Genomic DNA, 115,343 nt, shown 5'->3' on the forward strand with positions numbered 1-115,343 from the left:
ATCTGGTGACCCAGGCAGATGCCGAACGTCGGCAGGCGGCGCTCCAAGAACTCCTTGGCAGCGGCGATGGCGTAGTCGCACGGTTCCGGATCGCCGGGGCCATTGGAGAGGAAGACGCCATCCGGGTTATGCGCCAGCACGTCGGCTGCGCTGGTTTGTGCCGGCACCACCGTTACGCGGCAGCCGCGCTCGGCCAGCATGCGAAGGATGTTGAACTTGACGCCGAAGTCGTATGCGACCACGTGGTACTTCGGGGCGTCTTGCTTGCCGTAGCCGCGGCCGAGTGCCCATTCGGTCTGGGTCCACTCGTACGGTTCGGTCACGGACACGACCTTGGCCAGATCCATGCCCGACAGACCCGGGAACGAGCGTGCCAGGTCGATGGCCTTCTGGACGTTGTCTTCGCCGGCGAGAATGCAGCCGTTCTGGGCGCCCTTCTCACGCAGGATGCGGGTCAGCTTGCGGGTATCGATGCCGGCAATGGCGACGACCTTCTCACCCTTGAGGTAATGCGAGAGCGAGTGCTCCTTGCGGAAGTTCGACGCGAGGATCGGCAGATCCTTGATGATGAGGCCGGCGGCATGGACTTTCGTAGCTTCGACGTCCTCACGGTTCACGCCAACGTTACCGATATGCGGGTACGTGAGCGTGACGATCTGGCGCGAGTAGCTCGGATCGGTGAGGATTTCCTGATAGCCGGTGATCGCGGTGTTGAACACCACTTCGCCGATCGTATGACCGGCCGCACCGATGGAATAGCCACGAAAGACCGTGCCGTCTGCAAGCGCGAGGATGGCGGGCGGGAAAGACGGCAACACGGGTAGCTCCTGCTGGATTCACCCTGTGCCGACCTGATCACCTTGGCGCCGAAGCGGAATTCCGGCTGTGCGGAATCCGGCCGTTTGCGCGTCGAGTCGGGACTGGGACAGAACTCACCAGAAATCACGAGGAACGAGGCAGACGGGGCGGTAGGCGGGAGGTAGGAAGCGGTTGGCGCTAGGGTGATGGGTTTCTGAACTCAAACCCGACGAGTATACCCCGGCGCCGCAAAAAACTCAATGAAAGGAAGGACTTAACGGCGCATGCCCGCCGAATTGTGACGCCCCGCCATGCCGGCAAACGCCACTCCTGACTGGCTGGAACGTCACTTCTCGTGGCCCTGCTCACCGCGCATGGCCGCCTGCACCTGAGCGAGCGCCGTGGGGTCTTCAATGGTGGTCAGATCGCCCGGATCCCGCCCTTCCGCGACGGCCTGCATGGCCCGCCGCAGCAGTTTTCCGGAGCGCGTCTTGGGCAGCGCCCCGACAAAAAACACGCGCGATGGCCGCGCCACGGCTCCAAGCTGCGCCTCGACCGTGCGCATCAACTCGCCCTCCAGCGCCAAGCGCCCCGCCGGATCCGCAATGCGCGAGGCGTCACGCACGATGGCAAACCCCATCGCCACCTGGCCCTTGAGCTGATCGGCCACGCCCACCACCGCCACCTCGGCGATGGCGGGATGCGACGACAGGCTTTCTTCGATCTCGCGCGTTCCGAGGCGGTGGCCGGCCACGTTGATCACGTCGTCGGTGCGGCCGAGGATGGTCACGTAGCCCTCCTCGTCGCGCACACCCCAGTCGAAGCTCGAATAAATGTGCCGGCCCGGAAACGCCGACCAGTACGTCTGCAGGAAGCGGGCGTCGTCGCCCCAGACGGTGGTCATGCAGCCCGGTGGCAGGGGCGCCGCAACGGCCAGCAGGCCTTTCTCGCCCGGGGCGCACGGCTCGCCAGTGGACTCATCCAGGATGTCGAGCTTGTAGCCATAGACCGGGAAGCCCGGCGAGCCGAGCTTTTGCATGGACGGCTCGACCCCTTGCGGAATCGCCAGCATCGGCCAGCCCGTCTCGGTCTGCCAGTAGTTGTCGACGATGGGCTTGTGTAGCGCCTCGCCGATCCAGCTGGCGGTGGGCTCGTCCAGCGGCTCGCCGGCAAGGAACAGGCGGCGCAGGCTCGACAGGTCATGCCGCTGCAGCAGCGCAGGATCCTGCTTCTTGAGCACGCGAATGGCGGTCGGCGCGGTAAACATCACGTTCACGCGGTATTGCTCGACGATGCGCCACCAGACCGCGCCGTCGGGGCGGATTGGCGTGCCTTCGTACATGACCGTCGTCAGGCCCGCGAGCAGCGGCGCGTAAACGATGTAGCTGTGCCCCACCACCCAGCCCACATCGGATGCAGTGAACATCGTGTCGCCAGGCTGGGCGCCGAAAATGAGCGGTATCGACGCCGCCAGCGCCACCGCGTAGCCGCCCGTGTCGCGCTGGACGCCCTTCGGTTTGCCGGTCGTACCTGATGTGTAAAGGATGTACGAGGGCTCGCTGGATTCCATCCATTCGCACGGCACATCAGCGTTGGCATGCTGTGCGGCGAGTGTTGCGTAGTCGACGTCGCGCGCGTTGTGCTGCATGGGCGCAAGTTGGCGATTGACGAGCAGCACGCGCTCGGGCTTGTGCGCTGCCAGCTCGATCGCAGCGTCGAGCAACGGCTTGTACTCGACGACCTTGCCCGCGCGCGAGCCTGCATCTGCACTGACGATCACGCGCGGTGTGGCGTCGTCGATGCGCGTGGCGAGGCTGTTGGATGCGAAACCACCGAACACCACCGAATGGATCGCGCCGATGCGTGCACAGGCCAGCATGGCAAATGCGGCTTCGGGAATCATCGGCAGATAAATCAGCACGCGGTCGCCGCGCTTGACGCCCAGCGCCTGCAGGGTCGCCGCCATGCGGTTGACTTCGCGATGGAGCTGGCGATACGTGTACGTCGTTTCCACGCCGGTTTCGGACGAGACATACACCAGCGCCGCCTGTTCGCCGCGCGTGGCGAGATGCCGGTCGACGGCGTTGTGGCACAGGTTGGTGCGTCCGCCCACGAACCACTTGGCAAACGGCAGGCGCGAATCGTCGAGGACGGCGGAATACGGCGTTTGCCAATCGATGCGCTGGGCCTGCTCGCTCCAAAAGCCGACAGGGTCGTCAATGGAACGCTGATACAGCGCGCGATACGCGGCGGACATGGGCATGACGTTGTCTCCTGGCCATCGTCTGCGATGGCTCGATCTTGGATGTACTGTATGCGCCTACTGTGCGGCGGCCAACTTACGCAGGTCTTACCGGCGGGCCAAAAACAAAACGGCGCCCCGAAGGACGCCGTTTTCTTGCCAGCCTCAGCGCTTCTTGCGCTTGACCGAACTGGATGAGGTGGCCACCGGTTTGGCCTTGACCACCGGCTTGCCGGCCACCTTTGCAGTCGGCACGCGCGGGGTTGCCGTTGCGGCGCGCGACGTTGCGGCCGATACCCGCATCACACGCACATGCCCGCCACGACTGCCACCGCGCGCTTGCGGCAGCATCAGCACGACACTGTGCCCTTTCGGGATGGCGTCGCCTGGAAGCTGATTCCACGCGCGAATCTGGGCAACCGACACGCCGTAGCGTCGCGACAGACCTGCAACCGTATCGCGCTTGCCCGCGCGCACCACCACCTTTCTCAGATCCGGCATGTCGGGTTCGACCGCCATGGTGGCGTTCTCGGCCAGCTCGGGGCTGATGTCGGGTGCGTTTTCCTGGGCGCCGTCGGCACGCGGTACGACCACGGTCGAGCCCGCCTTCAAACGCATGCCCTTCGGAATACGGTTGATCTCGCGAATGGTGTCGGGGTCGACCTTGAGTCGGGCCGCCAGCGCTTCCACACGCTCGCGATTGCCAACCGTCACGGCCGTCCAGCTGGAAAGCCCGCCGCGATAGGTGTTCAGGTTGTACTGGAATGTTTCTGCGTTGTCGTACGGCAGAAGAATCTGCGGGTTCGACGCGCCGAGAATCACCGGCCGGTTGAACGACGGGTTCAGCGCCTTGAATTCGTCCATCGGCAGATTCGCCAGCTTGGCCGCCAGCGTCACATCAATATCGCGTGACGTGGTGACGGTGACGAAATATGGGTGGTTCGGGATATCCGGCAGCGTAACGCCGTAGCGCTCCGGGTTGGCGATGATGTTCTTCACCGCCTGGAGCTTGGGCACGTACATGCGCGTCTCGGCGGGCATGTTCAGGTTGACGTAATCGGTCGACAGGCCGGCGGCCTGGTTGCGCGCAATCGCCCGCGCCACCGCGCCTTCACCCCAGTTGTAGGCGGCCAGCGCGAGTTGCCAGTCACCAAACTGGTCGTGCAGCTTGGAAAGATAGTCGAGCGCAGCGTCGGTCGAGGCCAGCACATCGCGGCGCTCGTCCTGGAAAACGTTCTGCTTGAGGTTGTAGGTTCGGCCGGTGCTCGGGATGAACTGCCACATTCCGGCAGCCTTGGCGCTCGACACCGCCTGCGGGTTGAACGCGCTTTCCACGAACGGCAGCAGGGCCAGCTCGGTGGGCATGTTGCGCCGCTCCAGCTCTTCGACGATGTGATACAGGTAGCGGTTGGAGCGGTCCACCATGCGGCGGAACGCGTCTGGGCGCTGCGCATACCAGTCGGTACGATCATCCACGGCCGAGCTTTGCAGGTCGGGCATGGAAAACCCTTGGCGAATGCGCGCCCAGAGGTCCTTGGCCGGCCCTTTCAGGGAGGCGACGGGCTGCTGATCGACATTGACGACCGGCGCGGAGGATTGACCGGTGGCGGAGGAGGCACTGGTGCTGGCCGTGTCGGCATTCGGCCCGGGAGCCGTTGCACAGGCCGCAAGGAGCAGACTGAGCACAGTTGCCGCAAGAAGTCGCACGGATCGCATCAAGTCCTGTGGGGTTAGGGCTAAAAATTGCCCCAGATAGTAAGAAACGCATCCGACCGCGTCAACCCGCGTTCACCCGGCGTGGCGCCTGCTGGATGCATCACATCTGGCGGCGCCATCACCGCGCGCCGAGGTTTCTCAACGGAAATCGTTCTTCCACTGGCGCAGCGCGGCGAATACCGCAACCGGATCATCGGTGTCGATACCGGCATGGCGCGCCACGGCCTGCGTCACATTGGCGTCATCCGATCGCATGAAGGGATTGGTCGCGCGCTCGTGGCCAACGGTAGTGGGTACAGTCGAGCGGCCCTCGGCCCGCAACGCCGTTACCTCATCCTCCCAGGCTGCCAAGTCGGCGTTGCCAGGCTCGACTGCACGCGCAAAGCGCACATTCGATGCAGTGTATTCATGCGCGCAATAGACACGCGTATCAGGCGCCAGCGCCGCCAGCTTGGCCAGCGACGCGCGCATCTGCGCAGGCGTCCCTTCAAAAAGCCGGCCGCAACCGGTAGCGAAGAGTGTATCGCCACAAAACAGGCTCGCCGATGCGGCATTACCCTGAAGGTGCCCCACATAGGCAACGTGACCGCTGGTATGACCCGGCACGTCGAGCACCCGGAATGTGGCGGCCGGCTGCGTGAGCGTGACGACATCGCCTTCGCGCACGGCCTGCGTGCGGCACGGAATCGATTCGTTGGCTGGGCCGATGACCGGCAGCGGCGCTCCTTCGGGATTCTCCGGATACGCCGCGAGCAGTTCGCGCACCCCGCCGACGTGATCGCCATGATGATGTGTGATTACAATGGCACCGAGCGCGAGCCCCCTCTCCTTCAGGAAGCGCAGCACCGGTTGCGCGTCGCCCGGATCGACGACAGCAGCCACTCGGCCATCGTGTAGTGCCCAAATATAATTGTCGGCAAACGCAGCGATCGCCTCCACCTCAAGCGCTACACCACGCGGCACACCACCCTGGACCATGTCCGACTCCTCTAACGATCGTCGCATTATAGATTGGCACCACTGGCTCGCTTCGCCGCCCGGGCAATATGTCCTGCGCTGGGAGCAGGCTCAATTCGATCGCACGGTGGCGGACATGTTTGGCTATCACGCGCTGCAGCTCGGCCACCCCGGTTTTGGGGCGCTGCGCGAAAACCGCATCCCGCTGATCGCCCGCGTGGTGGACGACATTGATCCGACGGCCCCCACCGAGACGCTCGACCCGATGGACGGCAACCCGGCCGACTCCGCCGATGCTGCCGACTCCGAGCCCGACACCAGCGCCCCCCTGCGCCAAGCGAAGCCCCGCGTGATCTGCCGCTATGACGAACTGCCCTTTGCCTCCCAGAGCATCGATCTCGTCGCCCTGCCCCACGTGCTTGAGTTCACCGACGATCCGCACGAAGTGCTGCGCGAAGTGGCGCGCGTGCTGATGCCGGAAGGGCGTCTCGTCATCACCGGTTTCAACCCGCTCAGCCTATGGGGCATGCGACAGGGCATGCGACGCCTGGGCACGGAATCGTTTCTGCCCGCGCAGAGCCAGATGATTGCGTTCACGCGTCTGAAGGACTGGCTCAAGCTGCTTGGATTTGATATCGTGCGCGGCCGTTTCGGCTGCTACTGCCCGCCCAATCGCTCGGACAAATGGCTGCAGCGCACCGCCTTCATGGAAAAGGCCGGTGACCGCTGGTGGCCGATCTTCGGCGCGGTGTACATGCTGCAGGCTGTCAAGCGCGTGCGCACCATGCGCCTGGTCGGCCCGGCATGGAAGACGCGCAAATCGCCGGCGCTGGTGCCGGCCGGTACGCCGGTCGCGACACCTTCGGGCTCGCATTCGACCAAGGCGCCATCGGCCACCGCGCGTGACGGCAAATCGGGCGTCTGAGCGCGCCCGTTCCACTCACTGATCACCCATCGTTTCTCAATGCAGGAAGTCACCGTTTATTCCGATGGCGCGTGCAAGGGCAACCCCGGCCTTGGAGGCTGGGGCACCGTGCTCGTCTCGGGCAGCCACGAAAAAGAACTCTTTGGCGGCGAAGCGCTGACCACCAACAACCGCATGGAATTGATGGCCGTGATCGAGGCGTTTCGCGCGCTGAAGCGGCCATGCCGGGTGCAGGTATATACCGATTCGCAGTACGTGCAGAAAGGCATCAGCGAATGGTTGGCCGGCTGGAAGGCACGCGGCTGGAAGACGGCCGACAAGAAGCCGGTCAAGAACGACGACCTCTGGCGCACGCTGGATGAACTGGTCGCCGGACATGAGGTGAGCTGGCATTGGGTCAAGGGCCATGCCGGCCACCCCGGCAACGAGCGCGCCGATGCGCTGGCCAACAAGGGCGTCGAAATGGCGCGCCAGGCAAAAGCCTGACGCACCCGCGCACACGCTCACTTGCCCGCGCAGCGCTGCGTCGGGATCTGCGGCGCATTTGCGGCGGTGGTCGTGACGTACTGCGGCTTGCCGTCCTGCGCATAGACGAGCCGCAGCGGGCCGCGCTTGGAAAGGCCATCGTCGATATCCGCCTGCAGCAGACCGGTCTGCGCCCATGCATCCCCGCCGATGCTGCGCTTCTGCATCATGACGGGGCGATTTGCGCCAGGCTCCCAGTTGGCTTGGCGCTCCGGCACGTAGCGGTTGGGCAACGTGCCATAGGCGTAGAGCTGATTCAGCGTGTGGGCCAGGTAGCCCCCGGCTTGATCGTTGAATGTCGGAAGATCCTGGCTTCCGAGTTCGACGCGGATGCGCTGCACCTCGGCCGTACACGTAGAGGCTCCGGCGTCGGCTGCGCGGGCGTAGGACATGCCGATCCCAACGGCAGCGGCGGCAAGCCATGTCAGCACGCGATACAAGCGGCGCGGACGGGTGGTGGGAATCACGGACATCGGTTCGGTATGCATGCGAGCTTCTCCGTTGAACGTTGAAGTAACGTGGTGGTGAATCAGGACAGGAACAGCTTGCGTTCGGCCTGACGACGCTTCGTCAGCCCTTTGAGCGGCTTGCCGCCGGCCTTGTCCCACAGCAGGAACTGGTTGGCTGCGCCGGCGTAGTCGCCCGCGTTGAGCTTGCGCAGCAGCGTCGACGAGCGCAGCCGCCCCGCCCCCAGGTTGAAGACGAATGACGCCAGGGCGTCGAACTGCCCTTGCGTGATCGACACGCGCACGGCCTTGGCAATGCCCTGCTCGGTGTCGGCCAGGTCCTTGCGCAGCAGCGCTTCGGCCTGTTGCTGAGAGATCGGCCCGTTGAAGGTCTCGCCGGGCCGAATCAGGTGGCCGTAGCCGATGGTCGGTTTGCCGACCGCATCCAGATACGTCGACAGACGCAGCCCTTCCGATTCCTTGATCAGCGCGAGGCCTCGCTCGCCTGTGGTGCGCGGGTTGTGCTCAGTGCTCATCGCTTTTCTCCTGGGGCGTGCTGGTGGTGCCGGGGCCGTCGGAACCCGCGGCATTGGGCTGCAGGGGCCTTGGCACCAGCCGATTCGTGTATTCGTCGATCACGCGCATCACGGCTTCCGGCGGCTGCAGCGCGGTGAACTTCATTTCGATGTCGATGTGCTCGCTGTCGCGGCCGATCTCACGCTGGGAATGCGGCGCAAGCGAAACGTAGAACCGGCCAACACCGCCGGCGGCCGCGCCGTGCAGGGGCAAGGCCTCGGCGAGGTCGCTGCGCACGGTCATGTTCACCGTCATTTCGTCGAGTGCGAGACCGCGCGGCATCGCCAGCGATACCAGCGGCAGCGCCAGCCGGTGCTGACTGTCGAGCGCGAGCTCCACCTCGCGGGCGACCAGCGTGCCGCTCTCGTCGGCGTCGAAAAACTGGTCGAGCAGCGTGGTGTACTGCTGCGCGAGCATCTGGTTGGCGGAGGCTGCGGCGTGCTGCATGCCGCGCGTGATGTCGTCCAGCGTCAGACCATTCACGCCTGGATGACCGTGGCTGTTGCTTCCACCGCCGGTGCCGCCGCCAGGGGGCAACGAACTCGGCGGCGATGGTGGAGGCGTGTCGGACGCAGTCTCGGAAAACGGCGCGGCATCGGAAGACGCAGCTGGCGCCGGTGGCGAACTGGCTGGCGGCGCGGTCGGTGTGGCGGGCGCTGACGACGCACGGCCATCGTCACGCCCGCGGCGGCTGAAGAGATTGAACATGGTGTCGGGTCGGTCGGATCGATGAGATCAATGGGCGGCGCGCGGCGGGCGCGCACCGATCAGGACACCGGCCGTGGGGAGGCCGGCCGGTGTCCATCGCCGTGGCGGTTTACGAATTTGCCGGAGCTGGGGCCGGCGCATTGCCGCCAGCCGGCACCTTTTCGCCGATCATCGTGCCGTCGGTCGGCGTGGCCGGCAGCGGCTTGACGTCGTTCTCCTTGCCCTTGACGACCACCGGCTTGGTTGCCGCGTCAGTCAAGAACTCCATCACGCGCATCAGCGCTTCCGGCGGGTTCTGGCGCTTGACCTGGGTGTGGAAGGAGTACTTGGCGCGCGTATCGGTGCTGCGTGTCTGCTCCGACTTGTGCGAAGCGCGGCCCGACACCGACACGCTGAACGGGCCCCAGCCCAGCTTGGCCTGGAACGACCCTTCCGCCTCGGTGGTGGACGACGATTTCTCCGACTGCGAAATCTCCAACTCGAAGTCGATCGTGCCTTCCTCGATGGCGATCACCGGATGCACGACCGCGCACAGCAGCGGAATGCGCATCGTCTTCTGGATCGTGCCCTGCGACACGCCCTTCTCGTCGACGATGGTTTCGTCGTAGTCAAATTGCACCGCAACGGCTTTGCCGTTCTGAATACAGACCTGCAACAGAAAATCCGCATAGGATTTTGCCGCCGAGGTTTGCGCTGCGATCATGGCCTGCAGCGGCGCAGAGATCATCTTGTCGATCGGCAGCGCATTGATAACCGACCCGATAAGTCCGTTGTCCATTTAAAACTCCTCACATTGAATTATTTCGACGCACAGGTTTGTGCGCCCGAATCCAAAGTAAGAGTTTTCCCGCCAAGGTTCGATGCCTCGAAAGTCCCAGCCAAGGCCACGGTACAGCGGCCCAGTACATGGCGATAGGCAGCCCGTGACTTTCGGCACTGAACTTCCGTTTCAATGCATCCGGGTCGATCCCACTCTACAAAATAATCGGTTTCACTGAAAACAATTAACTGAAGTACGAGGGGTCGATGAATATTCTGGTAATCGATAGCTTGCCGCTTTTTGCGGCAGGTGTGTCCAATGTATTGAATGCACTCGACGCACAGGGTGTGTTTATCGATACGCACTACACGGCGCAAATCGGGCCGGCTTGCATGCAAGCCGAACCGAGCGCCGTCGTGATGGAATGGAGCGCAGAAGACGACGACGCACGACAACGTTTATCGGAGCTGAAAGCGGTGTTGCCGGAAGTGCCTGTGTTGCTGACGGTGCAAGCGGTCGGGCGGCACGTGGTGGGCGACGCGCTGCGCTTCGGTGCCGCGGGCGTGGTCGACCGGCAAGCCACGGCCGACGTTCTGCTCGAAGCCCTGCAGCGCATTACCTCCGGCGCGGTCTACTTGCCGCCCATCAGCAATCTCTCACCCGACGATCCGCGCCAAGGCTCAGGAGAAAGCCCGGCCGAACTCTGGCGCCGCCTCACGCCACGGCAGCATGAGGTGCTGCAACTGCTTGCAGAGGGCAAATCCAACAAGCAGATCTGTCGCGTACTGAACGTGGCCGAAGGGACAATCAAGAACCATCTGTACGCGCTGTTCCGGCAGATTGGCGTCAACAATCGGACAGAAGCGGCGCTGTGGCTGTCGCGTTGCAAGGCGAGCCTTGCCCGTCTGCAGATGTGTGCGATGTAGCGCCGCTCGCCTCCCCGTGGCCGCCGCCCTGGTCGGACGTTGCGGGCCAGGATTACGCCGCCGGTGAAAACACTGAGCGGCGACATTGCATTCACGCAACCACGCCATACACTGGTTGGAAGGCGGCGCACGGTGCATCGCCGTTTTTTCATGGAGGCCGCCCATGGAAACCATCGAATTCCACGCCAGCCCGCCACGCTACTGCGCCGCGGATCTCACCCTCACCTGCACCGCCAGCGTCGACGGCCGCCCGGCCTGCTATGCCGTGACGGCCGAAGCGCTCGAAGAACATTTCGGCGCGCGCTCGTGGCGGCAGGAAGACCTTCTGCAAGCCATGGAATCGCATCGCGGCACCATTGAAGACATGGCGCGCTCGCTGTTCAAGCTGACGGACTCACACAACATCGTGCTGCGTAGCGGCCATTTCCGCTTCGGCATGTAGCTGGGTCGTGAGCAGCATGGTCGACATCCGCGTCTGCGATGGACAAAAAGAAGGCCAGCGCAAGGCTGGCCTCGTGGAAACGGGCGTGGGCTAGTCAGGCTTGCACTCGTGCTTCATCTCGCGTCGGCCGTCTTCATAGACCACCTCCAGCCGGCATGTGAAGCCCCACAGGCGCACGACGTGCCGCAGCATCTCTTCGTAGTTCGGTCCAAGCGGCCGGCGGTTGCTTTGCAGGTGGCGCAGCGTCAATGAGCGATCCCCGCCTACGTCGACGTTGGTCACCTGGATATTGGGCTCGATGTTCGACAGGTCGTACTGCCCTGCCAGCAACTCGCGGATCTTGCGGTAGCCATCGTCGTCGTGGATTGCGGTGACGCGCAGCCTCGCGTCGCGGTCGTCATCGAGCACCGAGAACAGCTTCAACTCGCGGATCACGCGAGGGGACAGGAACTGCAGCAGGAAGCTCTCGTCCTTGAAGTTGCGCATGGCGAAGTCGAGCGTCTTCTGCCAGTCGCTGCCGGCAATCTCGGGGGCCCAGCGGTAGTCCTCTTCCTCAGGAGATTCGCAAATGCGGCGGATGTCCTGGAACATCAGGAAACCGAGCGTGTACGGATTCAGGCCGCTGTAGTACGGGCTGTTGAACGGCGGCTGGTAGATCACGTTGGTATGCGCCTGCAGCAGCTCGAGCATGAAGGCGTCATTGACGAGCTTCTCGTCGTACAGCTTGTGCAGGATGGTGTAGTGCCAGAAGGTGGCCCAACCTTCGTTCATCACCTTGGTCTGCCGCTGCGGGTAGAAGTACTGCGCGATCTTGCGCACGATGCGCACGATCTCTCGTTGCCACGGCTGCAACTTGGGCGCGTTCTTCTCGATGAAGTACAGGAGGTTCTCTTCCGGCTCGGGCGGGAATTGCGGCTCCGGCTCCGGCACGTCGTCGGCCGTCGCCAGCGCGCGTGTCCGGTGCGTGGGCAGCGTGCGCCACAGGTCGTTCACCTGCGCTTCGAGGTATTTCTCGCGCTCCGCCTGACGGGCCTGCTCTTCATTGATCGACAGCTTCTTCGGCCGCCGATAACGATCGACCCCGTAGTTCTGCAATGCGTGGCAGGAGTCGAGCAGCAGTTCCACCTCCTGCTCGCCATAGCGCTGCTCGCATTCGGCCACGTAGTTCTTAGCGAAGAGCAGGTAGTCGACTATGGCGTCGGCGTTCGTCCACGTGCGGAAGAGGTAGTTGCCTTTGAAAAAGGAGTTGTGGCCATAGCAGGCATGCGCGATCGTCAGCGCCTGCATCGGCATCGTGTTCTCCTCCATCAGGTAGGCGATGCAGGGGTTCGAATTGATGACGATCTCGTAGGCCAGCCCCATCAGGCCGCGCTGGTAGCCGCGTTCGGATGCCAGGAAGTGCTTGCCGTACGACCAATGGTTGTAGCCCAGCGGCAAGCCGGACGACGCGTAGGCGTCGAGCATCTGCTCGGCGGTGATGATCTCGATCTGGTTCGGATACGTGTCCAGACCGAAGTCTGCGGCAATCTGGGCGATGCTTTGGTCGTAGCGCCTGATCAGCTCGAAGGTCCATTCCGAGCCCGTAGATAGGTAGGCCATGCTCGTTCCCGTTGGTCCATCACACAGGGTCACAGGTGGCGTGCTCGCCATGGCTCACGCTGCCACTGCACAGCGGTGCCGAGCCGGAGCAACCTGCTGCTGCCCAATCAGCGATCAGGCGGCGCGCTTCTGAAACAGCTCGTGCAGCACCGGATAGATTTCATCCGCCTTGAGAATGCGCTGCATTGCGAAGTTCTCGTGCCCGGCCTTCAACGTAAGATACTCCTCCCACAGGTTCTGCGGCTCCGTGGAGACCACCTCGACATAGGCGTAATACTGCGTCAGCGGCAGGATCGACTCGCGCAAGATCTTGGCGCACAGCTCCGAGTCGCCCGCCCAGTTATCGCCGTCCGAAGCCTGCGCGCAATAGATGTTCCATTGGCTTGGCGAATAGCGCTCCTGAATCACTTCCGCCATCAGTTTGAGTGCGCTCGACACGACAGTGCCGCCCGACTCGCGTGAGTGGAAAAAATCCTCTTCGTCCACCTCCTTGGCCACGGTGTGGTGACGGATGAAGACGACGTCGATGCGTTCGTAGTTCCGCTTCAGGAACAGATAGAGCAGCATGAAGAAACGCTTGGCCAAGTCCTTGCGCGATTCGTCCATCGAGCCGGACACGTCCATCACGCAGAACATCACCGCCTGCGCCTGCGGTCGCTTGCGCAGGACGCGATTGTTGTAGCGCAGGTCGAGCTTTTCGATGAACGGCACGCGATCAAGGCACGAGCGCAGATGGCGCATCTCCTTCATCAGCTCTTGCGCGCATACGCTGTAAGGGCCGTCGTTTTCCAGTTCTTCGTTGTACTCGCGTTCCAACTCGTGCAGGCGGCGCTGATACGGGCTGGACAACGCGATACGGCGACCGAGCGAGCTGCGCATCGTGCGCAGAATCGACAGGTTGGACGGTGTGCCATCGAGCGAGAAACCCGCGCGCACTTTGCGCACCTCGGCGATCTTGGCCAGGCTGCGCTTGGCAAGATCGGGCAACGCCATGTCTTCGAAGAAGAAGTTGAGAAAGTCCTCGCGCGAGAGCGTGAAGATGAAATCGTCTTCGCCCTCGCCCGAGTCGCTGGCCTGCGAGCCAGAGCCGCCACTGCCCTGCTGCGGGCGATCGAAGCTGTCGCCGCGAATGAACTCCTTGTTGCCCGGGTGGACGCCCTCGCGGCGCCCGCCCGAGCCGTGGTGGAACATGGGCTCCGAGATGTCCTTGACGGGAATGGACACCTGCCCGCTCTGCTCGATGTCCATGATCTTGCGGCCCGTCACGGCCTTGGCCACCGCGCGGCGGATTTGGTCTCGGTAACGCTTGATGAAGCGTTGCTTGTTGACGGTGCTCTTGCCGCCACCGTTCTCCCGCCGATCAATGATCGTGCCCATGTAACTGCCCTCGATTGGAAGTTCGCTGGGTGTCCTTGCCCTCTCGTGATCTCCTTAAGATGACTTCCTGACGCGCAGATACCACTCCACCAGCAAGCGGACCTGCTTCTGGGTGTAGCCCTTCTCCACCATGCGGTTGACGAAGTTCTCGTGCTTTTCCTTGTCGTCGTGCGACGACTTGGCATTGAACGAGATCACGGGCAGCAAATCTTCCGTGGTCGAGAACATCCGCTTCTCGATCACCGCGCGCAACTTCTCGTAGCTCGTCCAGACCGGGTTCTTGCCCCCGTTCTTGGCCCGCGCCCGCAGCACGAAATTGACGATCTCGTTGCGGAAGTCCTTCGGGTTCGAAATGCCCGCCGGTTTTTCCACCTTTTCCAGCTCGTCGTTCAACGCACTGCGATCAAGAATCTCGCCGGTGTTCGGATCGCGATATTCCTGGTCCTGGATCCAAAGGTCGGCAAACACCACGTAGCGATCGAAGATGTTCTGCCCGTACTCGGAGTAGGACTCCAGATACGATGTCTGAATCTCCTTGCCGATGAACTCCACGTACGGCGACGTGAGGTACTCCTTGATATAGGACATCAGCTTGGATTCCGTCTCCGGTGGGAACTGCTCGCGCTCGATCTGCTGCTCGAGCACGTACAGCAAGTGCACCGGATTGGCCGCCACTTCCGTCCCATCGAAGTTGAAGACCTTCGAGAGCACCTTGAACGCAAAGCGCGTCGACAAGCCCGTCATGCCCTCGTCGATGCCGGCAAAGTCGCGGTATTCCTGATACGACTTCGCTTTCGGGTCGACATCCTTCAGGCTCTCGCCGTCGTACACGCGCATCTTCGAGAAGATGTTGGAATTCTCGGGCTCCTTGATGCGCGTGAGCACCGCGAACTGCGCCATCATCTTCAGCGTGTTCGGCGCGCAGGGCGCCGCCGCGAGCGAGCTGTTACGCAGCAGCTTGTCGTAGATCTTCACCTCGTCCGACACGCGCAGGCAGTACGGCACCTTGACGATGTAGATCCGATCAAGAAACGCCTCGTTGTTGCGATCCGACTTGAAGCTCTGCCACTCCGCCTCGTTCGAGTGGGCAAGGATGACGCCATCGAACGGAATTGCGCCAAAACCCTCCGTGCCCTTGTAGTTGCCTTCCTGCGTGGCAGTCAGCAGCGGGTGCAACACCTTGATCGGCGCCTTGAACATCTCGACGAACTCGAGCAGCCCGCGGTTGGCCAGGCACAGCCCGCCCGAATACGAATACGCATCCGGATCGTCCTGCGGATAGTCCTCCAGCTTGCGGATGTCGACCTTTCCGACCAGCGACGAAATATCCTGATTGTTTTCGTCGCCCGGCTCGGTCTTGGAGATCGCAATCTGCGACAACACCGAAGGATGCAGCTTCACCACGCGGAAACGCGTGATATCGCCATTGAACTCGTGCAGCCGCTTGACCGCCCACGGCGAAGCGATCGAGTTCAGATAGCGTCTCGGGATACCGTAGTCTTCCTCCAGGATCTTGCCGTCTTCCTCGGGCGAGAACAGCCCAAGCGGGGACTCGTGTATCGGCGAGCCCTTCAGTGCGTAGATGGGGATCTGCTCCATCAACGACTTCAACTTCTCGGCAAGCGAGGATTTGCCGCCGCCCGGAGGCCCGAGCAGGTAAAGGATCTGTTTGCGTTCCTCAAGGCCCTGCGCGGCATGTTTGAAGAAGGAGACGATCTGCTCGATCGTGTCTTCCATGCCGTAGAACTCCCGGAAGGCCGGGTAGATCTTGATGACCTTGTTGAAGAACAATCGTGACAGCCGAGGATCGTGGTGGGTGTCCACCAGTTCAGGCTGACCAATCGCGGTGAGCATGCGCTCGGCGGCAGTCGCATAGGCGGTCGAGTCTTTTTTGCAGATATCCAGATACTCCTGGATGCTGTACTCGTCCTCTTTGCGAGCTTCAAAACGCGTTGCGTAGTGGCGGAAAATATCCATATCTCCCCCGTAGATTTCTTCCCTACTCCACACCAACAAGCGAGAGCCAGGCTAGTTCTTGCGTGCGTTGCTGATTCCACTGTAGACGAATCACCGATGATCACAAGAACGGTTGACGACCTGGAACGGTGCACAACACGTCGCGATTGCGTTAGCGCTCGACTGCATCAAGTGCTAAACGAACCTTGCACGATGCATCAGCCCATGCACCACGACGGTCGGCTACACCGAGCACAGCAGAAAGCGTACCCATGACATCCGCCGCGCGCTCGCAGGTTGGTACGTAACCGATCGGCGCGAGTTCCCGCGCGCACGCCCATTACAGGAGGGGGATATCCCTGCATTTCAGCGCGGCGCCAACCGTGATAACGCAGAGATGCGCATGGCACCGGCCTGGGGCGGTACGTTTGTAGCGGCAGCTTTTCTCGTCGTGACGCAACAACGCATTGTGCAAAGTATTGGACGAAATGCGTTTCCGACCCAGTCGCGCACCCGCCGTCCGGCGGAAGGATGGAGACGGATCGACGGGAGGTGTCTCTTTTTTGCGCCAGCGGGAAAGTTTTGCCGGACGTTTCGGACGAGCGTTCGGGAAAGGCCGCACAGAGAGCGGACAAAGAAAAAGGCCCTCGGCGTTTGCCTGAGGGCCTTTTAAGCGATTTCTCGCCAGTTTGGTGGGTGGTACAGGGATTGAACCTGTGACCCCTGCCGTGTGAAGGCAGTGCTCTACCGCTGAGCTAACCACCCGAATGCGGTGAAAACGAGATTATGGCGAAAAGGCGCGGCCGTGTAAATACCCTGGCTGCACATTTTTTTGATCAGGCAGCCGGCGCAGCTTCCACAGCCTCGCGCGTCCAGACGGTTTTGCCGCCGCTGGCCTTGTCGATCTCCTTCAGCACACTTGCGTGCGCCTCGGCCTCGGCTTCGGTCGCCAGCAGCACCGGCAGTTGCAGCGCGCTCAGATCAACGGCGACGGCTTCGGCCGATGCGCCCTCGCCCGACTCCAGCATGTCGATCACCAGCGTGTTCTGGCCGCGCGTCATGGCGAGGTAGACCTCGGCCAGCAGTTCCGCATCCAGCAATGCGCCGTGCAGCGTACGGTGCGCGTTGCTGACGCCCAGACGGTCGCACAGCGCATCGAGCGAGTTGCGCTTGCCGGGGAACATCTGGCGCGCCTCGCGCAGCGTGTCGATATGGCCCGACAGGTGCTCGCGGAAGGGCGGCAGGCCGAGGCGCTGGAATTCCATGTCCAGGAAGCCCAGGTCGAACGCGGCGTTGTGGATGATCGCCTCGGCGCCCTGCACGTAGTCGCGGATCTCGTCGACGATCTCGGCAAACTTCGGCTTGTCGGCCACGAACTCGTTGGTGATGCCGTGCACGGCCATCGCGCCCGCGTCGATCTCGCGCTCGGGGTTGATGTAGAAGTGCAGGTTGCGGCCGGTCAGGCGGCGGTTGACCATCTCCACGCAGCCGATTTCGATCACGCGGTCGCCGGTGGCGGCATTCAGGCCGGTGGTTTCGGTATCGAGAATGATCTGTCGCATCGCGCGCTCCCCTACTCTGACTGGATTACTTGAAGACGACGGTCTTGTGGCCGTTGAGCAGGATGCGGTGTTCCGCATGCCACTTCACGGCACGGGCCAGCGCCACGCATTCCACGTCGCGGCCCACGGCGGTGAGCTGTTCCGGGTCCATGCTGTGGTCCACGCGTTCGATTTCCTGCTCGATGATCGGGCCTTCGTCCAGATCGGCCGTCACGTAATGGGCTGTTGCACCAATCAGCTTCACACCGCGCTCGTGCGCCTGGTAATACGGCTTGGCGCCCTTGAAGCTCGGCAGGAACGAATGGTGGATGTTGATGGCGCGGCCTTCCAGCTTGCGGCACAGATCGTCGGAAAGAATCTGCATATAGCGCGCGAGCACCACCAGGTCGATCTGCTGCTCCTGCGCGATTTCCCAGATGCGGGCTTCCTGCTGGGCCTTCTGCGCGTCCGTCGCCTGCAGCAACGGCAAATGCATGAACGGCACGTCGTACGACGCCGCCAGCTGATAGAAATCGCGGTGATTCGAAACGATGGCCGCAATCTCGATCGGCAGCTGGCCTGCGCGGGCGCGGAACAGCAGGTCGTTCAGGCAATGGCCAATCTTCGAGACCAGAATCATCACGCGCGGCTTGACCGCCGCGTCGAACATGCCCCACTGCATGGAGAAACGTTCGCCGATGGGCGCAAAGCGGTCACGCAGGGCGGCAAGGTCCAGCGGCTGGCCCTGCGGCACAAAATGCACGCGCATGAAGAAACGGCCCGTGAATTCGTCGCCGAACTGGTCCGAATCGAGAATATTGCAGCCTTGCTCGAACAGCAGACCCGACACGGCGTGGACGATGCCGGGCTGGTCCGGGCACGACAAGGTGAGAATGAAACCGGAGTGACTCATGAAGCGTTTTATGTATTGTTGTCGGGCGCAAACCGCTGTGGCGTAGGGGACGAGCCCAGCCGCGCCAGGGCGTCGAGGGTGACGAGCGTCGCGTCGACCGTCATCGCGAAGTCCGCCATGATATCAAGCGCCGCGTCGCGGCTGGCACGCAAGTGGCCGGCGACCTCTCCGTCCTGATTGGCGGGGACGAAGCTGTCCGGCAGCGTCAGGTCAAAGGCGAACAACGTTTCGCACTGGATGCCTTCGGGCACTTCGCGCAGCACATCCAGCGTGCCGCACGGCACCAGCTGCGCAGCCAGGTCGGCGCCGATGCCCGCCTCTTCCCAGCATTCCTTCTCCAGCGCGCCGCGTGCACCGAAGCCATGACCGATGCCGCCGGCGACAAGGTTGTCCCACATGCCGGGGTCGATCGGCTTGGTTTCGGCGCGGCGGGCCAGCCAGAGCGCCGGCCCGGCGTCATCCGCGCCGGCAATCAGGCCGTTCATGTGTGCGGCATAGGTCCGAATACCGAAGAAACGCGCGGCGGCGCGCTCGATCAGCGCCAGCGTGGGCGTACCCCAGCCGGTGTTGACGGCGAAACGCTCGTCGCGCCAACCCCGCACGTGGCCATCTTCGGCAAGGCGCGCGATGACTTCGGCCAGCGCTGCGGTGCGGGCGGCCTCGTTGCCGAGCGCCTCCCGCAAATCGACCCGCTGCGCCGATACGTCGAACCACTGCGGCCAACGCGCAAGCAGCGACGCGCGCTCCCGGCTCAGCCAGCCGACGCGTTGTCCGGCAACAATCCACGGGATCAGCGCGTCGGCATGGAACGCGTTCCGGGCCGCGAGCCCATCCCGAATGCGCTGGATGCGCAGGTCCGTCATGTCGGCGCCCCACAATGTCGGGCGTGCATTGTGCTTTCCGTGCAGCACGGGTCGCGCGATAATGCGCCGTTAATACAAGCCGTCATCAGACTGGAGAAACAAGGATGGATGAAATCGACGAGCTGTCGGATCTGCCGACCCCGCGCTTTATCTGGGGCTTCGCCATTGCCGTCACACCGTCCGGCGAAGTGTCGCACGATGAATTCGAATATCTGACGCACACCCGCACACCGCGCTTCACCTGCCGCGTGGTCGAACTCGAAGACGCCCCTGCCGAGCCCGAAGACGAAGGCGACATCGACGGCCGCATCGTCCACTTCGACAACCCGAAGCGGATGTTCTACATCACCGACCTGGGCCTGGCCCTGATGAACTTCACCCTGTTCGACAAGGTGGATAACAAGTCCAAGCTGAAGAACGCCTGCGACCAGGCCATCGCCGACTGGCTCACCCGCCGCGATTTTCTCGACTCCGAACCCGACGAAGACGATGACGATTGAGCCGGATCGCTTGATCGCATGATCATTCAGTCCTGACCGGCTGCACCGGCATCCTCGGCAAAGCACAGGTCGGTCAGGCGCACATCGGCATAGGCGCGCCCAGCGTCCAGCAATGCCGAAACTTGCGCCTTCACCCGCTCCTTCTGAGCGCGCAACGCACGTGGCGGCACGGTCGAATCCTGCCCGGTGTGGTGCAGATACAGCATCTTGTAGGTGAGTTGGCTCACCATCCACTGCCGCAGCACGCGACGCCGGCCGGCATGGTCGGCTTCCAATCCATCGATTTGTCCGAGCAACGCAGAAAACGCCCGCGCGAGGCTTGCCGGCTCCGCGACATCGCCGGCGATGCAACGCTCGGCCAGGGCGCGCGCTTGCGCGGGTGACATGGCGTCGTCCGTTTCTACGAAGCGATCCTTGGCCGGTTCCGGGCGCGGCGCAGCAGGCCGGCTTGCCAGTCGGGTGGACACCGCGGACAACGCTTCCTGGGCGCGGCGGATGGACGCCTCCAGCGATTCCGCACTGCCCGGCGCGATGCCAATGGTGGTCGGCATGTCGCTGGATTCTTCGTCGCGTTTTTTGACGTCCATCGCTCCCTCCGGTGATCGCCCGTAACCAGGGGGCCTGGTGGACGAAAACGGAATTGTAGAACGCGACGCACATTTCGCGACAAATCGACACAAACGTTCCATATTACGAAGACACCGCAAACGATAACGTGGCGTCACAAAACCACGGTGCTCTGTTGGCAGGCATATACGCGGCGCGGTCTCGCCACGGGTAAAATGCCGGATTGCGCTGACAGCGCATGCACTCAATTGCTGACCGCCTTCGCGCGGCAAGGAAATCGCCTTGATCAAGTGGATTATCGTGGCCCTCTATCTGGGCTCCATTCTGTACGTGCACTTTCGCGGCAAGGTGCGCCTGAAATTCTGGCGCCAGATGTTCGACCACTCGGCCGTGGTCGCGCCGGTCAATTGCTTCATGTACGCGTTTTCCGGCGTACCGCAGACGCCGTATGTGCCGGTCGAACGCTTTCCGGATCTGGAAAAGCTGCAGGCCGCGTGGCCGCAGATCCGCGACGAGGGCCTGGCGCTCATCAACCTGCGTAAGATCAAGGCCGCCGAGAAAAACGACGATGCCGGCTTCAACTCGTTCTTCAAGAATGGCTGGAAGCGCTTCTACCTGAAGTGGTACGAAGCGCATCACCCTTCAGCCGAACAGCTCTGCCCGCAGACGGTCGCGCTGCTGCGCGATCTGCCCAGCGTGAAGGCGGCGATGTTTGCCGAGCTGCCGCCGGGCGGCAAGCTGAACCCGCACCGTGATCCGTTTGCCGGCTCGCTGCGCTATCACCTGGGCCTGTCTACGCCCAACGACGACCGATGCTTCATCGAAGTCGACGGCGAGCGCCACAGCTGGCGCGACGGCCAGGGCGTCGTCTTTGACGAGACCTATCTTCACTGGGCCGAAAACGCCTCCGACAAGGACCGCCTGATCCTCTTCTGCGATATCGAACGTCCGATGAAATTCGGCTGGGCGCAGCGCATCAACAAATGGCTGGGCCGCAAGGTCATGACCGCCGCCAGCTCGCCCAACGACGACGGCGACCAGACCGGCGGTATCAACAAGCTGTTCCGCTATGTGTGGGTGATGGGCCAGTACCGCCGACGCTTCAAGGCGTGGAACCGCAAGGTCTATTACGTGGTGAAGTTCGGCCTGATCATTGGCGTGGCAGCGTTGATCATCTGGATCTGACCGCTGATCCTGCGCGTCTCCTGCATGCACGAAGAACCGGCCTGAAGCGCCGGTTTTTTGTTGCGCGTGAAAAAGGCGACTCACATTGCAGTCGGCTTGCGTTTTTACAAAGCCGTGAAGCAAAAGCGCCACATGCGGCACAAATCTCGCCTAATGTCAGGAATTGAGCGCTCCGGCGCTTATGCGATATGGCGGGCACGCCGCTTGCTCCACCTTGGTCGACACCCTTGCCCAGCGCATGGGACCGAGTCAGAGCCGGGATGCGTGTGTGCCTGTGTCCCTCGTCAACAACAAAGACAGTGAGATCGATCGCCATGAAAAAGAACCTCATCAGCCGCCAGACCCTCGTCACCCGCGCCGCCGCCCTTGCTGCTGTCGCACTGCTCGGTACCCAGATCGCGGCCTGTACCACGACCAGCCCGAATGCGCAGGGCTCCGACGTAATGTCGTCGACCAACAAGCACGCCACCACCAATTCGCAAGCGGATTCCGTGCTGTCACGCCTGTACACCACGGCCAATGGCTCGCGTGACCTGGTTGCGCGCGCCAAGGGCGTGCTGGTCTTCCCATCGGTGCTGAACGCCGGCTTCGTGGTGGGCGGCCAGTACGGCGAAGGCGTGCTGCGCACCGGCGGCGGCCGTCCGCTGGGCTACTACAACATCGCGTCGGCGTCAGTGGGCTTCCAGGCCGGCGCGCAATCGCGTGCGCTCATCATTCTGTTCATGACGGACGAAGCGCTGCAGAAATTCCAGAACAGCCAAGGCTGGACGGCCGGCGTCGATGCCACCGTGGCGCTGGCAAAGATCGGCGCGAACGGCGCGGTCGATACCAACACCGCCCAGCAGCCGATCATCGGCTTCAACCTGACCAACGCGGGCCTGATGGCCGGCGCATCGATCGAAGGCACGAAGATCACGAAGCAGAACAACTGACCGGCGCTTCGCTGAACGCCAATGCCGCCGTCTCGCACGGCGGTTTTTTTTGCCCGAATCCCGCATCCAGCGTTGTGGCAATGTTGCAGCCCTAGGGAAATCCGGAGGGGCGGCGCGGAGCTTCTCGGCTAGCATCGTGCGGCCGATGTTGCGGTGCGCTGCCGTATCGGCACAAGACAAAACAATCACCCAAAAAAAAAGGGGGAGACATGACAGGTCGCAACACCGCCTTGCGCGGCGCCATTGTATGCGCATGGCTGTCGGGGCTGTTGCTGGCATCTGGCCACACGATGGCCGAGCCGGGCGTCACCGACACCAAGATCATCATCGGCCAGACGGCGGGCTTCACGGGTCCCGCCGGCGAACAGGTCCAGGAGATGACGCAGGGCGCCAAGCTTTATCTCGATGCCGTGAACCGCGGGGGCGGCGTGAATGGGCGCAAGATCGAGTTGATCTCGGAAGACGACGCCTTCGATGCGGCAGCCTCAAAGAAACACGCGCACGCACTGCTGGTCGACAAGCAGGTCTTTGCCCTCTTCCTGCCGCGCGGCACCCCGAATACCGAGGCGATCATGACGGAGGCGCGTCCGCTCGGCGTGCCGGTGGTGGCGCCGTCCACCGGTGCCTCAACGTTCTTCGATCAGCCCGACCCGCTGCTCTTCGTGGTACGCGCAAAATACCAGGCTGAGATTGCCGAGCTGGTGCATTACTTCGACACGCTCGGCCTGCGCCGCCTGGCGCTCGTGAACGTGAACGACACCTTCGGCAAGGACACCGAGATCGGCTTCAACAACGCCACGAAAAAGCTCCCCGCCGACGCGCACAGCATCCTCACCGTCGACCGCCTGAAACCGGATATCGCCAAGGCAGCCGCAGACGTCGGCAAGTTCGCACCACAAGCGGTGATCCTGGCCTGTCCGGGCACGACGGCGCGCGCAATGATCGAGGCGCTCAACAAGCAAGGCACGGTGACGCAGATTGCCGCACTGTCCAACAACGCCGGTCTGGCCTTTGCGAAATCGCTGGGGGCGCTGGGGCGCGGCGTGGTGGTTTCGCAAGTCATGCCCTCCCCTGTGCGCTCGACTTCGTTGCTGGGCCGAGAGTTGGCATCCAGCGCGAAGGCGGCCGGGGTGACGCCGTCGTACGCCATGATGGAAGGCTACGCCGCCGCGCGTGTGCTGGTCGAAGGGCTCAAGCGCGCGGGCAGGTCACCCACGCGAGCCAGCTTTGTCTCGGGGCTGGAATCAGCCGGCACGATCGACCTTGGCGGGTTGGAAGTCCGCTACGGCCCGAACCTGCGCAAGGGGTCGAACTATGTCGAGCTGACGGTGATTGGGCCGAACGGCACCTTCGTCAAATAGACGCGCGCTGCGCCGCAGCCTGCCTCGGCAGTGGTTACACCGCGGGACATAGCGGTTGCCAGCGCAAAACGCATGAGTACATAAGAAAATACTATTTGGAAATCGCATACTGCCTCTACCAGAATGCACGAACAACATGCATGACTGGGATCAAACAGGCGGATGGAACTCCGACAACTCGAAGCATTTGCCGCGGTCATGTCGACCGGCAGCGTCACCGCGGCAGGCAAGCTGCTGGGACGCTCGCAGCCTGCCATCAGCCGGCTCATCCAGGACCTCGAAGCCGAAATCGGCTACGCCCTGTTCACGCGCGCGGGGCCGCGCGTCTCGCCGACGGAGCAGGGTTTCCTGCTGTACGAAGACGTTGAGCATACGCTGATCAGCTTACGTCAGATCCGCACCCGTGCCGAAGAAATCGCGCGCGGCGAGGCACGCCCGCTACGCCTGGCGGCCACGTCGGCATTGGCGGCCGGCTTGCTGCCCGCTGCCTTGGCCGATGAGCCGGAACTCGCGCAGCACATCCAGATTCGCAGCGCGTCGCCCGAACAGGTTGTGCACGCCGTGCTGACCGGCGCTGCCGACCTTGGCATCAGCAGCCTCCCGCTGGAGCATCGCGGCGTAACCGTGCACTGGATCGGCGAAGCCGCATGCGTGGCTGCCGTACGGGCAAACGACCCGCTGGCCGCCGGCAAGCGCGTCGCATTGGCCGATTGCGCCGGACAGCGCATCATCACGATGCACAACCCGTATCGATTGCGCCGCCGTCTGGACCAGGCACTGGCGAAGGCCGGCGTAGAGCCCACCTCCCTCATCGAGACCAACGCGTCGCTCAATGCACTGACCGCCGTGCGTGCGGGCCTGGGCGTCGCGTTGCTGGAGCCCGTGACGGCCTACGGCGTGCCGATCGACGGCGTGACCGTGCGCCCAATCGACGCCGACATCCCGTTCTTCTTTGGCGTGATCACCCCCGAGGCCAAGCGGCCCTCGGCGGCGGTGACCTCGCTGACCGACGCGCTCGCGCACGCAGCGCAGCGTCTGCTGCCGGACTGCAAGCTGCACGATCCGGCACGTCATGCCAGCATGCTGCAGGTGCTGTATGGCGAATCCATCAACGAAACCGAAGGCGCGTCCGCATGACTGCTGCACAACAAGACAACGCGCCGCAAGCAGCCGGGCTCGCAGCGCTGGAAGCCCGTTTGCACCAGGACTTGTCGTGGCTCGAACTCCCCGCGAAAAACTGGACGCTGCCACACACGTTAGAAGGGCAACCCGTGCTGGACGTGGCCGTCATCGGGGGCGGCATGGCGGGCCTGGCTGCGGCGGCATCGCTCAAGCATCTTGGCATCGGCGTGGTGATATTCGACCGCTCGCCCGCCGGCTTCGAAGGCCCGTGGGCAACGACGGCGCGCATGGAAACGCTGCGCTCGCCAAAGCAACTGACCGGCCCTGCGCTGGGCCTGCCGGCGTTGACGTTCCGCGCATGGTTTGAAGCGCAGTTCGGCACCGATGCGTGGGAGGTGCTCGACAAGATCCCGCGCCTGCAATGGATGGACTACCTGCGCTGGTACCGCCGCGTCCTGCAGCTCGACGTTCGCAACGAACATTACGTGAAGGCGATCCACCCGCGCGTGGATGGCGCCGTTGAATTGCTGATCGACGCGCCGGGCCAACCGACGCAGCGCGTGTTTGCGCGCCGCGTGGTGCTGGCCACCGGCCGTGATGGGCTTGGCGGCCCATCCGTGCCGGACTTCGCGCATCGGCTGCCGCGCCGCTGGTGGGCGCATTCGTCTGACGCGATGGACTACGGCACGCTGGCCGGCAAGCGCGTGGGCGTGATCGGCGCAGGCGCATCCGCGATGGATTCGGCCGCGACGGCGCTGGAAGCCGGTGCCGCCAGCGTCGACATGCTGATCCGCCGCCCCGACCTGCCGCGTGTGAACAAGGGCAAGGGCGCCGGCAGCCCAGGCCTCGTGCATGGCCACCTGCATCTGCCCGACGCATGGAAATGGCGCATCCGCCATTACATCAATGTCGAGCAGGTGCCCCCGCCGCGCGGCAGCACGCTGCGTGTGTCGCGGCATCCGAACGCGCGCTTCAACCTGGGTTGCGGCATCCTGGGCGTCGACGAGCACGACGGTGTGCTGCACGTGGCCACGACCAAGGGCGTATTCCAGTTGGACTTCCTGATCTTCTCGACGGGCTTTCGGACCGACTGGGCCGCGCGCCCCGAATTCAGCGCACTGGCGCCGCACATCCGTCAATGGCGCGACCGCTACACACCGCGCCCCGGCGAGGAAGACGCAGAACTGGCCGATTCGCCCGACCTCGGCCACGCGTTCGAATTTCGCGAGAAAACGCCCGGCACGCTGCCCGGCCTGTCGCGCGTGCATTGCTTCTGCTATCCGGCGTCGGTCACGCACGGCAGCGTCTCGGGCGACATCCCGGCCATCAGCGAAGGTGCGAAGCGGCTGGCGCAGGGCATTGCCGGCATGCTGTACCAGGAAGACATCGACGCGCACTACGCCGCCATCCAGGCCTATGCCGAGCCGGAAATCTTCGGCGATGAATGGACGCCCGCCCCGCCGCCCGGTGTTGAAGCGAATACCACATCCAGCCAGGAGGCTGCGCGATGACAGGTTGGTTAATCCGCCGCATCGGCCAGGCGCTGCTGGTCGTGCTGGTGATGACGGTGATCGTCTTCATCGGCCTGCACGCCATCGGCAACCCGGTCGACATCCTGATCGGCCAGGACGTCGACCAGATCGACCGCGCGCGCATCATTGCCGAGCTGGGTCTGGACAAGCCGCTGTGGGAGCAGTACCTCGCCTTCCTGAACGGCGCCCTGCACGGCAATCTCGGCAAGAGCTTCGTCTACAACGAACCGGCCATCCAACTCATCCTGCAACGGCTGCCGGCCACGCTGGAGCTGGCGTTTTCTGCGCTGATCATCGCGGTGGTGATCGGCGTGCCGCTGGGACTGTTCGCGGGACTGTATCCGCGCCATCCGGTGTCGCGCCTGCTCATGACGGGCAGCGTGGTCGGCTTCTCATTGCCGACGTTCTGGGTGGGCCTGATGCTGATCATGGCGTTCAGCGTGAGCCTCGGCTGGCTGCCCGCAAGCGGACGCGGCGAAACGGCGCGCCTGTTCGGCATCGAATGGTCGTGGCTGACCATCGATGGCCTGCGGCACCTGGTACTGCCGGCGGTCAACCTGTCGCTGTTCAAGCTCTCGCTGGTGCTGCGGCTGACGTCTGCGGGCGTGCGCGAGGTGCTGCCGCAGGACTTCGTGAAGTTCGCGCGTGCCAAGGGCCTGTCGCCGCTGCGCGTCGTGCTGGCGCACGTGCTGCGCAACACGCTGATCCCGCTGGTGACGGTGCTGGGCCTGGAGTTGGGCTCGACCATCGCCTTTGCGGTGGTGACGGAAAGCATCTTCGCGTGGCCCGGCGCGGGCAAGCTGATCCTCGATAGCATCAACTCGCTGGACCGGCCGGTCATCGTTTCCTACCTCATCGTCGTGGTGTGCCTGTTCGTGTCGCTCAACCTGATCGTCGACATCCTGTATCGGCTGCTGGACCCACGCGTGCGTGCGGCGGACAGCGCGGAGGCTGCATAATGAATACAACTCCGCGACCCACCACCGCAGCGGCGGTTGCCGCCCCGCGCAAGCAGTCGCCGTGGCGCCGCGTGGTGTCCGATTTTCTGGCATCCAAGACCGCCGTCTTTGGGCTCGTGGTGGTCGTGATCCTGATGCTCGCCGCGCTGGCCGCGCCGTGGATCACGCCGCAGAATCCATACGACCTGATGCAGCTCGACGTGCTGGACTCGCGCCTGCCGCCGGGCTCGCCGAATGGCTTGGGGACGTTCACGTACTGGCTCGGCACCGATGGCCAGGGGCGTGATCTGTATTCCGGCATCCTCTATGGCCTGCGCATCAGCCTGGGCGTGGGGATCGGTTCGGCAGCCGTGGCGGCGGTGATCGGCACGCTGCTCGGCCTGATTGCCGCGTATGCCGGCGGCCGCGTCGACAGCATCATCATGCGCACGGTCGACCTGCTGCTGTCGTTCCCGTCGGTGCTGGTGGCGATGATGATCCTCGCCTATCTCGGCAAGAGCATCACGAATGTCGTGCTGACGCTGGTGCTGCTGGAGTGGGCGTATTACGCGCGGACGGTGCGCGGCCAAGCCTTGGTCGAGCGTCGCCGCGAATACGTGGAAGCCGCGCGCTCGCTCGCCCTGCCCGGCTGGCGCATTGCACTCCGGCACATCCTCCCGAACTGCCTGCCGCCGCTGATCGTGGTGGGCACGCTGCAGGTGGCGCGCGCGATCACGCTGGAGGCAACGCTGTCGTTCCTGGGCCTGGGCGTGCCCATTACCGAGCCGTCTCTTGGCCTGCTGATTTCCAACGGATACCAATACATGCTCTCAGGCCAGTACTGGATCAGTTTCTATCCGGGCATCGCGCTGTTGCTGGCGCTGGTGGCCATCAACCTGGTGGGCGACCGCCTGCGTGAAGTGCTGAACCCGAGGACGCAACGATGACGGCGTCCACCCACGCGACCACCCTCGAAGTCCGCAACCTCCGCACGCACTTCTTCACGCGCGAAGGCGTGCTGCCGGCCGTGGACGACGTGTCGTTCTCGCTCGCGCGCGGGCGCATCCTCGGGCTGGTGGGCGAGTCCGGCTCGGGCAAGTCCGTCACCGGGTTCTCCATCATGGGTCTGGTGGACCCGCCCGGCCGCGTCGTCGGCGGCGAGATCCTCTACCAGGGCCGCGACCTCACCAAGCTGCCCCCGCGTGAATTGCGCAAGCTGCAGGGCAACCGCATCGCCATGGTCTTCCAGGACCCGATGATGACGCTCAACCCCGTGCTGCGCATCGATGCCCAGATGATTGAGGCCGTGCGCGCGCACAGCAGCATGAGCCACAAACAGGCGTGGGACCACGCGCGCGACACGCTCGGCCTGATGGGCATTCCGAGCCCCGAAGAACGGCTGCGCGCCTATCCGCATCAGCTTTCGGGCGGCATGCGCCAGCGCGTGGCGATTGCCATTGCGATGCTGCATCGGCCGGACCTGATCATTGCCGACGAACCGACCACGGCGCTCGATGTGACGATCCAGGCGCAGATCCTGTCGGAAGTGCAGAAGCTCGCGCGCATGCACGGCACGGCGCTGATCTGGATCACGCATGACCTGTCTGTCGTAGCCGGGCTGGCCGACGAGGTGGCCGTGATGTACGCCGGCCGCATCGTCGAACACGGCCCCGTCGATGCCGTTCTCGATGCCCCGCTGCACCCCTACACCATGGGCCTGATCGACAGCCTGCCCAGTGAGAACCGGCGCGGCCAGCGCCTGCGCCAGATTCCCGGCATGACACCGAACCTGCTGTCGCTGCCCGCGGGCTGCGCGTTTGCGGCACGCTGCCCGCGTGCCACCGAGGTCTGCGGCGTACGCCCCGACATCACGCAGCCCATACCTGACCGCCTTGTACGCTGCTTCCATCCGGGCGCGCAGCACGCTTCCTCGCAGGAGGTCGCATGAGCACACCGCTCGTCGAACTCAAGCAGGTCAGCAAACGCTTTGGCGATCGCAAGGTCGGCGTGGCCGATCGCATTCTGCAGCGCTTTGGTCTGGCGCATCCGCCTGCGATTGTTCGTGCCGTTGATGGCGTCGACCTCGCGATCCAGCCCGGTGAAGTCGTCGGCCTCGTCGGCGAATCGGGCTGCGGCAAATCCACGCTCGGCCGGATTGCTGCGGGCCTGATGCCGCCCTCGGCGGGCGAGGTGCGCGTGGACGGCAAGGCTGTCGACACGCTCTCCGCAGAGGAAGCCCGCGCGGCCCGCCTGAAGATCCAGATGATCTTCCAGGACCCGTATGCGAGCCTCAACCCGCGCCTGCGCGTGGAAGAGATCGTCGGCGAGGCGGCGCGCGTGCACGGTCTGACCGACCGCGCCAACTTTGCCGATTACGTGGCTGCGCAGATGCAGCGCGCCGGCCTCGACCCCGCCCTGCGCGACCGCTATCCGCATCAGTTCAGCGGCGGCCAGCGGCAGCGCATCGGCATTGCGCGTGCGCTGGCGGTGCAGCCGTCGATGCTCGTCTGCGATGAGGCGGTGGCCGCGCTCGACGTGTCGATCCAGGCGCAGATCCTGAACCTGTTCATGGACCTGCGCGAGCAGCTGAACCTGACCTACCTGTTCATCAGCCACGACCTGGGCGTGGTGGAACACCTGTCGGACCGGGTGGTGATCATGTACCTCGGCCGCGTAGTCGAATCGGCCCCGGCAGAGGAAGTCTTCCGCCGCCCGAATCACCCTTACACGCAGACCTTGCTGGCGGAGATTCCGCGTCTGTCGGCCCGGCACAAGACGTTCACCGCCATTCAAGGCGAGATGCCCAGCCCGCTGCACCCGCCGACCGGCTGCCATTTCCACCCGCGCTGCCCGCACGCCATGCCCCGCTGCAAGACCGAAACGCCGACGCTGCGCGGCATTGCGATCAACCACGTCAGCGCGTGCCATTTGAACGATCTGCAATAAGCCAACGATTCCAACAAAAAGGGAAAAGGGAAATCACCGTGAAACGCCTCCTTGCTTCATCGCTTGCCGTTGCCCTGCTGACTGCCGCTGGCGCCGTGAGCGCGCAAACGCTGAACATCGCCTTTGCCGATCCGCTGTCGTCTCTCGACCCGCAGTTGAACAACCACGCTGGCGACCGCTCCGTCGACGTGCATTTCTGGGATCTGCTGGTCGAAAACAAGTGGAACAAGCTGCAGCCCGGCCTGGCGCTGTCGTGGAAGACGCTGGATCCGAAGACGTGGGAATTCAAGCTGCGCCCGAACGTGAAATGGCACGACGGCCAGCCGTTCACGGCCGATGACGTCATCTTCTCGTACCAGCGCGCGCGCAGCGTGCCGGGCAGCGTGGCAACGTTCGCGGGCTATCTGCGCACGGTGGAGTCCGTCACGGCCAAAGACCCGCTGACGCTGATCATCAAGACGAACATCCCGAACCCGGACTTGCCGCTGAACCTCGCATCCGTGCACATCGTCAGCAAGCATGTGGGCGAAAAATCGTCCACCGAGGACTACAACGCAGGTCGCGCCGTGGTGGGCACGGGCCCCTACAAGTTCGTCTCGTATGTGCCGGGCGACCGCGTGGTGATGGCGCGCAACGACAACTACTGGGGCGGCAAGCAGCTCTGGGAGAAGGTCAATTACCGCTACATCAACAACGCTGCCGCGCGTACGGCCAACCTGCTCTCGGGCGAGGTGGACGTCATCGACAAGGTGTCGGTGTCTGACCTGGCGCGCCTGCGCCAGTCGCCCAATGTGAAGGTGTTTGCCTACCCCGGCCTGCGCGTGATGCTGCTGCAGCCGAGCTTCCGCAAGGGGCCGAACGAGTACATCACGGGCAACGACGGCAAGCCGCTGCCGAACAATCCGCTGCTGGATGTGCGCGTGCGCCGCGCGCTGTCACTGGCCATCGACCGCAAGGCGATCGTCGACCGCATCCTGCAAGGTGCCGCCACCGTCGCCAACCAGTGGATGCCGACGGACACGTACGGCTACAACCCGGACGTGAAGGACATCGCTTACGACCCGGCGCAGGCCAAGAAGCTGCTGGCCGACGCAGGCTTTCCGCAGGGCTTCAACCTCGTGATGCACGTGCCGAACGACCGATACCCGCAAGGCCCCGAAACGGCGCAGGCGGTGGCGCAGTTCTGGACGCGCATCGGCGTGAAGGCGCGCGTGGAAGTGGTGCCCTGGTCGGTCTACTCGGGCCGCGCCAACAAGAATGAATATGCGATGAGCATGCTGGCGTGGGGCAACGGCACGGGCGAAGCAAGCTACGCACTGGTCAACGTGCTGGCTACGGTCGACACCAAGAAGGGCCTGGGCGCATCCAACTGGGGCCACTACAGCAACGCGGCTGTCGACAACGCGCTGAACGCCTCCACCGAGGAATTCAACGTGGAAAAGCGCGCGGCGATTCTTCGCCATTCGGTCAAGCTGGTCTCGGATGATGTTGGCGTGATGCCGCTGTACCACTACCAGAACGTGTGGGCCGCCAAGAAAGGCCTGAAGGTGACGCCGATGACGAGCGATCGCACGGCGGCGCAAATGGTCACCAAGGACGGCAAGTAAGCGCCATGGGAACGTTCGCGCTCAGCGTGACGCCGGCGGATGACCTGATCGACGTACCGCGCGGCATCGTCGTGACGGGGCTCGCGCCCGGCGCCCAGGTCGGCATCGTCGCGCAAACGCGTCGTGGCAATGGCGTGCTGTGGCACAGCCGCGCCGCATTCGTCGCCGATGCGCACGGCACCGTGGACCTGACGCGTGACGCGCCCGTCTCCGGTGACTACGCCGGCGTCAGCGCGATGGGCATCGTCTGGAGCCAGCGCCCGGAAGACGGCAAGGCACGCGAGGTGTTTCCACAGCCAGTCACAGAGCCGTTGACCACCACGCTGACGGCCACGGCCAACGGCGAGTCGGTCCACGCGCGCTTCGTGCAACGGCTGGCCGCGCCGGGCGTGACGCGCCACGATGTGCGCGACGATGGTCTGGTCGGCACGCTGTACCTGCCCGATCCGTATGCGCACCCGGGGCCGCGCCCTGCGGTGCTCATCCTCAACGGCTCGGGCGGCGGCATCAACGAGCCGCGCGCGGCGCTGTTTGCTTCGCACGGCTATGCGGCGTTTGCGCTGGCCTACTTCAAGGCGCCGGGGCTGTCGGACTACATCTCGAATACGCCGCTGGAATATTTCGAGCGTGCGCTTGCCTGGCTGCGCAAACGCGTGGAGCCACTGCACGACTTCGTTGCCGTGAGCGGCCAGTCGCGCGGGGGTGAACTGGCATTGCTGCTGGGCGCGACGTTCCCGGAAGCCGTGTCTGCGGTCATCGGTTACGTGCCGGGCGCCGTCGTGCACAGCGGACAGAACGCCGCGGACCCTGCCGTCGGCCGCGAAGGCCCGACGTGGCTGTATCGCGGTCAGCCGTTGCCGCATCTGTGGGAAGGCAACCGCACAGCGACCTGGGCACCGTTCGACGAAGGCCCCGCGCCGCATCGCCACGAGCGCGCCATCCGCACCGCGCTGCAGGATGCCGATGCCGTGGCACGTGCGCGCATCCGCATCGAACGCGCGCGCGGTCCGGTGCTGCTGCTCTCCGCCACCGACGACGGCTCGTGGCCCTCGAGCGACTACTCGCGCATGGTGACCACCAAACTGGCCGAGGTACGCCACCCCTACCCCGTCCAACATTTCGATTACGAAGGCGCGGGGCACGCCATCGTCTTCCCATACGTGCCCACCACGCAGCTCGTCTATGCGCACCCGGTGTCGGGCCGCATCAGCACCGGCGGCGGCGAGCCGCGTGCCAACGCCCGCGCCGACGCCCACTCGTGGTCAGCAGTGCTTCGCTTCCTCGCCAGCGCGGTGGCCGCGCGTGGCGCGTCCGTACCCGATTCCCGGAGCCTTTCATCGATGGATTTCTCGCCCGCACAAGATGTGGTCGACCAGGTTGCCGCCCTGGACGACGGCAGCGCCACGCATGCGCTGCGCCATGCCCGCGAAAAGGTCGCCACGGCCACGCAGGGCAGCTACGACGCCTTGTTCGACGCCGGCCTGCCCGGCCTGACGTTGGGTGAACGCCTGCTCGTAGCGCTGTATGCCTGCCGCCTGACACCGGCGGCTGAACTGGCCGAACACTACCGCGCACGCCTCGCGAATACGCCGGTCGACGCAGATGCGTTGCAAGCCGTCGACCACGGCGATATCGACACGCTGACCGACGCCCGCCTGCGCGCCATCCTCGCCTTCACGCGCACGCTCGTCGAGCGCCCCATCGAGGGCGACCGCGATGCGCTGTTGCGCTTGCCCGCAGCGGGCCTCGCTACGGCCGACGTCGTGACGCTCGCGCAGCTCATCGCTTTCCTGTCGTATCAGACGCGACTCGTCGCCGGCTTGCGCGCGCTTCGCGAAGCTGCCGGCAACGGCAGCGCCACCGCCTCCACGGAGACCGCAGCATGACCGAGATCATCCGCGCCCACGGCTTCACCAACGAATCGCTTGAGTGGCGAGCATGGCTGGATGTGGTCGACCTCGACCGCGCCACGCCCGAGCAGATCGCCGTGCTGGAAGAAAGCCATCCGAAGGCGAAAACGTCTGACTACTACCGGTTTCTCGTTCACCAGCCCGAGATCCTGCGTCAGCGGTCGGCGGCGTTCAACGCGATCATGTATGCGCCGGGCGGCCTGTCGCGTGCGGAACGCGAACTCGCCAGCGCGGTGGTGTCGCGCGTCAACGGCTGCGTGTATTGCGCGTCTGTCCACGCGCAGCGCTTCGAACAGCTTGCCAAGCGCAACGACGTGATCAAGCAAGTCTTTGAAGACCCACACATCGCCGGCACGAATGCGCGGGAGCGTGCCATCGTGCTGTTCTCGATCGACCTGACGATGCGCCCGGGCGACGTGCGCGGTGAAGACCTGAAGCCGCTCAAGGCCGCTGGCCTGACCGACGCGGAGATTCTCGACCTGATACACGCCGTGGCCATCTTTGCGTGGGCGAATCGGCTGATGCTGAATCTGGGCGAGCCGGTGTTTCCGGACGCGGCCTGAGCTGGGCAGCATCGCTCCAAAGAAAAAAGCCGCAGGCACACACCTGCGGCTTTTGTTTTGTAGATAGCCTAGCGTGCACCGTCCGTCGTGGGTACACGCGTGCCTTCGGTATAGGAATCGAATTTCCCAGCCCTCGCGCCGTCTGCATAGACGTCGAACCTCGTGGCCAATCCGCCATCGGTGTAAGGATTGCGCGCCTCCATGCCGGCGCTGCCATCCGTGTACACATCTCGTGTGGCGCTCGCATGCGTCAGGGTTGCTCCTGACGCGGCAACGATTGCCGTGACGACGATCCACAGTCTCCTGTCCATTTCACACCTCCTTTTCTGCAGGATGAGGTTCCTGCAACCAACTGATCAACATGCGCATGCTCACGACGCGGGTCTCACGTTCTGGTTGACGCGGAACAGGTTGCCCGGATCGTATCTGGCCTTGATCGCTGCCAACCTGGCGTAGTTATCGCGGTAGGTGGCCTGCACCCGCTCCTGCCCCTCGTCCATCATGAAATTCACATAGGCCCCGCCCGCCGAATAGGGATGCAGTGCGTCCCAGTACCCTTTGCACCAATTCGTGATGCGCTCGCGCTGGTCGGGGTCGGGGTCAACGCCCACGATGACGGCCGCCCATTTCGAATCGCGGTAGGCGAACGGCGTTTCCTTGCGCCCCATGCGATGCACGGCAGCGTCGATGGGATACAGGTGCATCGTGGAATGCATGGTCGGCAGTTGCGAACCATGTTGCACATGCAGTGCGATGGCCTCTTCCGGGAGGTCGTTGACGAAGTCGGCGCGCCAATACCACTGCAGGCCAGGCGGATATAGCGCGTCAAAGGCGGTCTGCAACATCGGATAAGGCATGGTCCCGATACCGTACAGCGCAGGCTGTTGCGCTCGAACTGGCGCGAATGCCGCTTCCGCCGTTGCGGGGTCGCCCGTGTAGCACCACACAACGCCGCACATCTTCTGCAGATGCAACGCGGGCGGGAACGGTGGTGCTGGCGGCACTGTGAGAAAAGCGAAGAAGCCGTTGAGTTCGGGCGGCGCCTTCGGCAGGAAGTCGCGGTACCAGCGCAGAACGTCGGCGGCTTGATCGAGCGGCCAAAGCGTGGGGCCCGCGACCACGTTGCTCACCGCATGCAGGCGGAATTCGAATGAGGTGACGACACCGAAGTTGCCACCGCCACCGCGCACGGCCCAAAACAGATCCTCGTTGGCATGCGCATTGGCGGTAACGAAGCTGCCGTCGGCAAGCACGATATCGACCGACAGCAGATTGTCGATCGTCAGGCCAAAGCGCCGTGCCAGATGACCAATCCCTCCGCCCAGGGTCAGCCCGCCAACCCCGGTGGTGCTGATAATGCCGGCCGGCGTTGCGAGGCCGAATGCGTGCGTCGCATGATCGACGTCTCCCCACGTGCAACCGCCTTCGGCACGCACCGTGTGGGCAACAGGATCGACACGAATGCCGCGCAAACGGGCCAGATCGATCACCAAACCGTCGTCACACACCCCCAGACCGCCGCCATTGTGAGCGCCACCACGCACGGCCAGCAGCAAGCCGTTATTGCGCGCGAAGTTGACTGACGCAATCACGTCGGCCACGTCCGAGCACTGCGCGATGAGGCGCGGCCGCTTGTCGATCATCGCGTTGTAGACGCGGCGTGCCGCGTCGTAGTGCGGATCGCCCGGTTCGACGAGCGCACCCCGCAACTGCGCACGGAACGTCTGGACCGTGGTGTCTTCGAGCATGGTGATCTCCTGGGCAAGCATGGCCGAACCGATCTGGCTGTATCTGCAGAGCGGAAAAAATCGGGCGCCGGAAAGCGTGATGGAAGTCTAGAAGCGGGACATCGTCCGTTCCATCCGCTGCCTTGATCATTTTTGTATGCCGCTCGGCCCGCCCCGGGATAGTCAATACTGACTATTTGTTTTGCTCCCTCTTCGGCCTTCAATAAAACGCAAGGGCGGCGTGGCCCGTCGACGCATCAGGAGGGAAGACAAATGCCGCTGTTTCTCATCGAACGCCAGTTTGCGGAAGCATTGGAGATCGGCGCCGCTAGCGTTGCGAACATCCAGCACATCAATGCAGATGTCGGTGTGAACTGGGTCTTCTCTTTTCTCTCGGCGGACCGCAAGAAAACCTACTGCCTATACGAAGCCCCAAGCGCGGATGCCATCCGAGAGGCAGCTCACCTCGCAAGCCTGCCGGCTGACGTCGTGATCGAGGTGAGTCAAGTGCGTCCGGAGAGCTTCGTGTGACGCCCGGCAACCATGCATTGCGCTTGCTGCCACCGATTGTGCCGGCCCGACGCACGGTTTTGCGACGGTTGCGGCATGCCGCTGCAGGCGGAATCCGCCGCGTCAGGTGGCAGCACCTGCAACAGTGACAGCGCGCTCGCGACGGCACGCTTCGTTGGCCGCGAGCGTGAACTCGAGGTACTGCGCCGCCTGCTGACGCGAGCGCAAGACGGCAGGGGCGGCATTGCGGCGTTGGCTGGGGAACCTGGCATCGGCAAGACGCGTACCGCCGAAATCGTTGCCCAACAGGCAGAGCAACACGGCATGCAAACGCTGTGGGGCCGCTGCAATGAGGAGCCCGGCGCACCGCCCTACTGGCCCTGGCAACAACTGGTGCGTAGCTGGATTGCCTCACACGACGAAGACAGCATCCACCACGCATTGGCCTGCGGGGTCGCGCCGCTCGCCGAAATCGTTCCCGACCTTGCAGACCGGTTGCCCGATCCGGTGCGTGATCGCGCAGTTGCCACGCCAAGTACCGAAGTCGCGCAGGCGCGCTTCCGGCTGTTCGACGCCGTCAACACCTTCTGGCAGCGCGCGGCGCAACAACATCCGTTGCTGCTCATCCTCGACAACCTGCACTGGGCCGACGCGTCGTCCCTGCGCCTGCTGGAATTTCTTGCGCCTGACCTGTGCAGCAATCGCATTCTGCTCCTGGTGACGTACCGTGATGTCGAGCTATCGAGACAGCACCCGCTGTCGGCCACACTGGGCGAACTGGCGCGCCAACCATGCTTCGAGCGGTTGCGCCTGAGCGGGCTGACGCACGCGGAAACCGCGCACATGATGGAACTGGCTGCCGATACGACCGTCGCCCCCGCGCTGGTCGATGCGGTCCATGCGCAAACGGAAGGGAACCCCTTGTTCGTGGGCGAAATGACCCGCCTGCTGGTACAGGAAAAATCGTCCGCCAGCCCGGGGGACGTACTACGCATTCCGGAGGGCATCAAGGAAGTGATCGGACGGCGCTTGAATCGCTTGTCCGCCAATGCGAACAAGGTGCTGACCGCCGCGGCGGTTATCGGCCGCGCATTTGAATTCCGTCTGCTGACTGCGCTGGCCGACGAAGTCGACGAAGAGATCTGCGGCGCAGCCCTCGACGAAGCGCTGCAGGCTCGTGTGGTCGAGGCCTTGCGCGACCCGGGCCACTATCACTTTGCCCATGCCTTGTTCCGCGAGACGCTCTACGACGAGATCCCCATCCCTCGGCGCAGCCGCCTCCATCTGAAGCTCGCGCGTGCGATCGAGATGATTCACGGCGACGACCTCGAGCCGCATCTGCCTGCGCTGGCCTATCACCACTGGGCCGCCCTGCCCGGAGGCGACGCCGCACTCGCGGTGGATTACGCGCAACGTGCGGCGCGGCGGGCCGACCGCCTGCTCGCGCACGAAGAATCGGCGCGCTACTGCCACATGGCACTGCAGGCCATGGACGCGGGCAGCGGCCTGGCGCGCGAGACACGCTGCAGCCTGCTCAATGCGCTAGGCACCGCACACAGCCATGCCGGTGATTGGCTCCAGGCCATGCAGACGTTCAAGGAAGCGGCTCGCCTGAGCGCGGAGTACGGCAATGCAAGGGAACTCGCTTACGCCGCACTTGGTTTCGAAACAGCGAGTTGGGCGCCAGGACTGCCCGGGGGCCCCGCGGCCGAACTCCTGCGCGAGGCTCTCGCAGCCCAGGGCAGCGACGAGCCGGTGATGAGCGCCCGCCTGCTGAGCGCCCTGGCGCGCGCCCTCATTTTCAGCGGCGAGGAGGCACAAGCAAGCCGGGTACACGAGCAGGCCATCGCAGTGGCACGCCGCGCGGGAGACCCCGCAACTCTGGCCGACACCCTTGTTGCGACCGTGTCGCTGCGCTGGCAGCAGGAGCACATTGCCCAGCGCATCGCGGCCTCGGATGAAGCCTACAAGCTGGCCCGGCAAGCCGGCGACCGCACGCTCATGTGTGCAACACGTGCGTGGCGCTTCTTCGATGACTTTGAACTCGGCGACATGGCAGCCTGGCGAGCCAACCTAGAGGAATACGAGCGCAGTGGGGAGACGCTGCGCCAACCTTTCATCCATTACACGGCCAGCATGTCGCGCGCCATGCATGCACTGTTCGAAGGGCGCTTTGCCGATGCAGAGCGCCTCATACCCAACGCTTACGAGATCGCGCGGCGCATGCCCGGCATGGATGCCGCCGGGGTCTACGGCGTCCAGATGTTCATGCTGCGCCGCGAACAGGGCCGGTTGCTCGAGGTGGCACCTCTGGTCGAGCAGTTCGTTGAGCACACCAGCGCGATGGCCATCTGGCAGCCGGGCATCGCCTTGATGCGCGCAGAGCTCGGGCAACTGGAGGCGGCGCGCAAGACGTTTGACACGCTCGCCAACGCCGACTTCCTCACGATCGCGCGCGATGGTGTCTGGGTAGCCAATCTCACGTATCTGGCCATCGTGTGTCATGCGCTTGGCGATGCCGCCAGGGCGGCGGCGCTGTATCGACTGCTTGTCCCGTTCAGCGGGCGCAACCTGGTGTTCGGCACCGCAATCGCCTCGTTCGGCGCAGCCGACGCGATCCTGGGCGCATTGGCCACAACGATGGGCAACTGGTCACAAGCGCAGCAACACTTTCAGGCCGCCCTGGCGATGAACGAACGCCAAGGCGCAAGGCCTGCCCTCGCTCGCACGCGGCTAGACTTTGCGCAGATGCTCCTGCGTCGTGGCGAGGCGGGCGATCTCGATCGTGCAGATGCCTTGTTGAGCGCCGCAAAAGACGAGGCGGCAATGCTGGGGATGGTCAGCTTGCTGGCGCGCATCGAGACCGCCAGGGCGTTGGTCAAGGCGGCTACGGTGGAGCACTACCCCGCCGGGTTGAGCCGACGCGAGGCCCAGGTGCTCCGCCTGATCGCGCAAGGCAAGGGTAACCGCCAGATTGCCCGTGAATTGTTCGTCAGCCCCAACACAGTGGCAAACCACGTCAGCAGCATCCTGAGCAAGACGCACAGCGCCAATCGGGCGGAGGCGGCTGCGTTTGCCATCCGCCATGCGCTCCTGTGAGTTCGACGCCGCTGCCGCGGACCTTCAGACGATGGGCAACTGCCGCACCGGCTTTCCCGTCAACTGCGCCACGGCATGGGCCACCGCCGGCGCGATAGGCGGCACGCCCACCTCGCCCATACCGCTGGGCTCCGCGGTGCTCGGCACGATATGCGTTTCGATGACGGGTGTCTCTGCCATCTTGAGCGCCGGGTAGTCGGGAAAGTTCGACTGCACGACCTGGCCGTCCTTGATGTCGATCCGGCCGTACAGTGCCGCCGTCAGGCCAAAGATGACCGCGCTTTCCATCTGCTGCGCAACGATGCCCGGGTTGACCACCGTGCCGCAATCGACTGCGCAGACAACGCGATGCACGCGCGGCCTGCCGTCCTTCATCGACACCTCCACCACTTGCGCTACCACGGAACCGAAGCTCGGATGCAGCGCAATGCCGCGCGCACGCGGTGCGCCGTCAGCGGCGGGTGCCAGCGGCTGCCCCCAACCGGCAGCCTGCGCCACGGTGTCCAGCACCCTCAACTCCCGCGGATGGTCCTTCAGCAAGTCACGCCGCATCGCCAGCGGGTCAAGCTTGGCCGCGGCCGCCACCTCGTTGAGAAAGCCCTCCATGAAGAACCCGTTGTACGAATGCCCCACACTGCGCCAGAAGCCCACGGGAACCGGCAGATCGACCGCCAGATGCGCGATGTGCTCGTGCTCGATTTCATACGGCAGGTCGAACAGGCCTTCGGCGGTGTAGCGATCGATGCCCGCCGATGGCGCACCGAACAGTCGATCCAGCTCGCCGGCCAGAATCGATTGGCCGGCGCTGCGCGAGGCAATCGCGGTGACCTTGCCGTTTTCGACGCGCGCCTTGAGCCGGGCGATGGCGTGCGGGCGATAGAAGTCGTGACGAACATCTTCTTCGCGCGACCAGATCACCTGCACCGGCTTGCCTTCGGTCTTGGTCGCGATGGTCACGGCCTGGCCGATGAAGTCCGATTCCAGCCGTCGCCCAAAACCGCCGCCGATGAGCGGGATGTCGATATGGACCTTGTCGCCGCTCACCCCGGCCGCGCGCGCCGCTACCAGCCGCGCCAGCGTGGCGACCTGCGTCGGTGCCCAGAGATGCACGCCGTCTGCCGTCACCTGCGCGGTGCAGTTGATCGGCTCCATCGTCGCGTGCGCGAGATAGGGCGCGCTGTATTCGGCCTCGACGATGGTGGCGCCATCGGCCTCGTCGAAGGCTTTCAGGCCATCGCCCATCGATCGGTACGTGAAGCCGCCCTTGTCGCTGTCGAGTGCGCTGACAAGCTGCTGCCGGATGCCTGCGGAATCGAGCTTGGCATGCGGGCCGTTGTCCCACACGAGTTCCAGCGTTGCCAGCGCCTGACGCGCCTGCCAATAATGATCTGCCACCACCGCAACGCCCGGCGCGCCAGCGGCTGTGCCCTCGAACGGCACCACGTAACGCACGCCCGGCATGCCAAGCGCGGCCTTCGATTGGAACGTCTTGAGCTTGCCGCCAAACACCGGGCACATCACCACGGCGGCGTACAGCATGCCCCGCAGGCGCGTGTCGATGGAGAAGCGCGCGCTGCCATCCGTCTTCGCAGCCAGGTCGTTGCGCGGCGCCGGCTTGCCGATCAACTGGAATTGCGAGGCCGGCTTGAGCGTCACGCTGGACGGCGCAGAAATACCACGCGCCGACTTGGCCATCTCGCCAAACGTGGACTGCTTGCCGCCGGGGCCGATGAGTTGCCCCTCGCGGATGCTGACTTCGGCAGCCGACACGTTCCATGCGCGCGCTGCCGCTTCCACCAGCGCTGCACGCGCCGTGGCGGCGGCCTCGCGCACGGGCTGCCAGCCGTCGGCGGTGCTGCTGCTGCCACCGGTAATGATGAGACCGATCTCGCGCGCGCTCTTGGCCATGATCCAGTGCAGTGCGCGGGCCCAGGACTTTTCAGCGCTGTCGGGATGCAGCGGCAGCGAGCTGTCGCCCATGGCCACGACGTTGCCGTAGATGCGCTCCACCGGCGCGCTTTCGATGCTCACGCGCGAGAGCGGAATGTCCAGCTCTTCGGCCGCCAGCATCGACAGCGCGGTGTGGATGCCTTGGCCCATCTCCACACGCGGCATGGCCAGCACGACGTTGCCTTCGGGCGTGATCTTGATCCAGCCGTTCAGCGCAATCTCGCCGTTGTGCTCGGGGAAGATGTTCGCGTCGCCCACGCGGCTGCGCGGTGGCATCACGCCCCAACCGACGACCAGTGCGCCGCCAATGCCAAGCGCACCCAGCAGGAAACGGCGGCGTCCGCTGCGCGGTTTCGTTGCCTTCGCGTTCATGCGCGCGCCTCCCGCAACGCCTTGGCAGCGCGCTTGATGGCGGCGCGCATGCGCGGATACGTGCCGCAGCGGCAGATGTTGGTCATGGCCGCGTCGATGTCGGCATCAGTCGGATCGGGGTGTTGGGCGAGCAAGTCGGCTGCGGCCATCAGCATGCCGGATTGGCAGTAGCCGCACTGGGGCACCTGCTCGTCCACCCAGGCCTGCTGCAGCGCGTGGCGTTTGCCCTCGCCGCCGGCCAGGCCCTCGATGGTGGTGATGTGCTTGCCGGCCACAGCCGCCACCGGCAGCACGCACGACCGCACGGCCGCGCCGTCCACGTGTACGGTGCATGCGCCGCACGCCGCAACGCCACAGCCGAACTTCGTGCCGGTCAGGTTCAGGTGATCACGCAGCACCCACAGCAGGGGCGTGGCCGGGTCGCAATCAACGCTGACCGGCTTGTGGTTGACGTCCAGATCCATGGGGCGGTGGTCTCCTTGTCCTTGTGATTTTTTTGCTGGCAAAGCGTACGGTCAAACGGCTGAGGTCAGCAATAGTGGTCGGCCTCGGTTGCTTGCTGCGCCTGCGAACCGACAACCTCGTCCAGACCAAGGCTGCAGGGGTTGGCTAGCTCGCCCGGTGTGCTACAATCGCCGGCTTCCGGAGAGATGGATGAGTGGTTTAAGTCGCACGCCTGGAAAGCGTGTATAGGTTAATAGCCTATCGGGGGTTCGAATCCCCCTCTCTCCGCCAGAACACAAATGCCCGCGCAAGCGGGCATTTTCATTTCTGCGGCACCTTCCATCGCCCAAAAGCAAAAGGCCCAGTCTCCCGACAAGGCCTTTTGCATCCCACCGCCGCCGACACGTCTGCGCGGTCGGCATCCCCTCGCGTAACTCAATGCAGCGTGGCGCGCGTCTCGCTCGTCAGCAGCGTCTGCGTAATCTGATCGCGAATCGACTGCGCTTTCAGCAGCAGCCGCAGGGCGATATCGGCGCCGCGGCTATTGGCCACGTGCTCGATGAAGGCGTTACGTGCGCGTTCATTCAGTGTGGCAACGTGCGCGGCCTCGGACCACACCCGCCAAGCGGCGGGCTGACCGGCAAACTGCTCGCGGCGGCGGAGCAGGTCCGAGTCGATGGCAGCGGCAATTTCGACGTCTTGAATGGTGCGATTCATGATGGCCCCCTTGCTGTCTGTGCTGTTGTTGCGCTCTTCGTGTGGCGCCCTGTGCCGGGCGTGCAGCCTGAATATGCAACGTCCATGCCAACGTCCATGAGCCGCTCAATGCGCGCTTTTTGCATGCATGCGTTGTCGTTTTGATCTGTTTGAAACACCCTGTTGACGCGGGTTGGCGGACAGCATCCCTACGTTGGTGGGGTGCGAAATCCTCATCCGAGAACAGCTGCATCGTGCCACTCGTTACGCGGAACGTTACGTAACGCGGGTGGGGTTCCAGGCCCCAGCACAGGCGCCACGCCGCCGTACAACGCCACCCACGTGCGACATGTCGACGGGCATGCTTGGTGCTTTACCCGTGCGCCCAAGCCCGCTGGCGCGCGGTCGGTCGTGTCACCCACCCCTCTTCTGCGCCGGCCTCTTCGCTTGCTTCGCTTCCCCACCCGGAGCGATCGGCCGCGTGCCGCCACCCTCGGCGCCGGCCATCCCCCCACACAAACACAACAAGAGCATTCAAGAGGAGACCCCCATGCAGATGGGCAACCCACGTGTGCGGCGCGGCCGCATGCTGATCTCTGCGCTGCTGTGCGCGGCGCTTTCGCTGTCGGGCTGCGGCAGCGGTGACGGTTCCACCGTTGCCAACAGCACACCCGCCGATTCAAACACCACCACGCAACCAACACAGCCCACGCAGCCGGTACAGCCTGCCGCTGTCAACTGGACCACGCTTGGCACGCGCGCCACGCCGGCGCAACCTGGAACGTCCATCACCAGCAACGCCGGCGCGAAGTGGGCCGACTACAATCCGCCCGTGCTCTACGCAGGCGTTGCGAAGCAAGCCACGCAGTACATCACGATGCCCGACGGCACAAAGCTGGCGGCATACGTGACGCTGCCCGCCGACGCATCCGGCAAAGCAGCCACGGGCACCTTCCCAACGGTGCTCGTGCAGACCTCGTACAACGGCGGCAACGCGCAATACGAAGCATCGATTGGCGCAGCGCTGGGCGCGGCGGATCCGTACATCGTCCAGCACGGCTACGCGACGGTGGTGGTCGATGTGCGCGGCACCGGCCAGTCGCAAGGCACATGGGACGCCTTTGGCGCCAATGAGCAAAGCGACTACGGCCACGTGGTCGACTGGGTGACGCAGCAATCGTGGAGCAACGGTGCCATCGGCCTGTACGGCGTGTCGTACCTCGGCATCACGACGGTCATCACTGCGGCGCAGAACCATCCGGCAGTCAAGGCGGCCTTCCCCATCGTGCCGATCGGCGACGGCTACCGCGACATCGTCTTCACGGGCGGGCAGACCAATCTGACCTTCATCCCGGCGTGGTTCGGGCTGGTGTCGGTGCTGAGCCTGACTGATCCCACGCTGGTGACAGACCCGACGATCGGCCTGCCGGCCGTGCTGCAGCATCTGGTGTCTGCGGTTACGACATTCCAGTTGCCGACCATGTTGCAAGCGTTGCTGGGCAGCACAGCCACGGCGTATGACGGCGCATTCTGGGCGACGCGCTCGCCGTTGGAGAACGACGGCAAGATCAAGGTGCCGACCTTCGTGGTGGGCGGCCTGCATGATCTTTTCCAGCGCAGCGAGCCGCTCACATACGAGAGCATCAAGACGCAGGCGCCGGCCAAGTTGCTGATCGGCCCGTGGACGCATCTGCAGGCGGCGTTGGGCAGCGGCTTGCCCGTCGATGGCGTGCCGCCGCTGAACCACATTCAGTTGCAATGGTTCGACCAGTACGTCAAAGGCATGAAGGTGGGTGCCGATGCACTGCCCAACGTCACGCAGTACGTGACCGGCCTCGGCCACTACGCCACCGCCACGGACTGGCCGCATCCGCAGGTGCAGGCGCAGCAGCTCTTCCTGCGCGGCGACAAGAGCCTGTCGGCCACCGCACCGGCCGCCAACGAAGCGTCGAACAAGGTCGCGCAGCAGCCGCTGAACGGGGCGTGCTCGATCAGCCTGTCACAGTGGACCGCCGGTCTGACAGGCTTCATCCCGCTGCCGTGCCAGACGGACGACACGCTTGCCGAAGCCGCCGACGTGAAGTTCGAAACGCCGCCCATGCCGGCCGATGTCTATCTCAACGGGCCGATCGAAGCCGATGTGTGGATCTCGACCACCGCGCTGGACGCCGGCGTCTCGGTACGTATCGACGATGTGGACGCCGCAGGCAACGTCACGCCACTCACGGATGGCCTGCAGACAGCTTCGTTGCGCGCAGTGGACGCCAGCCGCTCGCGCACGATGAACGGCCGGATGATCCAGCCATGGCATCCGTTCACCCCCGCCTCCGCCCAGCAGCTCATGCCCGGCCAAGCCGTGATGGTGCCTGTCGAGGTGTTCCCGACGAGTGCGCTTATCGCCCAGGGCCATAAGCTGCGGGTGGCCGTGGGCGCAAGCAACCTGCCGCAAGGCGTGCCGCCGCTGCCCACGCTGCTCAACTCGCTCGTCGGTGTGCTGACGATCTATAGCGATGCGGCTCATCCGTCCAAGGTGGTCCTGCCGGTGGTGCCTGCGGCGGCGCTGTAGCAATACCCCGCTGCTCGCAATGACACGGCCCGCATCAGCGGGCCGTTTTCTTTAGACACCGGGCACCACCTAAATGTGTAGCCGGCGAATGCATACGTAAAACTACGCACTGCAAATACTGTAGTGAAAATATCGATACCTGACTTCAGGGATCCTAAATACGGCACGAAAACGTTGGCGGAGCCTCGTCTGCATAACCGATCACACGATTCGAAATGATGGTCGCCCAAGCCTTGCCAGATAAGGTTCCACGGGTAAGACAGCCCCCCAATTTGCATTAAGTGAAAACGCTCAGGGGAAATGTTATTCAGGATTTTCTTTTCAATGCCGATAACCCCGTGAAGGCCCGAAAATCCAACGAAGACAGATCGATCACGCCGTGACATAACCCGGCTCCTTTCTCGGGTACGCCAGCACCTTGCACATAACCAACATGGTCGTCGACCGTCTTCTCAAAGCCGCCCCGGTGCACGACCACAACTCAGTTCATTCAGCAAGCCGGAGGACGCAGTGAACCTTTCCCAGATGACGATCAAAGCCAAGCTCACGACGGGCTTCGGCGTGCTGGCAGCCATTGTTGTCGTGGTTTCAAGCATGTCGTTGCGGGCGTTGTCCGAATCGACCGAAGGATTCTCGAACTACGTGCGCGGCATCAGCGCCCGCGCAGACGTCGCCAACGACGTGCGCACGGCGGTGGATCGGCGCGCCATTGCCGCACGCAACCTGGTGCTCGTGGTCACGCAAAAAGACCTGGAACTCGAGAAGGCCGATGTCTTTCGTGCGCACGACGATGTGAAGAACAAGCTCAAGCAGCTCAACGACATGATTGCGGGCGCCAAGGACGCCAGCGACCGCGCGCGTGCGCTGGTGGGAGACATCAACCGCGTGGAAGCGCAGTACGGCCCCGTGGCGACCGACATCGTTGGCCTCGCACTGGCCGGCAAACGCGACGAGGCCATCCAGAAGATGGACAACGAGTGCCGCCCGCTGCTCGCCGCGCTCATCAAGTCCACCGACGCGTATGCCGCGTATACGCATGAGCGCCAGGAGCAGCTCGTGCAGGCGTACGACACGCAGTACGTCACGCAGCGCAATCTGCTCGCCGGCCTGTCGATCGGCGCGGCGCTGCTGGCGGTGATCGCCGGCATCATCATCACGCGTTCGATCACACAGCCGATCCGCACCGCGGTGGACGTTGCCCGCACGGTTGCACGCGGAGACCTGAGCAGCCGCATCGAGGTGCAAGGCAGAGATGAGGCGAGCCACCTGCTCTCCGCACTGCGGGACATGAACGGCCGCCTGACCGAGATCGTCGACAAGGTCCGCGACAGCAGCACCAGCGTTGCGGGCGCGGCCAAACAGATTGCCGCCGGCAATGCCGACCTGAGCCAGCGCACGGAAGCCCAGGCATCGTCGCTGCAGGAAACGGCCGCCAGCATGGAAGAGCTGACGTCCACCGTGAAGCAGAACGCCGAGAATGCGCAGCACGCCACTGCGCTCGCCTCCACTGCGTCGGACGTGGCGCTCAAGGGCAGCACCGTCGTCAGCCAGGTCGTGTCGACCATGCAGGACATCAGCGACCGTTCGAGCAAGATTGCCGACATCACGGGCATCATCGAAGGCATTGCGTTCCAGACCAACATCCTCGCATTGAACGCCGCCGTGGAAGCCGCACGCGCAGGCGAGCAAGGCCGCGGCTTTGCGGTCGTCGCCAGCGAAGTGCGCAGCCTGGCGCAGCGTTCGTCAACGGCAGCCAAGGAAATCAAGGAACTGATCGCCTCGTCGGTGGAACGCATTCACGACGGCTCCACGCTGGCGGGCGAGGCCGGCGAGACCATGACAGAGGTCACGCAAGCCGTGGCCCGCGTCACGCACATCATGGAGGAGATTGCCGCTGCATCGGTCGAGCAGAAGCGCGGCATCGAACAGGTCAACCAGGCGATCTCGCAAATGGATGAAGTCACGCAGCGCAATGCGGCGCTGGTGGAAGAAGCCGCAGCGGCATCGCAATCGCTGCAGGACCAGGGGCAGGAACTGAACGCTGCGATGTCGTTCTTCCGCGTGGATCCGCACGCCCAACACGCCTGATCGCACTGTCACCGCAGTAGCCGTCATCTCCGAGCTGTCATTGCGCCCGCCGCCGAAAGGCCGCGGGCGTTTTCTCTTGGTGTCCTGTGTCTTTCGTTAGGCCGTCGTTCGTGACTTCCGCTGCATTGGCGGACCTGCACGCGCGACGCAAAGTGAGCTTGCGCCGTTCAGCATCGACAACGGAGCAAGCCGGGGCCGCGCACGGCCCACCCAGCCGACGAAGGCCACCATGCAAGCGAAGATCTCAGACTTGCGGTGCAGCATGTTCCGCGCCGTCCTGCCCCCCATGCAACGCAACGACCGGAGGCGGGCGTGATTCCGCTCGCCCTCATGCATTGGTTGCGGCCGGGCGCGGTGCCTCCTCCGCATGCAACCCCGCCCCTCGCGGATCAGCTGCGTGACGAGTGCGCGGCCATGGCCCGCTATGCCCTGCACCACGGCCTCCCGGTCGCGCCCGAACTCATCGCGCAGCTTGGCGCACTGCTCGACGGTCAGATGCCCCCGCATGCCACGCCCCACCACGCACTGGCGACCATTCACCGCAAGCTTGCAGCGACGATCGCACCGGCCACGCCGCAAGCGGTGACGCTGCTCGACGCACAGCATCGCTCCGACCACTCATTCGCGTGGCTCGGTCCTGTGCCGTTGATCCGGCTGCTGACCGGCGCCGCGATCGTCTTTCTGGTCGCGGTGATTGGCACCGGCATGTCGCCTGACGTGTCGAGCGCGAACATCGACCGCGGCTTCCTCGATTCGGACGGCGCGCCCCTTCTTTGGAACACGTTGTTCCTGCTGTTCTGCGCCGGCCTTGGGGCCTCGTTTGCCGCGCTGTTTCAGGCACATCGCTATGTGGCCGCGTCCACGTACGACCCGAAGTACGACGCCTCTTACGGCGCGCGGTTGATCCTCGGCGTGATTGCCGGGTTGATCCTCGTAGAGATGCTGCCGGCACAGTTGTTCGACCACGGCAGCATGCACAACTTCGGCAAGCCGGCGCTCGCGATGCTCGGCGGCTTCTCTGCCACGGCGGTGCACCGGCTGCTGCAACGGCTGGTGGATGCGCTCGAAACACTCGTACGCGGCGACCGCTCTGCCGATGCGGACGCCGCCATCCAGGCCTACCGCGCCCGCGCCGCCAGTGAGCGCACGCAGTGGCAAAGCGAACTCGCCGCCAACCTGATCGATCTGCAGCAGTCGCTCGACGGCACCGCCTCGCCGGGGGCGATGCGCCAACGTTTGACCGATTTCACGCGCGCCATGCTCTGCGCCACCGACCCGGCGGCGGGCGTCCCCTCGCCTCTCTCGACCCAGTCATCCAAGTCCAAGGAGTGACCGCATGCTGTTCCTCTACAACATCCCCGCATGGGCGATGGGCGCGATCATCGTCTTCGCCACGCTATTCGTGGCATTGGGCGGCTACGGGCTGTTCCGCCGCTGTTTCCCGGTCACGCTCGACGCCGAACAGCGCAACATGACCATCGCCATGATGACGGCCGTCACCACCATCAACTCGTTGCTGGTGGCGTTTTCGGCCATCTCGGTATGGGGCGCGTATCAGGCGGCCGCCGACATCGTGGCCGCGGAAGCGGCGTGCGCCACGGAACTCGCGCGCGATCTCTCGGCGTTTTCCCACCCGAGCGCCACAAGTGCGCGCCGCGAGCTGATCGCGTATCTGGGCCACGTCGTCCACGATGAATGGCCGAGCATGCAGCAGCAAGCGCGCCCGGATGCCGGCACGGAGGCGGCGTTCACCAGCATGTTTTCCACGGCCAACCGCATCACACCGCGCGACGACCGCGAACGCGTGCTGCTGATCGAGGTGCTCGCCCGCGTCAACGAGATGGTGAAGCACCGGGAGAAACGATTGCAGAACCTTGAAGCCGCGATGCCCGCCACGCTGTGGGGCGTGATGCTGATCGCCAGCGGCCTGTCGCTATTGCTGCTCTATGCGCTGCCGGCCACGCGCTTTCACATGGCGCTGGTGGCGGTGTGGGCCACCACGCTGGGCCTGGCGTTCTTTTTTGTGCTGGCCGTGGACCGGCCCTTTGCGGGTGAAGTCAGCGTCAGTGCCGCGCCGCTCGAGCGGGCCATCCAGACGCTCTCGAACGATAAGCCGCAGATCAATCCGTTACCGGACTGAACGCGCGCCACTTCGCCGCGCTGCCCCACTCCCGATGTGGCTGGCGGGAGAGACCAGCCCGGGGCCGGAGGCCCACACTTCGGCCCTGCCCTTTGCCGGCTCGTCGGGAGCCGGCTTTTTTACAGCGGATCGCGAATGTAGCCGACGAGTTTGTCGACCACCGGCCGGTTCGGCTTGGTCAGCAGGCTCACGACAATCGCCGCCACAAACCCGGCCGGCACGCCGAACGCGCCCGAGGCAATCGGGTCGACGCCAAACCACGGCTGGCCAAGCACGCCGGTCATGCGCGTGAAGAACGGGTAGTTGGCGATGATGTAGTACACGCTCACGGCAAGACCCGTCAGCATGCCGGCGATGGCGCCGGCACGGTTGGTGCGCTTCCAGAACACGCCCAGCACCAGTACCGGAAAGAAGCACGACGCCGCCAATGAGAAGGCCGCGCCGACCAGGAAGAGGATGTTGCCCGGCTTCAATGACGTCACATAGGCGGCCAGCAACGCCACGCCGAGCAGCACCACCTTGGCGCTCGTGACACGCCGCTGGTGGCTGGCCGTGTTGTCGATCATGTGAAAGTACACGTCGTGCGACAGCGCGTTGGCAATGGTCAGCAGCAGGCCATCGGCCGTCGACAGCGCCGCGGCCAACGCACCCGCCGCAATCAACCCGGACAGCACGTAGGGCAGCCCGGCAATCTCAGGCGCAGCCAGCACGATCATGTCGGGCTGCATCATCACCTCGGCCCACTGCACGATGCCGTCACCGTTGATGTCATGCAGCGCAAACACGGGCGGATCGACCTTGCGCCATGGCACGATCCACTGCGGCAGGTCGGCAAACGGCGCACCCACAAGGTGCTGCAGCAGATCGAGCTTGACGAGCGCCGCCAGCGCGGGCGCCGACACATACAGCAGCGCCACGAAGACGAGCGTCCAACTCACCGAGTTGCGTGTCTCTCGCACCGACGGCGTGGTGTGAAAGCGCGTGAGGATGTGCGGCAGGCTGGCCGTGCCCACCATCAGGCAGAACACCAGCAGCACGAAGTTCAGCCGCTCGGTGCCGCGCTCGTTTTCTGATGCAGAGGGAAACGGCTCGGTGGATGGCGGCGCCATGCGGCTGCGCGCCAGTGCATCTTCTCGTTGCTGGTTCCAGAGGATCGACGCGGTGGCCGCATCGGGGGGAAACTCTTCGCGCTCGCGCTCCAGCGCTTTGATTTCACGCAGCGGCGCATTGCGTTCGCGTGCAAGTTTGAGCTGCGCATTCAGCGCTTCGCGCGCATGGTCGAACGACTGCGGCAACTGCGAGATACGTTCCTGCAGCGCCTGCGCTTCGTTCAGGAAATGGTCACGCACGTGCTGCTCGGCAGGGTCGTGCGCGATGCGCCGCTCCTCTTTCTCGATCTGCACCAGCAGGCGGCCCGTCGACAACTGCGGCACCGGATCGTGATACCGATGCCAGCCGATGATCCCCACGACGCCCAGGAACGACACGATCATGATGATGTACTGCGCCACCTGGGTCCACGTCACCGCCCGCATGCCGCCCAGGAACGAGCACACCAGAATGCCCGCCAGCCCGAAAAACACGCCCACCGAAAACTCGACGCCGATAAAGCGCGTGACGACCAGCCCCACACCCTGGATCTGCGCGACGAGGTAGACAAACGAACACAGCGTCGCGCCCAGCACCGCGATGCCGCGCACGACCGAGCTGCCGCCGCGCTCTCCGTTGCCGTAGCGATTGGCCAGGAAATCCGGCACCGTGTAACCACCGAACTTGCGCAGGTAAGGCGCCAGCAGGAAAGCGACAAGGCAGTAGCCGCCCGTCCAGCCCATCACATAGGCCAAGCCTTCGTAGCCCGAAGCGAACACGATGCCTGCCAGGCCGATGAACGAGGCGGCGCTCATCCAGTCGGCCGCGGTCGCCATGCCATTGAAGAAGGCCGGCACGCGTCGCCCCGCCACGTAATACTCGGTCAGATCGGCCGTGCGGCAGATCAGCCCAATGCACGCATAGATGGCGATGGTGACAAACAGGAACACGTAGCCGAGCCACACCCCCGGCCCGCGCACACGCTCGATCGCGCCCATCATCACGATGAAGAGCACCAGCCCTGCGGTATAGAGCCCGTAATAGAGAAACAGCCGCTTGCGGAAGCGGCTGTCTTGGTTCGAGTCGGTGGCCAAGATTGGCGACCAGCGCTGGCGGTTAGCGGGTTTCCTTCAGTTGATCGAGGATGGCCGGGTTCTCCAGCGTGGAGGTGTCTTGCGTGATGTCCTCGCCCTTGGCCAGCGAGCGCAACAGGCGGCGCATGATCTTGCCCGAGCGCGTCTTGGGGAGGTTGTCGCCAAAGCGGATGTCCTTCGGCTTGGCAATCGGCCCGATCTCCTTGCCCACCCAGTTGCGCAGCTCGTTGGCGATCTGCTTGGCTTCGTCGCCATCGGGGCGCGAACGCTTGAGCACCACGAACGCGCAGATCGCTTCGCCGGTCATGTCGTCGGGGCGGCCCACCACGGCGGCCTCGGCCACGATCGGGTTCGCCACCAGCGCCGATTCGATTTCCATCGTGCCCATGCGGTGGCCCGAGACGTTCAGCACGTCGTCAATCCGGCCCATGATGGTGAAGTAGCCGGTGTCCTTGTCGCGGATCGAACCATCGCCCGCCAGGTACAGCTTGCCGCCCAGCTCTTCCGGGAAGTAGCTCTTCTTGAAGCGCTCCGGGTCGCCCCAGATCGTGCGGATCATCGAGGGCCACGGACGCTTGACGACGAGGATGCCGCCCTGCCCGTTCGGCACGTCGTGCCCGGTTTCATCGACAACGGCGGCCATGATGCCCGGCAGCGGCAGCGTGCACGAACCCGGCACCAGCGGCGTGGCGCCCGGCAGCGGCGTCATCATGTGGCCGCCGGTTTCGGTCTGCCAGAACGTATCCACGATCGGGCAACGGCCGCCGCCGATGTTCGTGTGGTACCACATCCAGGCTTCCGGGTTGATCGGCTCGCCCACGGTGCCAAGCAGGCGCAGGCTGGAGAGGTCGTACTGCTTCGGGTGGACCTTCTCGTCCGCTTCGGCGGCCTTGATCAGCGAGCGGATCGCCGTCGGCGCGGTGTAGAACGTGTTGACCTTGTGACGCTGGATCATGTCCCAGAAGCGGCCGGCATTCGGATACGTCGGCACACCTTCGAACACGACCTGCGTGGCGCCGGCCGCGAGCGGGCCGTACGCGATGTAGCTGTGACCGGTCACCCAGCCGATGTCGGCGGTGCACCAGAAAATGTCGTCCGGTTTCAGGTCGAACGTCCACTGCATGGTGAGCAGCGCCCACAGCAGGTAGCCGCCCGTGCTGTGCTGCACACCCTTCGGCTTGCCCGTCGAACCCGAGGTGTAGAGGATGAACAGCGGGTGCTCCGCGCCCACCGGCGTGACTTCGCAGGTGTCCGGCTGGCCGGCTTCGACCTCGTCCATCGCGCGGTCGCGGCCTTCCACCCAGTTCACGTTGCCATTGGTGCGGCGATAGACGATCACGTGCTTGACGGCTTCCGTGCCTTCCATGGCGAGCGCCTCATCGGCGATGGCCTTGAGCGGCAGCGCCTTGCCGCCGCGCATTTGCTCGTCTGCCGTGATGAGCGCCACGGCGCCCACGTCGACGATGCGCTCCTGCAGCGACTTGGCCGAGAACCCGCCGAACACCACCGAGTGCGTTGCACCGATGCGCGCGCACGCCTGCATGGCCACGATGCCTTCGATGGACATCGGCATGTAAATCACCACGCGGTCGCCCTTCTTGATGCCCAGGGCCTTCAGGCCGTTGGCGAAGCGGCAGACGCGTGCATGCAATTCGCGGTAAGTGACGCGCGATACCTTGCCGTCATCGGTTTCGAAAATGATGGCGACCTTGTCGGCGTTGCCGTTCTCAAGGTTGCGCTCGAGGCAGTTGTACGAGGCGTTGAGTTCGCCGTCTTCAAACCACTTGTAGAACGGTGCGTTGGATTCGTCGAGCACCTTGCTGAACGGCTTGTGCCACAGCAGGTGCTCGTGGGCGAGGCGCGCCCAGAAGCCTTCGTAATCGTGTTCGGCTTCGGCGCACAGGGCACGGTATGCATCCATGCCGGCGATGTTTGCCTGTTTGACAAAGGATTCGGGCGGGTTGAAAACGCGCGTTTCCTGCAGGACAGATTCAATGCCAGCCATGGTGTCTCCTGATAGCGATGTCTGTAGTCGTTTTGCGGCGAATCTAAGGGGCTGACCTGACTCCAGCCTTACGCATTTCTGCGGCGCAAGCCGACGTGAAGGGCATTACTATAATGCGTCACTTCACGTTACGGCACGCATCGCAGCGCAACATAGCCGGCCAGAGAGCCGCATCCCGTGCCGGTTCCACTGATTCCTCATCGTGCCCATCCACGCCCTTTTCCTGATTGCTGCCATGGCATTGGTCGGCAGCAACGTCGGCTTCGGTAAATCGATTGTTGCCGTCATGCCGGTGATGCTGTTCGCGTTGCTGCGCTTTCTGATTGCCATCGTCTTCATGGCACCGTGGTACAAGCCATCGCGGATGCGCCGCGTCACCCGCGGCGAGTGGACGAACCTGTTCCTCCAGGCCTTCTTCGGTACGTTCGGTTTCACGCTGCTGATGCTGAACGGTGTGCGGCTGACCTCGGCGCTGGCCGCAGGCATCATCACCAGCACGATTCCGGCCGCGGTGGCGCTGCTGTCGTGGCTGGTGCTGCGCGAAAAGCCTTCGGGGCGGACGCTGGCGTCGGTGGTGCTGGCGGTGGCCGGCGTCGCGATTCTCAACGCCTACCGCGGCGGCGAATCTTCGGGCGCTTCCCCTGCCGATGCGGCGCAGGCTCTGCTGGGCAATGCGCTGGTAATGGGCGCGGTGCTCTGCGAATCGATCTACGTGATCCTGTCGCGGCGGTTGACGCAAACGTTGCCCGCCATCGAGATCTGCGCCTACACGCACCTGATCGGCGGCCTGCTGATGCTGCCGCTGGGGCTGATGCCGCTGCTCACCTTCGATCTCTCCGGCGTGCCGTTGCCCATCTGGGGGCTGGTGCTTTGGTATGCACTATCGGCCAGCATCTTCTCGTTCTGGCTGTGGATGAAGGGCATTCGGCATGTGCCCGCTCACCTTGCCGGCGTGTTCACGTCGGTGCTGCCGATTGCGGCGGCCACCTACGGCATCGTCGCGCTGGGCGAAACGCCGGGCTGGCCGCACGGCATCGCGCTGGCATGCGTGGTGGCGGGGATTCTCGTGGCGAGCTGGCCGGCGCGGCCACGCCAGCGGGTACAGCAAGGGCGACAGCGCGGCCGCGTGGCCGATCCGCTCGACCCGCTGGACCCGTCGCTGGACCGGGAATGAAGCACTCGCAAGCGTGTTCCTGTAAGCGATTTTGCAGTCACCGAACGTTACAATCTCGCGGTTTTTAGACCACTCGCCCGTCCTGCCCATGAAGTCGCCCATCGCTCCGCTGCGCCCGATTCCGCGCCTGATCTTCTTTTCCCGCTGGCTCCAATTGCCGCTTTACCTGGGCCTGATCATCGCCCAGGCAGCGTACGTGTACCTCTTCGTCGTCGAGGTGTGGCACCTGGTTTCACACCTGGGCGACCTGGACGAAACCAAGATCATGCTGGCCGTACTGGGCCTGATCGACGTGGTGATGATCTCCAACCTGCTGATCATGGTGATCATCGGCGGGTACGACATCTTCGTGTCCAAGCTCGGTATCGAGGGTCATGAAGACGAGCCCGAATGGCTGGACCACGTCAACGCGGGCGTGCTGAAGGTGAAGCTGTCGATGGCGCTGATCAGCATCTCGTCCATCCACCTGCTCAAGACGTTCATCGACGCGGCCCAGAAAGACACGCACACGATCCTGTGGCAGGTGGTCATCCACGTGGCGTTCCTGGTGTCTGCGCTGGTGATGGCCTGGGTGGACCGCATCGTTTCGCACGCGCATCCGCACGGCGAGGCTGCCGACGCACATTGACGCACCTGCGCAAGCGCATTTCGGCTTGATCGGCGTCAACCGCCCCCGGCGCTGCGAGGGATAGCGTGCAGGCAAAGGAGGCGGCATGGACAGACGCGGCTTCATGGCGGGAACGATCGGCTTGCTGGCACTTGGCGGCGCAAGCAGTTGGGGCTGGCGCGCCTCGACCGGCTCGATGGATGAATACGCCCGCTATGCCGCAGCCTTGCGGGCCGATCTTCCGCCAGCCCCGCCGCTGCGCGAGCTCGTCCGGTTTGCGACGCTTGCTCCGAACAGTCACAACACCCAGCCCTGGCACTTCGTCATCGGCGACAGTGCGATCGCCATCCATCCTGACCTGGCACGGGCAACACCGGCCGTCGATCCAGATAACCATCACCTCTTCGTCAGCCTTGGCTGCGCTGCCGAGACGTTGCGGATCGCCGCGCAGGCAACAGGACGCCCGGGAGAGCTCCGGATCGACGACCGCGGCATCGTCACCTATGCCTTCTCGAACGGCGCGCCCCGCCCGGACCCTTTGTTTGGGGCCATTCCCCGGCGGCAATCCACGCGTGCCGAATTTGACGGGCGCCCTGTTCCGGCCGCCGATCTGCAAACGCTGGCACGGGCTGCCGCCATCCCAGGCGTGGATGTCATCCTCGTAACGGATCGGCCCCGCATCAGCAAGATTCGCGATCTCGTCATCGCTGGCAACGAGGCGCAGATGGCTGACCCGGCCTTCATCAGGGAGTTGAAACATTGGTTGCGCTTCAATCCGAAAGCCGCGATGGCATCAGGAGACGGCCTCTTCGCGGCGACGAGCAACAACCCCGTTCTGCCGGATGCGGTGGGCCGCCGCGCTATCAACCTCGCCTTCACAGCCAACTCCGAAAACCGGAAATATCGACGCCAAATCGACAGCTCAAGCGGTATCGCCGTCTTTATCGGCAGTCACGAAGACAAGGCGCATTGGATCGCCGCCGGCCGCGCCTGCCAACGCTTCGCCCTGGCCGCGACCCGCCTCGGACTGCGCTGTGCCTTCATCAACCAGCCCGTCGAAATTGCCCAGTTGCGCCCGGACTTGGCGGGGGTTGTCGGGGCCGCCGGCAAGCGCGCCGATCTCGTGATGCGGTTCGGCTACGGCCCTGAGCTGGCGTTCTCACCACGCCGCCCTGTGGAGGCGGTCATCACCTCCGAGTAGCGGGAAGCAAACTGCCGGGAACCCCTCCGCCAATCCACGCTTAGTCGGCAGACGAGGCTGCCGGCGCACATTGACGCTGCGCCCCTGTTGGCGCGGCGATTCCGACGAATGCGCTCGGACAATCCGCGCCCGACATTGGGTGTATGATCTCAGGCTGTTCTGAGCCTGCGGCGCCCGCCGTCAGGTCACAGGCAGGGAGTGAAAGTCACCGACCACTGCCCTGCCGCACCGGCTTTTCATTCCTATACGTTGGTCCCCCACCATGACCGTCATTCGTCAAGAAGACCTCATCCAGAGCGTCGCCGACGCGCTGCAGTACATCAGCTATTACCACCCGATGGACTACATCACTGCTCTGGGCCGCGCCTATGAGCAGGAGCAGAGCCCGGCGGCCAAGGATGCCATCGCGCAAATCCTGACCAACAGCCGCATGTGCGCCGAAGGCAAGCGCCCGATCTGCCAGGACACCGGCATCGTGACCGTGTTCCTGAAGGTCGGCATGAACGTGCGCTGGGACGGCGCCACGATGAGCCTCGAAGACATGGTCAACGAAGGCGTGCGCCGCGCGTACAACGACGTCGACAACAAGCTGCGCGCCAGCGTGCTGGCGGATCCGGCCGGCAAGCGCACCAACACGAAGGACAACACCCCGGCCGTGATCAACATGTCGATCGTGCCGGGCGACACGGTGGACGTGATCGTCGCGGCCAAGGGCGGCGGCTCCGAAGCCAAGTCGAAGTTCGTGATGCTGAACCCGTCGGACTCGATCGTCGACTGGGTGCTCAAGACCGTGCCGACCATGGGCGCCGGCTGGTGCCCGCCGGGCATGCTGGGCATCGGCATTGGCGGCACGGCTGAAAAGGCCATGCTGCTGGCCAAGGAAGCCCTGATGGAGCCGATCGACATTCAAGACCTGATCGCCCGCGGCCCGAGCAACCGCGCAGAAGAACTGCGCATCGAGCTGTACGAGAAGGTCAACGCGCTGGGCATTGGCGCGCAAGGCCTGGGCGGCCTGGCCACCGTGCTGGACGTGAAGATCCTGGACTACCCGACCCACGCAGCCAACCTGCCGGTCGCCATGATCCCGAACTGCGCCGCCACGCGCCACGCGCACTTCACGCTGGACGGCAGCGGCGTGGCCAAGCTGGAAGCGCCGGACCTGTCGCAATGGCCGAAGGTCGAGTGGGCACCGAACACGGAAACGTCCAAGCGCGTCGACCTGAACGCGCTGACGCCGGAAGAAGTCGCCTCGTGGAAGCCGGGCCAGACGCTGCTGCTCAACGGCAAGATGCTGACCGGCCGCGACGCCGCACACAAGCGCATCGCCGACATGCTGGCCAAGGGCGAGAAGCTGCCGATCGATTTCACCAACCGCGTGATCTATTACGTCGGCCCGGTCGACCCGGTGCGCGATGAAGTCGTTGGCCCGGCAGGCCCGACCACGGCCACGCGCATGGACAAGTTCACCGAGACGATGCTCGCCCAGACCGGCCTGATCGCCATGGTGGGCAAGGCCGAGCGCGGTCCGGTCGCCATCGAATCCATCAAGAAGCACAAGTCGGCTTACCTGATGGCCGTGGGCGGCGCGGCGTACCTGGTGTCGAAGGCCATCCGCGGTTCGAAGGTGCTGGCGTTCGAAGATCTGGGCATGGAAGCCATCTACGAATTCGATGTGAAGGACATGCCGGTCACCGTCGCGGTTGACAGCTCGGGCACGTCGGTCCACAAGACCGGCCCAGCGGAATGGCAGGCGAAGATCGGCAAGATTCCGGTCGCAGCAGGCTGATTCGTTCACTCATATCCAATATGACGACACGCGCGCAGGCCCCGGTCGGAGTCTTTGATTCCGGCCTCGGAGGACTCTCCGTCCTGCGCGCGATTCGCGCCGAACTGCCGGCCGAATCGCTTCTCTACCTGGCGGATTCCCGCCATGCCCCGTACGGGGAAAAATCCCCCCAATACATCGCCGATCGCACGCTGCGTGTGTGCGAATGGCTCGTCGATCAAGGCTGCAAGGCTTTGGTGATCGCCTGCAACACCGCCACAGCGCAGGCCGTGCACGTGCTGCGCGAAAAACTCGCGGTGCCGGTGATTGGCGTCGAGCCGGGATTGAAGCCAGCGGTTGCCACGTCGAAGAGCCGTGTGGTCGGCGTGCTCGCGACCGAAAGCACCCTGCGCAGCGAGAAATTCGCGCGCCTGCTGGCGGCTGCCTCCGGCGATTGCAAGGTGCTGAGCCAGCCCGGCTACGGCCTCGTGCCCCTGATCGAACGCGGCGATACCCACTCGCCCGCGGTGCTGGAATTGCTGCAAGCGTATCTGCAACCGATGCTCGACGCGGGCGCGGACACACTGGTGCTAGGCTGCACGCACTACCCGTTCCTGGAAGACGCCATCCGCGAGATCGCGGGCGATCGCCTGACGTTGATCGACACCGGTCACGCCGTCGCGCGCCATCTGGGCCGCACCTTGACGGCGGCGGGATTGCACGCATCGGGCCAAGCTGCATCGCCGCGCTTCATGAGCACCGGCGACGTGCTTCCGCTGCAAGCCATGGTGGCTGCATTGCTGGGAGAGGCGCCCATGGCGCAGCGCGTCGACATTGGCGATGCGCCGCTCACCCCTGGAGCGACCTCCCTCGCTTCTCAAGCTGAATAAAAAAAGCCACCTGGATAGGTGGCGTTTTTACTTTGGGCCTCAGCCGAGGTTCGGCTGCGCGGCGACTTCGGCCTCGCTTTCTTCTTCAGCCGGTTCGTACTTCGCCACCACGGCCGTGGCCAGGCTGTTGCCGATCACGTTGGTGGCCGTGCGGCCCATGTCGAAGAACTGGTCGATGCCGATGATCAGCAGCAGCCCAGCTTCGGGCAGGTGGAACATTGGCAGCGTGGCTGCCACCACCACCAGCGACGCGCGCGCCACGCCGGCCATGCCCTTGCTCGTGAGCATCAGCACCAGCAGCAGCGTGACTTGCTGCGTAAAGCTCATCTGGATGTTGTACGCCTGCGCGATGAACAGCACCGCAAAGGCCTGATACATCATCGAGCCATCGAGGTTGAACGAGTAGCCGAGCGGCAGCACGAAGCTGGCAACGCGCTTGGGCACGCCAAACTTTTCCAGTGCTTCCATCGTCTTCGGATACGCCGATTCGCTGCTCGCCGTGGCAAACGCAAGCATGGTCGGCTCACGAATCAAGCCCAGTAGACGGCCCAGCGACCGGCCCAGCAGAACATAACCGACGAAGAACAGAATGGCCCACAGCAGCGCCAGGCCCAGGTAGAACTCGCCGATCAGCTTGCCGTACGTCCACAGCACGCCCACGCCTTCCACCGTGATGGCAGCGGCCATGGCGGCAAACACGCCCAGCGGTGCAAAGCGCATCACGTAGTCGGTAATGCGGAACATCAGCTTGGTCAGCTCTTCCAGGCCGCGCCCGATCACGGTGTCCATCGGGTTCTTCATCGTCGACAGCGCGGCGCCAAAGAACAGCGAGAACACCAGGATCTGCAGGATTTCGTTGGTGGCCATGGCCTCCACGATGCTGCGCGGGAACACGTGCGTGATGAACGCCTTGAGGGTGAAGTCACCGGTCTTCAGGCCCGACGTGGCCGACACATCGGGCAACGCCAGGTTCATGTGCACACCCGGCTGGAAGAAGTTGACCAGCAGCATGCCCAGCGCCAGCGACGTGGCCGACGCGCACACAAACCAGATCATCGCGCGCAGGCCGACGCGGCCAACGGAGCGGCCACCGCTCATGCTCGCCAGGCCCGTCACCAGGGTCGAGAACACCAGCGGCGCAATGATCATCTTGATCATGCGCAGGAAGATGTCGGTGATGATGCTGAAGTACGAAGCGATGTCCTTGGCCGCCGCAGCGTCCTTGGCGTATTCGTGGCAGCCCCAGCCGACGGCAATGCCCAGCAGCATTGCCAGCCCGATGTGGGAGGTCAGACGTTTGGTGTTCAAGACTTTCTCCAAGGAATATCGTGGCCGGAGGGACGGCGCGCGACAGACGCGGATCTCATGGGGCCAAGGGCCGGCCCAAGTTCGTCACGCTTTGTAAAAAGCGACGATATTAGAGAAGCGCATGACCATCGTTATGTCGATGTTGCATAGCACCATGCAATTTCTGCATACATCGATGTGACACGATTGAGCCCGTGCTGCAATGCCGCATGGGCTGTGGATTTCGGGCGGTCCGGCGCGGATTATTGAGCGGCACGCAATGCTGTCGGGGCGTACCCATAAGCGCAGTTTTCAGCACACCGCATGCGGCGCAGGCACCACGTAAGCCGCTGATACCATCATGGGCTTACGTCAGCTACCGGAGTCCCACGATGAAAATGGCGCCCTTCGCTTTCGGCACGACCGACTGGTCCACTGTTGAACCAACCGAACACACTGGCGAGACCGGCATGGCGATCTGGCGCACCCGCTACTTTGGCGACGAGCCGAACCGCATCCGCGTACGCATGGTCGAGTACACACCGGGCTACCTGGCCGACCATTGGTGCAAGAAGGGCCACATCCTGTTCTGCCTGGATGGCGAACTGGAAACCACGCTGGAAGACGGCCGAAAGTTCACGCTCAGGCCCGGCATGAGCTATCAGGTCGGCGACGATGCCGAAGCCCATCAGTCGTACACCAGGAACGGCGCCCGGCTGTTCATCGTCGACTGACAGCGGCACGACCTGTCTGCGTCGCAAATGGCACCGGTTGACGGGGGTCAAGGGATTTAAAAATCAAGGTCTTTACGACTCACCGACCACAATATGTAGTGCTAGTCTGACTCCATACCACTAGATGGAGTACCTCATGACGGGCACACAGCTCACCAGGCAAGTCACCAAGCGCGACGGTTCGTTGGCGTCGTTCGATGCGCAAAAGATCCACCAGGCGATCGCGGCAGCCGGCCAGGCCACCGGCGAATTCGACGCCGTCGAGGCACAGCGCCTGACCACCGGCGTGGTCACACATCTCGCCCCGCTGCCCTGCCCCGGCATCGAAATCATCCAGAACTGCGTGGAAGAGGTGCTGGTCGACGCCGGCTATTGGCGCACCGCGCGCGCCTACATCGTCTACCGCGAGCAGCATGCCCGGCTGCGCTCGCTCAAGCACACGCTGGTCGATGTCGAGAGCACGATGGACGAGTACCTCGAGCAGCGCGACTGGCGCGTCAATGCCAACGCCAATCAGGGCTACAGCCTGGGCGGCCTGATCCTGAACGTGGCAGGCAAGGTCACGGCCAACTACTGGCTCTCGCATGTCTACAGCCCCGAAGCCGGGATGGCGCACCGCGAGGGCGACCTCCACATCCACGATCTCGACATGCTGTCGGGCTACTGCGCAGGTTGGTCCTTGCGGCAATTGCTGACGGAGGGATTCAACGGCGTGCCGGGCAAGGTGGAAGCGACGCCGCCGCGGCATATGTCCGCAGCGATCGGGCAGATCGTCAACTTCCTCGGCACCCTGCAAAACGAGTGGGCCGGCGCACAGGCGTTCAGCTCCTTCGATACGTACATGGCGCCGTTCATCCGGCGCGACGCGATGTCGTATGCGGCGGTCAAGCAATCCATGCAGGAGCTGATCTACAACCTCAACGTGCCCAGCCGCTGGGGGACGCAAACGCCGTTCACCAACCTCACGTTCGACTGGACGTGCCCAGCGGACCTGCGCGAACAGGTTCCGTACATCGGCGGCGAAGAGATGCCGTTCACCTACGGCGACCTCCAGCCCGAGATGGACATGATCAACCGCGCGTACATCGACGTCATGATGGCGGGCGACGCGAAGGACCGCGCATTCACGTTTCCGATTCCCACCTACAACATCACGCCCGATTTCGATTGGGAACACCCGAACACCACGCTGCTGTTCGAGATGACGGCACGCTACGGGCTGCCCTACTTCCAGAACTTCCTGAATTCCGATCTGGAGCCGCACATGGTGCGCTCGATGTGCTGCCGCCTGCAGCTCGACCTGCGCGAGCTGCTCAAGCGCGGCAACGGGTTATTTGGGTCGGCCGAGCAGACCGGTTCGATCGGGGTGGTGACGGTGAACTGCGCGCGATTGGGTTATCTCTACGCGGGCGATGAGGCGGCGCTGCTGGCGCGGCTGGATACGCTGCTTGCGCTCGGCCGCGACGTGCTGGAGGTGAAGCGCAAGTTTGTGCAGCGGCTGATCGACCAGGGGCTGTACCCGTACACGCGTCGCTACCTGGGCACGCTGCGCAACCACTTCAGCACGCTCGGCGTGAACGGCATCAACGAGATGGTTCGCAACTTCACGCACGATGCCGACGACATCACCACGCCATTCGGCCACGCCATGGCCGTGCGCCTGCTCGACCACGTGCGCCAGCGCATGACGGAATTCCAGGAGGCGACGGGACACCTTTACAACCTCGAAGCCACGCCCGCGGAGGGCACGACTTATCGCTTCGCCCGCGAAGACCGCAAGCGCTGGCCGGGCATCCTGCAGGCCGGCACGACAGCCCAGCCGTATTACACCAACTCCAGCCAGCTGCCCGTCGGCTACACCGACGACCCGTTTGAAGCACTGGCGCGCCAGGAAGCGCTGCAGAGCAAATACACGGGCGGCACGGTGCTGCATCTGTACATGAACGAAGCCATCTCCTCGCCGCAGGCGTGCAAGGAGCTCGTGCGCCGCGCGTTGGCCAACTTCCGCCTGCCGTACATCACCATCACTCCGACGTTTTCGATCTGCCCGAAGCACGGCTATCTGTCCGGCCATCACGCGTTCTGTCCGAAATGCGATGCAGAACTGCTGGCTCAGCAGCCTCACGGCAAGTGCGGGTGCGCAACGGCGGACACCCCTGGTTCTTCCACCCACCTCCATCACGAAGGAGCCTCCGTATGACTACCGTTGCACAAACCGCCAACCACACCGCTGCACTCGACGACAGCCAACGCACGCGCTGCGAAGTCTGGACCCGCGTGATGGGTTATCACCGGCCCGTCAGCTCGTTCAACATCGGCAAGCAAGGGGAATTCTGTGAACGCCGCTTCTTTGTTGAAGACCGCGCACGCTGAGCCACCGCACTGCCCGCCGCCGGCCATCGGCGGCCTGGCGCCGTTCTCCAGCGTCGACTGGCCCGGACAGCTTGCGGCAGTCGTGTTTGTCGCGGGCTGCCCGTGGCGCTGCCATTACTGCCATAACCCGCACTTGCAGACGCGGGCGCGCACGCTGGATTGGGACGATGTCTTCGCGTTTCTGCAGCGTCGCGTGGGGCTGCTCGATGCGGTGGTCTTCTCCGGCGGTGAACCGCTGAGCGAGCCTCATCTGCCGCAACTGATGCGCGACGTGCGCGCGCTCGGCTACAGGATTGGCCTGCACACCGGCGGCATTTATCCGGCGCGGCTGGCCGACGTACTGCCGCTTGTGGACTGGGTGGGACTCGACATCAAGACGAGCGCACCGCGCTACGACGCGCTCACATGCCGCCGCGGCAGCGCTGCGCCGGTCGATGCGTGCCTGGATCTTCTGCTGCAGAACGGCAGCGCATTTGAGTGCCGCACCACGTGGCACCCCGATTGGCTGCCAGAACCCGAGCTTCTTGCGCTGGCGCAAAACCTCAGCCTGCGCGGCGTGAAACACTACGCATTACAAGCCTACCGAAGTGCCCCCGGAACCCCGGCCATCACGCTGCCCAGCGAGGGCACCCAGCGCGCATTGGCCGCCTGCTTTTCTTCTTTCTGTTGCCGGTGACACCATGCAAGACCCCCTTGATGTGGGCGCTCTGCTCAAGCACAGCCCGCTGTTCCAGGACTTCGACGACGATGACATGGCCGTGCTTACGCGTGAGAGCCACGCTGTGCGCGTGTCGCGGCACGACTTCGCGTTTCACCGTGGCGATCGCGCCGATGGCTTCTATGTCGTGGTGGTCGGAGCCATCAAGCTCGTATTGCCGGGCACACACGGCCAATGCAAGGTCATCGAGTTCTTCGGACCCGGCGAGTGCTTTGGCGAGCCCTTCATGTTCCTGAACCGCCCCTATGCGGCGGACGCGCAGGCCATGGAAGACAGCCTGCTGGTCTGGATCGGCAAGCGCGCCATCGACGATGCGCTGCACGTGCATCCGCGCCTGGCGCGGCAGATGCTCGCTGGGCTCTCAGCTCGCCTGCACACATTGATGTGCGACATCGAAACCGTGAACCTGCAAAGCGCGAATGAACGGCTGATCGGGTATCTGCTCTCGCTGCCGCGCAAGTTTGACCGCACGCGGTTTCCATGCAGCAAGAGCCTGGTCGCGTCCAAGCTTGGGCTGGCGCCGGCCACGCTGTCCCGCACGCTGCGTCAGTTGGTTCGCGACGGGTTGATCCGGGTGGAGGGCCGCGAGGTGGTCATCCCGAACACCACGGCGTTGCAGCGCCAGCTCATCGCTGGATAAAGACAGAGAATCGACGCAGATCAATCGCCAGCGGCGTCGAGGCGATGCAGCAGCGTGTTGACGGCGTCATCCACCAGCGCGGCGGCGACACGCAATTCTTCGTCACTGCAATCGGCGTGATAGCGCTTTTTGGCGCCAGCCTGATTGAGCACGAGGTGAATGTCCGGCGCCACGCCCGCCGTTGCCAGGCAGGCCTTCACGCACGCCAGGGCGCAACCGTCGAGCGCGAGAATGGGCCGCCCGCTCCGCGCTGTCTTGACGAGCGCGCGCACCCTGCCGCCGACGCCGCTGATGCAGGACATCTCCGCCTTGCCCGCGCGATCGAGATCGACGGCCAAGCGGTTTGCCGCCTGCGCGACGCTCGAACAACCCGAGCATGCATAGACGAGCGGCAACGCACGTGATGACATGGCGCCCCTCGTCCTACCGCGACTGCCAGCGGGCAAGCCACGCCGGGCGTGCTGCCGCATCGAGCCAGTTCTTGACGATCAGGCCAAGCTCCGTGTCGCCTGCAATCTTGAGGCGGCGCTGGAAAAACAGCGTGTCCGCATCGGCAGTCCCGCGAATGAGCGCAACAAAATCGCCCATGCCTGCACGCAACTCCAGCTCGGGCTCGGGGCTGGACGCAGAAAGCATGTGAAACGCTCCGCCGCGGCAGCAAAAACAGGCGCGCAGGCCCAGGTCCTCCACGGTAATGGCGAACCGGCGTCCGTCCAACTCCGGCGGCGGCGTCAACCAGGACAGACGCCGGGCCAGATCGAGCCCCATCACAAAGGGAAACGACGTCACCGGTGCCGGCAGGCGACGCGCCATGCGAACACACACTTCGGGTGGGCGCAGGCGCGTCATTGCGGCATCTCCAGCCACTCAATGCCGGACTGCCCGTGCCAGTAGCCGTTGCAGCGTCCAATGCCTTCGGGAGGCTGCACGTCCCGCACGGGGAGGCCCAGGCGCAGGGCATCCAGTGCCGCCACGGCGTCGAGCGTGCCACGCGATTGCGGGCTGACGCGCAGCACCTTCACGCCGAGCGCCGACAGCGCGGGCGCCTGATCGAGAATGTCGAGGCATTGCCCCGATTGCGTCTGGATGCCGTTGATGGCGAGAAACTCTTGGCCCTCACGCGTGCGCACCGCAAGGCCGTCGGGATGCTCGATGCAGCGGAAGCCGCAGTCGTCCTTATTCAGGCGAAAGTGCCGCGCCGTAAAGCAACGTGCGGAGAATGCCAGCGGCAAGCGCCCCCACACCAGCGCCTCGATCGCCAATTCGGCGGGCTTCTCGCGCATCAGGTCGGCCAGTGTGGCCTGGCTCATCTCCAGCGGCATGACCGCGCGCACCGCGCCCAGCCCAGCCAGCCATGCCAGCGTCGCGCCGTGATACGCGTTGCAATGCGGTCCGGCAACGAACGGTCGGCCTTTCAGCAACCGTACGGCGCCAAGCTCGCCGGCTTCGACCATCCAGGCGTCTTGCTGACATTGCTTGCGCAACGCCTGCGCCTCGGCACTCGTTTCGATGAGCGTGCGCGTCGACAGCACCACCGACTTGCCGGCCTCGCGCAGCATGGCCGCGATATCGAGCCAGTCGTCCGCCCGCAATTCATGGCGACGGCTGCAAACCGTTTCGCCCACGTAGACGATGTCAACCGGGCTGGCCGCGACTTCTGCATAGAAATCAAACGTCTGTAGCCGCGGCCAGTAGTACAGCAGCGGACCAAGCGAAATTTCGTAAGACATGATGTGCCTTCTATTTCCAGGGCCGATCAAACGCGCCCTGCGTGACGTGTGCGCCTTCGGCGTGGCGCACGAGTGCGGCCTGCCAGTCAGGCTTGACGGAGAAGCGCGCCGGGTCCGCCTGCGCGGCATCCAATGCGGCGCGCAACGTGGCCACCACCTGCGCGACATACGCCGGACTGCGCTGGCGCCCCTCGATCTTGATCGCCGATACGCCCATGGCGAGCAGCCGCGGCAACAGGCTCAGTGCGTTGAGGCTCGTGGGTTCTTCGAGCACGTGGTCGACCTCGCCGTCGACCAGGAAGCGCCCCTTGCACAACGTCGGATACCCAGCCGGCTCGCCCGGTGCGTATTGGTCGATCATGATGTTGTTCAGGCGCGCATCCAGACTGCCACCCCGCTCTACCCAGCGCACCGCATGCGCGGGCGAACACACGCCCTTGTTGTTGGGCGAATCGCCGGTGGCATACGACGACAACAGGCAGCGCCCTTCGGCCATCACGCACAGGCTGCCAAAACCGAACACTTCGATCTGCACCGAGGTCTGCTTGATCACGCGCTCCACTTCGGTCAAGGTCAGCACACGCGGCAGTACGGCGCGATGGATGCCGAACTGCTCACGCATCAGCTCGATGGCGTCCGCATGCGTGGCCGAACCCTGCACGGATAGATGCAACCGAAGGTTCGGATAGCGGTCGCGCGCATAGGCCATCAACCCCGGGTCGGCCAGGATCACGGCATCGGCGCCCAGCATGTAGGCAGCGTCGATTGCCATGCGCCACTCGATGGCACGGCCCGGCTGCGGAAACGTGTTGATGGCGAACAGCACCTGGCGCCCTTTCCGATGGGCCAATTCGACGCCGGCGCGGATGTCGCTCTCGGTAAAGTTCAGGCCGGCGAAGTTGCGCGCGTTGGTCGCATTCTTCAAGCCGAGGTAGACGGTGTCGGCCCCGGCTTCCACCGCAGCCTTGAGTGCGGCCAGGCTGCCGGCGGGCGCCACGAGTTCAATGGGGGAAGCGTTCTGTGTCATGGCGGCCAGTCTGCGACTTGTCCGCCAATGTGGTTTTGCGTTCCGTCAATCGCGCGCAAACGCTCGCGAGACACGACGAAACGTCAGCAGCGCGCGGCCCAGCATCGCGCCCAGCCACACGTGCGACAGCGCGAACAACATGCCCGCGGTCACCGCCATCCGTTCAGGCTGCAACGGCACCAGCAACAACGCCAGCAACACGAGCAACAGCAAGCGCGCGTGCCAATGCTGTTGCCGCTCGCCGATCAACGTCTGCATGGCCGGCAGCCGCACATGCCGCGGCACCCGCCTGCGCAAGTGCATCCAGATCATGAACGGGATGATCTTGCCGAGCATCGCGTTGACAGGCAGCACGCCGCCGCCCACCACGGCCAGCACGCCCATCTCCCACGCGATCGGCCAGCCTGATGGCAGCCACGATGCGCTCAATCCGAGCACGGCCACCGCCAGCCAGGCAGTCACCGCGGCCAGCCACAACCGCCAGCCCGGATCGTGCCGACGGCGCGCACCGGACACGGCACGCACGCCCACCATCGCCAGCGCAGCCAAGGCAAGCCATCCCCATGTCTGCCAGAACACCGTGCCACCCACGCTGGCGCACACGCTTCCGACAAGCAGGGGCGCCCACAGCCACCACGGCATCAGCCGATACCAGGACGCTGGTAGACGCGGTGTTTGCCAGAACATCGGCAACACCGTCGACGCCACGCCCGCGAGCAACGTCGCCAGCCAGCCGCCGAGACCCCAGCCGACATGCAGGTTCAGCAGCACTGGCGATGGCGCAAACCATCCGGTAGCCAACGCCGTGGCAAGCGTTGCGCCGCTCGCCAGCGTTGCCAACAAGGCCCAGCCGATGCGGCGCAGTGTTCGCACCGTCGCGTGCGTGGCGCGCGTCTGCCTCACACGCATGCCGGCAAGAAGGATCAGCATTGCGGGCACCGCCAGCAACGGCGCCCCCATCCACGCAGCCAACACGAACGCGCGTTGGTCCGCGCTCAAAAAGCCCGTTGCCAGCGCAGACGCCGTTGCCACGCAAGACAGCGCCACCCACGGCGACACCCATCTCGCGCCGCGCACAGGCACACCGGCCACGACCGGAAGCAGTTGGAATAGCGCGCCGAGCATCGCCGGCAAAAGCATGCCGACGGCCAAGGCGTGAACCAGCGCGAGCGACAGCGGAGCAAACCGGTCAGGCAAACCCACAGACGGCCCCAGCGCCAGCAGAAGACCGGCCGCCGCGCCCACCCACGGCACCGGCAGCAGGCAGCCGAACACCACGCCGGCAGGCGGCATGCGTTCGTAGAAAAGCGTGGGGGCAGTTGGCATCTGGCCGGCTGAATATCCATCCAGCCGACCACGTTAGCGCAGACGCGTCCACAAACCGTTGATGCGCGTTAAGCGTCAGCGCGGCGTGAATCCAATCGAGCGCCGCTCCCGCAACTCCGGCTTGATGGAATGCTCCTGCCGCAGTTGGGCAAGGAAGGCCTCGGGGTCAAGCGTCTCGCCCAGCAGCACAGACTGCTGCTTGACCACCGCAAAATCACCCGGCGTAAGCATGTCGAGCGACGCCAGCATTTCGCGCCACACCGGCTTGAGCGCCTCGGCTTTGCCGCCCAGTGCCTCGGCAATGAACATCTGCTCGCGCTGCGCCCGCACGAGCGGCTTGAAGCGGATCTTGAACGCAAACCGCCGCAGCGCCGCCTCGTCAATCCGATCAAACAAATTGGTGGTGCAGACGAAGATGCCGTCAAAGCGTTCCATGCCTTGCAGCATCTCGTTGACTTCCGACACCTCGTAATTGCGGACCGCGCCCTGGCGGCTCTGCATGAAGCTGTCCGCCTCGTCGAGCAGGAGCAGCGCGCGCTCCTCTTCGGCGCGCGAGAACATCGCCGCAATCTGCTGCTCGGTTTCGCCGACGTACTTGCTCATCAAGTCCGACGCGCGGCGAATCATCAACGGCATGTCGAGCTGCGCCGCGATGTGCTCGGCCAGCACCGTCTTGCCGGTGCCCGGCGGCCCGTAAAAGCACAACGTGCCGCGTCGCCGCGCACGCAGGGCTTCGATGATGCGCTCGACGGAAAACCGCGTCTCCAGATTCAGATAGTCCAGCTTGTATTCGGTCACGACGCGGTGCGCCGGCACGTCAGGACGCAAGCCCATCGCCTGATCGGCGTGGTCGAGCTGACGTTCGATCAGCGACTCGGCAGACTCCTCCATTGCCGGCTGCGTCAGACGTGCAAAGCGTGCGGCGGAATCGATCTGCGCAGGCGTGAGCGTCTTGCGCGCCGCCAGCTTGGCCATGAATGCGTCCGACACCTCCAGCCCTTCCAGATGCTTGCGGATGATGCTTTCGCGCACCGTCGGCGGCGGCACCTTCAGCTCAAGGTGGAACTGGAAGCGGCGCAGATACGCCGGATCGATCTGGCGAATGGAATTCGATACCCAGATCACCGGCACGGGGTTCTGCTCGAGCGTCTGGTTTACCCACGCCTTGCCGTTGACGGAGCCACGCGGCTCTTCGTGGCCGAACAGGCTCATCAGCTCGCGCGTCGGGCCGGGAAATACGTCTTCCACCTCGTCGAACAGCAGCACCGCGCCGGGCCGTCCGCGCAGAAACGCCTGTGACACCTGCAGAGAGCGATAGCGGTCTTTGCCTGTGAGGCTGTTGCCGTCCTTGTCGAGGCAATCCACTTCGTACAGCTCGCAGCCGGCATCGCGCGCCAGCACGCGGGCGAGTTCGGTCTTGCCGGTGCCGGGCGCGCCATACAGGAGGATGTTCACGCCGGACGCACGCAGCTGCGAGGCGTTTTCCAGCAGCGCCGTGAGGTAGCGCGCATCGGTTTCCACATGCGGGTAGTCGGACTGCGACAGCGTGGTCGGCGGCGCGGGGCGCGTGAAGACGGCCATCATGTCCGCCTCGCTGGCGTAGTCGCCCAGAAGTACATGCAACAGGCGGTCGGAGATACGCATCAGATCGCCCAGATCGGTGACGCTGTTCTCGGGCAGCGGCGGCTCGATCAGCCCCAGCGTCTCGAGCCGCGAACCTGGCCGCAATGACGCGGCAACCTCGGCCGTGCTTGCGCCCGCCAGGTTGGCGAGCAGCTGGAACGCCTCCTGGCTATGCGCGACCTTGCAGTCGACCATCACGGCGCGCAGGTCGCGCTTGTATTTCACCAGGGAGGCAAACAGCAGCAACGCACGTTCGTGCGGCGGCAGGCCCAGCACGCGAGCCAGCATGTCGATGTTGCCGACCAGCAGGACGCGCTCGCCGGAGAGCCGCTCCGCCAGCGCATCGCACGACGCGCCGAACACGGTGAACATGTCCTTGGCGTGATGCTTGACGTATTCATCCAGGTAATAGAACAGGGAGCCTTCATCGAAGGCGCTGCTCCACTGACCGTGGCGCTCCATGAAGGTCGGCAGGTCCAGCTTGCCGACCGCGCGCCAGCCTGGCATGTCGGCGCAGCGCGCAGACAGAAAGCGCTGCAGCCGCTGGATGACCGTGACGGGCCAGATCAGCTCCGGCGCGCAAACGGTGAGGATGTCGTTGATATTGGTGCGCAGATTGAAGCGCAGCCCCATCGCGCAGACCGTGCGCAAGGCAAATTGCGCGCACATGGAATCGAGCGAGGACAACAGCAGCGCCTGCGGCTGCCTGCCGCCCGTGGGGACGAATGTGCCATCGTCGTCAGCGTCGTCCATGTTGAGGTTGGCTTCATCCATGGTCGCCCCCTTCTTCCCCGTTTCACGGTTGGCCGGCCGGTCACCGTGTTTGAATGATTTTCATCCTAGCGCGTTTGCGCACACAGCGTACCCCGGGTGGACCCGTGTCTTTGCAAGTTGCGCGCCCGCAGCGCCTTAAATGGCCAACCGCCTGCACAGGCAGTTTCCCGCCATCAGCCGTCTGGACGTGAGCCTCACCCCACGAAAGAGAGGGAAATTCGCGCGCAAATAGGAATCATTATCGTTTATACTTTGCCTATCGGCCTCATAGACTGAACGCAAACTCTGTTCGGTTGTCGCAACACTGTTGCACTTGCAGGCCTACAATACCTGTCACGCTGGCGGCGGCCCGCTGGCTTCAACGCTAGGCGCCATGGAATTGCTCCTGAGTCTGCTCATCAGCATTGGGGTTTCACTGATCGTCTTCGGCAAGCGCTGACGCTGCGCCGCTTTCGTCGTTCATCCCACCACCATCGCATCGCACTCCTTTTTTCTGCTTTCGATTCACGGTCGTTGATGATTCACCCTCGTACTCTCAAGATCCTGGTGGTCGTGCTGTTGCTGCACGCGGGCGTGCTGATGCTGATTCAGCTTGGCCTGATCGCGCCGCGCCCGATTGTCGAAGAACCGCTGGAAATCCAGGCGCACATCATTCCGGCCGCGCCTCAGCCGATCAAGCAACCGGAGCCGCCCAAACAGCAACCGGTCAAGCAAGAGGCGCCCAAGCCCGTCAACATCGTGAAGCCGGTCGCGCAGCCCAAGCCCACGCCGATGCCGACGCCGACACTGCCGCCGTCGGACAACGCCCCGGTGGTGCCCGCCGCGCCGCCCGCGCCGCCGGCACCGGCTCCAGAACCTGCGCCCGCGCCGGCGCCCGTGTCGTCCGGCCCGATCAGCGTCGGCATCAATGACATCCAGTGCAGCGATCCGCCACTCGTCTATCCCAGCATGTCGCAGAAGATGGGCGAGGAAGGCCGCGCCATGGTCAAGATCTCGATCGGCACGGCCGGTGAAGTCACCAATGTGGCGGTCACCTCATCGTCCGGCTCACCGCGTCTGGACCGTGCCGCCGTCGATGCCGCGCGCGCCATCAAGTGCAGCCCTTATAAGCAGAACGGCCACGCCGTGCCCGTGGTGGCCAGCAAGCCGTTCGTCTTCAAGCTCGATAACTAATTCGATTCCGCTTCTCGCTTAGCCTCTCGCTCATTCAGGACATTCATCATGCAGGAACTCGGTCTTTCCCATCTCTGGACACAAGGCGATATCGTCACCCGCGCCACGGCGATTCTGCTGCTCATCATGTCGCTGGCCTCGTGGATCGTCATCTTCACCAAGGCATGGGACATCGTGCGTCTGAAGTCGATGGCGCAAGGCGCTGAAAAGCGTTTCTGGCACTCGGACGATTTCGATCACGCCATGCAGACGCTGGGCTCGCCCAAGGAAAACCCGTTCCACGTGCTCGCGCAAACGGGCCGCGAAGCCGCGCAGCACCACCGCGCCAGCCAGCCGCAGCTGCATGACGTGATGGACATCTCCGACTGGATCACGCGCTCGCTCAAGAGCGCCATCGATGAGTCGGTGGGCCAGATGCAATCGGGCCTGGCCGTGCTGGCATCGGTCGGCTCCACCGCACCGTTCGTCGGCCTGTTCGGCACGGTGTGGGGCATCTATCACGCCCTGCTCGGGATCGGCGCAGTGGGCGTGCCCACCATCGACAAGGTGGCCGGCCCCGTGGGCGAGTCGCTCATCATGACGGCCTTCGGTCTGGCCGTGGCCATTCCGGCGGTGCTCGGCTACAACGCGCTCACACGCGGCAACAAGGCCATCATCGCCAAGCTCAACCGGTTCGCGCATGACCTGCACGCGTATTTCGTGACCGGCGCGCGCCTGCGTCCGGGTGCCTCGCGGGACGAAGCCGGCGTTCGCCTGACTGCGGTCAAGCAGCAGTAAGGAGCCGCCATGTCTTTCGGATCTTTCGACAGCGATGACGAGGTGATGAGCGAGATCAACATGACGCCGCTGGTCGACGTCATGCTGGTGCTGCTGATCATCTTCATCATCACCATTCCGGTGATCAACCACGCGGTGAAGATCGACCTGCCGCGCGCGTCCAACAAACCCGACGATGCCAAACCCCAAAGCGTGAACGTCGAGATCAACGCAGACGGCCAGGTGTTCTGGAACAACCAGCCGGTTGACGAGGCCACGCTGCAGGCCGACATCGCGCAGGCCGCGCAGCAGCAGCCGCAACCTGAGATGCACCTGCGCGCAGACCGCAATGTGCGCTACGAGCGCGTGGCGCAGGTCATGGCTTCCATCCAGCGCGGTGGCCTTTCGCGTATCGGCTTTGTCACGGAGCCGCAGCACTGACGCGACCGACACCACGTAGCACCTCACGTAACCGGGCCACGCGCCCGGTTTTTTGTTCTCCGGGCACGGATCAGCCCATCGTCAGATCACGCTTGTAATGATAACGATTCTCATTTAATCTACCTTGCATTCGCTGCACGCATCCCGCCAGCCAACGCCTCAGCCCATGCTTCACGCCCGCCAGGACATCTCCATGAATGCTGCCGAACACCAAGACGCAGGACGTACCGTGACCCGTCGTCGCCACGTTATCGTGGCCCGCAAGCGCCCTGCGTCCCTGGGGGAAACCGTGCCCACCACGTCGCCTGCCTCCGCAACATCCCGCGCCGCTCACGAAATGCCCGGTGCCATCGGCGACACGCGCGTGATGACCTCCGAGCAACTATTTGCCGGTCAGAATGCCGTCGCCATCCGCCACAACGGCGCGCTCTACACGCTGCGCGTGACGCGCTTCGGCAAGCTGATCCTGACCAAGTAACACCGCAACACGCACCGACTTTTGTGGGGACGTCTCTCTCAGGAGACATTCGGCCGTAGCCAGCCGTCATCATTTCGCATTGCCGGACGACCGCCAGCCAAGCCGTTCTTTATCCTCCACCGCGCCCAAAGAAAAAAGGGCACGACCTGCGCCGCGCCCTTCCCTTTGTTGATTCGTTTAGGTGATTGCGATTGCGTATCAGCAGATCACATTCACCGCGGCAATGCCCGCCTTGGCGATCACGACATCCTCGGTCGACTTCACGCCCGACACACCCACCGCGCCGGCACAGACGCCTTCTACCATCACGGGCACGCCACCTTCCAGCATGCCCTGCAGATGCGGCGCCGACAGGAACGAGATGCGACCGTTATTGATGATGTCTTCGTAGATCTTCGACTCGCGACGACCCAGCGCTGCGGTGCGCGCCTTCTCCGGAGCGATGTACGCCGAGATGGTGGCGCAGCCGTCCATGCGGCGCAGGCCCATCAGATGGCCGCCATCGTCCACCACCGCGATCGTCACGTTCCATTGGTGCGCACGCGCTTCTTTCTCGGCGGCGTCCAGGATCTTGGTGACATCGTCCTGGCACAGGCACGGTTTCGTTTTCATGACGTTCTCCTTGGTGGTTGTAATGCAAAGGCGCAAGGGCTGCGTAAAGCCCGTATCAGGCAAAAGTATGCCACCGGCATTGGTCGTTCCTCGGCATGATCCTGCACCCAGGACGCAAAAGAGCCGATACATTCCTGCGTTTCAGTATCGTCGAGGATCGTTCCACCTGCGCCGTGTGTCAGCGTTTCCTGCACCTTTGCCGGCCAACGTTAACGCGCGCATGCGCCAGAAATATCCAAAAAAAAGCCCGGGTATCGCCCGGGCTTGATGTTGCGATGCGGCAGCGATCCTGACGCCGCCCCCGTTTATGGTTGACGGCCGGAGCAGGCGCCATCCGTGTACGGATCGGCACGCCCTGTCTTGGCACCGTCGGTGTAGGGGTCGGCGCGGCCCATTTTCGCGCCGTCGGTGTAAGGATCAGCGCGGCTTACCTTGGCGCCGTCGGTATAGGCATCGGCGCGGCTCACCTTGTGGGCAGGCTGATACGGATCGATCGAGCCGGCGTGCGCGACCGCCGCGCTTAGCGCCAGGGCCAAGCCGCTTGCGGCTGCAACCAGCGTGCGCGTTGCAAAGCGTTGCGTGGTGACTTGCATGTGGACTCCTTCGGTCATGAGACTGCGAACATGACGTGCACCGCTGCGGCGCACGTGCCCGCGCTCGTTCACGCGGACGTCATATCGACCAGCTAGGGGCGCCACCAGTTCTACACCGCGCCGCTTTGTCACGGGGCTGGCGCGCACGGCCTACCTGTCACCGAGATTGGACGCAGATGCCGTGCCACGTGCATACGTCCGCCAAAGAAAAAAGCTCCCAAAGGAGCCCTTCTCTTACCAAGGTAGGTCGCTCAACGCCAATGGCCCCAGCGATGTCCGTCGTACCAGCGGTAACGCGGACCCCACCGGTACCAGCCGGCACCCACCACAACCGGTGCCGGGCCATACGCGGGCGGGCCGTAATACACAGGAGCCGGAGCGTAATACGCCGGGGGCGGCGGGGGTGCGTAATAAACCGGCGGCGGAGGCGGCGGCGGGTAATACACCGGCGCAGGCGCAACGTACACGGGCGCCACCGGCACGCCAAACCCGATGCCGACGCTCACGTGCGCCGACGCCATCTGCGGCACAGCCAGCACTGCCAGTGCGGCTGCACCTGCAATCCACAGCACATTGCGTCGAATCATCTTCATCACCTGCGGCTTGGAGCGCCGGGCAAATCCGTAGCCGGCGCGGAATACGGTATTTGTATTGTATTCAGGGCCGCTGACACAGGTGATACGGCGCTGGCGAATTGGTAACAGAACGTAACGCCACGCCGCGAGGCCAGCATCATTAAAATCGCTGACATCAATCCAGCGCGGGGCTGCAGTCAAGTTCGCCGGAAGCGATCATCGCTTCGGCATATGCGCGCGCCGCCTCCATGGCGCTTGAAGCGCTCGGATACGTGTTGGCCGATGCGCGCACCGTCGTACGGGCTAACAGGGTCTCGCCATCGCTGACGCGCAGGATACTGACTTCGGCGCGCCACGCTTGCGGCGAGAGTTCATAGGCAGATACCTCGATTTTGCAGTCGTCTCGGAAAGTCATGCGTCCTCCGTGTCGTATTGGATAAGCCAGGCTGCGCGTCAATGCACGAACAGCCAGATCACCAGCAACACAATCGCGGGAACACCCAAGAGCCACGCAACGAGATAGGACATGACGACCTCCTACATGTTGATAGGCATGTAGGAAGTGTAGAGATGCGCGCACGGGCGGACTGTCGACCTCCGCCCGTGCTGTTTTGTAGGACTGTACCGAAATGACTGTCGGCCCACGCCGACGCTTCTCACCCGTATAGAGGAGGTTCAGCGTGCAGTGCCGTCCCTGGCGGCCACGTCACTTGGCAGAATCCGGCTCCCGCCGGCATCCTCAGCCGCTTCTGCGGCGGCCACCTCCAGACCCACGGACGCCTTGAAAAAATTCACCGCCGCCTCGGCCCCCGGAGGCGCCGCGTCCGCAAGATTCTCGGCAACGAAACCCCATTGGCGACGCACTTCATCGCCGTGGCGTTGCAAGGCGCGGGCAATGCCGTTTTGGGTCTCCACGCCAATCTCTACAAAGTTGCGTGTGTAGCCGGAGACGCGTTCGCCCGCGGGTTGCAGATAGCGCGCTTGCGCATTCCACCATTCGCCTGCGTCCTGTGCGCCAGCGGCGTCTTGCAGGCAATGTTCCGTCTCGCCAAGACCCGCCTTGATGGCCTGCAGATTAAGCCCGATCAGGCGATTGACACCGCTCACCGCCTCTTCAGTGACGGCCATCCAGGTTTCAAGTTGTGATCGTTGCAGAACGCCGAGTTGCTCCAGAGTCATCATGTCGGTTGCTCCCTCGTGAGATCGATGATTACGGCCAGCAGGTGCCGGGCGTTTCAGTGTAGTTGCGTGCGAAGCCGATTTCCGCGACATCACCCGTTTGTCCTACAGGTCTTTCGGACGCGCTCGCCTGCGCCGGCAGCCATGTGCGCGTTAGAGTCGATTGCATCCTTCACCAGACCACGGAGTCACGATGAAACGTCTCGCTGCTGCCCTGCTCGCTACCGCCTCCATTGCCGCCGCGCCGCAAGCTTTCGCGCAAGTCGCGGGCCACGCCGCGCTCGGTGTATCCGTGACCGAACTCGATGCGGTCATCAAGGGCGTGAGTGTGAAGAAACAAGTGCTGGGCAAGACCATCTACAACGAAGCCAACGAGAAGGTTGGCAATGTGCAGGATCTGATCGTGACGCCGGAAAATGCCGTCTCGTTCGCCATCGTGGGTGCGGGCGGCTTTGTGGGTGTCGGCCGTCACGACGTGGCCATCCCAGTGAATCAATTCAAGTACGACCAAGGCAAGATCGTGCTGCCTGGCGCAACCAAAGACGCCATCAAGGCGCTGCCGGAATTCAAATACGAACGGCAGGAGAAGCCTGCCAAGGCCTGACGACCGGCGGAACTTTGCCATCAGAAGCCGTGCGCGATGTGTGGGAATCGGCTGACACGCCTTTCAGGCAACGTCACCTGCACATCACGGCGCGCACGACCTTCAATAGAGGCACACAAACGACAAAAGGAGTTTGTTATGCGTGCCTTCGTATCCTTGGTTCTGGCGGCCGCATTGGCATCCGTCAGCGGATGCGCGGACATGACGCCAAAGCAGCGTAATACCGCGTTGGGCGCAGCCGCAGGTGGTGTCGCCGGGGCGGCCATCTGGGGCGGCCCGGGCGCGACGCTCGGCGGCGCTGCGCTGGGTGGCGTGGTCGGTAACGCCGTCACCAAGTAACCCCGCCAAGCGCGCTGCGATGCGCGCGCTGCAAGCTCGGGCCAGGCCATGTTGCCTGGCCCTTTTTATTGCCTGAGAGCGACACCACGCCATCGCACATTCCCCTCATACGCATATGCAAATGCCGGCGCATAATCGGCGTTTTGCAACGGAGGCAATGTGCGATACGAGCAAGAGGGTTTTGGCGTGAGCAGCACACCGATCCTGAGCGTCGAAGGCCTGCGCAAACGTTACGGTGACCAGACGGTCGTCGACAACCTCAGCTTCAGCGTCCGGCGCGGCCAGTGCTTCGGGCTGCTTGGCCCCAACGGCGCCGGCAAGACCACCACGCTGCGCATGCTGCTCGGGATGGCGATGCCCGATGCGGGCAGCCTGAGGCTGTGCGACGAGCCGGTTCCCGAAGCCGCACACCGCGCGCGCATGCGCGTGGGCGTGGTGCCGCAGTTCGACAATCTCGACCCTGATTTCTCCGTCTCGGAAAACCTCCGCATCTTCGGACGCTACTTTGGCCTGTCGGCGGCGACCATTCGCGAGCGCATCCCAACCTTGCTGGAATTTGCACGGCTTGAACAGAAGGCTGATGCGCCTGTGCGTGCGCTTTCGGGCGGCATGAAACGGCGGCTGACGGTCGCACGCGCGCTGATCAACGATCCCGACATCCTCGTCATGGACGAGCCCACCACGGGCCTCGACCCGCAGGCGCGGCACCTGATCTGGGAGCGCCTGCGCTCGTTGCTGGCCGCCGGCAAGACCATCCTGCTGACCACGCACTTCATGGAAGAAGCCGAGCGCCTGTGCGATGAACTCTGCGTGATCGACAACGGCCGCAAGATCGCGCAAGGCAAGCCGCAGGAACTCATCGCTCGCGAAATCGGCTGCGACGTGGTTGAAGTCTACGGCGACGATCTCAACGCCCTGCGCGCGCTGCTCACACCCCTGGCGGAGCGCGTCGAAATCAGCGGCGAGACGCTCTTCTGCTACGCACGCGATCCGCAGCCGCTCGTGGCTGCCCTGCGCACGCAGGCAGAAACGCACACCATGCCCGGCCTGCGCTACCTGCACCGCCCGGCCAATCTCGAAGATGTGTTCCTGCGCCTGACTGGCCGCGAAATGCGTGATTGAGAGAACCCCAATGTCCACTGAAACCGCAGTCACTCCCTCGCAGCAACAAGCCTTTCCGCAGCCGCTGCTGCCGCTCAACTTCCGCAACTGGCAATACGTCTGGCTGCGCAACTTCATGGTGTGGCGCAAGCTGGCCATTCCGTCGATGGCGGGCAACCTGGCCGACCCGATGATCTACCTGTTCGGCCTGGGCCTCGGGCTCGGCCTGCTCGTCGGGCGCGTTGACGGCGTGTCGTATATCGCATTCCTGGCAGCCGGCACCGTGGCGTCCAGCACGATGATGTCGGCGAGCTTCGAGGCGATGTATTCCGCGTTTTCGCGCATGCACGTGCAACGTACGTGGGAGGCGATCCTGTACGCGCCGCTCAGCCTGGGCGACGTGGTCCTCGGCGAGCTGTTCTGGGCGGCCAGCAAGTCGGTGCTCTCCGGCCTGGCGATCATGCTCGTCGCGGGCGCCCTTGGTTATGCGTCGATGCCGCAGGCGCTGCTTGCCCTGCCCGTCATCGTGCTGACCGGCTTCACGTTCGCCTGCCTGGCGATGAACATGACAGCGCTTGCGCCCAACTACGACTTCTTCATGTTCTACCAGACGCTGGTGATCACGCCGATGATGCTGCTCTCAGGCGTGTTCTTCCCGCTGTCGCAATTGCCGGCGCCGGTACGCGCGGCGACGAGCGTGTTGCCATTGCCGCATGCGGTCGAGCTGATCCGCCCCCTGATGTTGGGCCGCACGCCCGACAACATCCTGCTGCACCTCGGCGTGCTGCTGGTCTACGCCGTGGCCGCCCTGCTGCTGTGTCTGTGGCTGCTCCGCCGTCGCATGCTCAAGTAAGGCGCGATCGCAACGCGCAACAAAAAAGCCCGTCGCAATGACGGGCTTTTCTTTTACTGCGTTCGAGATTTACTCATTCACGGCAGAGCGCTGCAGGTGCAGTTGCGTGCGCGGATCATCGTTCTGCGCATTCTCACGATCCGCCTTGGCCGAATTGTTGCGCGCGGCCTCCAGGCGATCGAGATACGCCTCGTCAATGTCCCCCGTCACGTACTTGCCGTCAAAGCATGAGGCATCGAAATCCTTCAGTGCCGGATTGACGTCACGCACGGCGCGCTTCATGTCTTCCACGTCCTGGTACACGAGCTGGTCAGCGCCAATGATCTTGGCGATCTCTTCGTGCGTGCGGCCGTAAGCCACCAGTTCGCCGCGCGTCGGCATGTCGATACCGTACACGTTGGGGAACTTCACCGGCGGCGCGGCCGAAGCGAAGATCACCTTCTTGGCACCGGCATCGCGCGCCATCTGCACGATCTCCGACGACGTCGTGCCACGCACGATGGAGTCGTCGACGATCAGCACGTTCTTGTCCTTGAACTCGATCGCCATGGCGTTGAGCTTCTGGCGCACGGATTTCTTGCGCACCGCCTGGCCCGGCATGATGAAGGTGCGGCCCACGTAGCGGTTCTTGAAGAAACCTTCGCGGTACGGCACGCCCAGGTGGTTGGCCACCTGCATGGCAGCCGGGCGGGACGAATCCGGAATCGGCATCACCACGTCGATCCTGTCGGTCACCTCGCGCTTGATCTTTTCGGCCAGGTAATCGCCCATGCGCAGGCGCGCGTCGTACACCGACACACCATCCATACGCGAATCCGGACGGGCCAGGTACACGTATTCAAAGATGCACGGCGAAAGCACCGGGTTGGCGGCGCATTGCTTGGTGTGCAGCTTGCCCTCGAGGTCGATGAAGACGGCCTCGCCAGGCGCCACGTCACGCTCGAACTTGAAGCCGATGCCTTCCAGCGCCACGGACTCCGAAGCGACCATGTATTCGATGTGGCCCTCCGGCGTTTCCTGGCTACCCAGCGCGAGCGGGCGGATGCCGAAGGGGTCGCGCACAGCCAGCACGCCGTAGCCCGAAATCTCGGCGGCGATGGCGTACGAGCCGCGCACGCGGCGGTGCAGGCCTTCCACCGCGGTGAAGATGGAATCGCGATTCAGCGGAATATCGTTGCTGGCACGTTGCAGCTCGTCGGCCAGCACATTGAGCAGCACTTCAGAGTCGGACTGCGTGTTGATGTGGCGGCGGTCGCGCCGGAACATCTCGTCGCGCAGCTGATCGGAGTTCGTCAGGTTGCCGTTGTGCGCCAGCACGATGCCGAACGGCGCGTTGACATAGAACGGCTGGGCTTCTTCTTCGCTGGAGGAACCCGCGGTCGGATAGCGCACTTGGCCGATGCCGCTCGTACCCGGCAGCCCGCGCATGTTGCGCGTGCGGAACACGTCGCGCACCATGCCATTGGCCTTGTGCATGTGGAAAGTGCTGCCTGATGCGGTGGCAATGCCCGCCGCGTCTTGCCCCCGGTGTTGCAGGAGCAACAGACTGTCATAGATCAGCTGATTGACGGGCGTGGCTGAGACCACCCCAACGATACCGCACATGTCGAACTCCAGCGAGAACGTATTTGGTGGCGCCCACACCCGTTGCGGGCGCCGAAAAAGCTTCCCGGATCGCCTAGCTTGTGGCCAGACGCTCCAGATCAATAGTGAACATACTTCGCGACATCTGGAGGCAACAACGGCTTCGCCGCTTGTGCTGCCTGCTCCGCATAGGGCCGCGTAATCGCATCGCGCCAGAACGGCTGCTCAGGCAGGCTGGTAAAGCCGGCCACCGTCATCAGCACAAGGATGATCACGCCACCGCGTGCCAATCCGAACACCATCCCCAGGCCGCGATCTGCCGGCTTGAGCCCTGCGCTTGCCAGCGCCGCCGAAAGCAGCGCACCCACCAGCGAAGTTGCAATCACCGTCACGATAAACAGTAGGACGAAACCGAGAATGGTGCGTGCAACCGGTCCACCTGGCAGCGATTCCGGCATCCAACCCGCGGCCACACCCGAAAACGTGTACGCCACCCACGCGGCAAACAACCATCCGAGCAGCGCCAGCACTTCGCGGATCAGCCCGCGGAACAACCCGATCAGCGCCGACGTGACGATGATGAACAGCACAGCGTAGTCAAAAAAAGTCGGTTGCATCGGGCAGCGGCGTGAATCGACTGTGGCGAAATGCGGGGTGCGCTGAATACACGTTCGGCCGCATCGTCATTGCTGTACGAGCTTGGGCGTCAGGCCAATCTGCTCGGCACGTTTCTGCGCCGCTTCCGCGGATGCCCGATCGCTGAACGGCCCTGCACGCAGCAAGGCCAGATCGCCTTTGTCAGGCACCTTCTTGTGTTCGATGTAACCAGGAATCTTCTCGCCCTTGAGCTTGCCCAGCCAATTGCGGGCGCGGTCTTCGGAAGCGAAGGCGCCAATCAGCAGAATGAACTTGCCGCCGCTGGCATCGGTGCTCGGTGCAGCCGCTTGCTGTGCGGGCTGGGCCGCCGGTTGGGCAGGTCTGGTTGCAGGCTTGGACTCTGCAGGCGGCGTCACGCTCGCGACGGGCTTGGGCGGTGTTGCCGGCTTGGCTGCGGCCGGCGGATTCTGCGCTGCTGTGGGCGCATCGTTGCTTGTGACAACCTCTTCGCCCTGGTCGAGCGCGTCCGCCTGATCCGTTGACGAAGCCGCGGGACGCGACGCGGAGCGCCGGCTGGCCACTTTCGGCTCGTCGCTCGACGGCTTTGCACCACGATCGACCGGCTGATCCTGGATCTGCACGGCAACGGCATCCGTCACGGGACGCGGCTTGGCGTCGAATATGAGCGGCAGCACGATCACGGCGGCGCCAACCAGCACGAGGGCGCCGATCAGGCGGCGGCGAGCGCGTTGTTTTTGAGGGAGTTCAGGGTCAAGGCCGTCGTCGTCATCGTCGGTGCGACGCGACGCCCGGCTGCGGGCATTAGACGATGCGCGAGAACCGCGCACCGCATCGCGGGCCACATCGGCAGCACTGCCGGCGGTTGCGCCGCGCGTGCGTTCGCCTTCAGCGTTCTTGCGGGAGGAGAAGATGGAAAACAGTCCCATGAGGGCCCCGGGTTTAGTGCGCGCGGCTCTTGCGCTCCGCCAGCACGCCGGCAACGGTGTAGAACGATCCGAAGACCACGATTCTATCATCCTCGGTCGCCCGCTCCATGGCGTTGCGATAGGCTGTGGCGGGATCGCTGAATGTGCTCACGCTCGATTCCTTGCCTGCGCGGAAGCCGGCATCGCCCAGCGCCTGCGCTAGGCTTGCGGCACTCGCCGCACGCGGTGTCGGCAAGTCGGTCAGGCACCAGTGATCGACCTTGTCCAACATGTGGCCCAGCACCCCGGCGATGTCCTTGTCCTGCATGGCGCCGAACACCGCGTAGGTGTAGCGGTAGAAACCCATGTTCTCGAGGTTCTGGCCCAGCGCGGCCGATGCGTGCGGGTTGTGCGCGACGTCCAGGATGACGGACGGACGGCCCGGCAGAACCTGGAAACGCCCCGGCAGCACCACCTGCGACAGCCCCAGGCGCACGTCCTGCGCCGAGATCGGCAACCGGTCGCGCACCGACTCCAGCGCAGCCAGCGCGGCCGATGCATTCAGCAGCTGGTTCGCCCCGCGCAATGCCGGGTACCCGAGGCTCGGCCAGCGGCGTCCGCGGCCGCTGAAGCCCCACTGCTGCTTGTCGCCCTGAAAGTTGAAGTCGCGCCCGATCAGCCAAAGATCAGCGCCAATGGCTTCAGCATGTTTGACCAGGGAGATCGGCGGCACCGGGTCCGAGCAGATCGCAGGCTTGCCTGCGCGGAAGATACCGGCCTTCTCAAAGCCGATGGCCTCGCGGGTATCCCCCAGATAGGCCATGTGATCAAGATCGACGCTGGTGATGATCGCGCAATCGGTATCAACAATGTTCACCGCATCCAGCCGGCCACCGAGGCCGACTTCCAGGATCACCGCATCGAGACCCGCGTTGGCGAACAGATGCATGATCGCCAGCGTGGTGAATTCGAAGTACGTCAGGCTGACGGGCTCGGGAAAGCTGCAGCGCGCCCGCTCCACCGCCTCGAAGTGCGGCAGCAGCATCGCGTCGGTCGCGATCTCGCCATTCACGCGAGCACGCTCGTTGAAGTCGATCAGGTGCGGCGAGGTATGGCATCCCACCTTGTAGCCGGCGGCCAGCAGGATCGCCTCCAGCATCGCGCAGGTCGAGCCCTTGCCATTGGTGCCGCCCACCGTGAAGACAACTGACTTGAATTCCAGCCCGAGCGCATCGCGCACGCGACTGATGCGGGCCAAGCCCATGTCGATGCCGACCGGGTGTGCGGTTTCCAGGTGAGACAGCCAGTCGGACAGCGTATCGAATGTAGGCATGCGAAATAGGTGGCGCGGCGTCAGCGAATTGGGCCGCGCAAAAACAAGAAGCGCGGACTCTCGCCCGCGCTTCGGTTCAACAGATGTGCAGCATCAGGCCAGTGCGTCGGCAGGTTGCTTCTGCAAGAGCGCCAGAAGCTCGGCGATCTCGCGGCGCATGTTACGGCGGTCGACGATCATGTCGATGGCGCCCTTCTGCAGCAGGAACTCGGCGCGCTGGAAGCCTTCCGGCAGCTTCTCGCGCACGGTCTGCTCGATCACGCGGGGGCCGGCAAAGCCGATCATGGCCTTGGGCTCTGCGATCACCACGTCGCCCATGAAGGCGAAGCTGGCGGACACACCGCCCGTCGTCGGATCGGTCAGCACGCTGATGAACGGGAGCTTGGCTTCGGCCAGCTTCTGGACCATCGCGGTGGTCTTGGCCATTTGCATGAGCGACAGCAGGCTTTCCTGCATGCGCGCACCGCCCGAGGCCGTCACGCAGATGAACGGCACCTTCTGTTCCAGCGCCATCTGCGCGCCGCGCGCGAAACGCTCGCCCACCACCGAGCCCATCGAGCCCGTCATGAATTCGAACTCGAAGCAGGCCACCACCACCGGCAGCGCATGGATGGCGCCGCCCAGCACGACCATGGCATCGGTCTCGCCGGTGTTGTCCATGGCGGCCTTGATGCGGTCGGGGTACTTTTTGCTGTCCTTGAACTTCAGCGCGTCGACCGGGAGGATCTCCTGGCCCAGCTCATAGCGGCCTTCGGCGTCCAGCAGTGCGTCCAGGCGGGCGCGAGCGCCGATGCGCATGTGGTGGTCGCACTTCGGGCAGACGTGCAGGTTGGCCTCGACGTCGGTCCGATACAGCACCGACTCGCAAGCCGGGCATTTGACCCAGAGGCCTTCCGGAATGCCCTTGCGCTGCGACGGGTCGGTCTGTTGGATCTTGGGCGGAAGCAGTTTGTCCAGCCAGCTCATGCGTGCTCCTTGAATGCAGTGTCGCGCAGATCAGGCGTCCAACGCCTGGCGGATCTCCGCGATGAAATCAGTCAAGTATTGTACCGCTTGTTCGCGAGGAGCCTCCTCCAACAATTGCACAATGCGGGATCCGATGACCACCGCATCCGCAACACCACTGATCGCACGTGCCGTTGCCGCATCACGGATGCCAAAACCGACACCCACCGGCAGCCGCGCGTGCTGGCGGATTTGCGGGATGCGTGCAGCCACCGCGTCCAGATCGATGGTGGCCGCACCCGTCACGCCCTTGAGCGAAACGTAGTAGATGTAGCCGCTCGCCACGCGGGCGATCTGCGCGATGCGTGCTTCCGTGGACGTGGGCGCCAGCAGGAAGATCGGATCGATGCCGGCGGCGCGCATGGTCTTGGCAAAGGCTTCGCACTCTTCCGGCGGGTAGTCGACCACGAGAACGCCGTCCACGCCCGCTTCGGATGCCGCCTTGGCAAAGCCATCCACGCCCATCCGCTCGATCGGATTGGCATAACCCATGAGCACCACGGGCGTCGTCGAGTCGGTGGTGCGGAAAACACGCACATACTCCAGCACCGTGCGCAGGCCAACCTTCTTCGCCAATGCGCGCTCGGACGCACGTTGGATCACCGGGCCATCGGCCATCGGGTCGGAAAACGGCACGCCCAGTTCGATGACGTTGGAGCCGCCCTTGACCAGCGCGTGCATCAGGTCAACGGTCATCTCGGGATACGGATCGCCGGCCGTGATGAACGGAATCAGGCCCTTGCGGCCCTGTGCGGACAGTTGCGAAAAGGTTTGAGCAATGCGGGACATAGGGGGATCAGGTTTCAGGCGACCTTGATGGTCTCAGGCGCCTGCGATTCAGTCGGTTGGGCGTTGGCGTCAGCGGCGGCATGCACAGCAGTGACCCGTTCGCGCGCCACGCGGCAATAGTCGGCGTTGATCTCGAAGCCGGCGAAACGGCGGCCAAGCCTTGCACACGCGGCCGCCGTGGTGCCGCTGCCCAAGAACGGGTCCAGCACCAGGCCGCCCGGCGGGCAGCTTGCCAGGATCATGCGTTCCACCAGCTCCAGCGGCTTCTGCGTCGGATGCTCGGCGCGCTCCGGGTCTTGCCGGTGCAGGCGCGACACGCTCCACACGTCCTTCGGGTTGTAGCCGACTTCCAGCCACTTCTTGCCCTCGAAACGCTTGCGGCTGCGCGCCTTCTTCGTTTCGGCGTCGTACGGAATGCGCACGGCATCGACATCGAAGTAGTAATCGCGCGAAGCGGCAAAAAAGCCGATGTTGTCGTGCACCGACGAGAACTTGCGCGTGCTGCCGCCCATGCTCGGCACGCGGCGGTCCCAGATGATCTCGTTGACCATCGTGAGGCGTCGCTTGAGCATCACGAACAGTTCCGGCGCGTATTGCCACGTGCAGAACAGGTAGAGCGATCCGTTGCGCGCCAGCTTGGGCCGCACCGCATCGATCCAGCGTTCGGACCAGGCGAGGTAAGCATCGCCCGACAGCTTGTCGGAATCGTTGCCGTAATCCTTGCCCAGCCCGTACGGCGGATCGGCGATGACGAGGTCCACACTGCCGTCGGCCAGATGCCCGACCCCGGTAATGCAGTCCTCGTTGAAGATGCCGTCGATGGCGCGCTCGGTCATGCGTGTGCCAGTGCCGTTAGAGTTGGATGCCGGAGAGTTCAGCGACGGTATGCATGTCCTTGTCGCCACGGCCGGACAGGTTCACGAGCAGGATCTTGTCCTTCGGCAGCGTCGGTGCCAGCTTGCACGCATACGCCAGCGCATGGCTCGATTCCAGCGCCGGGATGATGCCCTCCATGCGGCACAGGTCATGGAAGGACTGCAGCGCCTCCTTGTCGGTAATACCGACGTATTCCGCGCGCTGCACGTCCTTCAACCAGGCGTGCTCCGGACCGACGCCCGGGTAATCGAGCCCCGCCGAAATCGAATGCGTCTCGATGATCTGGCCGTCTTCATCCTGCAGCAGATAGGTGCGGTTGCCGTGCAGCACGCCCGGGGAGCCGCCCGTGAGCGATGCGGCGTGGCGGCCGGTCTCGATGCCCTCGCCCGCCGCCTCCACGCCGATCAGCTTGACGTCGGCGTGGTCGATGTACGGATAGAAGATGCCCATGGCGTTGGAGCCACCGCCCACGCAGGCGATCACGGCGTCCGGCTGGCGTCCGGTCATCTCGGGCATCTGCACCTTGCATTCCTCGCCGATCACGGCCTGGAAGTCGCGCACCATCATCGGATACGGGTGCGGGCCCGCCACCGTGCCGATGATGTAGAAGGTGTCGGCCACGTTGGTCACCCAGTCCCGCATGGCTTCGTTCAGCGCATCCTTGAGCGTGCGCGAGCCCGATTCCACCGGCACCACGGTCGCGCCCAGCAGCTTCATGCGGTAGACGTTCGCGGCTTGGCGGCGCACGTCCTCGCTGCCCATGTAGACGACGCATTCCATGCCGTAGCGCGCCGCAATCGTGGCGGTGGCAACACCGTGCTGGCCCGCGCCCGTTTCGGCAATCACGCGCGGCTTGCCCATGCGGCGAGCCAGCAGCGCCTGGCCAATCACGTTGTTCACCTTGTGCGCGCCGGTGTGGTTCAGGTCTTCGCGCTTGAGGTAGATCTGCGCACCGCCGCAGTGTTCGGTCAGGCGGCGTGCATGATAGATCGGCGACGGACGGCCAACGAAATGCTTCAGCTCGTATTCGTATTCCTTGATGAACTCTGGATCGTGCTGGTAACGCGCATAGGCATCGCGCAGTTCATCGAGCGCGTGGGACAGCGTCTCCGCAACGAAGGTGCCGCCGTAGGGGCCGAAATGGCCGTGGGCGTCGGGCAGGTTGTACATGGCAATCTCTCGAGGCGTCCGCCGAGGTCAGGGTGCAGCCGTGTCGGCGGAGATATTCAGAAAGGCGTGTGTCGCGAAAGACCTGCCGGATCGGCTCAGGCCTGAACCGATGCGCCCAGGGCTGCATCGGCCTCGCGGACCGCACGCACAAATGCGGTCATCCGGGCGTGATCTTTCACGCCCCGTGCGGCTTCGATTCCGCTGCTGACGTCAACAGCGTAAGGCCGCACGCGTTCAATCGCGCCAGCGACGTTTTGCGCGCTCAACCCACCACTCAAAACGAGCCGAGGAGCGGCGCTTGTGGTTGGCAAGGATGGCGATTGCGGGAGCCATTGCGGAGGAATGAGGGTCCAGTCGAAGACGTGGCCGCCACCGCCATACCCCTCAACAAATGCGTCGAGCAGCAACCCTTGGGCAGCGGCAAACCGATCCGCGAATTCTACCAAATCGGCCCCCGGCTGAACACGCAGGGCGCGCAGCCACGGCAGCCCGACCTTCCCGGCAATCTCGGCGCACAACTCCGCCGGCTCGTCACCGTGGAATTGAAGCAACGTCAGCGGCACTTGGTCGAGCACGCGCGCCACGTCATCCGCGGTGGCGTTGACGAACAGGCCCGTCACGGTGACGAACGGACCAGCGCGGCGCGCCAGCTCAGCGGCGCGTTCGATGGCGACGTAACGGGGGCTGGGCGGATAGAACACCAGCCCGATCGCGTCGGCGCCGAGCGCGACTGCGTGGTCGACGTCGGCCGGCTGGGTCAGGCCGCACAGCTTGATACGGGTACGGTGCAACGGCATGGCGGAAGCGGAATTCAGAGGCCGGCGTGCTCGTCGAACACGCCGCGAAACAGGCTGGACGATGCCGGAGACGCCGGCAACGAGAAAGCATCAGGATAGCCGACCTCGGCCAGATACAGACCGTCGGGCATGAAGGTCGGCGCAGCGGCCACGCGGCTGCGGGCGGCCAGCACATCGCCCATCCAGGACACCGGCTGGCGGCCGCGCCCGATTGCCACCAGGCAGCCCATGATGTTGCGCACCATGTGGTGCAGGAACGCGCTCCCGCGAATGCGCACGAACACCCATTCGCCCTCGCCTCGCACTTCGACTGAATACATCGTTTTGACGGGCGACTTGGCTTGGCATTCGGCCGCGCGAAACGACGAGAAATCGTGCTCGCCAACCAGCACCTGGGCCGCCTCGTTCATGGCTGCCACGTCAAGGGATTGACCGGGCGGTAGCATCACGTAGCCGGCCTTGTCTTCGAGCAGCGGTGCCCGCGTCGGGCCAAAGGTCAGTGCGTAGTAATAGGTGCGGCGATGCGCGGAGAAACGTGCGTGGAAATCTTCCGGCATCTCCTGCGCCCATCGCACGGCCACCGTCGGCGGCAGAAAGGCGTTGGTTCCACGCACCCACGAAAACGGTTCGCGCACGAGGTTGGTATCCAGATGGACCACCTGGCCCAGCGCATGCACACCGGCATCGGTGCGGCCGGCCACCGTGGTCGGCAACGCCACGCCTGCAAACTGCCGCAGCGCCGCCTCCAGCGCGTCCTGCACGGTATTGCCGTGCGGCTGCGATTGCCAACCCGAAAACGCGGCACCGTCGTACTGGATGCCAAGCGCGATGCGCGTCATGCCGTGTGAATCCTCATGCGGAAAGAAAAACGCCGGCAGGATACCACCCTGCCGGCGCTGCCGATGGCGTAGAACGCGGTGCGTCAGCCGATCTGGCGCATCAAGGCTTGCGCCTCGGCGTGGAACGACGGATCGCCCAGGTCCAGCACTTCCTGCAGCAGTTCGCGAGCGCCTTCCTTGTCGCCAATCTCGATGTAGGCCTTGGCCAGATCGAACTTGATCTGCAGATCGCGCACCCCGTCGGCACCATGCTCGCCGGACAGCGTGTGCGGCAGGTTGGTGTCCAGGCGGATGGCCGATTGCGGCTCGTCGTTGGCAACCTCGGCGTGCTCTGCATGATGCGGCTCGGATTCGAAGTGCATCGGAGCCTGCGACAGATCGGTCGGCTGCGCCCAGCTCGGCAGGCCTTCCTCGGCAGCGGCAGATGCTGCCGGCGCCGCCGTTTCCGCCGCGGGCGGCGTCGGATTCAAGTCGAGCGACAGGTCCGACAGATCCATATGCAGCGGCGGCGCGGCAACAGGCTGATAAGCCTCGCCAGCGTGCGCGTTGAACTGCGGCAGATCGGCTTCAGGTTCGACATGCACCTTGAAGATGTCCGAGGCCTCTTCCGGCGCGGTGATTGGCTCGCCCGCTGCGGGCGCAGGGAACGACTCCAGCGGCAGATCGAAACCGGCCAGTTGCGGTGCCTTCGTCGATGGGGCCGACGGGTCCAGATCGGGCGACAGCGTCGTCCAGTCGTCACCGCGGCGGGTGGTCTGCCCCGTCACCGTCGGGCTGAAGGCTTCGGCGGCCACCGCTGCGCCCACACCTGCCAGCGCAGCGGCGCCTGCAACCGCGGCACCTGCGTGGCTGGGCTCTGCGTGCGCTTCGGCACCCGGATGGCTTCCATCACCCTGCACCGTCAGATACAGCGGGTTGGCCGGATCAAACTTGCGGCCCATTGCGGCAGCCTCCGCCCATTCCGGCGAGGACGCGCCAACTTGCGCCAGCATCTCTTCAGCAATCGTCTGGAAGCCGTGAGCGTCCTGACGATTGGCGTAAATTTCCATCAACTTCAGGCGAATGGCTTGGCGCTCCGGATGTTGTTCCAGTGCCTCGCGCAGGATTTCTTCGGCTTGTACGTCGCGGCCGTAGGCGATGTAGACATCGGCTTCGGCGATCGGATCGACCTCGTTGCTCTCGTTGCCGCCGCCAATGCGGAAGTCCGCACCGAACACGCTGTGCTGCGAGGTGTCGACGCTTTGACCGCCGGCTGCACCAAACAGCGAGTTGGCCCCAGCCATCACCGTGCTTTCCTGTGACAGCAGGCTGTCCTGGAAGCCATGTGCCTGCTCGGGTTTCTGCTGACGACGGCGATACACCACCAAGCCACCCAGCAGGGCGACCACCAGGCCGCCCAGGCCCAGAGCCATCGGATTGGCCAGCAGCGACGAGAAGAAGGATTCCTCCTGGATCGGCGGCGGCGGGGCCACCACTACAGGCGCCTTCTTCGGCGCGGCAGCTGGCGCCGACGCAGCGGCTACCGGTGCGCTGGCAGCCTGCGGTGCCGAGGCTGCCGCCACCGGCGCCGACGCCGCTTCCGGCGCGGAAGCTGCCGTCGCAGCCGTCGTCGAGGAAGCCGGTGCAGCAGCAGCCGTCTCTGCCGGTGCAGCGGCAGCAGGAGCCGGCGCTGACGATGCCGGCGCGGGAGCCGGCGCATTGGCCGCAGCCACTGCAGGCGCGGCAGTCGACGGCGCAGCACCAGCGGCAGGCTTGGCGGCGCTGGCGGCCTTGGCCAGCTCAGCGTTCTTCAATTCGACCAGGCGCTGCATGTCGGAGAGATTCTTCTCCAACTGCGCAACGCGCGATTCCATTTCCTTGAGCGCGCGCTCCTTGGCGACGAGTTCCTCGTCGCGGGCGGCTGCCGCACCAGCCTTGCCGGTACGGTCTGCCTTGGACAGACGCAGTTCGTCACGAGCGCTGGCAGCCGGCGTGGCCTGATCCTGCACGCGGGCCGACACGCTGCCGCTCTGCTGGCGGGCGGAATCGGTGTCCGTGGCTGCGTTGGCTTCAGCTGCCGTTGCCAGGCGGTTGCGGTAGCCGGCAAAGCCAGACGTTTGCGCAATGACTTCGCGGCGCGCTTCACGCGCTGGCGTTTTCTGCGCTTCGGCCTGCGACGGCACCTTCAGCACCGAGCCGGTACGCAGCCGGTTGATGTTGCCGCCAATGAAGGCGTTGGGGTTGTTGCGGTACAGCGCCAGCAGCATCTGGTCGAGCGACACGGCCTCCTGACCTTGAGCGGCCGTCGATGCCACGTCGTACAGGCTATCGCCGCGCTGCACGGTGTACGAGCCGCCCGGGGTAGCGTCCGGTGCGGCGGCTGCGGGAGCGGCTTGCTGAGCGCGCGAGGCTTGGCGAGCGGCGCGAGGCTGGCGGGTCGGTGCCGGCGCAGTTGGAGTCGAAGCTGCCGCTTGCGGTTGGGCGGTCGAAGCAGCAGGCGCCGATTCAGCGGCACCCGGCGTCGTGGCCTGCACAACCGGCGTCGGCGCGAAATTCTGTGCGGTATTGCTGGAGCCGACCGGGTCCAGCAGGAACGTATAGGCGCGCGAAACGTGGCCGCTCGCCCAGTTCAGGTCAACCAGAACATCAACGAACGGCTCGGCGACGGGCTGCGTCGAGCGCAGACGCACAACGTAGTTGCCATTCGACTGGCGTTCCAGCGAGGCACGCAGCGAGGAGACGATCGGGTTGTAAGTCAGCCCAGCCCGCGAATACGCATCTGGCGCAGCCAGTTTGGCGACCAGATTTTGCGCCTCTTCGGGCGTCACGCCGGTCAGATCGATCTCGGCCTGCAGCGGCTGGCCGAGGCTGGAACGCACGTGCAGCGCGCCGAAACCGGCCGCTTGCGCAGCAGGCTGGATCAACAGCAGGCTCGCCGCAGCAAACGCGACGGCCGACCAGCGAGGACTGCGATGGGACGATTCTCTCCGGCGGTATTGGCTCACCCTCACCTTCGACTCCGTTATCTTTTAATGTGCAAACGAACTTAACATCAACGAGTTAGCGCAGCAAGTTCACCCAAAAAGTGAAGTGCTGGTTAAGAACCGCCGTCAATTTTGATGAAAACGACACAATTGGCGAGATTCTGAAGCACCCGACGTACCCCCCGGAATGCGCGTGCTTCATGTGGCGCTAACCCTTCCCCGTGCCCCGTCCACCCCACGAATGGGCGGACGGCGTTCCGGCCGCTATTGTGTACCAACGTTACAGAGCGTGGGCGTCCAGATGGCACAACGCCGCGCAGGCCGCGCGGCGTTGGCAGAAAAAGCGCACTTTCTGTTGTCAAGCCGCAACGACGACCGCCGATGCCCGGCCCGACAACGAAAGCAAAGCCCGAATCACTTGCCCAGCAGGATACGCAACGTACGGCGCAGCGGCTCGGCAGCGCCCCACAGGAGCTGATCACCGATCACGAAGGCGCTGACATACTCCGGCCCCATGTTCAGCTTGCGCACGCGGCCGACGCCGATTTGCAGGCCACCGGTAATGGAAGCCGGCGTCAGCTCCTTCTCGGTGATGCTGCGATCGTTCGGAACCCACTTCACCCAAGGATTGCCCGAGCGGATGATCTGTTCGATCTCTTCGAGCGGCAGGTCGCGCTTGAGCTTGAGCGTCAGCCCCAGGCTGTGGCAGCGCATTGCGCCGATCCGCACGCACAGGCCATCGACCGGAATCGTCTGCGCCGTGCCCAGGATCTTGTTGACCTCGGCTTGGCCCTTCCACTCTTCCTTCGACTGGCCGTTGTCGAGCTGCTTGTCGATCCACGGGATCAGGCCACCGGCCAGCGGCGCCGGGAAGAACTCCGTCGGCACGTCTTCGCGGATCGTCTTGGCAACCTTGCGGTCGATGTCCAGGATGGCGGAAGCCGGATTGGCCAGCTCATCGGCCACGGCGCCGTGGATCACGCCCATGCCCTTGAGCAGTTCGCGCATGTGGTTCGCACCACCGCCCGAAGCCGCCTGGTAGGTCATCGAGCTGACCCATTCGACCAGATCTTCGCGGAACAGGCCGCCCACGCCCATCAGCAAGATGGAGTTGGTGCAGTTGCCGCCGATGAAGTTCTTTGTGCCAGCCGCCACCGCATTCTTGATGAGCGACAGGTTGACGGGGTCCAGCACGATCACGGCGTCGTCTTCCATGCGCAGCGTCGAGGCGGCGTCGATCCAGTAGCCGTTCCAGCCTGCAGCGCGCAGCTTCGGGAAGACTTCGGTCGTGTAGTCACCGCCCTGGCACGTGATGATCGTGTCGCAGGCCTTCAGTGCTTCGATGTCGTTGGCGTCGGCCAGAGGCGCATCCGTCTTGGCGAATGCGGGTGCCTTGCCGCCAGCGTTGCTGGTGCTGAAAAACACGGTGTCGATCAGGTCGAAATCCTTTTCTTCCTGCATGCGCTGCATCAGCACGCTACCGACCATGCCGCGCCAACCGACGAGACCTACCTTCATGATTGTGAACCTCTAGTGATTTTCCCCGCCTCGGTCGCCCGGCGTGACCGCGCGGGGAAGGCGAACGGGCACGACGGACGATCTACGAGATCGTTTTTTTGGTAATGATTTTCGTGGTCGTGCGAATCTCGACAGGCGTCATGCGAGCGCGCGCGGCGGTGCCCCTGGCGGCGATAGCCAGGGTGCCCAGAATGCCCAGTACGAGGACGGGGAGCGCGATCGAGATCATCTGCAAAAATATACACGATTTGGCGGTCACACAATGCACTGCAGCATGTGTCCGCCGAAAAAACGACGATTGCGGTACCGCATGTGACGGCACCGCAACGCCTGTTTTGATTTACAAGGCAGCCACGACCGCGTCGCCCATCTCGACAGTGCCGACCTGCTTGCAACCCGGCGTCAGGATGTCGCCGGTCCGGTAGCCCTGCGCCAGCACCTTCTTGACGGCGGTTTCGATGCGATCGGCCTGCTCGGCCTTGTTCAGCGAGTAGCGCAGCATCATCGCGGCCGACAGGATCGTCGCCAGCGGGTTGGCAACGCCCTTGCCCGCGATGTCCGGCGCGGAGCCGTGCGACGGCTCATACAGGCCCTTGTTGTTCGCATCGAGCGACGCCGACGGCAGCATGCCGATCGAGCCGGTCAGCATGGCTGCCTCATCCGAGAGGATGTCGCCGAACATGTTGCCGGTGACGATCACGTCGAAGTTCTTCGGCGCCTTGACGAGCTGCATGGCCGCGTTGTCGACGTACATGTGCGACAGCTCGACTTCCGGGTATTCCTTGTGCACGTCGGTGACGATGTCCTTCCAGAACTGGAACGTCTCCAGCACGTTGGCCTTGTCGACGCTGCACAGCTTCTTCCCGCGCTTGGCGGCAGCCTGGAACGCGACGTGCGCGATGCGGCGGATTTCCGGCTCGGCGTAGCGCATGGTGTCGAAACCTTCGCGGGCGCCGGCGAACACACCGTCCGGTGCGGCACGCACGCCCCGCGGCTGGCCGAAGTAGATGTCGCCGGTCAGTTCGCGCACGATCAGGATATCGAGACCGGACACGATCTCCGGCTTCAGGCTCGACGCGCCGGCCAGTTCGGGATAGCAGATCGCCGGACGGAAATTGGCGAACAGCTGCAGGTGCTTGCGCAGGCCCAGGATGGCCTGCTCCGGGCGCAGTTCGCGCGCCAGCGTGTCGTACTTCCAGTCGCCCACGGCGCCGAAAAGAATGGCATCAGCTTCCTTGGCGAGCTTGAGCGTGTCTTCCGGCAGCGGATGGCCCTTCGCCTCGTAGCCGGCGCCGCCGACGGGCGCGAATTCCATCTCGAACGACTGGCCCAGCACCTTGAGCACCTTCACGGCCTCGGCGACGATTTCCTTGCCAATGCCGTCACCCGGCAACACTGCAATCTTGGTCATGTGGTTGTCCTTGTTGTTCTGGTATCCGCTCAGCCGACGAGCTTGTGTGCGAGCCACGGCATCTTGGCCAGGCGCTGTGCTTCGTAAGCCTTGATCTGGTCGGCGTAGCGCAAGGTCAGGCCGATGTCGTCGAAGCCGTTGAGCAGGCAGTATTTTCGGAACGCCGTGATGTCGAACGGATATGCCGTGCCGCCCGGCGTGACGACGACCTGCTTGTCCAGATCGACGGTCAGCTGGTAGCCCGTAAAGGCTTGCGTCTCGTTGAACAGATGGTCGACTTGCGACTCCGTCAGCACGATCGGCAGCAGGCCGTTCTTGAAGCAGTTATTGAAGAAGATGTCGGCAAAGCTCGGCGCGATGATGGCGCGGAAGCCGTACTGCTGCAGCGCCCACGGTGCGTGCTCACGCGAGCTGCCGCAGCCGAAGTTCTTGCGCGCCAGCAACACCGAGGCGCCCTTGTAACGCGGCTGGTTCAGCACGAAGTCCGGATTCAGCGGTCGCTTGCTGTTGTCCTGGCCGGGCTCGCCCACGTCCTTGTAGCGCCACTCGTCGAACAGGTTCGGGCCGAAGCCGGTGCGCTTGATCGACTTGAGGAACTGCTTCGGAATGATGGCGTCGGTGTCGACGTTCTCGCGGTCGAGCGGGGCCACGAGGCCGGTGTGGATGGTGAATTGTTCCATGATTGCTCTCTCTATCCTGCCGCTCAAGCGAGCTTGCGCACGTCGACGAAGTGGCCTTCCAGCGCAGCCGCAGCGGCCATCGCAGGGCTTACCAGGTGGGTGCGGCCGCCCGCGCCCTGACGGCCTTCGAAGTTGCGGTTGGACGTCGACGCGCAGCGCTCGCCCGGCTCGAGGCGGTCCGCGTTCATGGCGAGACACATCGAGCAGCCCGGCTCGCGCCACTCAAAGCCTGCCGCCTTGAAAATCTTGTCGAGCCCTTCGCGCTCGGCCTGCTCCTTCACGAGGCCCGAGCCCGGCACGACCATCGCCAGCTTCACGTTCGAGGCAATGCGCTTGCCCAGCTTCTGCACGACCCACGCCGCGGCGCGCATGTCTTCGATCCGGCTGTTGGTGCACGAGCCGATGAAGACCTTGTCGATGTTGATGTCGCTGATGGCGACGTTCGGCTGCAGGCCCATGTATTCGAGCGCGCGCTCCATGGCGTTGCGCTTGTTCGGGTCTTTCTCTTTGTCGGGATCCGGCACGCGGTCTTCAATGCTGACCACCATTTCCGGCGACGTGCCCCAGCTCACCTGCGGGCGAATCTCTTCCGCACGCAGCTCGACCACCTGATCGAAATGCGCACCCTCGTCAGAATGCAGCGTGCGCCAGTAGGCGATGGCCTGCTCCCACTCGACGCCCTGCGGCGCGAACGGGCGGCCCTTGATGTATTCGAGCGTGACATCGTCGACCGCGACCATGCCGGCACGTGCGCCGCCTTCGATTGCCATGTTGCAGACCGTCATGCGGCCTTCCATGGACAGCGCACGGATGGCCGAGCCGCCGAATTCCATCGCGTAGCCCGTACCACCGGCCGTACCGATCTTGCCGATGATGGCAAGCACGATGTCCTTGGCGGTGCAGCCACGTGGCAGCGTGCCTTCCACCTTCACGAGCATGTTTTTGCTCTTCTTCGCGAGCAGCGTTTGCGTGGCCAGCACGTGCTCGACTTCCGACGTGCCGATGCCATGCGCGAGCGCGCCGAATGCGCCGTGCGTGCTGGTGTGCGAGTCACCGCAGACCACCGTCATGCCCGGCAGCGTCGCGCCCTGCTCCGGCCCGATCACGTGCACGATGCCCTGACGCTTGTCGTTCATCTTGAATTGCGTGATGCCGTAGCTGTCGCAGTTGGCATCGAGCGTGTCGACCTGGAGCTTGGAAACCGGGTCGGCAATGCCGTGCGAGCGGTCGGTGGTCGGAACGTTGTGATCCGACACGGCCAGGTTGGCGCTGATGCGCCACACCGGACGCTCGGCCATCTTCAGGCCCTCGAACGCCTGCGGGCTCGTCACTTCGTGCAGCAGTTGACGATCGATGTAGAGGACGGTCGTGCCGTCTTCTTCGGTATGAACGACGTGATCGTCCCAAAGTTTGTCGTAGAGCGTCTTGGCCATGATGCGATCCGTACACAACGCGCCCTTTTTTGAAATTCAGGGCCGCTGCGCGAGCTGTTTCGTGGGGAGTGATCGATTATGCCACCCAGTGCATTCGGTGCCGGACGTCACTGGCGAAAGGGGGTTTCGCCATTTCGCGAAGGCCCTTTCCCGGCACCTCAGACGGCGCGCAACAAAAAACCCCGCCGGTTTCCCGGGCGGGGTTTCTGCACGGCGAATAGCCTGCTTAGCGCTTGTCGATCGACGGCACTTCGCGGGTGGCTGCGCCGTTGAACAGCTGGCGCGGACGGCCGATCTTGTATTCCGGATCGGTGATCATCTCTTCCCATTGCGAGATCCAGCCCACCGAGCGGGCCAGCGCGAAGATACAGGTGAACATCGAGGTCGGGATGCCCAGCGCGCGTTGCACGATGCCCGAGTAGAAGTCGACGTTCGGGTACAGCTTGCGACTGACGAAGTATTCGTCTTCCAGGGCGATCTTTTCCAGCTCCATCGCCAGCTTGAACAGCGGGTCGTTATGCAGACCCAGCTCGTTCAGCACTTCGTGGCAGGTTTCGCGCATCAGCTTGGCGCGCGGGTCGTAGTTCTTGTACACGCGGTGGCCGAAGCCCATCAGGCGCACGCCGCTGTTCTTGTCCTTCACCTGCTTGATGAACTCGGGCACCTTGTCGACGGTACCGATTTCTTCCAGCATGTTCAGCGCAGCTTCGTTCGCGCCGCCGTGCGCCGGGCCCCACAGGCAGGCGATACCGGCAGCGATGGCAGCGATCGGGTTGGTGCCCGACGAGCCTGCCAGACGCACCGTCGACGTCGAGGCGTTCTGCTCGTGGTCTGCATGCAGGATGAAGATGCGGTCCAGTGCCTTTTCCAGCACCGGGTTCACCTTGTATTCTTCGCACGGCGTGGCAAACATCATGCGCATGAAGTTACCGGTGTACGACAGGTCGTTCTGCGGATAGATGAGCGGCTGGCCGATGTTGTACTTGTATGCCATGGCCACCAGCGTCGGCAGCTTGGCGATCAGGCGGATCTGCGAGATTTCACGCTCGCGCGGGTCGTTGATGTTGGCAGCGTCCGGATAGAACGCGCTCATGGCACCAACGAGGCCCGTCAGCACGGCCATCGGGTGGGCGTCACGACGGAAACCGCGCAGGAAGAACTGCATCTGCTCGTGCACCATGGTGTGATTCGTCACCACATGGTTGAACTCTTCCTTCTGCTTGGCGTTGGGCAGCTCGCCCTTCAGCAGCAGGTAGCAGATTTCCATGAAATCGCACTTGCTGGCCAGATCGTCGATGGCGTAGCCGCGGTACAGCAGCTCACCCTTGTCACCATCGATGTAGGTGATCTTGGAATTGCACGACGCGGTCGACATGAAGCCGGGGTCGTACGTGAACTTGCCCGTCTGACCGTACAGCTTGCGGATGTCGATCACGTCCGGGCCAACCGTGCCCTTGTAGATCGGCAGCTCGACGCTGGGCGAGCCATCGGAAAACGATAGGGTGGCTTTCACTTCGGACGGCGTCATGTCGGTTTCCTTCTCTGCTGTTTATAAAAATGAAGTCGGGAGACTCCCGCCAGACGGATCAAGGGGCGCCGGCCGGGGGCGGCTGGACCGATTCGTCTTGCGGCAACCTCTCGCGCGCCGGTTCAGACCGAGCGCAGCAAGGTCAGGACGTGCTGAATGTGGGGCACGTCGAGTTCGCCCTCCGGCTCCTTGCGTGCAAGCAGGAGATCCATCAGGTCGTTGTCGGGCAACTCGAACAACTGCGAGAGTGCGGCAACGTCGTCGTCTGACAGTTCCGTCTCGTAGCGGTTGAAGAAGCGCTCGACGATGATGTCGTTCTCAAGCAGGCCGCGTCGGGCACGCCAGCGCAAACGGGCACGCTTGTGCGGATCGGACTGATGGGAGAACGTCGGAGTGTTCACAGCAACCATACTTCCTAAAAATGCGTCGCCGGAGAAACCGCTCCGGCGACACACAATGCCAAAGTGCCCTGACTCGCGCCTTACACCGCGCGACGCACCATCAATTCCTTGATCTTGCCGATGGCCTTGGTCGGGTTCAGACCCTTCGGGCACACATCGACGCAATTCATGATGGTGTGGCAGCGGAACAGGCGGTACGGATCTTCCAGATTGTCCAGACGCTCGCTGGTGGCCTGGTCGCGGCTGTCAGCGATGAAACGATACGCCTGCAGCAGACCGGCCGGGCCGACGAACTTGTCCGGGTTCCACCAGAACGACGGGCACGACGTCGAACAGCTTGCGCACAGAATGCACTCGTACAGGCCGTCAAGCTCTTCACGCTCTTCCGGCGACTGCAGACGCTCCTTCTCCGGCGGCGGCTCGTCGTTGATCAGGTACGGCTTGATCGAGTGGTACTGGTTGAAGAACTGCGTCATGTCGACGATGAGGTCGCGCACCACGGGCAGCCCCGGCAGCGGACGCAGCACGATCTTCTCGGGCAGCTCACGCATGTTGGTCAGGCAGGCCAGACCATTCTTGCCGTTGATGTTCATGGCGTCGGAGCCGCACACGCCTTCACGGCACGAACGACGGAACGCGATCGACTCGTCCAGCTTCTTCAGCTTGACCAGCGCGTCGAGCAGCATGCGCTCGTGACCGTCGAGTTCGACCTCGTAGGTCTGCATGCGGGGTGCTGCGTCCTTGTCCGGATCGTAGCGATAGACTTCAAAAATACGCTTCATTTTTGTGGGCCCTTCTTATCCGTTAGAACGTACGCGCCTTGGGCGGCACCGATTCCACCGACAGCGGCTTCAACTGCACGGGCTTGTAGTCGAGGCGGTTGCCTTCGCTGTACCACAGCGAGTGCTTCATCCAGTTTTCGTCGTCGCGGTTCGGGAAGTCGCTGTGGGCATGGGCACCACGCGATTCCTTGCGGGCGGCGGCCGACACCATCGTCGCCTTTGCCACTTCCACCAGGTTGGCCACTTCCAGCGCTTCGACGCGCGCGGTGTTGAACACCTTGGACTTGTCCTTCAGGTGGATGTTGCCAGCGCGCTCGGCCACTTCCATGATGCGCTCGACGCCTTCATCCATCAGCTTCTGCGTACGGAACACGCCAGCGTGCGACTGCATGTTGCGGCGGATGTCGTTGGCGACGTCCTGCGCGTATTCACCCGAGCTGGACGAATCGAGCTTGGCGAGGCGCGACAGCGCGCGGTCTGCAGCATCGGCCGGCAGCGGCTTGTGCTCGCGGTTCTTCAGGTTCTGCGCAATGATGTGGTTGCCCGCCGAACGGCCGAACACCACCAGGTCGAGCAGCGAGTTCGTGCCCAGGCGGTTGGCGCCGTGCACCGACACGCACGAGCATTCGCCGATCGCGTAGAAGCCGTTGATGACCTCGTTCGGGTTGCCGTTTTTCGGCACCACGACCTGGCCGTGATAGTTCGTCGGGATGCCACCCATCTGGTAGTGGATGGTCGGCACCACCGGAATCGGTTCCTTGATGGCGTCGACGTTGGCGAACTTCAGGCCAATCTCGCGAATCGACGGCAGACGCTTCATGATGGTCTCGGCGCCGACGTGGGTCAGGTCGAGCAGCACGTAGTCGCCGTTCGGGCCGCAGCCGCGGCCTTCCTTGATTTCCTGGTCCATCGAGCGCGACACGAAGTCACGCGGCGCCAGATCCTTCAGCGTCGGGGCATAGCGCTCCATGAAGCGCTCGCCATCCTTGTTACGCAGGATGCCGCCTTCGCCGCGCACGCCTTCCGTGATCAGCACCCCCGCGCCGGCCACGCCGGTCGGGTGGAACTGCCAGAACTCCATGTCTTCCAGCGGGACGCCTGCGCGCGCTGCCATGCCCAGGCCGTCACCGGTGTTGATGAAGGCGTTGGTGGAAGCTGCGTAAATCCGGCCTGCACCGCCCGTGGCGAACAGCGTCGTCTTGGCTTCGAGGATGTAGACCTCGCCGGTTTCCATTTCGAGCGCCGTCACGCCCAGAACGTCGCCGTCCTGATCGCGGATCAGATCCAGCGCCATCCATTCGACGAAGAAGTGGGTCTTGGCCCGCACGTTACGCTGATACAGCGTGTGCAGCAGTGCGTGGCCGGTACGGTCGGCCGCGGCGCAGGCACGCTGCACCGGCTTCTCGCCATAGTTCGACGTGTGACCGCCAAACGGACGCTGGTAGATGGTGCCGTCGGCGTTGCGGTCGAACGGCATGCCGAAGTGTTCCAGTTCATAGACCACGTTCGGCGCCTGGCGGCACATGAATTCGATCGCGTCCTGGTCGCCGAGCCAGTCGGAACCCTTGACGGTGTCGTAGAAGTGATAGTGCCAGTTGTCTTCGCTCATGTTGCCCAGCGAAGCACCGATACCCCCCTGCGCCGCGACGGTGTGCGAGCGGGTGGGAAAAACCTTGGATAGCACGGCCACGGAGAGGCCGGCTTCTGCCAGCTGCAGCGATGCGCGCATGCCCGAACCGCCCGCACCGACGATCACGACGTCGAATTTGCGGCGCGGCAGCCCAGTCTTGACTGCGACCATGTCTTAAACCCTCCAGAGAATCTGAGCTGCGTAGCCCGCACAACCGACGAGCCACAGAATCGTCAACACTTGCAGCGTCAAACGCACTGCCACGGGCTTCACGTAGTCCATCCAGATGTCGCGGACACCGATCCAGGCGTGATACGTGAGCGACACGAACGCCAGGAACGTCAACATCTTCATCCACTGGTTCGAGAACAGGCCGGCCCAGCTTTGGTACGACGTGTCTTTCGAGAGCAGGAACGCCGCCAGCAGCACGACGGTGTACACCGCCATGATCACGGCGGTGACGCGCTGCGCCAGGAAGTCCTTCAGGCCGTAGTGCGCGCCGACAACGAGGCGCTTGGGACCAATATTGTTATTTGCCATCTGGGACTCCTCAGAACAGGCCGAACAGCTTGGCGCCGAACACGACGGTCAGCAGCAGGCTGACGATCAGCACGCTCACAGCCGACTTCGAGGCCGAGGCCTTGTCGATGCCGATATGCAGATCGAGGATCAGGTAGCGAACGCCGGCGCAGAAATGGTGCAGGTAGGCCCAAATGAGCGCGAGGATGACGACCTTGGCGAAGCCGTTGGACAGAAGCGCCGAAAACTTGGCGAAACTGATTTCCGATGTGAGACTTTGTTCGAACAAGTACAGCACGAACGGAAGAAGAAGGAACATCAACGCACCGCTGGCACGGTGCAAGATGGACACCTTACCGGCCCAGGGCAAGCGGTAGCGGGCGATATCGCCCAAACCGATGTTCCTGTATACCGGCCTGGCTTTCTTGATGGCTTCTGCCATGGTCAGACCCCAATTGGCTAATCAACAAACAAAACAGCTTTGCACAAATCCGCGAGATTCTAGCGCGCTTTTGTTGCGCAGCGCACCATTAATTCCATGCGACGCGCTCCACTTTTGTGCTTCCTGCCCTCGCCTGCCAGTGGCGTGATACGGGGGCCGATTGTCCTCTCTATGCTGCATTCATGACGCGCAATACGCTGTTGCGCGACGCACAAACCAAGACCCACCGAAGCATCACAGGGCCGCACAAAACGGGCCTGGCGGCGGGTCGTCAATTCAGTTCGTTCTGGTAGTAATGCCGGGTCGTGACGTACAGGCCACGGCGTATCTCCACCGGTTTATCGCCGAACGTATGCGACACGCGCTCCACCGAGAGCAGCGGCGATTCTGCAGCCACCGACAGCAGCTCCGCCGTGGTCGCGTCGGCAGCTACTGCCCGGAGGCGTTCGGTGGCGCGCAACATGCGCACACCGAATTCAGCCTCGAAGAACGCGTACATCGGGCCCTTCCACTCGGTCAGCTTTTCAGCTGTCAGCCCTTTGAAGCTGGCGCCCGGCAGCCAGATTTCTTCCAGCACAGTGGGCTCACCCGAAAAGAACAGGATGCGACGGATCTGCACGACGCTGTCGCCGGCCTTGAGCTCGAGCAGGCGCGCGATTTCGGCCGGGGCACGCATGCGCTTGCACTCCAGCACACGGCTGCTGGGATAGTGCTGTTCGCCCTGCTCCGGCATCAGGCGCAAGAAACGGAACTGCACCCCTTCTTCGTAGTGCGTGGTAACGAAGGTGCCCTTGCCCTGGCGCCGCGCGACGAGGTTTTCGGCTGCCAATTCGTCGATCGCCTTGCGCACGGTCCCCTGGCTGACCTTGTAGCGGGCGGCCAATTCCATTTCGCTGGGAATCATCTCGCCGGGCTTCCACTCGCCCGCCTGCAAGCTTTGCAGGATCAGCGTCTTGATCTGCTGATACAGCGGACTGAACGTGGGAGAGCCGCCCGCGCCGCCCGCAGAAGCGGGCGATGCGCCGCCTTCGCCGCTTGAAGGCGGCATCGCAGCGGATAGAGGGCTTGGTGTGCTCGACATAACCGCCGATTTCACCACAAAAGCGACAAAGGCGTCCAGCCCGTTTATAGAATGTCTTATGTCTTATATAAGACAGAAGATTCATTGACTTTCCGGCGAGGCCCGACCTACACTCGCGCCTGTTCCGGGCGACGGCCCACACACACGCCACGACGACGCCAAGGTCAATCGCACGTGTGTTTCCACATCGTCATGCGGACGCAGTAAACTGCGAGGCTCTTGCCGATTCTGAGCCGACCGCCCACGAGGCGCCGACCGTTGCCGGCAATGCCTGCGAGGCTGCACCGACATCCCGCCGGGATGCGCGCCGCACGCAGTGCGATCCGCTTTCACTACCGTTTGGAGAGTTCTCATGGCAAAAGCACCCATGCGCGTCGCAGTGACCGGCGCTGCTGGACAGATCGGTTACGCCCTGCTGTTCCGCATCGCTGCCGGCGAAATGCTGGGCAAGGATCAACCCGTCATCCTGCAACTGCTGGAAATCCCCGATGAGAAGGCCCAGAAGGCGCTCAAGGGCGTGATGATGGAGATCGAAGACTGCGCCTTCCCGCTGCTGGCCGGCATGGAAGCCCACTCCGACCCGATGACCGCGTTCAAGGACGTCGACGTGGCCCTGCTGGTGGGCGCCCGCCCCCGCGGTCCGGGCATGGAACGTGCAGACCTGCTGTCGGCCAACGCCCAGATCTTCACGGCGCAAGGCAAGGCACTGAACGCCGTTGCCTCGCGCAACGTCAAGGTGCTGGTGGTCGGCAACCCGGCCAACACCAACGCCTACATCGCCATGAAGTCGGCGCCGGACCTGCCGCGCGAGAACTTCACCGCCATGCTGCGCCTGGACCACAACCGCGCCCTGTCGCAGATCGCCGCCAAGACCGGCAAGCCGGTGTCGAGCATCGAAAAGCTGTTCGTGTGGGGCAACCACAGCCCGACGATGTACGCCGACTACCGCTACGCCACGATCGACGGCAAGAGCGTCAAGGACATGATCAACGACCCGGTGTGGAACAACGACGTGTTCCTGCCGACCGTTGGCAAGCGCGGCGCCGCCATCATCGAAGCGCGCGGCCTGTCGTCGGCTGCTTCGGCTGCCAACGCCGCCATCGACCACGTGCGTGACTGGGTGCTCGGCAGCAACGGCAAGATCGTCACGATGGGCATCCCGTCGAACGGCGAATACGGCATTCCGAAGGACGTGATGTTCGGCTTCCCGGTCACCACGGAAAACGGCAAGTACAAGATCGTCGAAGGCCTGGAAATCGACGAGTACAGCCAAGGCAAGATCAAGATCACGCTCGACGAGCTGGAAGGCGAGCGTGCGGGCGTGCAGCATCTGCTGTGATCCGCATGATCTAAAAGAAGAAACCGGAGCGGATCGGCAGCGAACCCTCCGGTTTTTTTACATCTGCATTTCGAACAAAACGCAGGCGTTACCGCGCCGCCCAACCGATACCACCCCGTGCACCCCACCGAGGTTTTGTTCCAGGACGATGCCCTGCCGGCCCAGCTGCCGGTCTGCGACCACTACGCAGGCGCAGAAAAACTGATGCGCAAGTCGCTCGCCCTGCAACAAACCCTTGGCCCGGTTTTCGACATCACGTTTGACTGCGAAGACGGCGCCGCCGTCGGCCAGGAACGCGCGCATGCCGAACTGGCCGCCGCGCTCATCAACAGCGACGACAACCGCTTCAACCGCGTTGGCGTGCGCATCCACGATCCGAACCACGATGCGTGGACGCAAGACGTCGACATCCTGGTCGGCCTTGCCGGCCGCCGCCTCGCCTACGTGACCGTGCCGAAGGTACGTGACGTCGTGGAAGTGGCGCGCGTGACCGATCGCGTCAACCAGGCGGCCAAGGCGGCCGGCATTGCGAGGCACCTGCCGATTCACGTGCTGATCGAAACGCATGGCGCGCTGGCACAGGTGTTCGATATCGCCTCGCTGGTGCAGGTGGAATGCCTGAGTTTCGGCCTCATGGATTTCGTTTCCGCCCACAACGGTGCGATTCCGGGCGCGGCGATGGGCTCGCCCGAGCAGTTCGAACATCCGCTGATCCGCCGCGCGCTTGCCGAGATTTCTGCCGCGTGCCACGCGCACGGCAAGGTGCCGTCGCACAACGTCAGCACCGATATCAAGCACCCGGACCGCGCCGGCGCCGATGCCGCGCGTGCCCGCAACGAGTTCGGCTATCTGCGCAAGTGGAGCATCCATCCCGACCAGATTGCGCCGATCGTTTCCGCATTCCGCCCATCGCACGAAGAAGTGACACACGCGGGCGCCATTCTTGCGGCTGCGCAGGATGCCTCGTGGGGCCCGATCCAGCACGAAGGCCGGCTGCATGACCGCGCGAGCTATCGCTATTGGTGGGCCGTGCTGCAACGCGCGCACACCACCGGCGTGGAAATGCCGGCCGACGCCGTCGCGCGGTTCTTCGCGTGACGAGCATAGAGAGGAGATTCGCCATGACGGCAAACACCCAAACCAGCGCAGGCGCCCGCTTCCGCCAGGCGCTGGGCGAAGAATCGCCGCTGCAGATCGTCGGCACCATCAACGCCAACCACGCGCTGCTGGCCAAGCGCGCCGGCTATCGCGCCATCTACCTGTCAGGCGGCGGCGTGGCAGCAGGCTCGCTGGGCCTGCCTGACCTCGGCATATCCGGGCTGGACGACGTGCTGACCGACGTCCGCCGCATCACCGATGTGTGTGACGTGCCGCTGCTGGTGGACGTCGACACGGGCTTCGGCGCTTCCGCCTTCAATGTGGCGCGCACGACCAAGTCGCTCATCAAGTTTGGCGCCGCGGCCATGCACATCGAAGACCAGGTCGGCGCCAAGCGCTGCGGCCATCGGCCCAACAAAGAAATCGTCTCGAGGGACGAGATGGTCGATCGCATCAAGGCAGCCGTCGACGCGCGCACCGACGCCGACTTTGTCGTCATGGCCCGCACCGATGCGCTTGCCGTGGAAGGGTTCGACCGCGCTCTGGAACGCGCCGTGGCCTGCGTGGAAGCCGGCGCGGACGCGATCTTTCCCGAGGCGATGACGGAACTGTCGATGTACCGCAAGTTCGTCGACGCGGTGAAGGTGCCGGTGCTGGCCAACATCACCGAATTCGGCCAGACGCCGCTGTTCACGCGCGACGAGCTGGCCTCCGCCGGCGTGTCGATGATCCTGTATCCGCTGTCGGCATTCCGCGCGATGAACAAGGCTGCGGAAAACGTCTACGCTGCCATTCGTCGCGATGGCACGCAACGGAACGTCGTCGACACCATGCAGACGCGCATGGAGTTGTACGACAGCATCGGTTACCACGACTACGAAGCCAAGCTGGACGCGCTGTTCGCACAGAACCGCGGTTGACCCGCTCCCCCATCCATCCCAACGCAAACAAGGAGAACGGAAGACAAGACTGCGGGATAACTTGCCCCGGAAACAACCCGGAAAACGGTGCCGATGCTGGCGCGACACCCCCGTTTGGCGGAGCGGTCGGGCGAGCATGTAACAGAACGTTGGGCACGGCGTCCAAATCGGTCAAAATACCGGCCGGTGTGCGAAATGCCGTGGCATTCCGTGGCCTGGCAGCCGCCTCCCCCACTCTGTCTTACCGAAGGAAACCCTATGAACAAATTCATCGTGGGCGCCTGTGCTGGCGTTCTTTCGCTGGCTGCATCGCAATATGCAACCGCCCAGGCCCCGGCCAAGCCGGCTGCCAAGAAGGCTCCGGCCAAGAAGCGTGCCGCCAAGAAAGCCGCGCCTGTTGCTGCCGTCAAGCCGGAAGGCGTCGAATGGAAGTGTGAGCTTGGCAACGAGCTGTACCTCAAGGGCGACATGGCCCGCGACCAGATCATCACGATGCACTGGAAGGGCAAGAACTACCAGCTGCCGCGCCAGATGACCCGCACCGGCGCCGACCGCTACTTCGACCAGAAGACCGGCATGGACCTGGTGGTGATCCCGTCCAAGGCCATGCTGTTCGACCGCAACGAAGGCCACCGCCTGGCCGACGAGTGCCAGACTGCCGAGATGGCTGCCGGTGCACCGGCCCCGACGCAAGCCGGCGCCCTGCGCGCCCCGGCCGGCCTGCCGCTGATGACGCCGGACAGCGCGGCTCCCGCCCCGGCCCCCGCTCCGGCACCGGGCACGACCCAACCGGCCCAGCAATAACGCGCTATCGCGCAACAGGCCCACAGGAACCGCCCATGTCCGCACCGGTTGCGAACATCCGCACGAATCCGGACAAGGTCATCGTCGACGATGTGACCTTGCCTGGATACGCCGGGCGCCTTGGGCCTTTTGTGCCTGGGACCGTCCTGCCGAATGCCCCGACGGGCACGTCGTGTACGGCGGCTCCCGGCACACCGCGCTTCGGCCGTCAGGCCATCCAAGATCAGCAAGATACCGTCGCCCGCGGCCCGCGCACCGATGTGCTGCGCATGAAAGCGGCCCGCGAGGAAGACCAGCCTTTCATCAGGAATGACCACGACGCCAAAATGCGTTCGATCGCCCACGGCACCACCGCCCGCATCCACGGCGGCAAGACGTTCGGCGGTGTCGTGGCGGAGTACCCGACCGGCCGGAAGCTGTGCCGGTCAAAGCGTTTTGTCGGTTTGTACGTGATTTGATTTTGTCGATTTGATGTATCCGCAACGGGCGCCCCGGCACCCCGCGCAATCCTCAAGCCTTGGAGTCATGCCATGCCCCACAATCTCAAAAATACACTCAAGGAATTTAAGATCAACGGCGGCCAGACCGGCAAGTTCCACTCCCTGCCGCAACTGGGCAAGGAACTGGGCGTGGCGATCGAGCGCCTGCCGGTGTCGATCCGCATCGTGCTGGAATCCGTGCTGCGCAATTGCGACGGCAAGAAGGTGACCGAAGAGCACGTCGCGCAACTGGCCAACTGGAAGCCGAACGCCGAGCGCGTCGACGAAATCCCGTTCGTGGTCGCTCGCGTGGTGCTGCAGGACTTTACCGGCGTGCCGCTGCTGGCCGACCTGGCCGCCATGCGTAACGTGGCCGAGCGCATGGGCAAGAACCCCAAGAAGATCGAGCCGCTGGTGCCGGTCGACCTGGTGGTGGATCACTCGGTGCAGATTGACCACTTCCGCGAGAAGAAGGCGCTGGACCTGAACATGCAACTGGAGTTCTCGCGCAACAACGAGCGCTACCAGTTCATGAAGTGGGGCATGCAGGCATTCGACACGTTTGGCGTGGTGCAGCCGGGCTTCGGCATCGTCCACCAGGTCAACCTGGAATACCTGGCGCGCGGCGTGCACAAGAAGGACGGCGTGTTCTATCCGGATACGCTGGTCGGCACCGACAGCCACACCACCATGATCAACGGTATCGGCGTGGTCGGCTGGGGCGTGGGCGGTATCGAGGCCGAAGCCGGCATGCTCGGCCAGCCGGTGTACTTCCTGACGCCGGACGTTGTGGGCGTTGAGCTGAAGGGCCGCCTGCGCGAAGGCTGCACCGCCACCGACTTGGTGCTCACGATCACCGAAATGCTGCGCAAGGAGAAGGTCGTCGGCAAGTTCGTCGAGTTCTTCGGCGAAGGCACGGCCAGTCTGTCGCTGCCGGATCGCGCAACCATCGGCAACATGGCTCCGGAATACGGCGCCACGATGGGCTTCTTCCCGGTCGACGAAAAGACCATCGATTACTTCAAGGGCACGGGCCGCACGCAGGAAGAAATCGCTGCGTTCGAAGGCTACTTCAAGGCGCAAAAGCTGTTCGGCGTGCCGAAGGCCGGCGAAATTGACTACACCAAGACGCTGACGCTGGATCTGGGTACGGTGGCCCCGTCGCTGGCCGGCCCCAAGCGCCCGCAAGACCGCATCGAAATCGGCAACGTGAAGTCGACGTTCTCGTCGCTGTTCTCGAAGCCGGTTGCGGAGAACGGTTTCAACAAGAAAGCCGAAGACCTCGACAAGACCTTCACGACCACCAACGGCGTCGACGTGAAGAGCGGCGACGTGCTGATCGCGGCCATCACCTCGTGCACGAACACGTCAAACCCGAGCGTGCTGCTGGCAGCGGGCCTGCTGGCCAAGAAGGCCGTCGAAGCCGGCCTGGAAGTGGCGCCGCACATCAAGACCTCGCTCGCCCCGGGAAGCCGCGTGGTGACGAAGTACCTGGAAGCCGCCGGCCTGCTGCCGTATCTGGAAAAGCTTGGCTTTGGCGTGACGGCCTACGGCTGCACGACGTGCATCGGCAACGCCGGCGATCTGACGCCGGAACTCAATGAAGCCATCGTGAAGAACGACATCGTTGCTGCCGCCGTGCTGTCGGGCAACCGCAACTTTGAAGCGCGCATCCACCCGAACATCCGCGCCAACTTCCTGGCTTCGCCGCCGCTGGTCGTCGCCTACGCGATCGCCGGCAACGTGACGCGCGACCTCATGACCGAGCCGGTCGGCAAGGGCAAGAATGGCAAGGACGTGTATCTGGGCGACATTTGGCCAAGCTCGGACGAGATCGCCAAGCTGATGAAGTTCGCGATGAACGCCGACACGTTCCGCACGAACTACGAGCAGGTCAAGAAGCCGTCCAAGCTGTGGGCCAACGTCAAGGGCACGAAGGGCCAGGTCTACGACTGGCCGAAGTCGACGTACATTGCCGAGCCGCCGTTCTTCGAAGGCTTTGGCATGACGCCGGCGGCTGCTTCGGCATCCGTCAAGGGCGCCCGCGCACTCGGCGTGTTCGGCGATTCCGTGACGACCGACCACATCTCCCCGGCCGGTTCGATCAAGGAAACGTCGCCCGCCGGCAAATACCTGCTGGCCAACGGCGTGCTCAAGGCCGACTTCAACAGCTACGGTTCGCGCCGCGGCAACCATGAGGTGATGATGCGCGGCACGTTCGCCAACGTGCGCATCAAGAACCTGATGATCCCCGCCAAGGCCGACGGTTCGCGCGTGGAAGGCGGCGAGACGCTGTTCCAGCCGAGCGGCGAACAAATGTCGATCTACGACGCCGCCATGAAGTACATCGCCGAAGGCACGCCGACGGTCGTGTTCGGCGGCGAAGAATACGGCACGGGCAGCTCGCGCGACTGGGCCGCCAAGGGCACGCAGCTGCTGGGCGTGAAGGCCGTGATCGCACGCAGCTTCGAACGTATCCACCGCTCGAACCTGGTGGGCATGGGCGTGCTGCCGCTGCAGTTCAAGGGCAGCGACTCGGCGCAATCGCTGGGCATCGTGGGCGACGAAACCTTCGACATCGAGGGCCTCGACGGCGAAATCAAGCCGCAACAGGACGTCACCCTGGTCATCCATCGCGCCAACGGCGAGACCACGCGTGCGCAAGTGCTGCTGCGCATCGACACGCCGATCGAAGTGGATTACTACAAGCACGGCGGCATCCTGCCGTTCGTGCTGCGCCAGCTGCTGGCGGCTTAAGTTTCAAGCCACCACGCTGCGAAGGTGCAGATCGAAAGCCGGCTCTTCGGAGCCGGTTTTTTATTGCCTGCCAAATCAAACAAGGTGACGATGCCCCAATCGGCAAGCAGGCTTTGGTACAGTGTGCCGAATCGGCCGTGTGATGTGCCCGCCCCGTTGGAGGCACGCTCGCCGCCCGGCCTCGCCTGACCGTTTCATTGCTGGAGTCCCGCACCCATGGCCCAAGTGGTACTTGCCTTCATCGTCGTGGCGGCTGCCGTGTTCTACATCCTGTTCAAGGCACCGCAGACCGACGCCCAGGCCCCGGCCCCGGCAACGCCCGCCGTAGCAGCGGCGCCTGTGCCCCCGCCTCCGCCAATGGCAGCTTCCGCGCCGGTTGCCGAGACGCATACGGCACCGGCCAGCACGCCGGCTGCATCCGAACCCGCAGCGGCTTCCGCACCTGCGAGCGCAAGCAGCGCGGCCTCCGCAGCCTCGGCGCCTGCGGCCAAGCCTTAAGGTTTTCGCCTGACAGGTTTCGCAATGGGCGTCGCGCAGCAGCGTACAAGGGTAAAATAACGCCCCTTCATTCTTCCAACGAACGGTACGGCACAGCATGGCAGGATTCCGCTCCAAGGCTCCCCAACGTCTTTCCCCCGATGCAGAACGGCTGGTGGCCGATGCGCTGGCGCTCGACGCGTCGGGCAGCCGCATCGAAGACGTCTATTGGGAACAAAGGCTGTCCGAACGTCTTTCCCGGCTGCTCAAGAACGGCAGCCAGACCGCGCTCGACGCCGCGCTAGACCATCTTTTCAAGCACAACGAGGAAGCCTCCGACGTGCTGGCCGAGCAGGCCGAGACGCTCGCCGAATCGGCCATCCTGAGCTCGGGCGGCGTCGAATATGACGCGCTGCTGATCGCGGCGCCCATCCTGGCGCACACCCGCTACATGATCCCGTCGGGCACCATCAAGCCCGAGATGGCGCAAACGCTGCAGGTACACCTGCAGGCGCATGTGATGGCTTCCAACGCCCGCGTGGCGCTGGCCCCTTACCTGTACAGCATCGATCAGCTGCCGCGCACGCATTCCGACACCTTTGCGCTCACGCACAAGCTGGCCGCGTATGCGCTGTCGGGCCAGCCGGCCAAGGTTGAACTGCGCGACATGCCGGAAACGGCGCCGATCCTGGCCGACCCTCGCTACCTGGTGGCGATCGTCGTGGCGCAGCACGGCCAGGCGCTGTTCCGCTGGCAGGAAGACGCCAAGGAGCACCACGCAGAGCGCTCCGCCTGCCTGGAGCAATGGCGCGAACAGGTCACGCCGACCATCTCCACGCTGATGCCCGGCTGCGAGTTCGACCTGCTCCTGCCCGACGCCTTCTTCCTGTCCTGCCGCGAATCCGACAAGCAGATCCGCCCGCTGACCGTGCGCGCTGCCGTCAATTACCTGCAGGGCGCGCTGGATATGCCGGCCAATCGCTTCGGCGCGATCATCGGCGCGTTCGGTGAAGAGCAGATCGAGGAATACCGCGTGGCCTTCACGGTGCGCGGCGAGAAAGACCTCATCTACGGCATCGTCTGGCCCGTCTACGGCCGCGACGGCGGCGCCACCGATGTCACCGCGGAAGGCGAACCGGGCAGCCCGCTGGAGCAGATCTGCGATGAATTGCGCGCCTGCGGCATCGAAGACATCTTCCGCCACGGCCAGCTCTTCGAACCCGAGTACTGCGAAGACTGCGGCGCCCCGCTCTATGCAGACCGCTCGGCCGAAATCGTCCACGCAGAAATGCCGGAAGACGCGCCGACCCAGCAGCCGCTGTTCCACTGACGGGCGACGCGCGTGATCAAAGCCACCTCCGGGTGGCTTTTTTATTGCTCCGCGATCGTTCATATTGATTGTCGGTTTGCGTCGCACGCGCCCCGCCGGGCTGCGGCACAATGACGGTCTCCCGCCACATGGCATCACCGCCGAACCCCAGGAGCCTCCCGATGACAACCCGTGCCCTCTTGTGTGTTCCCATCCGCGCCCTGATCCGCAACCTCGCAGCCTGTGCGCTGGCAGCGGCTGCCGCGGCGCCGTTCGCCGCGCACGCCGACGACCTGCGCATCGGCCTATCCGCCGACGTCACGTCGATGGACCCGCAGTGGAACAACGCCGGCCCCAACAACGCCATGGCGCTGCACATCTTCGAGTCGCTGGTCTTCCTCGACAAGAACGGCCGCTACACGCCTGGCTTGGCCACCTCGTGGAAACCCGTCGACGCCAACACCTGGGAGATCAAGCTCCGCCCCAACGTGAAGTGGAGCGACGGCACGCCGTTCACCGGCGAAGACGTGAAGGCATCGATCGAGCGTCCGGCACGCCTCACCAACAGCCCAGGCCCGTTCACGAGCTATACGAAATCGATCACCGATGTACAGATCGTCGATCCGCTGACGGTGCGGCTGAAGTTGTCGACACCCAATTACGCGAGCATCCCCAACGATCTGAACAGCTTGCCCATCATCCCGAAGAAAGTGGCCAACGCGGCGCAGGCGGACTTCGATGCTGGCCGCGCCATGATCGGCACCGGTCCGTTCCTGTTCGACCACTTCACGCGCGGGCAGGAAATCGTCCTGAAGAAGAACCCGCACTACTGGGGCCGCGTGCCGCAGTGGGACAAGGTGACGTTCAAGATCATCACCGACAATGCGGCGCGCACTGCCGCGCTGCTCTCGGGCGATGTGGATGTCGTCGAGGCCGTACCGGCCGCGGACGTGCCCCGCATCAAGCAAGATCCGAAATTCCACCTCGAACAACAGGTGTCGTGGCGCACGATTTTCTGGCAGATGGATCAGAGCCGCGATGCATCGCCGTTCGTGACCGACAAGGCCGGC

107 protein-coding genes and 2 tRNA genes (2 of these 109 cut by a window edge) are annotated in these 115,343 nt (G+C 64.1%); 51 read left to right on the forward strand and 58 right to left on the reverse strand.

Annotated elements, in window-relative coordinates; translation table 11 throughout:
* The 4 genes from carA to gloB form a co-directional block, all read right to left on the reverse strand.
* Window positions 1–818: the 5' portion of a glutamine-hydrolyzing carbamoyl-phosphate synthase small subunit gene (carA, locus tag R2669_RS06480; RefSeq protein WP_316889418.1), read on the reverse strand. It extends 319 nt beyond the left edge of the window; the window shows 818 of its 1,137 coding nt (coding positions 1–818); it begins with the start codon at window positions 816–818; its stop codon lies off the left edge, out of view.
* Between the two features lie 326 nt (window positions 819–1,144).
* Window positions 1,145–3,061: a propionate--CoA ligase gene (prpE, locus tag R2669_RS06485; protein WP_316889419.1), complete on the reverse strand. Its 1,917-nt coding sequence runs from the start codon at window positions 3,059–3,061 to the stop codon at window positions 1,145–1,147.
* Between the two features lie 144 nt (window positions 3,062–3,205).
* Window positions 3,206–4,756 carry a transglycosylase SLT domain-containing protein gene (locus R2669_RS06490; RefSeq protein ID WP_316899292.1) on the reverse strand — a complete coding sequence of 517 codons (1,551 nt, stop codon included), beginning with the start codon at window positions 4,754–4,756 and terminating at the stop codon, window positions 3,206–3,208.
* Window positions 4,757–4,894: 138 nt separating this feature from the next.
* On the reverse strand, window positions 4,895–5,734 hold the full coding sequence (gloB, locus tag R2669_RS06495; RefSeq protein ID WP_316899294.1) for a hydroxyacylglutathione hydrolase: 840 nt from the start codon (window positions 5,732–5,734) through the stop codon (window positions 4,895–4,897).
* On the opposite strand from gloB, the gene R2669_RS06500 reads away from it, so the two are divergent.
* Both R2669_RS06500 and rnhA read left to right on the forward strand, forming a co-directional pair.
* Window positions 5,733–6,638 (forward strand): class I SAM-dependent methyltransferase, encoded by a 906-nt coding sequence (locus tag R2669_RS06500; RefSeq protein ID WP_316899296.1) that lies wholly within the window; start codon window positions 5,733–5,735, stop codon window positions 6,636–6,638. The two genes, gloB and R2669_RS06500, sit on opposite strands and share 2 nt — an antisense overlap.
* Before the next feature lie 39 nt (window positions 6,639–6,677).
* Window positions 6,678–7,124: a ribonuclease HI gene (gene rnhA / locus R2669_RS06505; protein WP_009240904.1), complete on the forward strand. Its 447-nt coding sequence runs from the start codon at window positions 6,678–6,680 to the stop codon at window positions 7,122–7,124.
* A 17-nt stretch (window positions 7,125–7,141) separates the two neighbouring features.
* Here rnhA and R2669_RS06510 read toward each other — a convergent pair whose 3' ends face one another.
* The 4 genes from R2669_RS06510 to R2669_RS06525 form a co-directional block, all read right to left on the reverse strand.
* Window positions 7,142–7,651, reverse strand: coding sequence for a hypothetical protein (locus R2669_RS06510; protein WP_316899298.1), 510 nt, complete (start codon window positions 7,649–7,651; stop codon window positions 7,142–7,144).
* Between the two features lie 41 nt (window positions 7,652–7,692).
* Window positions 7,693–8,145 carry a lysozyme gene (locus R2669_RS06515; RefSeq protein WP_012762196.1) on the reverse strand — a complete coding sequence of 151 codons (453 nt, stop codon included), beginning with the start codon at window positions 8,143–8,145 and terminating at the stop codon, window positions 7,693–7,695.
* Entirely contained in the window at window positions 8,135–8,893 is a 759-nt protein-coding gene (locus R2669_RS06520; protein WP_316889425.1) for a DUF2589 domain-containing protein, read from the reverse strand. The genes R2669_RS06515 and R2669_RS06520 overlap by 11 nt, the downstream gene beginning before the upstream one ends.
* A 109-nt stretch (window positions 8,894–9,002) precedes the next feature.
* The gene (locus R2669_RS06525) at window positions 9,003–9,671 is read right to left on the reverse strand and encodes a DUF2589 domain-containing protein (protein ID WP_316889427.1); all 669 of its coding nucleotides are present in this window, start codon (window positions 9,669–9,671) and stop codon (window positions 9,003–9,005) included.
* A gap of 248 nt (window positions 9,672–9,919) precedes the next feature.
* On the opposite strand from R2669_RS06525, the gene R2669_RS06530 reads away from it, so the two are divergent.
* On the forward strand, window positions 9,920–10,579 hold the full coding sequence (locus R2669_RS06530; protein WP_316899300.1) for a response regulator transcription factor: 660 nt from the start codon (window positions 9,920–9,922) through the stop codon (window positions 10,577–10,579).
* Between the two features lie 163 nt (window positions 10,580–10,742).
* A complete protein-coding gene (locus tag R2669_RS06535) occupies window positions 10,743–11,021 on the forward strand; it encodes a DUF1488 family protein (RefSeq protein ID WP_316873427.1) in 279 nt (92 codons plus the stop codon).
* Between the two features lie 90 nt (window positions 11,022–11,111).
* Here the strand turns inward: R2669_RS06535 and R2669_RS06540 are convergent, their stop codons facing one another.
* The 7 genes from R2669_RS06540 to R2669_RS06570 form a co-directional block, all read right to left on the reverse strand.
* Window positions 11,112–12,620 (reverse strand): SpoVR family protein, encoded by a 1,509-nt coding sequence (locus R2669_RS06540; RefSeq protein WP_147213837.1) that lies wholly within the window; start codon window positions 12,618–12,620, stop codon window positions 11,112–11,114.
* 114 nt (window positions 12,621–12,734) lie between these two features.
* Window positions 12,735–13,997 carry a YeaH/YhbH family protein gene (locus tag R2669_RS06545; RefSeq protein WP_316899302.1) on the reverse strand — a complete coding sequence of 421 codons (1,263 nt, stop codon included), beginning with the start codon at window positions 13,995–13,997 and terminating at the stop codon, window positions 12,735–12,737.
* 54 nt (window positions 13,998–14,051) lie between these two features.
* Window positions 14,052–15,974 carry a PrkA family serine protein kinase gene (locus R2669_RS06550; protein ID WP_004634293.1) on the reverse strand — a complete coding sequence of 641 codons (1,923 nt, stop codon included), beginning with the start codon at window positions 15,972–15,974 and terminating at the stop codon, window positions 14,052–14,054.
* Between the two features lie 669 nt (window positions 15,975–16,643).
* Window positions 16,644–16,718, reverse strand: a tRNA-Val gene (locus tag R2669_RS06555).
* 71 nt (window positions 16,719–16,789) lie between these two features.
* Window positions 16,790–17,515, reverse strand: coding sequence for a DNA polymerase III subunit epsilon (gene dnaQ / locus R2669_RS06560; protein WP_316899304.1), 726 nt, complete (start codon window positions 17,513–17,515; stop codon window positions 16,790–16,792).
* A 25-nt stretch (window positions 17,516–17,540) separates the two neighbouring features.
* Window positions 17,541–18,407: a formyltetrahydrofolate deformylase gene (gene purU, locus R2669_RS06565; protein ID WP_147213840.1), complete on the reverse strand. Its 867-nt coding sequence runs from the start codon at window positions 18,405–18,407 to the stop codon at window positions 17,541–17,543.
* 8 nt (window positions 18,408–18,415) lie between these two features.
* Entirely contained in the window at window positions 18,416–19,270 is an 855-nt protein-coding gene (locus R2669_RS06570) for an NUDIX hydrolase (RefSeq protein ID WP_316899306.1), read from the reverse strand.
* Window positions 19,271–19,374: 104 nt separating this feature from the next.
* On the opposite strand from R2669_RS06570, the gene R2669_RS06575 reads away from it, so the two are divergent.
* The gene (locus R2669_RS06575; protein WP_316873423.1) at window positions 19,375–19,770 is read left to right on the forward strand and encodes a hypothetical protein; all 396 of its coding nucleotides are present in this window, start codon (window positions 19,375–19,377) and stop codon (window positions 19,768–19,770) included.
* Window positions 19,771–19,796: 26 nt separating this feature from the next.
* On the opposite strand, the gene R2669_RS06580 is transcribed toward R2669_RS06575, so the two are convergent.
* Window positions 19,797–20,357 carry a hypothetical protein gene (locus tag R2669_RS06580; protein WP_316899308.1) on the reverse strand — a complete coding sequence of 187 codons (561 nt, stop codon included), beginning with the start codon at window positions 20,355–20,357 and terminating at the stop codon, window positions 19,797–19,799.
* Window positions 20,358–20,619: 262 nt separating this feature from the next.
* Between R2669_RS06580 and lpxO the strand changes: the two genes are divergently transcribed.
* From lpxO to R2669_RS06640, 12 genes are all read left to right on the forward strand, one after another.
* Window positions 20,620–21,522 carry a lipid A hydroxylase LpxO gene (gene lpxO, locus R2669_RS06585; RefSeq protein WP_232040357.1) on the forward strand — a complete coding sequence of 301 codons (903 nt, stop codon included), beginning with the start codon at window positions 20,620–20,622 and terminating at the stop codon, window positions 21,520–21,522.
* Between the two features lie 314 nt (window positions 21,523–21,836).
* The gene (locus tag R2669_RS06590) at window positions 21,837–22,454 is read left to right on the forward strand and encodes a BPSL1445 family SYLF domain-containing lipoprotein (RefSeq protein WP_147213845.1); all 618 of its coding nucleotides are present in this window, start codon (window positions 21,837–21,839) and stop codon (window positions 22,452–22,454) included.
* A 209-nt stretch (window positions 22,455–22,663) separates the two neighbouring features.
* On the forward strand, window positions 22,664–23,815 hold the full coding sequence (locus tag R2669_RS06595) for an ABC transporter substrate-binding protein (protein WP_316899309.1): 1,152 nt from the start codon (window positions 22,664–22,666) through the stop codon (window positions 23,813–23,815).
* Window positions 23,816–23,977: 162 nt separating this feature from the next.
* Window positions 23,978–24,952 (forward strand): LysR family transcriptional regulator, encoded by a 975-nt coding sequence (locus R2669_RS06600; RefSeq protein ID WP_316899310.1) that lies wholly within the window; start codon window positions 23,978–23,980, stop codon window positions 24,950–24,952.
* Window positions 24,949–26,448 carry a flavin-containing monooxygenase gene (locus R2669_RS06605; RefSeq protein WP_147213848.1) on the forward strand — a complete coding sequence of 500 codons (1,500 nt, stop codon included), beginning with the start codon at window positions 24,949–24,951 and terminating at the stop codon, window positions 26,446–26,448. The genes R2669_RS06600 and R2669_RS06605 overlap by 4 nt, the downstream gene beginning before the upstream one ends.
* A complete protein-coding gene (locus R2669_RS06610) occupies window positions 26,445–27,428 on the forward strand; it encodes an ABC transporter permease (RefSeq protein WP_316899311.1) in 984 nt (327 codons plus the stop codon). The genes R2669_RS06605 and R2669_RS06610 overlap by 4 nt, the downstream gene beginning before the upstream one ends.
* Window positions 27,428–28,354 (forward strand): ABC transporter permease, encoded by a 927-nt coding sequence (locus tag R2669_RS06615; protein ID WP_316899313.1) that lies wholly within the window; start codon window positions 27,428–27,430, stop codon window positions 28,352–28,354. Before R2669_RS06610 ends, R2669_RS06615 begins: the two co-directional genes overlap by 1 nt.
* Window positions 28,351–29,355: an ABC transporter ATP-binding protein gene (locus R2669_RS06620; RefSeq protein ID WP_316899315.1), complete on the forward strand. Its 1,005-nt coding sequence runs from the start codon at window positions 28,351–28,353 to the stop codon at window positions 29,353–29,355. The genes R2669_RS06615 and R2669_RS06620 overlap by 4 nt, the downstream gene beginning before the upstream one ends.
* Window positions 29,352–30,353, forward strand: a complete 1,002-nt coding sequence (locus R2669_RS06625) for an ABC transporter ATP-binding protein (protein WP_316899317.1) — start codon at window positions 29,352–29,354, stop codon at window positions 30,351–30,353. The genes R2669_RS06620 and R2669_RS06625 overlap by 4 nt, the downstream gene beginning before the upstream one ends.
* Window positions 30,354–30,391: 38 nt before the next feature.
* Window positions 30,392–31,960: an ABC transporter substrate-binding protein gene (locus R2669_RS06630; protein WP_316873410.1), complete on the forward strand. Its 1,569-nt coding sequence runs from the start codon at window positions 30,392–30,394 to the stop codon at window positions 31,958–31,960.
* A gap of 5 nt (window positions 31,961–31,965) precedes the next feature.
* Window positions 31,966–33,846: an acyl-CoA thioester hydrolase/BAAT C-terminal domain-containing protein gene (locus R2669_RS06635; RefSeq protein WP_316899318.1), complete on the forward strand. Its 1,881-nt coding sequence runs from the start codon at window positions 31,966–31,968 to the stop codon at window positions 33,844–33,846.
* Window positions 33,843–34,433 carry a peroxidase-related enzyme gene (locus R2669_RS06640; RefSeq protein ID WP_316899319.1) on the forward strand — a complete coding sequence of 197 codons (591 nt, stop codon included), beginning with the start codon at window positions 33,843–33,845 and terminating at the stop codon, window positions 34,431–34,433. The genes R2669_RS06635 and R2669_RS06640 overlap by 4 nt, the downstream gene beginning before the upstream one ends.
* Before the next feature lie 68 nt (window positions 34,434–34,501).
* Here the strand turns inward: R2669_RS06640 and R2669_RS06645 are convergent, their stop codons facing one another.
* A complete protein-coding gene (locus R2669_RS06645) occupies window positions 34,502–34,744 on the reverse strand; it encodes a hypothetical protein (protein WP_147213855.1) in 243 nt (80 codons plus the stop codon).
* A gap of 60 nt (window positions 34,745–34,804) precedes the next feature.
* On the reverse strand, window positions 34,805–36,076 hold the full coding sequence (locus tag R2669_RS06650) for an FAD-binding oxidoreductase (protein ID WP_261796942.1): 1,272 nt from the start codon (window positions 36,074–36,076) through the stop codon (window positions 34,805–34,807).
* 357 nt (window positions 36,077–36,433) lie between these two features.
* Here R2669_RS06650 and R2669_RS06655 point away from each other — a divergent pair, with 357 nt between their 5' ends.
* Window positions 36,434–36,691: a DUF4242 domain-containing protein gene (locus R2669_RS06655; RefSeq protein WP_147213857.1), complete on the forward strand. Its 258-nt coding sequence runs from the start codon at window positions 36,434–36,436 to the stop codon at window positions 36,689–36,691.
* Window positions 36,692–36,766: 75 nt separating this feature from the next.
* Window positions 36,767–39,769 (forward strand): ATP-binding protein, encoded by a 3,003-nt coding sequence (locus R2669_RS06660; protein WP_186829230.1) that lies wholly within the window; start codon window positions 36,767–36,769, stop codon window positions 39,767–39,769.
* Window positions 39,770–39,793: 24 nt separating this feature from the next.
* Here the strand turns inward: R2669_RS06660 and R2669_RS06665 are convergent, their stop codons facing one another.
* Window positions 39,794–42,091: a xanthine dehydrogenase family protein molybdopterin-binding subunit gene (locus R2669_RS06665; RefSeq protein ID WP_316899323.1), complete on the reverse strand. Its 2,298-nt coding sequence runs from the start codon at window positions 42,089–42,091 to the stop codon at window positions 39,794–39,796.
* Window positions 42,088–42,555: a (2Fe-2S)-binding protein gene (locus R2669_RS06670; RefSeq protein WP_147213860.1), complete on the reverse strand. Its 468-nt coding sequence runs from the start codon at window positions 42,553–42,555 to the stop codon at window positions 42,088–42,090. The genes R2669_RS06665 and R2669_RS06670 overlap by 4 nt, the downstream gene beginning before the upstream one ends.
* Before the next feature lie 180 nt (window positions 42,556–42,735).
* Between R2669_RS06670 and R2669_RS06675 the strand changes: the two genes are divergently transcribed.
* Window positions 42,736–42,826 (forward strand) — tRNA-Ser (locus R2669_RS06675).
* 144 nt (window positions 42,827–42,970) lie between these two features.
* On the opposite strand, the gene R2669_RS06680 is transcribed toward R2669_RS06675, so the two are convergent.
* Window positions 42,971–43,252 (reverse strand): DUF7696 family protein, encoded by a 282-nt coding sequence (locus R2669_RS06680; RefSeq protein ID WP_147213861.1) that lies wholly within the window; start codon window positions 43,250–43,252, stop codon window positions 42,971–42,973.
* A gap of 529 nt (window positions 43,253–43,781) precedes the next feature.
* Between R2669_RS06680 and R2669_RS06685 the strand changes: the two genes are divergently transcribed.
* The 4 genes from R2669_RS06685 to R2669_RS06700 all read left to right on the forward strand — a co-directional run bounded on the left by R2669_RS06685 (window position 43,782) and on the right by R2669_RS06700 (window position 50,025).
* Window positions 43,782–45,797 carry a CocE/NonD family hydrolase gene (locus R2669_RS06685; protein WP_316899325.1) on the forward strand — a complete coding sequence of 672 codons (2,016 nt, stop codon included), beginning with the start codon at window positions 43,782–43,784 and terminating at the stop codon, window positions 45,795–45,797.
* Window positions 45,798–46,322: 525 nt separating this feature from the next.
* Complete coding sequence (locus tag R2669_RS06690; RefSeq protein WP_316890100.1) at window positions 46,323–47,885, forward strand: methyl-accepting chemotaxis protein; 1,563 nt, start codon at window positions 46,323–46,325, stop codon at window positions 47,883–47,885.
* Window positions 47,886–48,197: 312 nt separating this feature from the next.
* Entirely contained in the window at window positions 48,198–49,217 is a 1,020-nt protein-coding gene (locus R2669_RS06695; protein ID WP_316899326.1) for a hypothetical protein, read from the forward strand.
* Between the two features lie 4 nt (window positions 49,218–49,221).
* Window positions 49,222–50,025, forward strand: a complete 804-nt coding sequence (locus R2669_RS06700; RefSeq protein WP_316899328.1) for a bestrophin-like domain — start codon at window positions 49,222–49,224, stop codon at window positions 50,023–50,025.
* A 119-nt stretch (window positions 50,026–50,144) separates the two neighbouring features.
* Here the strand turns inward: R2669_RS06700 and R2669_RS06705 are convergent, their stop codons facing one another.
* Both R2669_RS06705 and acs read right to left on the reverse strand, forming a co-directional pair.
* On the reverse strand, window positions 50,145–52,211 hold the full coding sequence (locus tag R2669_RS06705; protein WP_316899964.1) for a sodium:solute symporter family protein: 2,067 nt from the start codon (window positions 52,209–52,211) through the stop codon (window positions 50,145–50,147).
* 19 nt (window positions 52,212–52,230) lie between these two features.
* Complete coding sequence (gene acs / locus R2669_RS06710) at window positions 52,231–54,213, reverse strand: acetate--CoA ligase (protein WP_316899330.1); 1,983 nt, start codon at window positions 54,211–54,213, stop codon at window positions 52,231–52,233.
* A 202-nt stretch (window positions 54,214–54,415) separates the two neighbouring features.
* On the opposite strand from acs, the gene R2669_RS06715 reads away from it, so the two are divergent.
* From R2669_RS06715 to murI, 5 genes are all read left to right on the forward strand, one after another.
* A complete protein-coding gene (locus R2669_RS06715) occupies window positions 54,416–55,387 on the forward strand; it encodes a DMT family transporter (protein ID WP_147213867.1) in 972 nt (323 codons plus the stop codon).
* 88 nt (window positions 55,388–55,475) lie between these two features.
* The gene (locus tag R2669_RS06720) at window positions 55,476–56,015 is read left to right on the forward strand and encodes a TIGR00645 family protein (RefSeq protein WP_012436002.1); all 540 of its coding nucleotides are present in this window, start codon (window positions 55,476–55,478) and stop codon (window positions 56,013–56,015) included.
* An 85-nt stretch (window positions 56,016–56,100) separates the two neighbouring features.
* On the forward strand, window positions 56,101–57,195 hold the full coding sequence (locus R2669_RS06725; protein WP_316899332.1) for an Acg family FMN-binding oxidoreductase: 1,095 nt from the start codon (window positions 56,101–56,103) through the stop codon (window positions 57,193–57,195).
* 262 nt (window positions 57,196–57,457) lie between these two features.
* Entirely contained in the window at window positions 57,458–58,981 is a 1,524-nt protein-coding gene (locus tag R2669_RS06730) for a fumarate hydratase (protein ID WP_027681113.1), read from the forward strand.
* A 20-nt stretch (window positions 58,982–59,001) separates the two neighbouring features.
* Entirely contained in the window at window positions 59,002–59,850 is an 849-nt protein-coding gene (gene murI, locus R2669_RS06735; RefSeq protein ID WP_316899966.1) for a glutamate racemase, read from the forward strand.
* A gap of 39 nt (window positions 59,851–59,889) precedes the next feature.
* Here the strand turns inward: murI and R2669_RS06740 are convergent, their stop codons facing one another.
* On the reverse strand, window positions 59,890–61,158 hold the full coding sequence (locus tag R2669_RS06740; protein ID WP_316899333.1) for a dicarboxylate/amino acid:cation symporter: 1,269 nt from the start codon (window positions 61,156–61,158) through the stop codon (window positions 59,890–59,892).
* Between the two features lie 371 nt (window positions 61,159–61,529).
* Here R2669_RS06740 and R2669_RS06745 point away from each other — a divergent pair, with 371 nt between their 5' ends.
* The 5 genes from R2669_RS06745 (at window position 61,530) to R2669_RS06765 (ending at window position 65,602) form a co-directional block, all read left to right on the forward strand.
* On the forward strand, window positions 61,530–61,871 hold the full coding sequence (locus tag R2669_RS06745) for a DHCW motif cupin fold protein (RefSeq protein ID WP_316899335.1): 342 nt from the start codon (window positions 61,530–61,532) through the stop codon (window positions 61,869–61,871).
* Window positions 61,872–62,007: 136 nt separating this feature from the next.
* Window positions 62,008–64,071, forward strand: a complete 2,064-nt coding sequence (locus R2669_RS06750) for a ribonucleoside triphosphate reductase (RefSeq protein ID WP_316899337.1) — start codon at window positions 62,008–62,010, stop codon at window positions 64,069–64,071.
* Entirely contained in the window at window positions 64,068–64,244 is a 177-nt protein-coding gene (gene nrdD / locus R2669_RS06755) for an anaerobic ribonucleoside-triphosphate reductase (protein ID WP_147213873.1), read from the forward strand. Before R2669_RS06750 ends, nrdD begins: the two co-directional genes overlap by 4 nt.
* Window positions 64,207–64,920 (forward strand): anaerobic ribonucleoside-triphosphate reductase activating protein, encoded by a 714-nt coding sequence (locus R2669_RS06760; protein ID WP_316899338.1) that lies wholly within the window; start codon window positions 64,207–64,209, stop codon window positions 64,918–64,920. The genes nrdD and R2669_RS06760 overlap by 38 nt, the downstream gene beginning before the upstream one ends.
* Before the next feature lie 4 nt (window positions 64,921–64,924).
* Window positions 64,925–65,602, forward strand: a complete 678-nt coding sequence (locus R2669_RS06765; protein WP_316899340.1) for a Crp/Fnr family transcriptional regulator — start codon at window positions 64,925–64,927, stop codon at window positions 65,600–65,602.
* Window positions 65,603–65,622: 20 nt separating this feature from the next.
* Here the strand turns inward: R2669_RS06765 and R2669_RS06770 are convergent, their stop codons facing one another.
* From R2669_RS06770 to R2669_RS06795, 6 genes are all read right to left on the reverse strand, one after another.
* On the reverse strand, window positions 65,623–66,012 hold the full coding sequence (locus tag R2669_RS06770) for a putative zinc-binding protein (protein ID WP_316899342.1): 390 nt from the start codon (window positions 66,010–66,012) through the stop codon (window positions 65,623–65,625).
* Between the two features lie 13 nt (window positions 66,013–66,025).
* Entirely contained in the window at window positions 66,026–66,451 is a 426-nt protein-coding gene (ubiT, locus tag R2669_RS06775; RefSeq protein ID WP_316899344.1) for a ubiquinone anaerobic biosynthesis accessory factor UbiT, read from the reverse strand.
* Window positions 66,448–67,332 (reverse strand): U32 family peptidase, encoded by an 885-nt coding sequence (locus R2669_RS06780; protein WP_316889465.1) that lies wholly within the window; start codon window positions 67,330–67,332, stop codon window positions 66,448–66,450. The genes ubiT and R2669_RS06780 overlap by 4 nt, the downstream gene beginning before the upstream one ends.
* Before the next feature lie 10 nt (window positions 67,333–67,342).
* Entirely contained in the window at window positions 67,343–68,359 is a 1,017-nt protein-coding gene (gene ubiU, locus R2669_RS06785; RefSeq protein ID WP_316899346.1) for a ubiquinone anaerobic biosynthesis protein UbiU, read from the reverse strand.
* Window positions 68,360–68,404: 45 nt separating this feature from the next.
* Window positions 68,405–69,685 (reverse strand): hypothetical protein, encoded by a 1,281-nt coding sequence (locus R2669_RS06790; protein ID WP_316899348.1) that lies wholly within the window; start codon window positions 69,683–69,685, stop codon window positions 68,405–68,407.
* Between the two features lie 75 nt (window positions 69,686–69,760).
* On the reverse strand, window positions 69,761–72,082 hold the full coding sequence (locus R2669_RS06795) for an AAA family ATPase (protein ID WP_316899349.1): 2,322 nt from the start codon (window positions 72,080–72,082) through the stop codon (window positions 69,761–69,763).
* Between the two features lie 516 nt (window positions 72,083–72,598).
* Between R2669_RS06795 and R2669_RS06800 the strand changes: the two genes are divergently transcribed.
* The 4 genes from R2669_RS06800 (at window position 72,599) to hemP (ending at window position 74,930) form a co-directional block, all read left to right on the forward strand.
* A complete protein-coding gene (locus R2669_RS06800; protein ID WP_316873375.1) occupies window positions 72,599–73,255 on the forward strand; it encodes an energy transducer TonB in 657 nt (218 codons plus the stop codon).
* A gap of 48 nt (window positions 73,256–73,303) precedes the next feature.
* Window positions 73,304–74,032, forward strand: a complete 729-nt coding sequence (locus R2669_RS06805) for a MotA/TolQ/ExbB proton channel family protein (protein WP_316873373.1) — start codon at window positions 73,304–73,306, stop codon at window positions 74,030–74,032.
* A 9-nt stretch (window positions 74,033–74,041) separates the two neighbouring features.
* A complete protein-coding gene (locus R2669_RS06810; protein ID WP_024975369.1) occupies window positions 74,042–74,452 on the forward strand; it encodes an ExbD/TolR family protein in 411 nt (136 codons plus the stop codon).
* 193 nt (window positions 74,453–74,645) lie between these two features.
* Entirely contained in the window at window positions 74,646–74,930 is a 285-nt protein-coding gene (gene hemP / locus R2669_RS06815) for a hemin uptake protein HemP (RefSeq protein ID WP_316899351.1), read from the forward strand.
* 198 nt (window positions 74,931–75,128) lie between these two features.
* On the opposite strand, the gene R2669_RS06820 is transcribed toward hemP, so the two are convergent.
* From R2669_RS06820 to R2669_RS06840, 5 genes are all read right to left on the reverse strand, one after another.
* The gene (locus tag R2669_RS06820; RefSeq protein WP_024972523.1) at window positions 75,129–75,542 is read right to left on the reverse strand and encodes a GlcG/HbpS family heme-binding protein; all 414 of its coding nucleotides are present in this window, start codon (window positions 75,540–75,542) and stop codon (window positions 75,129–75,131) included.
* Between the two features lie 305 nt (window positions 75,543–75,847).
* Window positions 75,848–76,135, reverse strand: coding sequence for a hypothetical protein (locus tag R2669_RS06825; protein WP_147217513.1), 288 nt, complete (start codon window positions 76,133–76,135; stop codon window positions 75,848–75,850).
* 251 nt (window positions 76,136–76,386) lie between these two features.
* Window positions 76,387–76,728, reverse strand: coding sequence for a hypothetical protein (locus tag R2669_RS06830; protein WP_186829339.1), 342 nt, complete (start codon window positions 76,726–76,728; stop codon window positions 76,387–76,389).
* Between the two features lie 157 nt (window positions 76,729–76,885).
* A complete protein-coding gene (locus R2669_RS06835; RefSeq protein WP_027681102.1) occupies window positions 76,886–77,125 on the reverse strand; it encodes a hypothetical protein in 240 nt (79 codons plus the stop codon).
* 260 nt (window positions 77,126–77,385) lie between these two features.
* On the reverse strand, window positions 77,386–77,892 hold the full coding sequence (locus R2669_RS06840; RefSeq protein ID WP_316899353.1) for a phasin family protein: 507 nt from the start codon (window positions 77,890–77,892) through the stop codon (window positions 77,386–77,388).
* A 190-nt stretch (window positions 77,893–78,082) separates the two neighbouring features.
* On the opposite strand from R2669_RS06840, the gene R2669_RS06845 reads away from it, so the two are divergent.
* From R2669_RS06845 to R2669_RS06860, 4 genes are all read left to right on the forward strand, one after another.
* Entirely contained in the window at window positions 78,083–78,493 is a 411-nt protein-coding gene (locus R2669_RS06845) for a PRC-barrel domain-containing protein (protein WP_316899355.1), read from the forward strand.
* Between the two features lie 138 nt (window positions 78,494–78,631).
* Window positions 78,632–78,832, forward strand: a complete 201-nt coding sequence (locus tag R2669_RS06850) for a YMGG-like glycine zipper-containing protein (protein ID WP_027681099.1) — start codon at window positions 78,632–78,634, stop codon at window positions 78,830–78,832.
* A gap of 159 nt (window positions 78,833–78,991) precedes the next feature.
* On the forward strand, window positions 78,992–79,954 hold the full coding sequence (nodI, locus tag R2669_RS06855; RefSeq protein WP_316899356.1) for a nodulation factor ABC transporter ATP-binding protein NodI: 963 nt from the start codon (window positions 78,992–78,994) through the stop codon (window positions 79,952–79,954).
* Between the two features lie 10 nt (window positions 79,955–79,964).
* Window positions 79,965–80,786: an ABC transporter permease gene (locus R2669_RS06860; protein WP_316899358.1), complete on the forward strand. Its 822-nt coding sequence runs from the start codon at window positions 79,965–79,967 to the stop codon at window positions 80,784–80,786.
* A gap of 69 nt (window positions 80,787–80,855) precedes the next feature.
* On the opposite strand, the gene purF is transcribed toward R2669_RS06860, so the two are convergent.
* The 23 genes from purF to R2669_RS06975 all read right to left on the reverse strand — a co-directional run bounded on the left by purF (window position 80,856) and on the right by R2669_RS06975 (window position 105,090).
* Window positions 80,856–82,391 carry an amidophosphoribosyltransferase gene (purF, locus tag R2669_RS06865; protein ID WP_147217499.1) on the reverse strand — a complete coding sequence of 512 codons (1,536 nt, stop codon included), beginning with the start codon at window positions 82,389–82,391 and terminating at the stop codon, window positions 80,856–80,858.
* A gap of 98 nt (window positions 82,392–82,489) precedes the next feature.
* Window positions 82,490–82,987: a CvpA family protein gene (locus tag R2669_RS06870; protein WP_316899361.1), complete on the reverse strand. Its 498-nt coding sequence runs from the start codon at window positions 82,985–82,987 to the stop codon at window positions 82,490–82,492.
* Window positions 82,988–83,053: 66 nt separating this feature from the next.
* Window positions 83,054–83,914, reverse strand: coding sequence for an SPOR domain-containing protein (locus R2669_RS06875; RefSeq protein ID WP_316899363.1), 861 nt, complete (start codon window positions 83,912–83,914; stop codon window positions 83,054–83,056).
* A gap of 13 nt (window positions 83,915–83,927) precedes the next feature.
* Entirely contained in the window at window positions 83,928–85,226 is a 1,299-nt protein-coding gene (folC, locus tag R2669_RS06880; protein WP_316899366.1) for a bifunctional tetrahydrofolate synthase/dihydrofolate synthase, read from the reverse strand.
* A gap of 93 nt (window positions 85,227–85,319) precedes the next feature.
* The gene (gene accD, locus R2669_RS06885) at window positions 85,320–86,192 is read right to left on the reverse strand and encodes an acetyl-CoA carboxylase, carboxyltransferase subunit beta (RefSeq protein WP_124383612.1); all 873 of its coding nucleotides are present in this window, start codon (window positions 86,190–86,192) and stop codon (window positions 85,320–85,322) included.
* Between the two features lie 30 nt (window positions 86,193–86,222).
* Entirely contained in the window at window positions 86,223–87,020 is a 798-nt protein-coding gene (gene trpA, locus R2669_RS06890; protein WP_316899370.1) for a tryptophan synthase subunit alpha, read from the reverse strand.
* A gap of 14 nt (window positions 87,021–87,034) precedes the next feature.
* Window positions 87,035–87,856, reverse strand: coding sequence for a DNA-methyltransferase (locus tag R2669_RS06895; protein WP_316889480.1), 822 nt, complete (start codon window positions 87,854–87,856; stop codon window positions 87,035–87,037).
* Between the two features lie 16 nt (window positions 87,857–87,872).
* The gene (gene trpB / locus R2669_RS06900) at window positions 87,873–89,066 is read right to left on the reverse strand and encodes a tryptophan synthase subunit beta (protein WP_316889482.1); all 1,194 of its coding nucleotides are present in this window, start codon (window positions 89,064–89,066) and stop codon (window positions 87,873–87,875) included.
* Between the two features lie 95 nt (window positions 89,067–89,161).
* Window positions 89,162–89,881 carry a phosphoribosylanthranilate isomerase gene (locus tag R2669_RS06905; protein WP_316899968.1) on the reverse strand — a complete coding sequence of 240 codons (720 nt, stop codon included), beginning with the start codon at window positions 89,879–89,881 and terminating at the stop codon, window positions 89,162–89,164.
* Complete coding sequence (gene truA / locus R2669_RS06910; protein WP_316899372.1) at window positions 89,878–90,702, reverse strand: tRNA pseudouridine(38-40) synthase TruA; 825 nt, start codon at window positions 90,700–90,702, stop codon at window positions 89,878–89,880. The genes R2669_RS06905 and truA overlap by 4 nt, the downstream gene beginning before the upstream one ends.
* 83 nt (window positions 90,703–90,785) lie before the next feature.
* The gene (gene tapV / locus R2669_RS06915; protein ID WP_316899373.1) at window positions 90,786–93,692 is read right to left on the reverse strand and encodes a FimV/HubP family polar landmark-like protein TapV; all 2,907 of its coding nucleotides are present in this window, start codon (window positions 93,690–93,692) and stop codon (window positions 90,786–90,788) included.
* Window positions 93,693–94,079: 387 nt separating this feature from the next.
* Window positions 94,080–95,183 carry an aspartate-semialdehyde dehydrogenase gene (asd, locus tag R2669_RS06920; RefSeq protein WP_147214244.1) on the reverse strand — a complete coding sequence of 368 codons (1,104 nt, stop codon included), beginning with the start codon at window positions 95,181–95,183 and terminating at the stop codon, window positions 94,080–94,082.
* Window positions 95,184–95,265: 82 nt separating this feature from the next.
* A complete protein-coding gene (locus tag R2669_RS06925) occupies window positions 95,266–95,442 on the reverse strand; it encodes a hypothetical protein (RefSeq protein ID WP_316899375.1) in 177 nt (58 codons plus the stop codon).
* Between the two features lie 81 nt (window positions 95,443–95,523).
* The gene (leuB, locus tag R2669_RS06930) at window positions 95,524–96,594 is read right to left on the reverse strand and encodes a 3-isopropylmalate dehydrogenase (RefSeq protein ID WP_316889486.1); all 1,071 of its coding nucleotides are present in this window, start codon (window positions 96,592–96,594) and stop codon (window positions 95,524–95,526) included.
* Window positions 96,595–96,623: 29 nt separating this feature from the next.
* A complete protein-coding gene (gene leuD / locus R2669_RS06935; RefSeq protein ID WP_027681084.1) occupies window positions 96,624–97,274 on the reverse strand; it encodes a 3-isopropylmalate dehydratase small subunit in 651 nt (216 codons plus the stop codon).
* Window positions 97,275–97,297: 23 nt separating this feature from the next.
* The gene (gene leuC, locus R2669_RS06940) at window positions 97,298–98,707 is read right to left on the reverse strand and encodes a 3-isopropylmalate dehydratase large subunit (protein WP_316899377.1); all 1,410 of its coding nucleotides are present in this window, start codon (window positions 98,705–98,707) and stop codon (window positions 97,298–97,300) included.
* Between the two features lie 226 nt (window positions 98,708–98,933).
* The gene (gltA, locus tag R2669_RS06945) at window positions 98,934–100,235 is read right to left on the reverse strand and encodes a citrate synthase (RefSeq protein WP_316873345.1); all 1,302 of its coding nucleotides are present in this window, start codon (window positions 100,233–100,235) and stop codon (window positions 98,934–98,936) included.
* Between the two features lie 122 nt (window positions 100,236–100,357).
* Window positions 100,358–100,645 (reverse strand): FAD assembly factor SdhE, encoded by a 288-nt coding sequence (locus tag R2669_RS06950; RefSeq protein WP_009241006.1) that lies wholly within the window; start codon window positions 100,643–100,645, stop codon window positions 100,358–100,360.
* 71 nt (window positions 100,646–100,716) lie between these two features.
* Window positions 100,717–101,418 (reverse strand): succinate dehydrogenase iron-sulfur subunit, encoded by a 702-nt coding sequence (locus tag R2669_RS06955; protein WP_009241007.1) that lies wholly within the window; start codon window positions 101,416–101,418, stop codon window positions 100,717–100,719.
* Window positions 101,419–101,440: 22 nt separating this feature from the next.
* Window positions 101,441–103,219, reverse strand: a complete 1,779-nt coding sequence (gene sdhA / locus R2669_RS06960) for a succinate dehydrogenase flavoprotein subunit (RefSeq protein ID WP_147214246.1) — start codon at window positions 103,217–103,219, stop codon at window positions 101,441–101,443.
* Between the two features lie 3 nt (window positions 103,220–103,222).
* Window positions 103,223–103,588, reverse strand: a complete 366-nt coding sequence (gene sdhD, locus R2669_RS06965; RefSeq protein ID WP_004637532.1) for a succinate dehydrogenase, hydrophobic membrane anchor protein — start codon at window positions 103,586–103,588, stop codon at window positions 103,223–103,225.
* Between the two features lie 10 nt (window positions 103,589–103,598).
* Entirely contained in the window at window positions 103,599–104,009 is a 411-nt protein-coding gene (sdhC, locus tag R2669_RS06970; protein ID WP_316873343.1) for a succinate dehydrogenase, cytochrome b556 subunit, read from the reverse strand.
* Window positions 104,010–104,280: 271 nt separating this feature from the next.
* Window positions 104,281–105,090, reverse strand: coding sequence for a GntR family transcriptional regulator (locus tag R2669_RS06975; RefSeq protein WP_316873342.1), 810 nt, complete (start codon window positions 105,088–105,090; stop codon window positions 104,281–104,283).
* 352 nt (window positions 105,091–105,442) lie between these two features.
* On the opposite strand from R2669_RS06975, the gene R2669_RS06980 reads away from it, so the two are divergent.
* From R2669_RS06980 to R2669_RS07020, 9 genes are all read left to right on the forward strand, one after another.
* A complete protein-coding gene (locus tag R2669_RS06980) occupies window positions 105,443–106,429 on the forward strand; it encodes a malate dehydrogenase (RefSeq protein ID WP_027681079.1) in 987 nt (328 codons plus the stop codon).
* 117 nt (window positions 106,430–106,546) lie between these two features.
* Window positions 106,547–107,527, forward strand: a complete 981-nt coding sequence (locus R2669_RS06985) for an HpcH/HpaI aldolase/citrate lyase family protein (protein WP_147214248.1) — start codon at window positions 106,547–106,549, stop codon at window positions 107,525–107,527.
* A gap of 23 nt (window positions 107,528–107,550) precedes the next feature.
* Complete coding sequence (gene prpB, locus R2669_RS06990) at window positions 107,551–108,447, forward strand: methylisocitrate lyase (RefSeq protein ID WP_316899379.1); 897 nt, start codon at window positions 107,551–107,553, stop codon at window positions 108,445–108,447.
* Window positions 108,448–108,705: 258 nt separating this feature from the next.
* Entirely contained in the window at window positions 108,706–109,251 is a 546-nt protein-coding gene (locus R2669_RS06995) for a hypothetical protein (RefSeq protein WP_316889493.1), read from the forward strand.
* Between the two features lie 35 nt (window positions 109,252–109,286).
* The gene (locus tag R2669_RS07000; RefSeq protein WP_316889495.1) at window positions 109,287–109,709 is read left to right on the forward strand and encodes a 2-methylcitrate dehydratase; all 423 of its coding nucleotides are present in this window, start codon (window positions 109,287–109,289) and stop codon (window positions 109,707–109,709) included.
* Window positions 109,710–109,781: 72 nt separating this feature from the next.
* Window positions 109,782–112,487 (forward strand): aconitate hydratase AcnA, encoded by a 2,706-nt coding sequence (acnA, locus tag R2669_RS07005; RefSeq protein WP_316889496.1) that lies wholly within the window; start codon window positions 109,782–109,784, stop codon window positions 112,485–112,487.
* 216 nt (window positions 112,488–112,703) lie between these two features.
* The gene (locus tag R2669_RS07010) at window positions 112,704–112,985 is read left to right on the forward strand and encodes a hypothetical protein (RefSeq protein ID WP_147218842.1); all 282 of its coding nucleotides are present in this window, start codon (window positions 112,704–112,706) and stop codon (window positions 112,983–112,985) included.
* A 97-nt stretch (window positions 112,986–113,082) separates the two neighbouring features.
* Window positions 113,083–114,294, forward strand: coding sequence for a DUF2863 family protein (locus R2669_RS07015; RefSeq protein WP_024975336.1), 1,212 nt, complete (start codon window positions 113,083–113,085; stop codon window positions 114,292–114,294).
* Window positions 114,295–114,455: 161 nt separating this feature from the next.
* Window positions 114,456–115,343: the 5' portion of an ABC transporter substrate-binding protein gene (locus R2669_RS07020; protein ID WP_316899380.1), read on the forward strand. Its footprint extends 711 nt past the window's final position; the window shows 888 of its 1,599 coding nt (coding positions 1–888); its start codon is at window positions 114,456–114,458; the stop codon falls past the right edge of the window.

Origin of the sequence: Ralstonia edaphi (assembly GCF_958350185.1) — a bacterium.
GTDB classification, from domain to species: domain Bacteria; phylum Pseudomonadota; class Gammaproteobacteria; order Burkholderiales; family Burkholderiaceae; genus Ralstonia; species Ralstonia edaphi.

Coding starts and splice junctions, on each gene's coding strand:
- R2669_RS07015 (WP_024975336.1), top strand. CDS start 113,083: ATGGCAGGATTCCGCTCCAAGGCTCCCCAACGTCTTTCCCCCGATGCA.
- R2669_RS06500 (WP_316899296.1), top strand. CDS start 5,733: ATGTCCGACTCCTCTAACGATCGTCGCATTATAGATTGGCACCACTGG.
- R2669_RS06770 (WP_316899342.1), bottom strand. CDS start 66,012: ATGTCATCACGTGCGTTGCCGCTCGTCTATGCATGCTCGGGTTGTTCG.
- R2669_RS06605 (WP_147213848.1), top strand. CDS start 24,949: ATGACTGCTGCACAACAAGACAACGCGCCGCAAGCAGCCGGGCTCGCA.
- hemP (WP_316899351.1), top strand. CDS start 74,646: ATGAATGCTGCCGAACACCAAGACGCAGGACGTACCGTGACCCGTCGT.
- ubiU (WP_316899346.1), bottom strand. CDS start 68,359: ATGACACAGAACGCTTCCCCCATTGAACTCGTGGCGCCCGCCGGCAGC.
- R2669_RS06860 (WP_316899358.1), top strand. CDS start 79,965: ATGTCCACTGAAACCGCAGTCACTCCCTCGCAGCAACAAGCCTTTCCG.
- R2669_RS06540 (WP_147213837.1), bottom strand. CDS start 12,620: ATGGCCTACCTATCTACGGGCTCGGAATGGACCTTCGAGCTGATCAGG.
- R2669_RS06590 (WP_147213845.1), top strand. CDS start 21,837: ATGAAAAAGAACCTCATCAGCCGCCAGACCCTCGTCACCCGCGCCGCC.
- R2669_RS06745 (WP_316899335.1), top strand. CDS start 61,530: ATGAAAATGGCGCCCTTCGCTTTCGGCACGACCGACTGGTCCACTGTT.
- R2669_RS06870 (WP_316899361.1), bottom strand. CDS start 82,987: ATGCAACCGACTTTTTTTGACTACGCTGTGCTGTTCATCATCGTCACG.
- R2669_RS06810 (WP_024975369.1), top strand. CDS start 74,042: ATGTCTTTCGGATCTTTCGACAGCGATGACGAGGTGATGAGCGAGATC.
- R2669_RS06845 (WP_316899355.1), top strand. CDS start 78,083: ATGAAACGTCTCGCTGCTGCCCTGCTCGCTACCGCCTCCATTGCCGCC.
- murI (WP_316899966.1), top strand. CDS start 59,002: ATGACGACACGCGCGCAGGCCCCGGTCGGAGTCTTTGATTCCGGCCTC.
- R2669_RS06805 (WP_316873373.1), top strand. CDS start 73,304: ATGCAGGAACTCGGTCTTTCCCATCTCTGGACACAAGGCGATATCGTC.
- leuD (WP_027681084.1), bottom strand. CDS start 97,274: ATGGAACAATTCACCATCCACACCGGCCTCGTGGCCCCGCTCGACCGC.
- R2669_RS06545 (WP_316899302.1), bottom strand. CDS start 13,997: ATGGGCACGATCATTGATCGGCGGGAGAACGGTGGCGGCAAGAGCACC.
- R2669_RS06685 (WP_316899325.1), top strand. CDS start 43,782: ATGCAGATGGGCAACCCACGTGTGCGGCGCGGCCGCATGCTGATCTCT.
- R2669_RS06765 (WP_316899340.1), top strand. CDS start 64,925: ATGCAAGACCCCCTTGATGTGGGCGCTCTGCTCAAGCACAGCCCGCTG.
- R2669_RS06570 (WP_316899306.1), bottom strand. CDS start 19,270: ATGACGGACCTGCGCATCCAGCGCATTCGGGATGGGCTCGCGGCCCGG.
- R2669_RS06700 (WP_316899328.1), top strand. CDS start 49,222: ATGCTGTTCCTCTACAACATCCCCGCATGGGCGATGGGCGCGATCATC.
- R2669_RS06635 (WP_316899318.1), top strand. CDS start 31,966: ATGGGAACGTTCGCGCTCAGCGTGACGCCGGCGGATGACCTGATCGAC.
- R2669_RS06530 (WP_316899300.1), top strand. CDS start 9,920: ATGAATATTCTGGTAATCGATAGCTTGCCGCTTTTTGCGGCAGGTGTG.
- dnaQ (WP_316899304.1), bottom strand. CDS start 17,515: ATGCGACAGATCATTCTCGATACCGAAACCACCGGCCTGAATGCCGCC.
- R2669_RS06490 (WP_316899292.1), bottom strand. CDS start 4,756: ATGCGATCCGTGCGACTTCTTGCGGCAACTGTGCTCAGTCTGCTCCTT.
- R2669_RS06690 (WP_316890100.1), top strand. CDS start 46,323: ATGACGATCAAAGCCAAGCTCACGACGGGCTTCGGCGTGCTGGCAGCC.
- R2669_RS06625 (WP_316899317.1), top strand. CDS start 29,352: ATGAGCACACCGCTCGTCGAACTCAAGCAGGTCAGCAAACGCTTTGGC.
- R2669_RS06980 (WP_027681079.1), top strand. CDS start 105,443: ATGGCAAAAGCACCCATGCGCGTCGCAGTGACCGGCGCTGCTGGACAG.
- leuB (WP_316889486.1), bottom strand. CDS start 96,594: ATGACCAAGATTGCAGTGTTGCCGGGTGACGGCATTGGCAAGGAAATC.
- R2669_RS06825 (WP_147217513.1), bottom strand. CDS start 76,135: ATGCAAGTCACCACGCAACGCTTTGCAACGCGCACGCTGGTTGCAGCC.
- R2669_RS06655 (WP_147213857.1), top strand. CDS start 36,434: ATGCCGCTGTTTCTCATCGAACGCCAGTTTGCGGAAGCATTGGAGATC.
- purF (WP_147217499.1), bottom strand. CDS start 82,391: ATGTGCGGTATCGTTGGGGTGGTCTCAGCCACGCCCGTCAATCAGCTG.
- R2669_RS06720 (WP_012436002.1), top strand. CDS start 55,476: ATGAAGTCGCCCATCGCTCCGCTGCGCCCGATTCCGCGCCTGATCTTC.
- rnhA (WP_009240904.1), top strand. CDS start 6,678: ATGCAGGAAGTCACCGTTTATTCCGATGGCGCGTGCAAGGGCAACCCC.
- acs (WP_316899330.1), bottom strand. CDS start 54,213: ATGGCTGGCATTGAATCTGTCCTGCAGGAAACGCGCGTTTTCAACCCG.
- R2669_RS06580 (WP_316899308.1), bottom strand. CDS start 20,357: ATGGACGTCAAAAAACGCGACGAAGAATCCAGCGACATGCCGACCACC.
- R2669_RS06520 (WP_316889425.1), bottom strand. CDS start 8,893: ATGTTCAATCTCTTCAGCCGCCGCGGGCGTGACGATGGCCGTGCGTCG.
- R2669_RS06800 (WP_316873375.1), top strand. CDS start 72,599: ATGATTCACCCTCGTACTCTCAAGATCCTGGTGGTCGTGCTGTTGCTG.
- R2669_RS06535 (WP_316873427.1), top strand. CDS start 10,743: ATGGAAACCATCGAATTCCACGCCAGCCCGCCACGCTACTGCGCCGCG.
- prpB (WP_316899379.1), top strand. CDS start 107,551: ATGACGGCAAACACCCAAACCAGCGCAGGCGCCCGCTTCCGCCAGGCG.
- R2669_RS06955 (WP_009241007.1), bottom strand. CDS start 101,418: ATGAAGCGTATTTTTGAAGTCTATCGCTACGATCCGGACAAGGACGCA.
- gloB (WP_316899294.1), bottom strand. CDS start 5,734: ATGGTCCAGGGTGGTGTGCCGCGTGGTGTAGCGCTTGAGGTGGAGGCG.
- trpB (WP_316889482.1), bottom strand. CDS start 89,066: ATGTACAACCTGCCCGACGCCCACGGCCATTTCGGCCCCTACGGCGGC.
- R2669_RS06665 (WP_316899323.1), bottom strand. CDS start 42,091: ATGAACGCGAAGGCAACGAAACCGCGCAGCGGACGCCGCCGTTTCCTG.
- R2669_RS06830 (WP_186829339.1), bottom strand. CDS start 76,728: ATGAAGATGATTCGACGCAATGTGCTGTGGATTGCAGGTGCAGCCGCA.
- R2669_RS06795 (WP_316899349.1), bottom strand. CDS start 72,082: ATGGATGAAGCCAACCTCAACATGGACGACGCTGACGACGATGGCACA.
- R2669_RS06680 (WP_147213861.1), bottom strand. CDS start 43,252: ATGAATCGCACCATTCAAGACGTCGAAATTGCCGCTGCCATCGACTCG.
- truA (WP_316899372.1), bottom strand. CDS start 90,702: ATGACGCGCATCGCGCTTGGCATCCAGTACGACGGTGCCGCGTTTTCG.
- prpE (WP_316889419.1), bottom strand. CDS start 3,061: ATGCCCATGTCCGCCGCGTATCGCGCGCTGTATCAGCGTTCCATTGAC.
- R2669_RS06515 (WP_012762196.1), bottom strand. CDS start 8,145: ATGAGCACTGAGCACAACCCGCGCACCACAGGCGAGCGAGGCCTCGCG.
- sdhC (WP_316873343.1), bottom strand. CDS start 104,009: ATGGCAGAAGCCATCAAGAAAGCCAGGCCGGTATACAGGAACATCGGT.
- ubiT (WP_316899344.1), bottom strand. CDS start 66,451: ATGACGCGCCTGCGCCCACCCGAAGTGTGTGTTCGCATGGCGCGTCGC.
- R2669_RS06875 (WP_316899363.1), bottom strand. CDS start 83,914: ATGGGACTGTTTTCCATCTTCTCCTCCCGCAAGAACGCTGAAGGCGAA.
- accD (WP_124383612.1), bottom strand. CDS start 86,192: ATGAGCTGGCTGGACAAACTGCTTCCGCCCAAGATCCAACAGACCGAC.
- R2669_RS06840 (WP_316899353.1), bottom strand. CDS start 77,892: ATGATGACTCTGGAGCAACTCGGCGTTCTGCAACGATCACAACTTGAA.
- R2669_RS06650 (WP_261796942.1), bottom strand. CDS start 36,076: ATGATCGACAAGCGGCCGCGCCTCATCGCGCAGTGCTCGGACGTGGCC.
- R2669_RS06620 (WP_316899315.1), top strand. CDS start 28,351: ATGACGGCGTCCACCCACGCGACCACCCTCGAAGTCCGCAACCTCCGC.
- R2669_RS06850 (WP_027681099.1), top strand. CDS start 78,632: ATGCGTGCCTTCGTATCCTTGGTTCTGGCGGCCGCATTGGCATCCGTC.
- R2669_RS06640 (WP_316899319.1), top strand. CDS start 33,843: ATGACCGAGATCATCCGCGCCCACGGCTTCACCAACGAATCGCTTGAG.
- sdhD (WP_004637532.1), bottom strand. CDS start 103,588: ATGGCAAATAACAATATTGGTCCCAAGCGCCTCGTTGTCGGCGCGCAC.
- R2669_RS06725 (WP_316899332.1), top strand. CDS start 56,101: ATGGACAGACGCGGCTTCATGGCGGGAACGATCGGCTTGCTGGCACTT.
- R2669_RS06780 (WP_316889465.1), bottom strand. CDS start 67,332: ATGTCTTACGAAATTTCGCTTGGTCCGCTGCTGTACTACTGGCCGCGG.
- trpA (WP_316899370.1), bottom strand. CDS start 87,020: ATGTCCCGCATTGCTCAAACCTTTTCGCAACTGTCCGCACAGGGCCGC.
- R2669_RS06820 (WP_024972523.1), bottom strand. CDS start 75,542: ATGAAAACGAAACCGTGCCTGTGCCAGGACGATGTCACCAAGATCCTG.
- R2669_RS06790 (WP_316899348.1), bottom strand. CDS start 69,685: ATGCCAACTGCCCCCACGCTTTTCTACGAACGCATGCCGCCTGCCGGC.
- R2669_RS06950 (WP_009241006.1), bottom strand. CDS start 100,645: ATGGTTGCTGTGAACACTCCGACGTTCTCCCATCAGTCCGATCCGCAC.
- nrdD (WP_147213873.1), top strand. CDS start 64,068: ATGACTACCGTTGCACAAACCGCCAACCACACCGCTGCACTCGACGAC.
- R2669_RS06600 (WP_316899310.1), top strand. CDS start 23,978: ATGGAACTCCGACAACTCGAAGCATTTGCCGCGGTCATGTCGACCGGC.
- R2669_RS06995 (WP_316889493.1), top strand. CDS start 108,706: ATGAACAAATTCATCGTGGGCGCCTGTGCTGGCGTTCTTTCGCTGGCT.
- R2669_RS07000 (WP_316889495.1), top strand. CDS start 109,287: ATGTCCGCACCGGTTGCGAACATCCGCACGAATCCGGACAAGGTCATC.
- R2669_RS06595 (WP_316899309.1), top strand. CDS start 22,664: ATGACAGGTCGCAACACCGCCTTGCGCGGCGCCATTGTATGCGCATGG.
- R2669_RS06575 (WP_316873423.1), top strand. CDS start 19,375: ATGGATGAAATCGACGAGCTGTCGGATCTGCCGACCCCGCGCTTTATC.
- purU (WP_147213840.1), bottom strand. CDS start 18,407: ATGAGTCACTCCGGTTTCATTCTCACCTTGTCGTGCCCGGACCAGCCC.
- R2669_RS06730 (WP_027681113.1), top strand. CDS start 57,458: ATGACCGTCATTCGTCAAGAAGACCTCATCCAGAGCGTCGCCGACGCG.
- asd (WP_147214244.1), bottom strand. CDS start 95,183: ATGAAGGTAGGTCTCGTCGGTTGGCGCGGCATGGTCGGTAGCGTGCTG.
- R2669_RS06660 (WP_186829230.1), top strand. CDS start 36,767: ATGCCGCTGCAGGCGGAATCCGCCGCGTCAGGTGGCAGCACCTGCAAC.
- R2669_RS06645 (WP_147213855.1), bottom strand. CDS start 34,744: ATGGACAGGAGACTGTGGATCGTCGTCACGGCAATCGTTGCCGCGTCA.
- R2669_RS06835 (WP_027681102.1), bottom strand. CDS start 77,125: ATGACTTTCCGAGACGACTGCAAAATCGAGGTATCTGCCTATGAACTC.
- gltA (WP_316873345.1), bottom strand. CDS start 100,235: ATGACGCCGTCCGAAGTGAAAGCCACCCTATCGTTTTCCGATGGCTCG.
- leuC (WP_316899377.1), bottom strand. CDS start 98,707: ATGGCCAAGACGCTCTACGACAAACTTTGGGACGATCACGTCGTTCAT.
- folC (WP_316899366.1), bottom strand. CDS start 85,226: ATGCCTACATTCGATACGCTGTCCGACTGGCTGTCTCACCTGGAAACC.
- sdhA (WP_147214246.1), bottom strand. CDS start 103,219: ATGGTCGCAGTCAAGACTGGGCTGCCGCGCCGCAAATTCGACGTCGTG.
- R2669_RS06510 (WP_316899298.1), bottom strand. CDS start 7,651: ATGCATACCGAACCGATGTCCGTGATTCCCACCACCCGTCCGCGCCGC.
- acnA (WP_316889496.1), top strand. CDS start 109,782: ATGCCCCACAATCTCAAAAATACACTCAAGGAATTTAAGATCAACGGC.
- R2669_RS06550 (WP_004634293.1), bottom strand. CDS start 15,974: ATGGATATTTTCCGCCACTACGCAACGCGTTTTGAAGCTCGCAAAGAG.
- R2669_RS06525 (WP_316889427.1), bottom strand. CDS start 9,671: ATGGACAACGGACTTATCGGGTCGGTTATCAATGCGCTGCCGATCGAC.
- R2669_RS06750 (WP_316899337.1), top strand. CDS start 62,008: ATGACGGGCACACAGCTCACCAGGCAAGTCACCAAGCGCGACGGTTCG.
- R2669_RS07010 (WP_147218842.1), top strand. CDS start 112,704: ATGGCCCAAGTGGTACTTGCCTTCATCGTCGTGGCGGCTGCCGTGTTC.
- R2669_RS06615 (WP_316899313.1), top strand. CDS start 27,428: ATGAATACAACTCCGCGACCCACCACCGCAGCGGCGGTTGCCGCCCCG.
- R2669_RS06670 (WP_147213860.1), bottom strand. CDS start 42,555: ATGGATCTGGACGTCAACCACAAGCCGGTCAGCGTTGATTGCGACCCG.
- R2669_RS06895 (WP_316889480.1), bottom strand. CDS start 87,856: ATGACCGAGCGCGCCATCGACGGCATCTTCAACGAGGACTGCATTACC.
- R2669_RS06610 (WP_316899311.1), top strand. CDS start 26,445: ATGACAGGTTGGTTAATCCGCCGCATCGGCCAGGCGCTGCTGGTCGTG.
- R2669_RS06975 (WP_316873342.1), bottom strand. CDS start 105,090: ATGTCGAGCACACCAAGCCCTCTATCCGCTGCGATGCCGCCTTCAAGC.